The organism is Tardiphaga sp. vice304 (assembly GCF_007018905.1).
In the GTDB taxonomy this organism is placed as follows: Bacteria; Pseudomonadota; Alphaproteobacteria; order Rhizobiales; family Xanthobacteraceae; genus Tardiphaga.
Genome location: NZ_CP041402.1, coordinates 397489 through 510666, shown reverse-complemented (window position 1 = coordinate 510666; position 113178 = coordinate 397489). Strand labels below are relative to the sequence as shown.

Annotated in this window: 107 protein-coding genes and 1 pseudogene (2 of these 108 cut by a window edge); 50 read left to right on the top strand and 58 right to left on the bottom strand. The window is 64.7% G+C overall.

Annotated features, from left to right (window positions below):
• On the top strand, nucleotides 1-837 hold the 3' portion of the coding sequence (locus tag FNL56_RS02335) for a sensor histidine kinase (protein ID WP_143581744.1). It extends 285 nt beyond the left edge of the window; 837 of the gene's 1122 nt are visible here — the last part of the coding sequence; the start codon falls outside the window, past its left edge; it ends in the stop codon at nucleotides 835-837.
• Nucleotides 838-1074: 237 nt separating this feature from the next.
• On the opposite strand, the gene FNL56_RS02330 is transcribed toward FNL56_RS02335, so the two are convergent.
• The 3 genes from FNL56_RS02330 to FNL56_RS02320 all read right to left on the bottom strand — a co-directional run bounded on the left by FNL56_RS02330 (nucleotide 1075) and on the right by FNL56_RS02320 (nucleotide 3787).
• On the bottom strand, nucleotides 1075-1956 hold the full coding sequence (locus FNL56_RS02330) for a sulfurtransferase (protein WP_143571405.1): 882 nt from the start codon (nucleotides 1954-1956) through the stop codon (nucleotides 1075-1077).
• 70 nt (nucleotides 1957-2026) lie between these two features.
• Nucleotides 2027-3148: an acyl-CoA dehydrogenase family protein gene (locus FNL56_RS02325; RefSeq protein WP_441351263.1), complete on the bottom strand. Its 1122-nt coding sequence runs from the start codon at nucleotides 3146-3148 to the stop codon at nucleotides 2027-2029.
• 96 nt (nucleotides 3149-3244) lie between these two features.
• Nucleotides 3245-3787: an OsmC family protein gene (locus tag FNL56_RS02320; RefSeq protein WP_143571403.1), complete on the bottom strand. Its 543-nt coding sequence runs from the start codon at nucleotides 3785-3787 to the stop codon at nucleotides 3245-3247.
• Between the two features lie 231 nt (nucleotides 3788-4018).
• Here FNL56_RS02320 and FNL56_RS02315 point away from each other — a divergent pair, with 231 nt between their 5' ends.
• From FNL56_RS02315 to FNL56_RS02285, 7 genes are all read left to right on the top strand, one after another.
• Nucleotides 4019-4702 carry a TetR/AcrR family transcriptional regulator gene (locus tag FNL56_RS02315; protein WP_143577439.1) on the top strand — a complete coding sequence of 228 codons (684 nt, stop codon included), beginning with the start codon at nucleotides 4019-4021 and terminating at the stop codon, nucleotides 4700-4702.
• Nucleotides 4703-4862: 160 nt separating this feature from the next.
• On the top strand, nucleotides 4863-7832 hold the full coding sequence (locus FNL56_RS02310; RefSeq protein WP_143571401.1) for a 2-oxoglutarate dehydrogenase E1 component: 2970 nt from the start codon (nucleotides 4863-4865) through the stop codon (nucleotides 7830-7832).
• Between the two features lie 116 nt (nucleotides 7833-7948).
• Nucleotides 7949-9199, top strand: a complete 1251-nt coding sequence (gene odhB, locus FNL56_RS02305) for a 2-oxoglutarate dehydrogenase complex dihydrolipoyllysine-residue succinyltransferase (protein ID WP_143571400.1) — start codon at nucleotides 7949-7951, stop codon at nucleotides 9197-9199.
• A 93-nt stretch (nucleotides 9200-9292) separates the two neighbouring features.
• Nucleotides 9293-10039 carry an SDR family oxidoreductase gene (locus tag FNL56_RS02300; RefSeq protein ID WP_143571399.1) on the top strand — a complete coding sequence of 249 codons (747 nt, stop codon included), beginning with the start codon at nucleotides 9293-9295 and terminating at the stop codon, nucleotides 10037-10039.
• A gap of 42 nt (nucleotides 10040-10081) precedes the next feature.
• Entirely contained in the window at nucleotides 10082-11485 is a 1404-nt protein-coding gene (gene lpdA, locus FNL56_RS02295; RefSeq protein WP_143571398.1) for a dihydrolipoyl dehydrogenase, read from the top strand.
• A gap of 34 nt (nucleotides 11486-11519) precedes the next feature.
• Nucleotides 11520-12053 carry a hypothetical protein gene (locus tag FNL56_RS02290; RefSeq protein WP_143571397.1) on the top strand — a complete coding sequence of 178 codons (534 nt, stop codon included), beginning with the start codon at nucleotides 11520-11522 and terminating at the stop codon, nucleotides 12051-12053.
• A gap of 20 nt (nucleotides 12054-12073) precedes the next feature.
• Complete coding sequence (locus FNL56_RS02285; protein ID WP_143575992.1) at nucleotides 12074-12958, top strand: alpha/beta fold hydrolase; 885 nt, start codon at nucleotides 12074-12076, stop codon at nucleotides 12956-12958.
• Between the two features lie 172 nt (nucleotides 12959-13130).
• Here the strand turns inward: FNL56_RS02285 and FNL56_RS02280 are convergent, their stop codons facing one another.
• Both FNL56_RS02280 and FNL56_RS02275 read right to left on the bottom strand, forming a co-directional pair.
• Complete coding sequence (locus FNL56_RS02280; RefSeq protein ID WP_143571396.1) at nucleotides 13131-13721, bottom strand: DUF4337 domain-containing protein; 591 nt, start codon at nucleotides 13719-13721, stop codon at nucleotides 13131-13133.
• 86 nt (nucleotides 13722-13807) lie between these two features.
• Nucleotides 13808-14788: a tyrosine recombinase XerC gene (locus FNL56_RS02275; protein ID WP_143571395.1), complete on the bottom strand. Its 981-nt coding sequence runs from the start codon at nucleotides 14786-14788 to the stop codon at nucleotides 13808-13810.
• A gap of 182 nt (nucleotides 14789-14970) precedes the next feature.
• Between FNL56_RS02275 and FNL56_RS02270 the strand changes: the two genes are divergently transcribed.
• On the top strand, nucleotides 14971-17184 hold the full coding sequence (locus tag FNL56_RS02270; protein WP_143571394.1) for a primosomal protein N': 2214 nt from the start codon (nucleotides 14971-14973) through the stop codon (nucleotides 17182-17184).
• Between the two features lie 265 nt (nucleotides 17185-17449).
• Here the strand turns inward: FNL56_RS02270 and FNL56_RS02265 are convergent, their stop codons facing one another.
• Nucleotides 17450-17989 carry a septal ring lytic transglycosylase RlpA family protein gene (locus FNL56_RS02265; protein WP_143571393.1) on the bottom strand — a complete coding sequence of 180 codons (540 nt, stop codon included), beginning with the start codon at nucleotides 17987-17989 and terminating at the stop codon, nucleotides 17450-17452.
• A gap of 606 nt (nucleotides 17990-18595) precedes the next feature.
• Here FNL56_RS02265 and FNL56_RS02260 point away from each other — a divergent pair.
• The 5 genes from FNL56_RS02260 (at nucleotide 18596) to FNL56_RS02240 (ending at nucleotide 23805) form a co-directional block, all read left to right on the top strand.
• Nucleotides 18596-19156, top strand: a complete 561-nt coding sequence (locus FNL56_RS02260) for a F0F1 ATP synthase subunit delta (protein WP_143581743.1) — start codon at nucleotides 18596-18598, stop codon at nucleotides 19154-19156.
• Nucleotides 19156-20691 (top strand): F0F1 ATP synthase subunit alpha, encoded by a 1536-nt coding sequence (atpA, locus tag FNL56_RS02255; protein ID WP_143571391.1) that lies wholly within the window; start codon nucleotides 19156-19158, stop codon nucleotides 20689-20691. The genes FNL56_RS02260 and atpA overlap by 1 nt, the downstream gene beginning before the upstream one ends.
• A gap of 188 nt (nucleotides 20692-20879) precedes the next feature.
• Nucleotides 20880-21761 (top strand): F0F1 ATP synthase subunit gamma, encoded by an 882-nt coding sequence (locus tag FNL56_RS02250; protein WP_143571390.1) that lies wholly within the window; start codon nucleotides 20880-20882, stop codon nucleotides 21759-21761.
• A 57-nt stretch (nucleotides 21762-21818) separates the two neighbouring features.
• Nucleotides 21819-23258, top strand: a complete 1440-nt coding sequence (gene atpD, locus FNL56_RS02245; RefSeq protein ID WP_143571389.1) for a F0F1 ATP synthase subunit beta — start codon at nucleotides 21819-21821, stop codon at nucleotides 23256-23258.
• Nucleotides 23259-23397: 139 nt separating this feature from the next.
• Nucleotides 23398-23805, top strand: a complete 408-nt coding sequence (locus FNL56_RS02240; protein ID WP_143581742.1) for a F0F1 ATP synthase subunit epsilon — start codon at nucleotides 23398-23400, stop codon at nucleotides 23803-23805.
• A gap of 69 nt (nucleotides 23806-23874) precedes the next feature.
• Here FNL56_RS02240 and FNL56_RS02235 read toward each other — a convergent pair whose 3' ends face one another.
• The 11 genes and pseudogenes from FNL56_RS02235 to FNL56_RS02185 form a co-directional block, all read right to left on the bottom strand.
• Nucleotides 23875-24648 carry a tellurite resistance TerB family protein gene (locus FNL56_RS02235; protein ID WP_143571387.1) on the bottom strand — a complete coding sequence of 258 codons (774 nt, stop codon included), beginning with the start codon at nucleotides 24646-24648 and terminating at the stop codon, nucleotides 23875-23877.
• Nucleotides 24649-24748: 100 nt separating this feature from the next.
• Nucleotides 24749-25269 (bottom strand): annotated as a pseudogene (locus FNL56_RS02230) (RNA pyrophosphohydrolase).
• Nucleotides 25245-25748 (bottom strand): RNA pyrophosphohydrolase, encoded by a 504-nt coding sequence (locus tag FNL56_RS02225; protein ID WP_143571385.1) that lies wholly within the window; start codon nucleotides 25746-25748, stop codon nucleotides 25245-25247. Before FNL56_RS02225 ends, FNL56_RS02230 begins: the two are co-directional and overlap by 25 nt.
• A 78-nt stretch (nucleotides 25749-25826) precedes the next feature.
• On the bottom strand, nucleotides 25827-27026 hold the full coding sequence (locus FNL56_RS02220) for a divergent polysaccharide deacetylase family protein (protein WP_143571384.1): 1200 nt from the start codon (nucleotides 27024-27026) through the stop codon (nucleotides 25827-25829).
• 251 nt (nucleotides 27027-27277) lie between these two features.
• Entirely contained in the window at nucleotides 27278-28663 is a 1386-nt protein-coding gene (locus FNL56_RS02215; RefSeq protein ID WP_143571383.1) for a S41 family peptidase, read from the bottom strand.
• Entirely contained in the window at nucleotides 28660-30039 is a 1380-nt protein-coding gene (locus FNL56_RS02210; RefSeq protein ID WP_143571382.1) for a murein hydrolase activator EnvC family protein, read from the bottom strand. The genes FNL56_RS02215 and FNL56_RS02210 overlap by 4 nt, the downstream gene beginning before the upstream one ends.
• Nucleotides 30040-30069: 30 nt before the next feature.
• Nucleotides 30070-30552, bottom strand: a complete 483-nt coding sequence (gene rlmH / locus FNL56_RS02205) for a 23S rRNA (pseudouridine(1915)-N(3))-methyltransferase RlmH (protein WP_143571381.1) — start codon at nucleotides 30550-30552, stop codon at nucleotides 30070-30072.
• Nucleotides 30553-30781: 229 nt separating this feature from the next.
• Complete coding sequence (gene rsfS, locus FNL56_RS02200) at nucleotides 30782-31150, bottom strand: ribosome silencing factor (protein ID WP_143575991.1); 369 nt, start codon at nucleotides 31148-31150, stop codon at nucleotides 30782-30784.
• 376 nt (nucleotides 31151-31526) lie between these two features.
• Nucleotides 31527-32177 carry a nicotinate-nucleotide adenylyltransferase gene (locus FNL56_RS02195; protein WP_246660834.1) on the bottom strand — a complete coding sequence of 217 codons (651 nt, stop codon included), beginning with the start codon at nucleotides 32175-32177 and terminating at the stop codon, nucleotides 31527-31529.
• Nucleotides 32178-32195: 18 nt separating this feature from the next.
• Nucleotides 32196-33488 carry a glutamate-5-semialdehyde dehydrogenase gene (locus tag FNL56_RS02190; protein WP_143577437.1) on the bottom strand — a complete coding sequence of 431 codons (1293 nt, stop codon included), beginning with the start codon at nucleotides 33486-33488 and terminating at the stop codon, nucleotides 32196-32198.
• A 140-nt stretch (nucleotides 33489-33628) separates the two neighbouring features.
• A complete protein-coding gene (locus FNL56_RS02185; RefSeq protein ID WP_143571379.1) occupies nucleotides 33629-34417 on the bottom strand; it encodes an alpha/beta hydrolase in 789 nt (262 codons plus the stop codon).
• 269 nt (nucleotides 34418-34686) lie between these two features.
• Here FNL56_RS02185 and infC point away from each other — a divergent pair, with 269 nt between their 5' ends.
• Entirely contained in the window at nucleotides 34687-35226 is a 540-nt protein-coding gene (gene infC / locus FNL56_RS02180) for a translation initiation factor IF-3 (protein ID WP_143575989.1), read from the top strand.
• 217 nt (nucleotides 35227-35443) lie between these two features.
• Here infC and FNL56_RS02175 read toward each other — a convergent pair whose 3' ends face one another.
• Complete coding sequence (locus FNL56_RS02175; protein WP_143571378.1) at nucleotides 35444-35875, bottom strand: hypothetical protein; 432 nt, start codon at nucleotides 35873-35875, stop codon at nucleotides 35444-35446.
• A 309-nt stretch (nucleotides 35876-36184) separates the two neighbouring features.
• On the opposite strand from FNL56_RS02175, the gene rpmI reads away from it, so the two are divergent.
• The 6 genes from rpmI (at nucleotide 36185) to FNL56_RS02145 (ending at nucleotide 41776) form a co-directional block, all read left to right on the top strand.
• Nucleotides 36185-36385: a 50S ribosomal protein L35 gene (gene rpmI / locus FNL56_RS02170; RefSeq protein WP_044405954.1), complete on the top strand. Its 201-nt coding sequence runs from the start codon at nucleotides 36185-36187 to the stop codon at nucleotides 36383-36385.
• A gap of 70 nt (nucleotides 36386-36455) precedes the next feature.
• Nucleotides 36456-36815 (top strand): 50S ribosomal protein L20, encoded by a 360-nt coding sequence (gene rplT, locus FNL56_RS02165; protein WP_143571377.1) that lies wholly within the window; start codon nucleotides 36456-36458, stop codon nucleotides 36813-36815.
• Between the two features lie 72 nt (nucleotides 36816-36887).
• Nucleotides 36888-37535, top strand: a complete 648-nt coding sequence (locus FNL56_RS02160; RefSeq protein ID WP_143571376.1) for a hypothetical protein — start codon at nucleotides 36888-36890, stop codon at nucleotides 37533-37535.
• Nucleotides 37528-38610 carry a phenylalanine--tRNA ligase subunit alpha gene (pheS, locus tag FNL56_RS02155; protein WP_143571375.1) on the top strand — a complete coding sequence of 361 codons (1083 nt, stop codon included), beginning with the start codon at nucleotides 37528-37530 and terminating at the stop codon, nucleotides 38608-38610. Before FNL56_RS02160 ends, pheS begins: the two co-directional genes overlap by 8 nt.
• Nucleotides 38607-41012: a phenylalanine--tRNA ligase subunit beta gene (gene pheT, locus FNL56_RS02150; protein WP_143571374.1), complete on the top strand. Its 2406-nt coding sequence runs from the start codon at nucleotides 38607-38609 to the stop codon at nucleotides 41010-41012. Before pheS ends, pheT begins: the two co-directional genes overlap by 4 nt.
• Complete coding sequence (locus FNL56_RS02145) at nucleotides 41009-41776, top strand: sulfite exporter TauE/SafE family protein (RefSeq protein WP_246661499.1); 768 nt, start codon at nucleotides 41009-41011, stop codon at nucleotides 41774-41776. Before pheT ends, FNL56_RS02145 begins: the two co-directional genes overlap by 4 nt.
• A gap of 168 nt (nucleotides 41777-41944) precedes the next feature.
• On the opposite strand, the gene FNL56_RS02140 is transcribed toward FNL56_RS02145, so the two are convergent.
• Nucleotides 41945-43318 carry a flavin monoamine oxidase family protein gene (locus FNL56_RS02140; protein ID WP_143571373.1) on the bottom strand — a complete coding sequence of 458 codons (1374 nt, stop codon included), beginning with the start codon at nucleotides 43316-43318 and terminating at the stop codon, nucleotides 41945-41947.
• 187 nt (nucleotides 43319-43505) lie between these two features.
• On the opposite strand from FNL56_RS02140, the gene FNL56_RS02135 reads away from it, so the two are divergent.
• Complete coding sequence (locus FNL56_RS02135; RefSeq protein WP_143575987.1) at nucleotides 43506-44399, top strand: YiiX/YebB-like N1pC/P60 family cysteine hydrolase; 894 nt, start codon at nucleotides 43506-43508, stop codon at nucleotides 44397-44399.
• A gap of 180 nt (nucleotides 44400-44579) precedes the next feature.
• On the opposite strand, the gene FNL56_RS02130 is transcribed toward FNL56_RS02135, so the two are convergent.
• The 3 genes from FNL56_RS02130 to FNL56_RS02120 all read right to left on the bottom strand — a co-directional run bounded on the left by FNL56_RS02130 (nucleotide 44580) and on the right by FNL56_RS02120 (nucleotide 47877).
• Nucleotides 44580-45431 carry a carbohydrate ABC transporter permease gene (locus tag FNL56_RS02130; protein WP_143575986.1) on the bottom strand — a complete coding sequence of 284 codons (852 nt, stop codon included), beginning with the start codon at nucleotides 45429-45431 and terminating at the stop codon, nucleotides 44580-44582.
• A gap of 16 nt (nucleotides 45432-45447) precedes the next feature.
• A complete protein-coding gene (locus FNL56_RS02125) occupies nucleotides 45448-46323 on the bottom strand; it encodes a carbohydrate ABC transporter permease (RefSeq protein ID WP_143581740.1) in 876 nt (291 codons plus the stop codon).
• Between the two features lie 171 nt (nucleotides 46324-46494).
• A complete protein-coding gene (locus FNL56_RS02120; protein WP_143571371.1) occupies nucleotides 46495-47877 on the bottom strand; it encodes an ABC transporter substrate-binding protein in 1383 nt (460 codons plus the stop codon).
• 152 nt (nucleotides 47878-48029) lie between these two features.
• Here FNL56_RS02120 and FNL56_RS02115 point away from each other — a divergent pair, with 152 nt between their 5' ends.
• Nucleotides 48030-48782, top strand: a complete 753-nt coding sequence (locus FNL56_RS02115) for a sulfate transporter family protein (RefSeq protein WP_143571370.1) — start codon at nucleotides 48030-48032, stop codon at nucleotides 48780-48782.
• 127 nt (nucleotides 48783-48909) lie between these two features.
• Here the strand turns inward: FNL56_RS02115 and nth are convergent, their stop codons facing one another.
• Nucleotides 48910-49641, bottom strand: coding sequence for an endonuclease III (nth, locus tag FNL56_RS02110; RefSeq protein ID WP_143571369.1), 732 nt, complete (start codon nucleotides 49639-49641; stop codon nucleotides 48910-48912).
• Nucleotides 49642-49663: 22 nt separating this feature from the next.
• Between nth and FNL56_RS02105 the strand changes: the two genes are divergently transcribed.
• Together FNL56_RS02105 and FNL56_RS02100 are read left to right on the top strand one after the other, a co-directional pair.
• On the top strand, nucleotides 49664-50182 hold the full coding sequence (locus tag FNL56_RS02105) for a DUF2244 domain-containing protein (protein ID WP_143571368.1): 519 nt from the start codon (nucleotides 49664-49666) through the stop codon (nucleotides 50180-50182).
• Between the two features lie 75 nt (nucleotides 50183-50257).
• Entirely contained in the window at nucleotides 50258-51145 is an 888-nt protein-coding gene (locus tag FNL56_RS02100; protein ID WP_246660832.1) for a methylated-DNA--[protein]-cysteine S-methyltransferase, read from the top strand.
• 161 nt (nucleotides 51146-51306) lie between these two features.
• On the opposite strand, the gene FNL56_RS02095 is transcribed toward FNL56_RS02100, so the two are convergent.
• The 8 genes from FNL56_RS02095 to dnaK form a co-directional block, all read right to left on the bottom strand.
• Entirely contained in the window at nucleotides 51307-51930 is a 624-nt protein-coding gene (locus FNL56_RS02095) for a 2,3-bisphosphoglycerate-dependent phosphoglycerate mutase (protein WP_143577434.1), read from the bottom strand.
• Nucleotides 51931-51997: 67 nt separating this feature from the next.
• Nucleotides 51998-52813 (bottom strand): 4-hydroxy-tetrahydrodipicolinate reductase, encoded by an 816-nt coding sequence (dapB, locus tag FNL56_RS02090; protein ID WP_143577433.1) that lies wholly within the window; start codon nucleotides 52811-52813, stop codon nucleotides 51998-52000.
• Between the two features lie 73 nt (nucleotides 52814-52886).
• Nucleotides 52887-53189: a DUF1330 domain-containing protein gene (locus FNL56_RS02085; RefSeq protein WP_143571365.1), complete on the bottom strand. Its 303-nt coding sequence runs from the start codon at nucleotides 53187-53189 to the stop codon at nucleotides 52887-52889.
• A gap of 18 nt (nucleotides 53190-53207) precedes the next feature.
• Nucleotides 53208-53918, bottom strand: coding sequence for an orotidine-5'-phosphate decarboxylase (gene pyrF / locus FNL56_RS02080; protein WP_143577432.1), 711 nt, complete (start codon nucleotides 53916-53918; stop codon nucleotides 53208-53210).
• Nucleotides 53919-53924: 6 nt separating this feature from the next.
• Nucleotides 53925-54503 (bottom strand): NADPH-dependent FMN reductase, encoded by a 579-nt coding sequence (locus tag FNL56_RS02075; protein WP_143571363.1) that lies wholly within the window; start codon nucleotides 54501-54503, stop codon nucleotides 53925-53927.
• Between the two features lie 220 nt (nucleotides 54504-54723).
• Nucleotides 54724-55326, bottom strand: a complete 603-nt coding sequence (locus FNL56_RS02070) for a class I SAM-dependent methyltransferase (RefSeq protein ID WP_143571362.1) — start codon at nucleotides 55324-55326, stop codon at nucleotides 54724-54726.
• A 92-nt stretch (nucleotides 55327-55418) separates the two neighbouring features.
• A complete protein-coding gene (gene dnaJ, locus FNL56_RS02065) occupies nucleotides 55419-56561 on the bottom strand; it encodes a molecular chaperone DnaJ (RefSeq protein ID WP_143571361.1) in 1143 nt (380 codons plus the stop codon).
• A gap of 150 nt (nucleotides 56562-56711) precedes the next feature.
• Nucleotides 56712-58610 (bottom strand): molecular chaperone DnaK, encoded by a 1899-nt coding sequence (dnaK, locus tag FNL56_RS02060; protein WP_143571360.1) that lies wholly within the window; start codon nucleotides 58608-58610, stop codon nucleotides 56712-56714.
• Nucleotides 58611-58970: 360 nt separating this feature from the next.
• On the opposite strand from dnaK, the gene FNL56_RS02055 reads away from it, so the two are divergent.
• A complete protein-coding gene (locus tag FNL56_RS02055) occupies nucleotides 58971-59921 on the top strand; it encodes a hypothetical protein (RefSeq protein ID WP_143575984.1) in 951 nt (316 codons plus the stop codon).
• A gap of 8 nt (nucleotides 59922-59929) precedes the next feature.
• On the opposite strand, the gene FNL56_RS02050 is transcribed toward FNL56_RS02055, so the two are convergent.
• Complete coding sequence (locus FNL56_RS02050) at nucleotides 59930-61441, bottom strand: hypothetical protein (RefSeq protein ID WP_143571359.1); 1512 nt, start codon at nucleotides 61439-61441, stop codon at nucleotides 59930-59932.
• A 135-nt stretch (nucleotides 61442-61576) separates the two neighbouring features.
• On the opposite strand from FNL56_RS02050, the gene pncA reads away from it, so the two are divergent.
• Nucleotides 61577-62290 carry a bifunctional nicotinamidase/pyrazinamidase gene (gene pncA / locus FNL56_RS02045; protein WP_143571358.1) on the top strand — a complete coding sequence of 238 codons (714 nt, stop codon included), beginning with the start codon at nucleotides 61577-61579 and terminating at the stop codon, nucleotides 62288-62290.
• A gap of 194 nt (nucleotides 62291-62484) precedes the next feature.
• On the opposite strand, the gene grpE is transcribed toward pncA, so the two are convergent.
• Both grpE and hrcA read right to left on the bottom strand, forming a co-directional pair.
• Complete coding sequence (gene grpE, locus FNL56_RS02040; RefSeq protein WP_143571357.1) at nucleotides 62485-63078, bottom strand: nucleotide exchange factor GrpE; 594 nt, start codon at nucleotides 63076-63078, stop codon at nucleotides 62485-62487.
• An 89-nt stretch (nucleotides 63079-63167) separates the two neighbouring features.
• Nucleotides 63168-64256 (bottom strand): heat-inducible transcriptional repressor HrcA, encoded by a 1089-nt coding sequence (hrcA, locus tag FNL56_RS02035; RefSeq protein WP_143571356.1) that lies wholly within the window; start codon nucleotides 64254-64256, stop codon nucleotides 63168-63170.
• A gap of 156 nt (nucleotides 64257-64412) precedes the next feature.
• Here hrcA and rph point away from each other — a divergent pair, with 156 nt between their 5' ends.
• The 3 genes from rph (at nucleotide 64413) to hemW (ending at nucleotide 67039) form a co-directional block, all read left to right on the top strand.
• Complete coding sequence (gene rph, locus FNL56_RS02030) at nucleotides 64413-65138, top strand: ribonuclease PH (RefSeq protein WP_143571355.1); 726 nt, start codon at nucleotides 64413-64415, stop codon at nucleotides 65136-65138.
• A 109-nt stretch (nucleotides 65139-65247) separates the two neighbouring features.
• Entirely contained in the window at nucleotides 65248-65889 is a 642-nt protein-coding gene (gene rdgB / locus FNL56_RS02025) for an RdgB/HAM1 family non-canonical purine NTP pyrophosphatase (RefSeq protein ID WP_143571354.1), read from the top strand.
• The gene (gene hemW, locus FNL56_RS02020; RefSeq protein WP_210245508.1) at nucleotides 65879-67039 is read left to right on the top strand and encodes a radical SAM family heme chaperone HemW; all 1161 of its coding nucleotides are present in this window, start codon (nucleotides 65879-65881) and stop codon (nucleotides 67037-67039) included. Before rdgB ends, hemW begins: the two co-directional genes overlap by 11 nt.
• Before the next feature lie 54 nt (nucleotides 67040-67093).
• Here hemW and FNL56_RS02015 read toward each other — a convergent pair whose 3' ends face one another.
• Entirely contained in the window at nucleotides 67094-68293 is a 1200-nt protein-coding gene (locus FNL56_RS02015) for a penicillin-binding protein activator (RefSeq protein ID WP_143571353.1), read from the bottom strand.
• A 233-nt stretch (nucleotides 68294-68526) separates the two neighbouring features.
• On the opposite strand from FNL56_RS02015, the gene rsmI reads away from it, so the two are divergent.
• From rsmI to gshB, 3 genes are read left to right on the top strand one after another with little or no spacing between them, the layout of a single operon-like run.
• Nucleotides 68527-69474 carry a 16S rRNA (cytidine(1402)-2'-O)-methyltransferase gene (gene rsmI / locus FNL56_RS02010; RefSeq protein ID WP_143571352.1) on the top strand — a complete coding sequence of 316 codons (948 nt, stop codon included), beginning with the start codon at nucleotides 68527-68529 and terminating at the stop codon, nucleotides 69472-69474.
• Nucleotides 69461-69883, top strand: coding sequence for a YraN family protein (locus FNL56_RS02005; protein ID WP_143571351.1), 423 nt, complete (start codon nucleotides 69461-69463; stop codon nucleotides 69881-69883). Before rsmI ends, FNL56_RS02005 begins: the two co-directional genes overlap by 14 nt.
• Nucleotides 69884-69916: 33 nt before the next feature.
• Nucleotides 69917-70858: a glutathione synthase gene (gene gshB / locus FNL56_RS02000; protein ID WP_143571350.1), complete on the top strand. Its 942-nt coding sequence runs from the start codon at nucleotides 69917-69919 to the stop codon at nucleotides 70856-70858.
• Nucleotides 70859-70997: 139 nt separating this feature from the next.
• Here the strand turns inward: gshB and FNL56_RS01995 are convergent, their stop codons facing one another.
• Entirely contained in the window at nucleotides 70998-72032 is a 1035-nt protein-coding gene (locus FNL56_RS01995) for a sensor domain-containing diguanylate cyclase (RefSeq protein WP_143571349.1), read from the bottom strand.
• Between the two features lie 174 nt (nucleotides 72033-72206).
• Here FNL56_RS01995 and FNL56_RS01990 point away from each other — a divergent pair, with 174 nt between their 5' ends.
• The 4 genes from FNL56_RS01990 (at nucleotide 72207) to FNL56_RS01975 (ending at nucleotide 77834) form a co-directional block, all read left to right on the top strand.
• Nucleotides 72207-73745, top strand: coding sequence for a YifB family Mg chelatase-like AAA ATPase (locus FNL56_RS01990; protein ID WP_143571348.1), 1539 nt, complete (start codon nucleotides 72207-72209; stop codon nucleotides 73743-73745).
• 155 nt (nucleotides 73746-73900) lie between these two features.
• The gene (locus FNL56_RS01985; RefSeq protein WP_168202835.1) at nucleotides 73901-74371 is read left to right on the top strand and encodes a hypothetical protein; all 471 of its coding nucleotides are present in this window, start codon (nucleotides 73901-73903) and stop codon (nucleotides 74369-74371) included.
• A 161-nt stretch (nucleotides 74372-74532) separates the two neighbouring features.
• A complete protein-coding gene (locus tag FNL56_RS01980) occupies nucleotides 74533-76770 on the top strand; it encodes an ATP-binding protein (protein WP_246660831.1) in 2238 nt (745 codons plus the stop codon).
• A gap of 119 nt (nucleotides 76771-76889) precedes the next feature.
• Nucleotides 76890-77834, top strand: a complete 945-nt coding sequence (locus FNL56_RS01975) for a GNAT family N-acetyltransferase (RefSeq protein ID WP_143571347.1) — start codon at nucleotides 76890-76892, stop codon at nucleotides 77832-77834.
• Nucleotides 77835-77968: 134 nt separating this feature from the next.
• Here the strand turns inward: FNL56_RS01975 and coaA are convergent, their stop codons facing one another.
• From coaA to hisB, 7 genes are all read right to left on the bottom strand, one after another.
• Nucleotides 77969-78922 (bottom strand): type I pantothenate kinase, encoded by a 954-nt coding sequence (gene coaA, locus FNL56_RS01970; RefSeq protein ID WP_143571346.1) that lies wholly within the window; start codon nucleotides 78920-78922, stop codon nucleotides 77969-77971.
• A gap of 32 nt (nucleotides 78923-78954) precedes the next feature.
• Nucleotides 78955-79278 carry a phosphoribosyl-ATP diphosphatase gene (locus tag FNL56_RS01965; RefSeq protein ID WP_143571345.1) on the bottom strand — a complete coding sequence of 108 codons (324 nt, stop codon included), beginning with the start codon at nucleotides 79276-79278 and terminating at the stop codon, nucleotides 78955-78957.
• Nucleotides 79279-79341: 63 nt separating this feature from the next.
• Nucleotides 79342-80118, bottom strand: a complete 777-nt coding sequence (gene hisF / locus FNL56_RS01960; protein WP_143571344.1) for an imidazole glycerol phosphate synthase subunit HisF — start codon at nucleotides 80116-80118, stop codon at nucleotides 79342-79344.
• 8 nt (nucleotides 80119-80126) lie between these two features.
• Entirely contained in the window at nucleotides 80127-80867 is a 741-nt protein-coding gene (hisA, locus tag FNL56_RS01955; RefSeq protein WP_143571343.1) for a 1-(5-phosphoribosyl)-5-[(5-phosphoribosylamino)methylideneamino]imidazole-4-carboxamide isomerase, read from the bottom strand.
• Between the two features lie 166 nt (nucleotides 80868-81033).
• Nucleotides 81034-81684: an imidazole glycerol phosphate synthase subunit HisH gene (gene hisH, locus FNL56_RS01950; protein WP_143571342.1), complete on the bottom strand. Its 651-nt coding sequence runs from the start codon at nucleotides 81682-81684 to the stop codon at nucleotides 81034-81036.
• Nucleotides 81681-82205, bottom strand: coding sequence for a DUF2628 domain-containing protein (locus FNL56_RS01945; protein WP_143571341.1), 525 nt, complete (start codon nucleotides 82203-82205; stop codon nucleotides 81681-81683). The genes hisH and FNL56_RS01945 overlap by 4 nt, the downstream gene beginning before the upstream one ends.
• Nucleotides 82206-82230: 25 nt before the next feature.
• On the bottom strand, nucleotides 82231-82824 hold the full coding sequence (gene hisB, locus FNL56_RS01940) for an imidazoleglycerol-phosphate dehydratase HisB (protein WP_143571340.1): 594 nt from the start codon (nucleotides 82822-82824) through the stop codon (nucleotides 82231-82233).
• Between the two features lie 207 nt (nucleotides 82825-83031).
• On the opposite strand from hisB, the gene hslV reads away from it, so the two are divergent.
• Together hslV and hslU are read left to right on the top strand one after the other, a co-directional pair.
• Entirely contained in the window at nucleotides 83032-83604 is a 573-nt protein-coding gene (gene hslV / locus FNL56_RS01935) for an ATP-dependent protease subunit HslV (protein ID WP_143571339.1), read from the top strand.
• A gap of 183 nt (nucleotides 83605-83787) precedes the next feature.
• Nucleotides 83788-85092, top strand: coding sequence for an ATP-dependent protease ATPase subunit HslU (gene hslU, locus FNL56_RS01930; RefSeq protein ID WP_143581739.1), 1305 nt, complete (start codon nucleotides 83788-83790; stop codon nucleotides 85090-85092).
• A gap of 156 nt (nucleotides 85093-85248) precedes the next feature.
• Here the strand turns inward: hslU and FNL56_RS01925 are convergent, their stop codons facing one another.
• From FNL56_RS01925 to FNL56_RS01915, 3 genes are read right to left on the bottom strand one after another with little or no spacing between them, the layout of a single operon-like run.
• Entirely contained in the window at nucleotides 85249-85845 is a 597-nt protein-coding gene (locus FNL56_RS01925) for a Smr/MutS family protein (RefSeq protein ID WP_143577428.1), read from the bottom strand.
• A complete protein-coding gene (gene mltA, locus FNL56_RS01920; RefSeq protein ID WP_143571336.1) occupies nucleotides 85842-87536 on the bottom strand; it encodes a murein transglycosylase A in 1695 nt (564 codons plus the stop codon). The genes FNL56_RS01925 and mltA overlap by 4 nt, the downstream gene beginning before the upstream one ends.
• Nucleotides 87460-88155 carry a Tim44/TimA family putative adaptor protein gene (locus FNL56_RS01915; RefSeq protein WP_143571335.1) on the bottom strand — a complete coding sequence of 232 codons (696 nt, stop codon included), beginning with the start codon at nucleotides 88153-88155 and terminating at the stop codon, nucleotides 87460-87462. The genes mltA and FNL56_RS01915 overlap by 77 nt, the downstream gene beginning before the upstream one ends.
• A 397-nt stretch (nucleotides 88156-88552) precedes the next feature.
• Here FNL56_RS01915 and secB point away from each other — a divergent pair, with 397 nt between their 5' ends.
• The gene (gene secB, locus FNL56_RS01910) at nucleotides 88553-89035 is read left to right on the top strand and encodes a protein-export chaperone SecB (RefSeq protein WP_143571334.1); all 483 of its coding nucleotides are present in this window, start codon (nucleotides 88553-88555) and stop codon (nucleotides 89033-89035) included.
• Between the two features lie 153 nt (nucleotides 89036-89188).
• On the opposite strand, the gene dnaQ is transcribed toward secB, so the two are convergent.
• From dnaQ to FNL56_RS01890, 4 genes are read right to left on the bottom strand one after another with little or no spacing between them, the layout of a single operon-like run.
• Nucleotides 89189-89881 carry a DNA polymerase III subunit epsilon gene (gene dnaQ / locus FNL56_RS01905; RefSeq protein WP_143571333.1) on the bottom strand — a complete coding sequence of 231 codons (693 nt, stop codon included), beginning with the start codon at nucleotides 89879-89881 and terminating at the stop codon, nucleotides 89189-89191.
• A 31-nt stretch (nucleotides 89882-89912) separates the two neighbouring features.
• Complete coding sequence (gene coaE / locus FNL56_RS01900) at nucleotides 89913-90512, bottom strand: dephospho-CoA kinase (RefSeq protein WP_143571332.1); 600 nt, start codon at nucleotides 90510-90512, stop codon at nucleotides 89913-89915.
• 15 nt (nucleotides 90513-90527) lie between these two features.
• On the bottom strand, nucleotides 90528-91136 hold the full coding sequence (locus FNL56_RS01895) for a Maf family protein (protein WP_143571331.1): 609 nt from the start codon (nucleotides 91134-91136) through the stop codon (nucleotides 90528-90530).
• Nucleotides 91133-91972 carry a pyruvate, water dikinase regulatory protein gene (locus tag FNL56_RS01890; protein ID WP_143575980.1) on the bottom strand — a complete coding sequence of 280 codons (840 nt, stop codon included), beginning with the start codon at nucleotides 91970-91972 and terminating at the stop codon, nucleotides 91133-91135. Before FNL56_RS01890 ends, FNL56_RS01895 begins: the two co-directional genes overlap by 4 nt.
• A gap of 473 nt (nucleotides 91973-92445) precedes the next feature.
• Here FNL56_RS01890 and hemJ point away from each other — a divergent pair, with 473 nt between their 5' ends.
• From hemJ to FNL56_RS01855, 7 genes are all read left to right on the top strand, one after another.
• Complete coding sequence (hemJ, locus tag FNL56_RS01885) at nucleotides 92446-92868, top strand: protoporphyrinogen oxidase HemJ (RefSeq protein ID WP_143571330.1); 423 nt, start codon at nucleotides 92446-92448, stop codon at nucleotides 92866-92868.
• A gap of 417 nt (nucleotides 92869-93285) precedes the next feature.
• Nucleotides 93286-94551: a transcription termination factor Rho gene (gene rho / locus FNL56_RS01880; RefSeq protein WP_143571329.1), complete on the top strand. Its 1266-nt coding sequence runs from the start codon at nucleotides 93286-93288 to the stop codon at nucleotides 94549-94551.
• A gap of 231 nt (nucleotides 94552-94782) precedes the next feature.
• Nucleotides 94783-96135, top strand: coding sequence for a tRNA uridine-5-carboxymethylaminomethyl(34) synthesis GTPase MnmE (gene mnmE / locus FNL56_RS01875; protein WP_143578753.1), 1353 nt, complete (start codon nucleotides 94783-94785; stop codon nucleotides 96133-96135).
• A 253-nt stretch (nucleotides 96136-96388) separates the two neighbouring features.
• Nucleotides 96389-98263 (top strand): tRNA uridine-5-carboxymethylaminomethyl(34) synthesis enzyme MnmG, encoded by a 1875-nt coding sequence (gene mnmG / locus FNL56_RS01870; RefSeq protein ID WP_143571327.1) that lies wholly within the window; start codon nucleotides 96389-96391, stop codon nucleotides 98261-98263.
• A 239-nt stretch (nucleotides 98264-98502) separates the two neighbouring features.
• A complete protein-coding gene (gene rsmG / locus FNL56_RS01865) occupies nucleotides 98503-99219 on the top strand; it encodes a 16S rRNA (guanine(527)-N(7))-methyltransferase RsmG (protein WP_143571326.1) in 717 nt (238 codons plus the stop codon).
• Nucleotides 99216-100064: a ParA family protein gene (locus FNL56_RS01860; RefSeq protein ID WP_143571325.1), complete on the top strand. Its 849-nt coding sequence runs from the start codon at nucleotides 99216-99218 to the stop codon at nucleotides 100062-100064. Before rsmG ends, FNL56_RS01860 begins: the two co-directional genes overlap by 4 nt.
• A gap of 155 nt (nucleotides 100065-100219) precedes the next feature.
• Complete coding sequence (locus FNL56_RS01855; RefSeq protein WP_168202834.1) at nucleotides 100220-101107, top strand: ParB/RepB/Spo0J family partition protein; 888 nt, start codon at nucleotides 100220-100222, stop codon at nucleotides 101105-101107.
• A 139-nt stretch (nucleotides 101108-101246) separates the two neighbouring features.
• Here FNL56_RS01855 and holA read toward each other — a convergent pair whose 3' ends face one another.
• The 4 genes from holA to FNL56_RS01835 form a co-directional block, all read right to left on the bottom strand.
• Nucleotides 101247-102275, bottom strand: a complete 1029-nt coding sequence (gene holA / locus FNL56_RS01850) for a DNA polymerase III subunit delta (protein ID WP_143575979.1) — start codon at nucleotides 102273-102275, stop codon at nucleotides 101247-101249.
• 133 nt (nucleotides 102276-102408) lie between these two features.
• Complete coding sequence (lptE, locus tag FNL56_RS01845) at nucleotides 102409-102969, bottom strand: LPS assembly lipoprotein LptE (protein WP_143571323.1); 561 nt, start codon at nucleotides 102967-102969, stop codon at nucleotides 102409-102411.
• Nucleotides 102956-105601 carry a leucine--tRNA ligase gene (gene leuS, locus FNL56_RS01840; protein ID WP_143581738.1) on the bottom strand — a complete coding sequence of 882 codons (2646 nt, stop codon included), beginning with the start codon at nucleotides 105599-105601 and terminating at the stop codon, nucleotides 102956-102958. Before leuS ends, lptE begins: the two co-directional genes overlap by 14 nt.
• A 165-nt stretch (nucleotides 105602-105766) precedes the next feature.
• Nucleotides 105767-107467: a sensor domain-containing diguanylate cyclase gene (locus FNL56_RS01835; RefSeq protein ID WP_143571321.1), complete on the bottom strand. Its 1701-nt coding sequence runs from the start codon at nucleotides 107465-107467 to the stop codon at nucleotides 105767-105769.
• A 99-nt stretch (nucleotides 107468-107566) separates the two neighbouring features.
• On the opposite strand from FNL56_RS01835, the gene FNL56_RS01830 reads away from it, so the two are divergent.
• Complete coding sequence (locus FNL56_RS01830; RefSeq protein WP_441351323.1) at nucleotides 107567-108271, top strand: YggS family pyridoxal phosphate-dependent enzyme; 705 nt, start codon at nucleotides 107567-107569, stop codon at nucleotides 108269-108271.
• A gap of 29 nt (nucleotides 108272-108300) precedes the next feature.
• Here the strand turns inward: FNL56_RS01830 and FNL56_RS01825 are convergent, their stop codons facing one another.
• The gene (locus FNL56_RS01825; protein WP_143571319.1) at nucleotides 108301-108870 is read right to left on the bottom strand and encodes a L,D-transpeptidase family protein; all 570 of its coding nucleotides are present in this window, start codon (nucleotides 108868-108870) and stop codon (nucleotides 108301-108303) included.
• A 199-nt stretch (nucleotides 108871-109069) separates the two neighbouring features.
• Here FNL56_RS01825 and FNL56_RS01820 point away from each other — a divergent pair, with 199 nt between their 5' ends.
• Both FNL56_RS01820 and FNL56_RS01815 read left to right on the top strand, forming a co-directional pair.
• On the top strand, nucleotides 109070-109756 hold the full coding sequence (locus FNL56_RS01820) for a response regulator transcription factor (RefSeq protein WP_143571318.1): 687 nt from the start codon (nucleotides 109070-109072) through the stop codon (nucleotides 109754-109756).
• Between the two features lie 68 nt (nucleotides 109757-109824).
• Entirely contained in the window at nucleotides 109825-110274 is a 450-nt protein-coding gene (locus FNL56_RS01815) for a Crp/Fnr family transcriptional regulator (protein WP_143571317.1), read from the top strand.
• Nucleotide 110275: 1 nt separating this feature from the next.
• Here the strand turns inward: FNL56_RS01815 and FNL56_RS01810 are convergent, their stop codons facing one another.
• The 3 genes from FNL56_RS01810 to FNL56_RS01800 all read right to left on the bottom strand — a co-directional run.
• Complete coding sequence (locus tag FNL56_RS01810; RefSeq protein WP_143571316.1) at nucleotides 110276-111202, bottom strand: dihydrodipicolinate synthase family protein; 927 nt, start codon at nucleotides 111200-111202, stop codon at nucleotides 110276-110278.
• A gap of 68 nt (nucleotides 111203-111270) precedes the next feature.
• Nucleotides 111271-112254, bottom strand: a complete 984-nt coding sequence (locus FNL56_RS01805) for a TRAP transporter substrate-binding protein (protein WP_143581737.1) — start codon at nucleotides 112252-112254, stop codon at nucleotides 111271-111273.
• Between the two features lie 19 nt (nucleotides 112255-112273).
• Nucleotides 112274-113178, bottom strand: partial view of a TRAP transporter large permease gene (locus FNL56_RS01800; protein ID WP_143571314.1) — the 3' portion only. Its footprint extends 361 nt past the window's final position; the window shows 905 of its 1266 coding nt (coding positions 362-1266); its start codon lies off the right edge, out of view; its stop codon occupies nucleotides 112274-112276.

Below are 113178 nucleotides of genomic sequence, written 5' to 3'. Positions count from 1 at the left end.
GTCTCCGAGTACCGGGCATTGCGGGCGAGCGTGGTCAAGCTGTGGAGCGCACAGACCACGGAAACGACATTGCAGGATATCCACGACCTCACGCGGTTCAACGAAGCGATCGATCAGGAACTGACCGAGTCGATCAGCTACTATTCCTTGAAGGTCGAGCGCTCCCGCAACCTGTTCCTCGGCATTCTCGGTCATGATCTTCGCAATCCAATCGGTGCCATGACGATGTCGGCTGAACTGATCGGTCGGATCGGGTCGCTCAGCGAGCGCCAGACGATGCTGATCTCACAGATCTCCGTTAGCGCAAGCCGCGTGATGGAAATCCTCGATCAGTTGCTCGACCTCACCCGGGCTCGCCTCGGATCCGGCCTGCAGATCATTCGTGAAACAATGGATATGGCGTTCGTCGCGCGGCAGCTCGTCGATGAAATGCGAACAGCTCATCCTGGGAACAGCTTCACCGTCGAAGTGTCGGGCGACACCGAAGGAGCGTGGGACAGGCCCCGTATTGGTCAGGTGTTTTCAAACCTGCTCGGCAACGCCGTGCAGTACGGGTTCAAGGATCTCCCCATCAATGTATCCATCAGGGGCGAGACGCATGATGTTTCGGTCTCGATTCACAATGATGGTGTTCCGATCCCTCCAAACGCCGTGGCCGGAATTTTCGAAGCGCTGGTTCGCAGCGGCGACGGGGAAGACGTCCATTTGCAGTCGAACAATCTGGGGCTGGGATTGTACATTACCAAAGAGATCGTCGTGGCCCATGGCGGGAGCATAAAGGTTACCTCGTCCGAAAAGACCGGGACGACTTTCACCGCCCGCTTTCCCCGCGCCTAGACCAGGTGACGGAAGGTCTGTTCAGCCAGAAGGGCACGGCAATAGCGGCTCGCTCTAACGAACGGGCCTTTTTGTTCAGCTTGTCCTTCACGGCCGCGCGTATGTCAGCGGAGGTCTAAGCCCGCCCTCCCATTGGAAGGGCGGGAGATCGAGATGTGACGCGATGAACATTTCGAGGTTCCGGGTCTGCGCCATCCGGCGTTGCCGTCTGTCGCATCCCGGAGCGACAGCTGCTCTCTACTCCGCCGCCTGCAACTGCTTGTCGCCGACAACCGGCAGGCCTTCCTCGATCGGGTATTTGCTATCGCGGCTCCATTCGTTCCAGGAGCCGAAATACATCCGCACGTCCATCACGCCGGCGTTCTTCAGCGCCAGGAAGGTGTTCGAGGCACGCGCGCCCTTGAAGCAGTAGAGGTAGACGGTCGTGCTCGGCGTGATGCCGACCGTGGCGCATTCGGCCAGAATCTCGTTCTTCGACTTGAAGCGCGGGCCCTCCGAGGTCGGCTTCATCATGCGGTACCATTCGATCCAGACCGCGCCGGGGATCCGGCCCATCCGCGGGCAGAAATCGCGACCGTAAGGCGATGAGCTCTCGCCGATCCATTCATCGACGTCGCGAACGTCGAGCAACGCGATCGAGGGATTGCCGAGTGCCGCCTGCATGGTCACGGCATCGATCAGGATGGAGCCGGCCTCCGGTCTGACCTTGAACGCGGCGGGCACGGGGGTGGGCATGTCGGTGGTGGTCGGCAGGCCCTTCTGGGTCCAGGCGTCATAGCCGCCGTGCAGCACCTTGATCTTCGGGTAGCCCAAAAATTCCAGCAGGAAGTAGCCGCGGCAGGACTGGCCGAAGCCGGAGTTCATGGACTGCTCGTAGATCACCGCGGTCTCGGCGCCCGACAGGCCGGCGCCGCCGAAGGCGTCGGCGAATTTCTTCTTGAGTTCTTCCATGCCCTCGGGGGTCGAGGTCGCGAGGAAGGTGAAGATCTCGTGCAGATTGACGGCGCAGGGGACGTGGCCGGCGGCGTAGGCGTCAGGATTGCGCGTATCGATGATCACGCAAGGTTCGGACGTCATGAAGGGGACGAGTTCGTCTGCGGAAATCAGGATGTCAGCCATTAGCAAAGCCTCCACTGGGTTGTCGGGGGGTTGTCACGCGTCGTCGCTTTCGAATCACAGTCGCTTGGCCTCAGGTCTCTCCCGGATGTTCGCGCGCATTGTCTGCGAGCATTTTTCTGAGTTGCTTGGTGGCGGGGGTGACGATCGCCACGAAATACGCTTCGCGCAGCCGCCGCTGGGCGGCGTGCGATTTCAGATAGCCGCGCGCGCCACAATGCAGCATCGCGGCATGCGCCGCGGCCACCGCGGCATCGCCGGCACGCAGCCTGAGCTCGACCACCTCGCGCCAGTAGGCGTTGCTGGTATCAAACGGCGTGGCGGCGAGCCGCATCGTCGCGCCTTCGAGTTCGGCCAGCACGGCGGCGAAATCCTCGGGCTGCTGCGGCAGATAGCAGTTGACGTGTGCCAACGCGGGCTTCACGCCCTGCATCAGTTCGATGCAGTCGCGCACCAGCCCCAGCCCCATGCCCATCTGCATCAGGATGAAGCCGGCGCGGATTTTCTTGACGAACGGCATCGCGGAGGCGGCCAGCACCTGATCGTCGGGAATGAAGACGTCGCGGAGCTGCACGCCGTAGGTGCCGGTGCCGTCCATCGCCAGGAACGGCTGGCATGGCGTCAGCGTGACAGCGGGATCGGCACAGTCGACCAGGAACATCACCTTGTCGGAGCCATCCTCGAGTTCGAAGATGGTGCCGAACAGATGGTCGGGGCCGAGATTGGACACCCACGGCAGCGCGCCGCGCACGATGTAGCCGCCGTCCACGCGGCGGCCTTTCAGCTTGAGCTTCTCGATGCCGAAGAAGCTCTTCATCGGATTCGACAGCCCGGTGCCGCCGAGCAGTTGGCCGCTTTCGGCGCGGTCGAGAAATTTCGCCTTCAGCGCGGCATTGTCGGAATTGAGGATGTACCAGACCAACGTGTCCTGGCACCACGCCATGAAGGCGGTGGCGCCGCAGATTTCGGCGATCGCCGAGATGCCGCCGATGGTGTCTCGCAGGTCGGCATGCGCGGACCAGGCGCCGATCTCGCCGAAGCAGCGCATCGCTTTGTCCGGAAAGATTTCGCCGTCGTCGATCTGCTGCAGGATCGGCGTCAGCTCGGACCGTGCCAGCGACGCGACCCCTTCGAAGAACGAAACGGTCTGCTGCTCAACCTTGTCGGCGTTTCGCAGCGCAGCCATCGTGGTCATGATCGTCTCCGTCACGGGGGATAGAGGCGCAACCGCATCGCTGCGGTTGATGGCTTTCTTCCCTCGCCCCGCTCTGGCGGGGAGAGGTGAAGAGCCTTACGCGGAGACCTCGAGATTGACCGGGCGGGTGAAGGTGTTGGCGACCGGGCTCCATTTCTTGACGTGGTCGATCAGCGCGTCGATCTCGGCCTGCGGAACGCCATCGCATTCCATGTCGACCTTGATGCGGACGTCGGTGAAACCGACCGGCTTCTCGCTGACGTCGCCGGTGCCCCACACCGCGGTGATGTTGAGGTCGCCCTCGAGCTGCAATTCGAGCTTGTTGACGATCCAGCCGCGGTGCACGGCATTGGCGTGCAGGCCAACCGCGATGCACGAGCCCAGCGCGGCCAGCGAGGCTTCCGACGGATTCGGCGCGGTGTCGTCGCCGAGCAGCGCCGGCGGCTCATCGACGATATAGGGCGGCAGGTTGCGGATATAATTGGCGTGGCGGAACTTGCCCTCGGCCACCGTCTTGCACTTCAGCGTCTTGATGACGTTGGGATTGGCCTTGCCGTTGGCGATCAACTGTTCGAGCCCGCCTTTGTCGATCGGCGCCAGGCAGCCGGTCAGCACGGTCTTTGCGGCAACAGCGGTCATGGTGTTTCTCCCTGCAGGTCGGATACGGAACGTTCTGTAGCTTTGCAGGATGCGTGCCATCGCGGCTGCCGGAGGAAAGTCGAGCGTTATGAAGCCGTTAACTGCACGGCGCGAAAACAGGCGCCGGAAGATCTGCCGCCAAATGCGCCAAACTTCGGTTTTGCCGCCTGAATGTTCGCCACGAGCCGATGATCGCTTGCACCGGTCGAGCCGCCTGACATATGAAAGGGCATGACCGATGCGATCCCGCATGACGCCGAGATCACCGTCCCGCATGTGTCGCCGCGCGGCCGGCTGATGGATGCGGCGACCCGGCTGTTCTGCAAGAACGGCATCAATGCCACCGGGATCGACGCCATCGTCGCCGAAGCCGGCACCGCCAAGACCACCCTTTACAAGATCTTCAAGTCCAAGAGCGATCTGGTCGAGGCCGTGCTCGAAGCCGAGGGCAAGGTCTGGCGCAACTGGTTCATCGCCAGCATCGAAGCCGCGAAAACACCGCGGGCCAAGCTCGATTCGATCTTCCCGGTGTTGAAGAAGTGGTTCGGCGAACAGGGTTATTACGGCTGCGTCTTCATCAATGCGGTCGGCGAACACCCCAAGGACGAGACCCGGTTGCGCGCCCTCACCATGACCCATAAAGCCTTCGTGCTCGGCCACATCGCCGGCCTGGCCCGCGCCGCCGGCGCCGCGCGACCGGAGGCCCTGGCCCATCAGATCGGCCTGTTGATGGACGGCGCCATCGTGGCCGCCATGGTGACCCGCGACCCCGGCGTGGCGGACGCCGCCGGGATGGCCGCGCAGGCCCTGCTCGATGACGCCTGCGGCCGCGTGTCAGCCAAGCGTTCCCGGCGCAGTGCGCTGCAGGGCGACGCTGCAGCATTGGCCCGCGAAACCCTTAGCCCGGTTGAGTAAACAGCTCCGCACGTATGTTTGACTCGGCATTCAGATCTTCGCATTTTCCGGGCGCAACTTTTGCCTATATAGGGTAGAAGGTCCGCGCTATTCAGGCTGCTCCGACGAACGGATCGGCCCTCGCCCATTATCGCGCGACGCCAAAAATCAGGAAGCAATCATGTCTCGCCAGGACGCGAATGCCGCTTTTGCCCTCTCTTCATTTTTGCAGGGCGCAAATGCCACGTATATCGACGAACTGTATGCCCGTTACGAAAAGGACCCCTCCTCGGTCGATACCGAGTGGCAGGAGTTCTTCAAGAGCCTGAAGGACGCGCCCGCCGACGTCCAGGCGAATGCCGAGGGCCCGTCCTGGGAGAAGGCCAACTGGCCGGTGCTTCCCAATGACGACCTGACCTCCGCGATGGACGGCAACTGGGCGCAGGTCGAGAAGGCCGTCGGCGCCAAGCTGGCCGCCAAGGCGTCGGCGGGTTCCGCCAAGCCCGGCGCGGCAGCCCCGACCGGCGACATCAACCAGGCGACCCGCGATTCGGTGCGCGCCTTGATGCTGATCCGCGCCTTCCGCATGCGCGGCCACTTCCATGCCAATCTCGATCCGCTGGGTATCGAAGGCCAGAAGGACCATGAGGAGCTCGATCCGCGCTCCTACGGCTTCACCGATGCCGACTATGATCGCAAGATCTTCCTCGATCACGTGCTCGGCCTCGAATACGGCACGCTGCGCGAGATCGTCGCGATCTGCCAGCGCACCTACTGCCAGACGCTCGGCGTCGAATTCATGCACATCTCGAACCGGGCGCAGAAGGCCTGGATCCAGGAACGCATCGAAGGCCCGGACAAGGAAATCTCCTTCACCCGCGAAGGTCGCCGCGCCATCCTGCAGAAGCTGGTCGAGGCCGACGGCTTCGAGAAGTTCTGCGACGTCAAGTTCACCGGCACCAAGCGGTTCGGCCTCGACGGCGGGGAATCGCTGATCCCGGCGCTGGAGCAGATCATCAAGCGCGGCGGCAATCTCGGCGTCCGCGACATCGTGGTCGGCATGCCGCATCGCGGCCGCCTCAACGTGCTGACCCAGGTGATGGGCAAGCCGCACCGCGCGCTGTTCCATGAATTCAAGGGCGGCTCTGCCAATCCCGACGAGGTCGAAGGCTCCGGCGACGTCAAGTATCATCTCGGCGCGTCGTCCGACCGCGAGTTCGACCAGAACAAGATCCATCTGTCGCTGACCGCCAACCCGTCGCATCTCGAGATCGTCGATCCGGTCGTGCTCGGCAAGGTCCGCGCCAAGCAGGACCAGAACGGCGATCCGCCGGATGCGCGCATCTCGGTGCTGCCGCTGCTGATGCATGGCGACGCGGCGTTCGCAGGCCAGGGCGTGGTCGCGGAATGTTTCGCATTGTCGGACCTGAAGGGCTACCGCACCGGCGGTTCGATCCACTTCATCGTCAACAACCAGATCGGCTTCACGACCTATCCGCGCTATTCGCGCTCCTCGCCCTACCCGTCGGATGTGGCGAAGATGATCGATGCGCCGATCTTCCACGTCAACGGCGACGATCCGGAAGCCGTGGTGTTCGCCGCCAAGATCGCGATCGAATTCCGGCAGAAATTCCACAAGCCCGTCGTCATCGACATGTTCTGCTACCGCCGCCACGGCCATAACGAAGGCGACGAGCCGGCATTCACCCAGCCGGTGATGTACAAGAACATCGCGACGCATGCCTCGACGCTGGAGCTATATTCCAAGCGGCTCGTCGCCGACGGTGTGATGACGCAGGGCGAGATCGACAAGGCGAAGGCCGACTGGCGCGCCCGTCTCGATGCCGAGCTCGAAGCCGGCGCCGGCTACAAGCCGAACAAGGCCGACTGGCTCGACGGCAAGTGGGCGGGCTTCAAGTCCGCCGACCAGGAAGAAGATCCGCGCCGCGGCATCACCGGCGTCGACGTCGCCAAGCTGCGCGAGATCGGCACCAAGATCACCAAGGTGCCGGACGGTTTCCGCATCCACAAGACGGCGCAGCGCTTCCTCGACACCCGCGCCAAGGCGATCGAGAGCGGCAACAACATCGACTGGGCGACCGGCGAGGCGCTGGCGTTCTGCACCCTGATCGAGGATGGCCATCACGTGCGTCTGTCCGGCCAGGATTCGGAGCGCGGCACCTTCTCGCAGCGCCATTCGGTGCTGTTCGACCAGGAAGACGAGAGCCGCTACACGCCGTTCAACCATCTCGGCCCCGATAAGGGCCATTATGAAGTCATCAACTCGCTATTGTCGGAAGTCGCGGTGCTCGGCTTCGAATATGGCTACTCGCTGGCCGAGCCGAACGCGCTGACAATCTGGGAAGCGCAGTTCGGCGATTTCGCCAACGGCGCGCAGGTGGTGTTCGACCAGTTCATCTCGTCCGGCGAACGCAAGTGGCTGCGCATGTCGGGCCTGGTCTGCATGCTGCCGCACGGCTATGAGGGCCAGGGGCCGGAGCATTCCTCCGCGCGCCTCGAGCGCTTCCTGCAGATGGCGGCGGAAGACAACATGCAGGTGGTCTACGCCACCACGCCGGCGAACTTCTTCCACGTGCTGCGCCGCCAGCTCAAGCGCGAGATCCGCAAGCCGCTGATCCTGATGACGCCGAAGTCGCTGCTGCGCCACAAGCGCGCGGTCTCGAAGCTCGACGAACTCGGCGCCGGCACCACCTTCCACCGCATCCTGTTCGACGATGCGGAGAAGCTGCCGGACGAGAAGATCAAGCTCAAGCCCGACGCCAAGATCCGTCGCGTCGTGCTGTGCTCCGGCAAGGTCTATTACGACCTCTACGAGGAGCGCGAGAAGCGCGGCGCCGACGACATCTATTTGCTGCGCATCGAGCAGCTGTATCCGGTGCCGCTCAAGGCGCTGGTGCAGGAGCTCAGCCGCTTCAAGGGCGCCGAGGTGGTGTGGTGCCAGGAAGAGCCGCGCAACATGGGCGCGTGGCACTTCATCGAACCCTATCTCGAATGGGTGCTGAACCAGATCAATGCCACCCACAAGCGCCCGCGCTATGCCGGACGCGCGGCCTCCGCGGCCACTGCCACCGGCCTGATGTCGAAGCATCTCGCCCAGCTCAAGGCCTTCCTCGACGACGCCCTGAGCTAACACCACCGCACCACCGCCATGCCCCGCTCGCGCGGGGCATTCGCGCACTTGTATCACTCCAGGATTTTGGCGCGGTTGGCTGCATCGGCCGCCCTGCCGCGAGAGGAAAATAGACCATGACTGAAATTCGCGTTCCCACGCTCGGCGAATCCGTGACCGAAGCCACCATCGGGAAATGGTTCAAGAAGGCCGGTGATGCCGTCGCTGTCGACGAGCCCTTGGTCGAACTCGAAACCGACAAGGTGACGATCGAAGTGCCGGCGCCGTCCGCAGGCATTCTCGGCGAGATCATCGCCAAGGACGGCGAGACCGTCGCGGTCGGCGCCCTGCTCGGCCAGATCACCGATGGCGCCGCTGGTGCCAAGCCGGCTGCTGCGCCTGCCGCCGCACCGGCACCCGCCAAGGCCGCTGCTGCAGCGCCTGCGGCTGCTACTCCCGCGCCCTCCCAGAAGAGCCCGCCGGCCGATGCGCCGCTGGCGCCGTCGGTTCGCAAGATTTCCGCCGAGAGCGGCGTCGATGCCGCCGGCGTGGCCGGCTCCGGCAAGGACGGCCGCGTCACCAAGGGCGACATGCTGGCCGCGATCGAGAAGGCCGCGTCGGCGCCGACCCCGGTCAGCCAGCCGGCGGCCGCCGTGCAGGTCCGCGCGCCGTCGCCTGCCGACGACGCCGCCCGCGAAGAGCGCGTCAAGATGACCCGGCTGCGCCTGACCATCGCACGCCGCCTCAAGGAGGTGCAGAACACCGCCGCCATGCTCACGACCTTCAACGAGGTCGACATGAGCCACATCATGGCGATGCGCAGCCAGTACAAGGATGTGTTCGAGAAGAAGCACGGCACCAAGCTCGGCTTCATGGGCTTCTTCACCAAGGCCTGCGTGCAGGCGCTGAAGGACATCCCGTCGGTGAACGCCGAGATCGACGGCACCGACCTGATCTACAAGAACTACTATCACGTCGGCGTCGCGGTCGGCACCGACAAGGGCCTGGTAGTCCCGGTGGTGCGCGATTGCGACGGCAAGTCGATTTCGGATATCGAAAAGACCATCGCCGATTTCGGTCGCCGGGCCCGCGACGGCCAGCTCAAGATTGACGAAATGCAGGGCGGCACCTTCACCATCACCAATGGCGGCATCTACGGCTCCTTGATGTCGACGCCGATCCTGAACGCGCCGCAATCAGCCATCCTCGGCATGCACAAGATCCAGGAGCGCCCGGTGGTGGTCGCCGGCAAGATCGAGATCCGCCCGATGATGTATCTGGCGCTGAGCTACGATCACCGCGTCATCGACGGCAAGGAAGCCGTCACCTTCCTGGTCCGCGTCAAGGAAAGCCTGGAAGATCCGGCCCGTCTGGTGCTGGATCTCTGATCTCTCCGCATTCCCTACCATCAGCCGGCAGCGGTAACGCTGCCGGCTTATGAATACGCAGTCACGGTCAATAACGCCAAGCTGGAGCAGATAATGACCGACATGGTCGTCATCATCACGGGCGGGAGCCGAGGCATCGGCCGCGCCGCTGCGCTGAAAGCCGCCGCTGCCGGCTTCAAAGTGGTCGTCGGCTACGCCAGCAATGAAGCCGCCGCCAACGACGTCGTTGCCGCCATCGAAGCAACCAACGGAAAAGCCATCGCCGTGAAATGCGACGTCGGCGTCGAGGCCGACATCCTCGCGCTGTTCAAGTCGGCCGACGCCTTCGGCCCGCTCGGCGCGCTGGTCAACAATGCCGGCATTGTCGGCCCCTCCATCCGCGTCGAGGACATGACCGCCGAGCGCATCACGCGCATGCTGGCGGTCAACGTCACCGGAAGCTTCCTGTGCGCGCGCGAGGCGGTGAAGCGGATGTCGACGAAACATGGCGGCGCGGGTGGCGTGATCGTCAACCTGTCGTCGGCGGCCGCCAAGCTCGGCTCCGCCAATACCTATGTCGACTATGCCGCCTCCAAGGGCGCTATCGATACGTTCACCGTGGGCCTTGCCCAGGAAGTAGCCGCCGAGGGCATTCGCGTGGTCGGCATCCGGCCCGGCCTGATCGATACCGAGATCCACGCCTCCGGGGGCGACGCCGACCGCGCCCGTCGCCTCGCCCATAACGTGCCGATGCAGCGCGTCGGCACCGCCGACGAAGTCGCCAATGCCATCGTCTGGCTTTTGTCCGACGAGGCGTCCTACGTCACCGCTTCCATTCTCGACGTGTCCGGTGGCCGCTAGGCCATCGACATCCCATATCTACTGAAACTGCAGGAATCTCCCATGGCCACCTATGATCTCGTTATTATCGGCACCGGTCCCGGCGGCTATGTCTGCGCGATCCGCGCAGCACAACTCGGCATGAAGGTCGCGGTCGTCGAAAAGAACGCCACGCTCGGCGGCACCTGCCTGAACATCGGCTGCATGCCGTCGAAGGCGTTGCTGCACGCCTCCGAAATGTTCGAAGAGGCCGGTCACGGCTTCGCCAAGATGGGCATCAAGGTCGCCGCGCCGGAAATCGACCTGCCGCAGATGATGGTCTTCAAGCAGCAGGGCATCGACGGCAACGTCAAGGGCGTCGAGTTCCTGATGAAGAAGAACAAGGTCGACGTGGTGATGGGCCTTGGCCGCGTGCTGGGCACCGGCAAGGTCGAGGTCAAGGCGGCCGACGGCAAGACCCAAGTGCTGGAAACCAAGAACATCGTGATCGCCACCGGCTCCGACGTGACAAGGCTGAAGGGAATCGAGATCGACGAGAAGCGCATCGTGTCGTCGACCGGCGCGCTGTCGCTCGACAAGGTGCCGGAGAAGATGATCGTGGTCGGCGCCGGCGTGATCGGCCTCGAACTCGGCTCGGTGTGGCGCCGGCTCGGCGCCGAAGTGATCGTGGTGGAATTCCTCGACCGCATCCTGCCCGGCATGGACGGCGAGGTAGGCAAGTCGTTCCAGCGCATCCTGGAAAAGCAGGGTTTTGCGTTCAAGCTCGGCGCCAAGGTCACCAGCATCGATTCGTCGGGCCAGCGGCTGAAGGCACAGGTCGAACCGGCTGCCGGCGGCGCCGCTGAAACCATGGAAGCCGACGTCATTCTCGTGGCGGTTGGCCGCATCCCCTACACCGAGGGCCTCGGGCTCAAGGAAGCCGGCGTGGCGCTCGACGAGCGCGGCCGGATCAAGACCGACGCGCATTTCGCCTCCAGCGTGCCCGGCATCTTCGCCATCGGTGACGTCGTGGTCGGCCCGATGCTGGCGCACAAGGCGGAAGACGAAGGCGTCGCTTGCGCCGAGATCCTGGCCGGCCAGGCCGGTCATGTTAATTACGGGGTGATCCCCGGCGTCGTCTACACGACGCCGGAAGTCGCGTCAGTGGGCAAGACCGAGGAGGAGTTGAAGCAGGCCGGCGTCGCCTATACCGTCGGCAAGTTCCCGTTCACCGCCAACGGCCGCGCCAAGGTCAACCAGAGCACCGACGGTTTCGTGAAAATTCTTGCCGATGCCAAGACCGACCGCGTGCTCGGCGTTCACATCATCGGCCTCGAGGCCGGCGAGTTGATCCACGAGGCCTGCGTGCTGATGGAATTCGGCGGTTCCGCCGAGGATCTGGCGCGGACCTGCCATGCTCATCCGACCCGCTCCGAGGCCGTTAAGGAAGCGGCATTTGCAGTGGCCAAGCGCGCTATCCATATGTGAGGCACGCCCGGCGCACCGCCCGGCCGGGAGTTGCGTGATGCGCCGCCTGTTGCAGCCGCTCTGGGTCCTGCTCGCTCTGATCTTCCTGATCGAGGCGTGGCTGTGGGACCATCTCGAACCGGTCGTCGCCCGCCTTGTGGCGATGATCCCGCTGCGCGCGTTCAAGGCCTTTGTGGCCGCGCGCGTGGCGCGGCTGTCGCCGAGGTGGACGCTGCTGGTATTCCTGGCGCCGGTGGTGCTGTTGTTTCCGTTGAAGCTTCTGGAAGTCTGGCTGATCGCGAACCATTCCTGGATCAGCGCCATTGCACTGATCCTGGCCGGTAAGTTCATCGGCGTCGGCATCGTCGCCTTCATCTTCGACGTGACGAAACCGAAGCTGCTGCAGATGCCGTGGTTCGTTCGCGTCTATGAGTGGGTGCTCGACATCCGCCGCCGCGCCGGCGAAATCGTCGCGCCAATGATGCTGCGGATCAAGGCGATGGTCGCGCGAATCCGCAACCGCTCGTCATCGCGCGGGATGCGCCTCGTCCACCGTCTGCGCAGCCGCGCATTTGCCCGCAAGGTTTGACGGAGTCTGCCATGGCCGAACTGTCCCGCGTGAAAACCTCGCTGCTCGATGTCGCTTATGAGCAGTCCGGCCCGGCGAATGGCGTGCCTGCCATCCTGCTGCACGGCTTTCCCTATGACATCCGCGGCTATGACGACGCGGTGGCGCTGCTCAATGCCGCGGGCATCCGGACCATCGTGCCGTATCTCCGCGGCTATGGCCCGACGCGGTTTCTGACCGACGCCACCCTGCGCTCCGGGCAGCAGGCCGCGCTCGGCCAGGACCTGCTGGATCTGATCGACGCGCTACGGATCGAGAAGGCCGTGCTCGCCGGCTACGACTGGGGCGGCCGTGCCGCCTGCGTCGTGTCGGCGCTGTGGCCGGAGCGCGTGCATGGGCTGGTGAGTTGCACCGGCTACAACATCCAGGACATTCCGAACTCGGCCCGCCCGGCCGATCCCGCCCAGGAAGCGCGGATGTGGTACGTCTGGTATTTCCACACCGAACGCGGCCGCAACGGGCTGACGCAGAACCGCGCGGCGCTGGCGAAGCTATTGTGGAAAATGTGGTCGCCGTCGTGGGCGTTCGACGACGCCACGTTCGATCGCTCGGCGGACGCCTTCGACAATGACGAGTTCGTCGATGTGGTGATCCACTCCTACACGCACCGCACCGGCAGCGTCGCCGGCGATGAGCGCTATGCCGCGATCGAGGCGCAACTTGCGGCGCAACCGGCGATCGACGTGCCAACCATCGTGCTGCACGGCGCCGACGACAACGTCACGCCGGTCGGCGGATCGGAGAATCACGGCCGGCATTTCACGGCGGATTATCAGCGCCGCGTGCTGCCCGGCGTCGGTCACAACGCGCCGCAAGAATCGCCGAAGGCGTTTGCGGAGGCGGTGATGGCGTTTTATCGAAAGTGAATCTCTCTCTTCACCTCTCCCCTTTGGGGAGAGGTCGGCGCGTAGCGCCGGGTGAGGGGCCTTGCTCCGGTTGAAAGGTCCCTAACACCTCACCCGCCCGGCTTCGCCGGTCGACCTCTCCCTATGGGAGAGGTGTTGAGCGCCGTCGCGCCTCCCGGGAATGACAGCTACTTCACATCAAATGCACGGCGTGCGGGGCGAACAGGCCGATCAGCGTGAAGCCGATGCCGGCGACGGCCAGCGCGCCTGACACCCAGGCCAGCGCGATCATGCCGGTGATGATGGTCGCCGAGGCCAGCACGATGCCGATCTGGAACGCGGCCGAGGCCACCTCGTAATGGTGATAGCGCGCCATCGCCAGATCGCGGGCGTGCTCGGCCTCCTTGGCGCGGGCGGCGAGCTGTTCGGAGCCTTCGCCGGTCTCCGGCTCGGAGCGGTAGCGGTCGGCGGTCTTCTTCCAGTCCTCGATCTGCTTGGCGAGCGTCGCCTTGGCGGCCTCGTCACCCATCTGGCCGAGGCTGAGACGGGCCTGGTCCGAGGTCGCCTGCACCACGGTACGGCGGATGCTCTTGGCCTGGAAGAACGCCCACAGGTTGGACGCCTCGACGTTCTTGCTGATCGATTCGGTCTGCGCGCCCTTGCCGAAGGTTTCCGACAGCGCCAGGAACAGCGCCAGCACCGCAATCAGCAGCGCGATGTTCTTGTTCGAGCCGGACGCATGCTCGGCATGCTCCGCGTGCTCCATGCTTTCATGCGCGCCCATCGTAACAATCTCCCTGCTGACAATCCGCGAGCTTTGGCCGAACGGATTGTTCCATGCAAGCGCTATGTCATGATGACAGGGGCCGCTCACGCCCGGGGATGCGCGGTCTTGTAGACCTCGAACAATCGCTCGGTGTCGATCCCGGTATAGATCTGCGTCGTCGACAGCGAGGCGTGGCCGAGCAATTCCTGGATCGCGCGGAGGTCGCCGCCGCGGGTCAGGAGATGGGTGGCGAAGGAGTGCCGCAGCGCGTGCGGGGTGGCGCTATCGGGCAGACCGAGCGCGCCACGCAGCCGTTCCATGGTGAGCTGGATGATCCGCGGCGACAGCGGCCCGCCGCGGGCGCCGACGAACATCGGACCCTCCGGCGGCAGCGGATGCGGGCACATTTTGGCGTAGTCGGCGATCAGCGCCAGCACGTTTTGCAGCACCGGCACCATGCGGGTCTTGTTGCCCTTGCCGTTGACGATCAGCACGTCGCCGGCGCCCGGCTGCGGCACCTCGCGGCGCTTCAGGCCGAGCGCCTCGGAAATGCGCAGACCGGAGCCGTACAAGAGCGCCATCACGGCGGCGTCGCGCGCCCAGATCCACGGATCGCGGTTCTCGCCGGCACGCTCGTCGGCGTCGGTGAGGCGTTTGGCGGAGGCCATCTGGATCGGCTTCGGCAGGCTCTTGCCGATTTTCGGCGCGCGGATGCCCGACAGCGCCCCGACATTGCCGAAGCCCTCGCGCTCCAGGAAGCGGCCGAACGAGCGCATCCCGGCCAGCGCCCGCATCAAAGAGCGGCCGCCGATGTCGTCGGCGCGGCGCGACGCCATGAAGGCGCGGACATCGGTTGCCTGCAGCTTGGAAAATTGCGCAAGCGAGACCCGCGCGCCCCAGTGCTCGGCGAGAAACATCAGGAACTGGCGCACGTCGCGCGAATAAGCCTCAGAGGTCTTCGGCGACAGCCGCCGCTCGGCGCGTAGATGCGACAGCCAGCGCGTCATCTGCAGCGAGACGTCCTCGGCCGCGCAGGGCAGATCGATCGGCGCGGCAGCAGGTTTGGCTTGTGTCGGTCTGGCCATCGGATGCCTTCCAGCGCGCAAAGCGCGAACAGGCAGATATTATCACACCCCGGCGTTTCGCATTGGTGAACTCACCCCTCCGCATGTCGTCCCCGCGAACGCGGGGACGACATCGAGTTCGCGGCTTCTCTTTGGCCCTGCCAGTCCCTAGATTAGCCCCACCTCCCGCAGAGCCGATCTTCATGGACCATTCGTCGCGCGCCGATTCGCTGTTCCCACCGACGACCTCGGGCGTGGTCGACGTGCTGGTGCCGGTCGCGCTGAACAACGCCTATTCCTACAAGGTGCCCCGCGGGCTCGACCTGCGACCCGGCGACGTCGTCACCGTGCCGCTCGGCGCCCGCGACGTGATCGGCGTGGTCTGGGCGGACAATCCCAATCCCGCGCCGGGGCTGCACAACCGGCTGAAAGAAGTGGGCTGCAAACTCGACGTCCCGCCGCTGAAGCCGGAATTGCGCACGCTGGTCGACTGGGTCGCCAATTACACGCTGTCGGCCAGGGGCATGGTCATGAAGATGACACTGCGGATGGGCGAGCATCTGGGCCCGGAGCGCATCCGGCTCGGCGTGCGCCTTATCGGCGAGGTGCCCAAGCGGATGACGCCGGCGCGCGGCCGGCTGCTCGAGATCTTGTCCGACCGGCTGCTGCACGGCAAATCCGAGGCCGCCAAGCAAGCCGGCGTCAGCGCCGGCGTGATCGACGGGTTGGTCGATGAAGGCACGTTGGCCGTCGAGCCGATGGCCGCGACGCTGGCGGCCCCTGCGCCCGACCCGACCTTCAGCGAGCCGGATTTTTCTCATGAGCAGCGCACCGCCGCCGACCAGATGCGGACCTTTGCGGCCCGCGGCGACTTCCATGTCGCGCTGATCGACGGCGTCACCGGCTCCGGCAAGACCGAAGTGTATTTCGAGGCGATCGCCGAAACGATTCGGCGCGGCGAGCAGGTGATGATCCTGATGCCGGAGATCGCGCTGACCGGGCAGTTCCTCGACCGCTTCGCGCTGCGCTTCGGCGTGCGCCCGCTGGAATGGCATTCCGAGATGACGCCGCGCAGCCGCGCCCGCAACTGGGCCGCGGTCGCCTCCGGCGAGGCGCATGTCGTGGTTGGCGCGCGCTCGGCGCTGTTTCTGCCTTTCGCCAAGCTCGGGCTCATCATCGTCGATGAAGAACACGACCAGGCCTACAAGCAGGCCGAGGGCGTACATTACCATGCCCGCGACATGGCGGTGGTGCGCGCCTCGATCGAGAAGATCCCGATCGTGCTGGCCTCGGCCACGCCGTCGGTCGAGACCGAGGTCAATGCGCGCCGTGGACGCTACCAGCGCATCGTGCTGCCCGGCCGGTTCGGCGGCCAGCACATGCCGCACATCGAGGCGATCGACCTGCGTACCGAGGGCCCGATGCGCGGCCACTTCATCGCGCCACGCCTTGCCGAAGCCGTGCAGATCGCCATCGACCGCAAGGAACAGGCGCTCTTGTTCCTCAACCGCCGCGGCTATGCGCCGCTGACGCTGTGCCGCGGCTGTGGCCATCGCTTTGCCTGCAACATCTGCGACGCCTGGCTGGTCGATCACCGCTTTCGCGCGCGGCTGGTCTGCCATCATTGCGGCTTCTCGACACCGCGCCCGCATCTCTGCCCGCATTGCGGCGCCGAGGAATCGCTGGCCGCGATCGGCCCCGGCGTCGAGCGCCTGCAGGAGGAAGCGCAAAAGCTGTTTCCCGACGCGCGCACCATGGTGCTATCGAGCGACCTCATCACCTCGATCGACGCGATGCGCGCCGAGCTGACGGAAATTGCCGAAGGCCGCGTCGATATCATCATCGGCACCCAGCTGGTCGCCAAGGGCCACAATTTTCCGCGGCTGAATCTGGTCGGCGTGATCGACGCCGATCTCGGACTCGGCAACGGCGACCCACGTGCCGCTGAGCGCACCTTCCAGCAGCTCAACCAGGTGATCGGCCGCGCCGGCCGCGAACAGGGCCGCGGCATCGGCTATCTGCAGACCCACCAGCCCGAGCATCCGGTGATGAAGGCGCTGATCGCCGCCGACCGCGAGGCGTTTTACGGCGCCGAAATCGACGCCCGCGAGCGCGCCGGCTATCCGCCGTTCGGCCGGCTCGCCAGCCTGATCATATCGGCCGGCGATCGCCCGACCGCCGAAGGGTTTGCGCGCAAGCTGGCCGCCGTGGCGCCACTCGACGAGCGCGTCCAGGTGCTCGGCCCCGCCGAAGCGCCTCTCGCGGTGATCAAGGGCCGCTACCGCTTCCGCATCCTGGTGAAGTCGCCGCGCAACGTCGATCTCTCCTTCTATCTGCGCGACTGGCTGGCGCATGCGCCGAAGACGACCGGCAATCTCAAGCTCCAGGTCGATGTCGACCCGCAGAGTTTTCTTTGAACCAATCTGTCATCCCGGGGCGCGAGCGCGCCAGCGGCGAGCGAACCCGGTATCCCGACATGGGACGATGAACATCTCGGGATTCCCCACCACTCCAATTGGAGTGGCTGAGGTTCTCGCTCAGTCGGCTCCGCCGCCCGCGCGAGCCCCGGAATGACAGTTTTATTTCACCAAAAAAAGCCTGCCGTCATCGCTGACGGCAGGCTTCTTTACTCCACGCTACTCGAACGCAACGCTACTGAACTTCAGTGCGAAGCGCCGATGCTTACATCACCTCGGCGACGACGCGGCCGACACCGCGGCTGGTCAGGCCGATGACGGAGGCCGCGCCCTTCGACAGATCGAGCACGCGACCGCGGATGAACGGGCCGCGGTCATTGATGGTGACGACGACGCTGCGGCCGGCGTGCGTCACGCGCAGCTTGGTGCCGAACGGCAGCGAGCGATGGGCCGCCGTCATGGCGCCCTGGTTGAAACGCTGGCCGGATGCGGTGCGGCTGCCGGATTCGCTGCCGTAGAACGAGGCCATGCCGGCAAAGCTGCGGCCGACGCCGTTGGCGATGGCGCGGACCGGCGCCTGCACGGTGGTCTCGAACAGCGACGGGATCGACGCATTGGCATCGAGCACCGGCGCCTTGATGACGCGCTGGGCGTGGTGATGGCCGTGGTGACGATGATGGTGATGGCGGGATTTGGCCGAAGCCTCTGAAATCGTTCCGCCCAGCATGATGGTTGCGGCGATCAGCGCCAGGGCAGTACGCGGGCGGGCAACGGCGCCCAGCATCGAATTTCTGTTTCGCAGCATATTTGGTAGTCCCTCAGACAGTATTGCCACATATATGACAAGTGGAACCCCCGTCCCATTTTGATGCGGCCACCGTTGAAGGCTTAATAAGGCGTAAAGTGGGCAAGCAGATCGTTCCTGCGTCAATCGAAATATCTTGTGATAGGTACTATTATAGCTGGCGTTGCTAATTAACCAATTTTTAACTAGATATTATACTGTCGAATACGATCTATTACTGAATAGACAAGTGATCGCCGGACATGGCCAGCATTCGGCAAGTAAATCTCAAGCAGAGGATTTTGGGGGAATGCGCCGGGCGGGTCTGCCTTGCGGGCGAGGCGCGGATCACAAACCGGGCCTAGCCGGGAAGCCGCAGCATTCCATGTCGCGATCTATTCCAGCCGCAAGGCTCCGACGGCCTGCGACAAGGCATCGCCAATCGCTTTCATCGCGTTGCACACCTGCGCGGCCTATGTTAGCAAAGCCGCGATTTGAACGGGACACAATGCTGTGTTGTGGCCTGAGAATCGAAGTCCCGCTTGAATTCCAAGGACTTGGATCGCTAGCGCCGAATTCGGGCGATGGTTTTTCCCTTGTGGGTTCGACAGCCTGAAGAGCGTATTCGTGGCAGCAGAAGATCCGTCCGTTTCGGGAATGTCCGGTCGTTACGCAACAGCCCTGTTTGAGCTGGCGCGCGACGAGAAATCCGTCGATGCGGTCAAGGCCGACCTCGACAAGTTCGAAGCCATGCTGAATGGCAGCGCCGACCTGAAGCGGCTGGTGCGCAGCCCGATCTTCGGCGCCGACGTGCAGGGCAAGGCGCTTGCCGCCATCCTGGACGACGCCAAGATCACCGGCATCAGCGCCAAGTTCCTCAAATTGCTCACGGCCAACCGCCGGCTGTTCGCAGTCAGCGACGTGATCCGCGCCTTCCGCGCGCTGGTCGCCCGCTTCAAGGGCGAAGCCACGGCCGACGTCACCGTCACCGAGCCGCTCAGTGACAAGAATCTCGACGCCCTGAAGACCGCGCTGAAATCAGTGACGGGCAAGGATGTCGCGCTCAACGTGAAGATCGATCCGGCCATCATCGGCGGGCTTGTCGTCAAGCTCGGCAGCCGCATGGTGGACAGTTCGCTTCGCACCAAACTCAACTCGATTAAGCACGCGATGAAAGAGGCAGGCTGATGGACATCCGCGCCGCGGAAATTTCCGCGATCCTCAAGGATCAGATCAAGAACTTCGGCCAGGAAGCTGAAGTTTCCGAAGTTGGACAGGTTCTGTCCGTCGGCGACGGCATTGCCCGCGTCTTCGGCCTCGACAACGTCCAGGCCGGTGAAATGGTCGAGTTCGAGAACGGCACGCGCGGCATGGCGCTGAATCTCGAAACCGACAATGTCGGCATCGTGATCTTCGGCGCCGACCGCGAGATCAAGGAAGGCCAGACCGTCAAGCGAACCCGCGCCATCGTGGACGCGCCGGTCGGCAAGGGCCTGCTCGGCCGCGTCGTCGATGCGCTGGGCAACCCGATCGACGGCAAGGGTCCGATCGAATTCACCGAGCGCAAGCGCGTCGACGTCAAGGCGCCGGGCATCATTCCGCGCAAGTCGGTCAACGAGCCGATGGCGACCGGCCTGAAGTCGGTCGACGCCTTGATCCCGGTCGGCCGTGGCCAGCGCGAGCTGATCATCGGTGACCGTCAGACCGGCAAGACCGCGATCGCGCTCGACACCATTCTGAACCAGAAGTCGCTCAACGTCGCCGGCGCGCCGGAAGGCCAGAAGCTGTATTGCGTCTATGTCGCGATCGGCCAGAAGCGCTCCACCGTCGCGCAGTTCGTGAAGGTTCTCGAAGAGCAGGGCGCGCTGGAATATTCCGTCGTCGTCGCCGCCACCGCGTCCGATCCGGCCCCGATGCAGTACATCGCGCCGTTCACCGGCTGCACGATCGGCGAGTACTTCCGCGACAACGGTATGCACGCCGTCATCATCTATGACGATTTGTCGAAGCAGGCCGTCGCCTACCGCCAGATGTCGCTGCTGCTGCGCCGTCCGCCGGGCCGCGAAGCCTATCCCGGCGACGTGTTCTATCTTCACTCCCGCCTGCTCGAGCGCGCCGCGAAGCTCAACGACTCGCAAGGCAACGGTTCGCTGACGGCGCTGCCGATCATCGAAACGCAGGCCAACGACGTGTCGGCCTACATCCCGACCAACGTGATCTCGATCACCGACGGCCAGATCTTCCTCGAAACCGACCTGTTCTTCCAGGGCATCCGCCCGGCGGTGAACGTCGGTCTGTCCGTCTCGCGCGTCGGTTCTGCCGCGCAGACCAAGGCGATGAAGAAGGTCGCCGGCAAGATCAAGGGCGAGCTGGCGCAGTACCGCGAAATGGCGGCGTTCGCGCAGTTCGGCTCCGATCTCGACGCCTCGACCCAGCGCCTGCTGAATCGCGGCGCCCGCCTGACCGAACTCCTGAAGCAGCCGCAGTTCTCGCCGCTGAAGATGGAAGAGCAGGTCTGCGTGATCTGGGCCGGCACCAACGGCTATCTCGACGCGCTGCCGATCAACAAGGTGCGCGGCTTCGAAGACGGTCTGCTCTCGCTGCTGCGCGGCAAGAACATCGACATTCTCGAAGCGATCCGTGACAGCCGCGATCTCAAGGACGACACCGCCGCCAAGCTCAAGGGCGTGGTCGAAGGTTTCGCCAAGAACTACGCTGCTTAAGCTTTTGGCCGGCTGAAAGGCCGGCCGCAAACTCTGTAGTCCCCTCCCCCTTCATGCGAAGCGAAGCTTCGCTAGGGGGAGGGCTAGGGTGGGGGTAGCCGCGAGCGACGTCGCTTGTGTCACCCCCCTCCCCGACCCTCCCCCGCAAGGGGGGAGGGAGCACACCGACGTAGTGGATCAGGGCTGAGATGGCTTCACTTAAAGACATGCGTGTCCGCATCGCCTCGACCAAGGCGACGCAGAAGATCACCAAGGCCATGCAGATGGTCGCGGCGTCCAAGCTGCGCCGCGCGCAGATGGCCGCCGAAGCCGCACGGCCCTATGCCGAGCGGATGGATGCGGTGATCGCCTCGATCGCAGGCGCCGCTGCCGGATCCGGCACCGGCCCGGCACTGCTGGGCGGCACTGGAAAAGATCAGGTTCACCTGCTGCTGGTCTGCACCGGCGAGCGCGGCCTGTCCGGCGCGTTCAACTCCTCGATCGTCCGCCTGGCACGTGAACGCGCGCTGGCGCTGATCGCGCAGGGCAAGGAAGTCAAATTCTTCTGCGTAGGCCGCAAGGGTTACGAACAGCTGCGCCGCACCTTCGACAAGCAGATCGTCGAACACATGGAATTGCGTTCGGTGAAGCAGCTCGGATTCGTCAATGCCGAGGGCATCGCCAAGAAGGTTCTGGCGCGCTTCGACAATGGCGAGTTCGACGTCTGCACGCTGTTCTTCGCGCGCTTCAAGACCGTGATCGCGCAGATCCCGACCGCGCAGCAGATTATCCCGCTGGTGGTGCAGGCCAAGCCGGCCGCCACCGATGCCGCGGCGCCGGTCTATGAATACGAGCCCGGCGAGGACGAGATCCTCACCGGCCTCCTGCCGCGCAATCTCGCGGTGCAGATTTTCCGCGCGCTGCTCGAGAACAACGCTTCGTTCTACGGCGCGCAGATGAGCTCGATGGATAACGCCACGCGCAACGCCGGCGACATGATCCGCAAGCAGACCCTGATCTACAACCGCACCCGCCAGGCGATGATTACCAAGGAGCTGATCGAGATCATCTCCGGCGCCGAGGCGATCTAATCCAGCATTTGGCCCTCTGGGCCGCGTTCAAGTTTCGGACTTCAAGGAGAAGTTTTCATGGCTACCCCCAACCAGACCGGCAAGATCACCCAGGTCATCGGCGCCGTCGTCGACGTGCAGTTCGAAGGCCACCTGCCCGCGATTCTGAGCGCGATCGAAACCATGAACGGTGCCAACCGTCTGGTGCTCGAAGTCGCCCAGCATCTCGGTGAGTCGACCGTCCGCACCATCGCGATGGACACCACCGAAGGTCTGGTCCGCGGCCAGCCGGTCAGCGACACCGGCAACCCGATCATGGTTCCGGTCGGCGTCGGCACCCTCGGCCGCATCATGAACGTGATCGGCGAGCCGATCGACGAAGGCGGTCCGATCGAGTCCGAAGGCCTGCGCGCGATCCATCAGGAAGCGCCGATGTACACCGAGCAGTCCACGGAAGCTGAAATTCTCGTCACCGGCATCAAGGTCGTCGACCTCCTGGCGCCCTACGCCAAGGGCGGCAAGATCGGCCTGTTCGGCGGCGCCGGCGTCGGCAAGACCGTGCTGATCCAGGAACTGATCAACAACGTCGCGAAGGCGCATGGCGGCAACTCGGTGTTCGCCGGCGTCGGCGAGCGTACCCGCGAAGGCAACGATCTCTATCACGAGTTCATCGAGTCCAAGGTCAATGCCGATCCGCACAATCCCGACCCTTCGGTGAAGTCGAAGTGCGCGCTGGTGTTCGGCCAGATGAACGAGCCCCCGGGCGCCCGCATGCGCGTCGCGCTGTCGGGTCTCACCGTCGCCGAACATTTCCGCGACCAGGGCCAGGACGTGCTGTTCTTCATCGACAACATCTTCCGCTTCACCCAGGCGGGTTCGGAAGTGTCGGCGCTGCTCGGCCGCATCCCCTCGGCGGTGGGCTATCAGCCGACGCTGGCGACCGACATGGGCGCGCTGCAGGAACGCATCACCACCACCCACAAGGGTTCGATCACCTCGGTGCAGGCGATCTACGTGCCGGCCGACGATTTGACCGATCCGGCGCCGGCGACCTCGTTCGCGCATCTTGACGCGACGACCGTGCTGAACCGCGCGATCTCGGAAAAGGGCATCTATCCCGCAGTGGATCCGCTGGATTCGACCTCGCGCATGCTCTCCCCGCTGATCGTCGGCCAGGAGCATTACGAGACTGCGCGCATGGTCCAGCAGGTGCTGCAGAAGTACAAGTCGTTGCAGGACATCATCGCCATTCTCGGCATGGATGAGCTGTCGGAAGAGGACAAGCTGGCCGTGGCCCGCGCCCGCAAGATCGAGCGCTTCCTGTCGCAGCCGTTCTTCGTCGCCGAAATCTTCACCGGTTCGCCGGGCAAGTTCGTCGACCTCGCCGACACCATCAAGGGCTTCCGCGCGATTTGCGAAGGCAAGTACGACCACCTTCCGGAGGCCGCCTTCTACATGGTCGGCGCCATCGAAGAGGCCGTCGAAAAGGGCAAGAAGCTGGCTGCCGAAGCCGCTTAACTCTGTAACCCTCCCCCTTGCGGGGAGGGTCGGCGCACTTGCGCCGGGGTGGGGGTGCCACAAGCACCTTCGCCTGTGGTTACCCCCCCACCCCGACCCTCCCCCGCAGGGGGGGAGGGAGCAGTAAGCGGATTGCACCATGGCCACCTTCCAATTCGACCTCGTCTCGCCGCAACAGCTCGCCTTCTCGGGTGCAGTCGATCAGGTTGATGTGCCCGGTCGCGAAGGCGACTTCGGCGTGCTGGCGGGTGCCGCCCCGATGGTGGCAGCACTTCGTCCGGGCATCATGACGATCTACAGCGGCACCACCAGGCACACGATCATCGTGCTCGGCGGCCTCGCCGAGGTGAACGACAAGGGCCTCACCGTGCTGGCCGACGTCGCCACCTCGCTGCAGGATCTCGACCGCACCGCCTTCGCCGCCGATATCGCGGCGATGGAAGAGAAGCTGTCTGAGAAAGAGGGTTCCGTTCTCGACCTCGCGATCGCGCGTCTCGACCACTTCAAGGTCATCCAGCTGCACATCAATTCGACGGCGATGCATTAAGCGCTTCTCGCGCGCCACGAAAAAAGCCCCGGATCGAACCGGGGCTTTTTTGTTGGACGAACGGACAGCTCAGACGGACGGCTGCGCCACCTTCACCGGCTCCGCGGTGAAGCCATCCACGGTCGCATGCAGATGCGCGACGAGTTTCTCATCGAGAGAAAGCCGCGCCGCCAGCAAACCGAGATAGGCCCGCTCCGAAGCGCTGTCGAGGTCGATGGCCAGCAGCGAGACCGTATAGATCTCCGCGGCTTCCTCGGGCGTCCGCACGCCGCTCGCCACGGCATCGACATCGAGCGGCCTGCGCAATTCATCCATCACGAACACCTTGTCCTCGGCAGTGACGTTGAGCCGGTCCATCTGCGCGAAGATGTTGGTCTGCTCAGTGCTGTCGAGATGGCCATCGGCCTTGGCCGCCGCAATCATCGCCCGCAACAGGTTACGGCTGAGTGATTGCTGATCTGCCGGCTGCAACGGATTGAACGGCGTATCACTCGGCGGCGGCAGCAAAGGGGTCTCGACCGCGCCGGCGGGCGAGGCCTGCTTGCCCGCCTGATAATTCTGATAGGCCCGATAGGCGAGCGCACCGGCCACCGCCATGCCGCCATAGGTGAGCGCATTCTTGGCGATCTTGCGCCCGCCCTTCGAGCCGAGCAACATGCCGGCCAGGCCGCCGGTCATCGCGCCGCCGCCAAAGCCGCCAAGAAAGCTGCCGGCCTGCTGCAGCAGATCGCCGCCACCCTTGCCGAGAAGCCCGCCATCCGGCCGGCCGCCCGCCTGCTGATTGGGACCACCCTGATTCAGCCCGCCGATGAACTGGTCGAGCATACTTTTGGGATCGAACATCGCGTCATTCCTCGTTTGATGGAGATCACGAGGTAGGGTCGGAACGCGACGATGTAAGGACACAAAGCTGCGGCGTGATGTCCTGCGACCGGATGGACCTTCAGGCGAAGCGCGCGAATTCGGCGGCCACCGCGCGGTAGACCTCGCGCCGGAATGGCACCACGAGATCCGCCACGCGGTCCAGCCGTTCCCGGCGCCAGGCGTCGAATTCCGCCGGCTGGCCGTTGCGCGGCGTCAGCGGATCGACTTCCTCATCCTTGCCGGTAAAGCGCAGCGCGAACCATTTCTGGCGCTGGCCGCGATACCTTGCGAAGCGATGCGTCGGATCGTCGAAGGCGATGAAATCGTAGGTCATCCAGTCGGTCTCATCGAGATAGTCGGCATGCACCACGCCGGTCTCCTCAAAGAGCTCGCGCATCACCGCGACACGAGAATCCTCATCCGCATCGATGCCGCCCTGCGGCATCTGCCATTCCAGCCCCGGGAGAACGATCTCCGGCCCGTCATCCCTGAAGCGCCGGCCGATCAGGACGCGGCCTTCAGCGTTGAACAGAGCGACGCCGACATTGGGCGATAGGGTTTGTCGGACACGAGCGTTACTCGCCAGACAACCTGGAAAATTCCTTCACCACGCGCTCATAGACCGGGCGCTTGAACGGCACGATCAGGTCCGGCAGGTTCTTCATCGGCTCCCAGCGCCACTTGATGAATTCCGGCTTGTGTCCGCCACCGGGCGCCACCACGTTGATCTCGGTATCGTCGCCGGTGAAGCGCACCGCGAACCATTTCTGGCGCTGGCCTCGGTAACGGCCCTTCCAGGCGCGGCCGGCGACCGTGCGCGGAATGTCGTAGATCAGCCAGTCTGGCACTTCGCCGAGTTTCTCGACGGATTTCACGCTGGTTTCTTCGTAAAGCTCGCGCTTGGCAGCTTCCCAGGCATCTTCGCCGGGATCGACGCCGCCCTGCGGCATTTGCCAGACATGGGTCTCATCGACATGCTCGATGCCGCCGGAGCGGCGACCGATAAAAACCAGGCCTTGCGGATTGATCAGCATCATGCCGACGCAGGTTCGATAGGGCAGATCTTCGTAGCGCGCCATTCCGTCAATGCCTCTCGCGTCTCTTACGCCGTTCACGCAGCGATTCGGCTGTGTCGAACTCACCCTAGACCAAAGACGCTAGCTTGATTTTGATTTCAGCATCGCGGTTGTCAATGGCACCAGCATCACGCCGCGGCTCTCCAGCGTTTTAGCCCAGGCCGCAATGCGTTCGATCGAGATCGGCAGCGCTGACGCGGTGCCGACCGCATAGCCGCGTTCCCTGGCCAGGCTTTCCAGCCTCGCCAGCGCCTTGTCGATGTCGGCCGAGGTGGGCGACGTGTCAATGCCGAGATCCGCCCGCGCGAATGGAACTGCCGTGCCCTCCGCGACGGCCTGCCCGACGCTGCGCGGCGCGGTGCCATCATCGAAATAGGCCAGACCGCGTTTGGCGGCGTCGCGCAGCACCGGCTGCATCGCGGAATCCGCGGCCACGAAACGCGCGCCCATGAAATTGGCCAGGCCGACATAGCCCTGGAACCGGCTCATGTGCCACAGCAGCCGATCGAGGTTCTGTTCAGCCGAGGCCGTCGCCAGCAGCGTCTGCGGGCCGGGGTCGTTGTCAGGATAATCGAACGGCTCCATCGGAACCTGCAAGAGCACTTCGTGGCGCTGCGCGCGGGCCCGCTCGACCAGTTTGCCGGGATCGGAACCGTAGGGCGTGAAGGCCAGCGTCACCGCGGCCGGCAGCTTCATGATCGCTTCGGTCGTCTTGGCGGCACCGACGCCAAGGCCGCCGATCACGATCGCGATGCTCGGGATTTTCATGGCCCGGGCGCGCTCGGCGTCGGAGCCCGCAGCATAGGCCGATACCGGCTTCATGCCGTCGGCAGCGATGGGCACCATGCCGTAGCGGGCTTTTTCCAGCAGCTTGGGATTGCTGCCGGCCATCACCGGCACGGCGGCAGACCCCGCCGGTTCCGACGCGTTTTCCGCCCCGTCGCTGGAGACAACGACATCGCGCCGGGCCCCGGAGGAGCCGTCGATAATGGTGATGGTCTTCTGGCCCCCGACCTCCGGTGCCTTCTCGGCCGCTTTGGCGGGGCCTCGCTTGACCTCGACGGGCGGCTTTTCCTCCGACGGCGCCGGCGGCTTCAGGGCGATGCGCGCGACCGGTTCGCCGCCCATCGGATCGTTGCCGAAGATCGCAAACCCGAGAAAGCCGAGCAGCACCACGCCCAGCACGGCCGCGATCGCCTGCGGCGGCGACACCGGCAACCGGAACCTGCGCTTGCGGGGCTCTGTCTGTCCGAGCGGGGCGCTCAGATCGTCGCTCGACACGATTCATCGACCTCCCGAATCAGTGGCCGAAGATACCACGGCGGGGCAGGGGCAACGGAAGGGATTGGAAGCACACTCGCAGGTAGCGGATCCATCGTCCCATCTCCCCTCCGCGCTGCGCGCGGCCACCCATGGCGAACGAATTGGTTCGCCAGACCCCACGAGGGGGGAGGGGAACCGGTGCGCCTCCGATCGACCAATAAAAAGGGCGACCCGAGGGCCGCCCTTTCGTCATTCCGTGGGTCAAACCGTCAGTTCGACTTGGTCGCGGGCTTCGCGGCATCCGGCTTGGCGGAGGCCTTTTCGTCCGGCTTCGCCGCGGGCTTGTCGTCCGTGGTGTTGGCGGTGACCTTGATGCCGTGCAGCAGGTCGGCGGCGGCCTTGAGGGCCTTGTCGTCCTTGGCATCCGGCGGCACGTAGGACTGCGAACCGGTCTTCTCGTCGCCGTCGTTCTTCAGATGGCCGCGAAGCGAGGCTTCGCCCTTGGTGTCGGTACGCGACTTCAATTCATCCGGCACGTCCTGGACGATCTCGATGTCCGGCACGATGCCCTTGGCCTGGATCGACTTGCCGGACGGCGTGAAGTAGCGCGCCGTGGTCAGCCGCAGCGCGCCGTTGCCGGAGCCGAGCGGGATGATGGTCTGCACCGAACCCTTGCCGAACGAACGGGTGCCGATGGTGGTGGCGCGCTTGTGGTCCTGCAACGCGCCGGCGACGATTTCCGATGCCGAGGCGGAGCCGCCATTGATCAGCACGACCACCGGCTTGCCCTTGGTGAGGTCGCCCTGATGCGCGGTGCGGCGCTGGGTTTCCTCGGCGTTGCGGCCGCGGGTCGAGACGATTTCGCCGCGCTCCAGGAACGCATCCGAAACGGTAACGGCTTCTTCGAGCAGGCCGCCCGGGTTGTTGCGGAGATCGATGATGAAGCCCTTGAGCTTGTCGGCGCCGATCGCGGCGGTCTGGGCGGCGATCTCGCGCTTGAGGCCTTCGGTGGTCTGTTCGTTGAAGGTGGTGATGCGGATATAGGCGATGTCATCGCTCTCCACGCGCGCGCGCACCGAGCGGACGCGGATGTTGTCACGCACCAGGGTCACGTCGAGCGGATCGTCCTTGCCCTTGCGGACGATCTTCAGCTTGATCTTGGTGTTGACCGGGCCGCGCATCTTTTCGACGGCCTGGTTCAAGGTCAGGCCCTGCACCGCCTCGTCGTCGAGGCTGGTGATGACGTCGTTGGCCATGATGCCGGCCTTCGACGCCGGCGTATCGTCGATCGGCGATACCACCTTGATCAGGCCGTCTTCCATGGTGACTTCGATGCCGAGGCCGCCGAACTCGCCGCGGGTCTGCACCTGCATGTCGCGGAAGCTCTTGGCGTCCATGTAGCTGGAGTGCGGATCAAGGCCGGTCAGCATGCCGGAGATCGCGGACTCCACCAGCTTGCTGTCGTCGGGCTTCTCGACATAGTCGGAGCGCACGCGCTCGAACACGTCGCCGAACAGATTGAGCTGGCGATAGGTGTCGGAGGTCGCAGCGCGGGCGCTGGTTCCCATGAACACCGCGCGCGGTTGCGTGACGAAGAGCGTCAGGGCGGCGCCGGTGGCAGCACTGAGCAGGATTATCGAAGTCTTGCGCATCATCCGCGAACCTTTTCGCCTTCGTTTGCGGCCCACCATGGGCCAGAGTCGATGGGAGTGCCATCCTTACGGAACTCGATATAAAGCACGGGCTGGCTGGCATTGGCCGCCAGAACAGACGCTACCCGGGATGTCGATCCCATGACAGCGACCGGTTCACCCGTCAGAACGAACTGGCCGATATTGACGGAGATGCGTTCCATTCCGGCAATCAACACATGATACCCGCCACCGGCGTTTAGGATCAAGAGTTGTCCATAGGAGCGGAACGGCCCGGAATAGACAACCCAGCCATCACACGGGGTTGTGACCTGGGCGCCGGCGCGGGCGGCCAGCGAAATACCTTTTTCGACGCCGCCGACACCATCGGAACCGCCGAAGTCGCGAATCCGGATGCCGTTGACCGGCAGCGCGAACATGCCCTTCGCCGAGGCAAAGGCGATCGCCGGGCTCATCCGCGCGGAATCCTTCAGGGCGCCGAGGTTCGGCTTGCCATTGCCGAGCGCGGCCGGCGCGCCCTGCAGGCTGGCGGTCTGCGCGGCCTTGGCGGCCGCCTTGGAGTCCTGCTCCATCTTGGCGATCAGGCCCTGCAGGCTGTCGACCTGCTTCGACAGCGACAGCGCGCGCGCGGCCTCGGACGCCATGTCCTTTTCGGCCGCCGCCTGCTGCTTCTGCCGTTCCTCGGTGAACGAGGACAGCCGGGTCTGGTCGTCCCTGAGCCTGTCGCGATCGGCGGCCAACTGGTCGCGCTCGCCGGCGATGGTCTTGCGCAAGGCGACCAGTTCGCTGAGGTCGGCGATCAATTTGTCGGCACGGACGCGCATGTCCGGCACCACGGAGCCGAGCATCATCGCGGTGCGCAGCGATTTCAGCGCGTCTTCCGGACGCACGAACAGCGCCGGCGGCGCGCGACGACCGGCGCGCTGTAACGCCGACAGCACTTCGGCGATTTCGGCGCGGCGCGATTGCAGCGAACCGCGGATCTCGCGCTCGCGTGCGTCGAGCGGGCCGAGCCGCGCTTCGGCATCGTCGATGCCCTTCTCGACGCCGCGCACGCGGGCGGCAATGTCGATCAGTTGCTGGTTGAGCTTGCCGCGGTCCTGGCCTAGCGCAGCGATATCGGCCTTGAGCTTGTCCTGCAGTTCGGCCGCCGCCTTCTGCTGCGCACGCGCGGCCTGCAGCTCCTGCTCGCGCTGCCGGATGATATCGGTGGTCGGCGCAATGGCCTGCTGGATCGGTGCGGCGGCGAGCTGCGCGCGCGCCGGCTGCGCGCTCACGCCAGCCAGGCTTGCCAGCACGGCGATGGGCAGTGACGACGCCTGCAGCCAGCCGCGGCGAGCGGTGTGGATTTCACCAGAATTGGGCCGCGGTGCGTGCATCGAGCGGATCGTCGCTTTCGCTGGAAGAACCTAAACGCGGTGATACGGATGTCCGGACAAAATCGTCGCCGCCCGGTAGATCTGTTCGAGAAGCATGACCCGCACCATCTGATGCGGCCAGGTCGCTGCGCCGAACGCAATACTCATCTTGGCTCTGCGCCGCAATTCGGGCGAAAGTCCGTCCGCGCCGCCGATCACGAAAATAGTGTGCCCCACCTGCTCGTCGCGCCAGCGGCCGAGATGGCGGGCAAAGCTCGGGCTGTCGACGCTGGTGCCGCGCTCGTCCAGCGCGACGATCACGGCCTTTTCCGGGATCAACGCCGTGATCGCGGCGGCCTCCTCGGCGATTCGGGTCGCCGCATCGCGGGCGCGGCTTTCCGGAATTTCATGGATCGCGAGGCCGCGAAAACCGAGCTTGCGGCCGATATCGTCGAAGCGATCGCGATAACGCTCCGCCAGCTCGCGTTCCGGACCCTGCTTGAGCCTGCCGATGGAAATGAGAACCAGATGCATAGGGGCTAGGGTCTGACTTGTTCAACTAAAGCGCATCGACGCACTGTCGCTGCGCCCCTTCTCCCCATTGGGGAGAGGGCTGGGGTGAGGGGGCACCGGCCTATCAATGGCACGAAACCCCTCACCCGGATTGCCCAGTCGATGCTACGCATCGCCAGGCAATCCGACCTCTCCCCAAGGGAGAGGTGACAAAACATCATCGGCACGATCCGGTGAAAGAGCCTCGATATCAAACCGCCTTGAGTTCGATCTTGTCGTCGCCGGGGCTCTGCGTCCACAACCGTTCGAGATTGTAGAATTCGCGCACTTCCGGGCGGAAGACGTGAACGATCACCTCGCCGGTATCGATCAGCACCCAGTCACAATTCGGCAGCCCCTCGATGTGGAGCTTCTTGTTGCCGGATTCCTTGAGCCCCTTGGCGACGGTCTCAGCCAATGAGCCGACATGACGGTTCGAGCGACCTGTGGTGATGACCATGTAGTCGGAGAACGCCGACTTGCCGCGCAGGTCGATGGTGACGGTCTCTTCCGCCTTCATGTCGTCGAGCCGCTTGAGAATGAGGTCGAGCACCACATCGGCGCTGTCGCGCGGCTGCAGGCCGGCCAGCGCGGCCTTCTTGGCCTTCGTCACCTTGGGCGTGACAACCTTGGCGACGGAAGCTTTAGCAACCGAAGCCTTCTTCGGCGCTACTGCCTTCTTGGCGACAAGCGCCTTTTTCGGCACGACGGCTTTCTTCGCAGCAGATTTGGGAGCAGCAGCTTTCGCTGGAGGCTTGGAAGCGGCCTTGGAGGCTGCCTTGGCCGGGGCCTTCTTTTTGGCGCCGGTTTTCGTCGATACAGAAGTGGCCAGGGACCATTCCTTTCACGGGTCGGGGCGCCTGATCCGGCGCCCGATGAAGAGACTATGATGAGGGAGTCGTGGGTTCAATATTCCAGGCCGTTCCTATAGCACTTATCGACGCGGTGTTGTGGAATTACGTCTTCCAGCTGCCATCGGCGTTGCGCAGCCGGGTCGAGGACATCGCAAGCTTCAGCCCGGTGAGGAACACCCAGGCCGGCGGGTCGAGGTCGGCCAGCATCCCGGCGTCGCGTTCCGGGATCCGGTCCCGCGACAACGCCTGCGCCGCCGGGGACGCCAGGCCGCGCAGGGTCAGCGGCGGGCGGTCGATCACCGCAAACGGCACCTGCGCGGCGATCTGCTGCCAGTTTTCCCATTTGTGGAACTGGGCGAGATTATCGGCGCCCATGATCCAGACAAAACAGGCGCTGGCGCAACGCCTTCGCAGATAGGTGATGGTATCGACGGTATAGCGGGTGCCGATCGCGGTCTCCAGGCAGGTGACGTCGATGCGCGGATGGTTGGCCATGGCCCGCGCCGCGGCCGCGCGCTCGGCGAGGTCATGCAGATTGCTGCGGTCTTTCAGCGGGTTGCCCGGCGACACCAGCCACCAGACGCGATCCAGTTGCAGCCGCTTCATCGCAAACAGCGAAATCGCCCGGTGCGCGGCATGCGGCGGGTTGAACGAGCCGCCGAGCAGCCCAATCCGCTGGCCTGCGCTGTGAAACGGGATGGCGTGGCCCGCAGAAGCCCGGCCGGGGACTGCAGGCTCCAGTTCAGTCGCCACGCGCGCGCGCCATGTTCATCACGGCCGGGTCTGACCGGTGCCGTGGATGCGGTATTTGAAGCTGGTGAGCTGTTCGGCGCCGACCGGGCCGCGGGCGTGGAATTTGCCGGTGGCGATTCCGATCTCGGCGCCGAAGCCGAACTCGCCGCCATCGGCAAACTGCGTCGAGGCATTATGCAGCACGATGGCGGAATCGACCTCGTTGAGGAAGCGCGTCGCCGCTGCCGCATTTTCGGTCACGATCGCGTCGGTATGGTGCGAGCCGTGATCCCTGATATGCGCCAGCGCCTCGTCGAGGCCATCGACGACCCGCGCCGAGATGATGGCGTCCTCGTATTCGGTATCCCAGTCCGCGTCGGTCGCCGGATTGACACGGCCGTCCACCGCCTGCACGGCGGCATCGCCGCGGACTTCGCAGCCGGCCTCGATCAGCATTTCCACCAGCGGCTTGAGATGCGTGGCCGCCACCGCGCGGTCGACCAGCAGCGTCTCGGTGGCGCCGCAGACGCCGGGCCGGCGCATTTTCGCGTTCAGCACGATCGACTTGGCCATCTCCAGCGAGGCGGCACGATCGACATAGACGTGGTTGACGCCTTCGAGATGCGCGAACACGGGCACCCGGGCCTCGGCCTCGACGCGCGCCACCAGGCTCTTGCCGCCGCGCGGCACGATGACATCGACGCCGCCGTTCAGGCCTGACAGCAGCAGGCCCACCGCGGCGCGGTCGCGGGTCGGCACCAGAGTGATCGCGGCCTCGGGCAATCCGGCCTCGCGCAGGCCCTGCACCAGGCATTCGTGGATCGCGCGGCAGGATCGGAAACTGTCGGAGCCGCCGCGCAGGATCACGGCATTGCCGGACTTCAGGCACAACACGCCAGCGTCCGCTGCGACATTGGGCCGGCTCTCGAAAATCACCGCGACGACGCCGAGCGACACGCGAACCCGCTCGATGGTCATGCCGTTCGGCCGCTGCCAGCTCTCGGTGACGGCGCCCACGGGATCGGCAATGTCATGGATCACGCGAATGCCGTCGGCCATCGCGCTGACGCGGGCCGGTGTCAGAGTCAGCCGGTCGATGAAGGCGGAGGTTGCGCCATTGGCGCGGACCTCGGCGACATCCTCGGCATTGGCGGCCAGGATCGCCGTTTCGCCGGCGCGGACGGCGCGCTCCATCGCCGCCAGCGCGCGGTTTTTCTGTTCCGTCGGCGCTATCGCCAGCGCCCGCGCCGCCGCGCGGGCGGCCAGCGCGAGGTCGTTCATCAGGAACGGCAGATCGGCCGTGCCGTCGATGGCTTTCAGCGAGGCGGTCATGTCAGGCCCGGGCGGTCAGGAGAAACTCGCCATAAAATAGGGACTTCGGCCCGCAAGGTCAAAGGGAGCGGCGCCGCGGCCGGTCGGCGACAAGGCCGCTCAACCGAATTGGTAGTTCGATCGAGGACGGACCCAGCGGCCTACTTCGAGATGTCTTCCACCGCCGCAATGATCCGCGCCAGATCCTGCGGCCGCGACAGCCGATGGTCGCCGTCCGGGATCACCGTCAGCACGACGTCGTCGACTGGCAGTCGCTCGGTGAGGCGAAAGGCGTGCTTCCACGGCACGTCGGGATCGAGCCGACCCTGCAGGATGCGAACCGGGCAGCCGAGCTCGATGCTGCCGCCGAGCAGCAGATGGTCGCGGCCTTCCTCGATCAGTTGCCTAGTGATCGGATAGGGCTCGCCATATTCCGACGGCCGCATCCAGCAGCCGTCGCGCATGATCTGTTCGCGCACTTGCGGCGAGAAGCCGTTCCACATCAGCGCTTCGGTGAAGTCCGGCGCCGGCGCGATCAGCACCAGGCCTTTCAGCGTGGCGCGGCCGATCATGCCGCGGCGGGCCAGTGCGCGCGCCAGCAGCAGCGCCATCCAGCCGCCCATCGACGAGCCGATCACCACCTGCGGGCCCTGGCATGCCGCGTCGAACACCGCGAGACTGTCCTCGAGCCAGCGACCGATGGTGCCATCGACAAAGGCGCCGCCGGATTCACCGTGGCCGGAATAGTCGAAGCGGACGCAGGCGCGCCCCTGCTCCGCCGCAAACGCATCCAGCGCCAACGCCTTGCCGCCCTGCATGTCGGACTTGAAGCCGCTCATCCAGAACAGCCCGGGCGACGTGCCCTCGCGGATCCGCAGCGCGATGCGCCGGGCGGCGGGGCCGCTGCCGACCGTGATGAAAGTGGGGGCTGTTGACGCCGGGCTGCTCATGGATGACCTCGTTTCGAAGCTGTTTGAGCGAGCGGCACAGCCCCGTCAACGCCGATACCGCGTGGCGTTTGCGGCCCGGTGCGGCTTGCGCAACGTCCGCGGGCGCTCTATTTGAGCTTGGTCGGCGCCATTTGCTGCGTTTTGCGCGTTTGCCCGGCCCAAATGCCGCGTATTTCCGCGTTTTGACCTGCATCATTGTGAGTTTGCTTGCTCAAAACGCTCACTTCCTGCAAACTGTCGCCTTCCTTCACAACATTGGAGAGTTACCCATTCGCCGTCCCAACAGAGCCCCGCCCGCCCAGACCAAAGACGGGCCGCGCACCAACGATGAAATCCGCAACGCCCAGGTTCAGCTGATTGATCAGACAGGCCTCAACCACGGCACTGTCGAAACGACGATCGCTGTGAAAATGGCGATGGAAGCCGGCATGGATCTGGTCGAGATTTCGCCCAATACCAGCCCTCCCGTCTGCAAGATCATGGACTACGGGAAGTTCAAATATTCGGCCCAGAAAAAGGCCGCGGAAGCCCGCAAGAAGCAGAAGATCGTCGAGATCAAGGAGATCAAGCTCCGTCCGATGATCGACGACCACGACTACGAAGTGAAAATGCGCGCGATGCAGCGCTTCTTCGAAGAAGGCGACAAGGTCAAGATCACGCTGCGTTACCGCGGCCGTGAAATGGCGCATCAGGAAATCGGCACCAAGCTGCTCGACAAGGTGAAGGCGGACGTCGCCGAATACGCCAAGGTCGAACAGGACGCGCGTTTCGAAGGCCGCCAGGTGGTGATGGTTCTGGCGCCGCGCTGATCGCTATTTGGTTAGATTATAAATGATTTCGGCCCGTCAGGTTTCTGGCGGGCCTTTTTCTTTAGCTACGCCGTCATTCCGGGGCACCAGGGCGAAAGTCCGAGCGAACCCGGAATCCCGAAATGTTCATCGTCCCATGCCGATGTTCTCCGCCACTCCAATTGGAGTGGCGGACGTTCGCTCGCGGCTGACGCCGCTCTCGCCCCGAAATGACAGCCTAGCTCTTGCTGGCTTCCCAGCGGCCGGTGCAGGTCGTGGTCGCGGACTTGCCGCTCCATTGCCCTGTGCCGGCGTTGCCGGAGATCTTGCCAGAGGCATTGGCCTTTTGATCGCCGCGGGCGATCGATACGTTGACGGAGCCCGCGTCGGCGACGTTTCCGGAGATCTCGAAGCTGCCGTCGCCATTGTAGCTGACTTTGCCGCCGACGACCTTGACCGGATAGCTGTAGGCCGGATCGCAATTGCCGGATTCGGTGATGATCGTGACTTTCCAGTTGCCGTCATGGGAGGTTGCGGCATGCGCGGCACCTGCCAGCGCGATGGCGGCGGCGACGCCGGCCGCGGCGAACAGCCACTTCAGCGTTGTGATGCGCTTGGCGTCCTGCTTGATGGCGATTGCCTTGGGTGACTTGCTGGAATTGCTGGCCATGGTGTCGTCCCGATTTCGTTTCGTGCCGTTTGTTGGTCATGCAACAGATAAGGATCATGAAACGTTCCGGCCAGTGCGGCGCAGCCGCGCAGCAAACGACTCTTAAGCAGCGTTAATCGTTGCCAATTCCCCTATCCTCTGCCATAAACCCAACCTTCATCGGCCGGCTCATCAAGGGCTGCCGTGCCGATGTCCGTGCTGACTTCTTCCGTGAGGCAATAAGTCGAGCACTTTCAACGCTCTAGCGAGCATTTTAGCCGGCGCAGCGCCCCTCGGGCGCAACAGGCGTGCGGGCCATAGGAGAGCCAAATGCCCAAGCTGAAGACCAAGTCGGGCGCCAAAAAGCGCTTCAAAGTGACCGGAACAGGCAAAGTGATGTCGGCCCATGCCGGCAAGCGCCACGGAATGATCAAGCGGACGAAGAAGCAGATTCGTCAGCTCCGCGGTACGCGCGTGCTGTTCAAGACCGACGGCGACAACATCAAGAAGTATTTCTTGCCGAACGCCTGACGTTTTCACGTCATCACGGCTGCGTTCGCGCGGCACCCTGTTTTTCATTTTGAATTGAAGGAGACCAGTCATGGCTCGCGTCAAACGCGGTGTGACAGCTCACGCCAAGCACAAGAAAGTCTACAAGGCCGCCAAGGGTTTCCGTGGCCGTCGCAAGAACACGATCCGCACCGCCAAGCAGGCCGTCGAAAAGGCAGGCCAGTACGCCTTCCGCGACCGCAAGCGCAAGAAGCGCACGTTCCGCGCTCTGTGGATCCAGCGCATCAACGCCGCCGTCCGTCCGCTCGGCATGACCTACAGCGTGTTCATCAACGGCCTCGCCAAGTCCGGCGTGCTGGTTGACCGCAAGGTGCTGTCGGATCTCGCGATCCACGAGCCCGCGGTGTTCACCGCGATCGCCGAGAAGGCCAAGGCCGCTCTCGCGGCTTAATGACTTTATGCCGGCAGACCGACTCTGAGCCTGCCGGCATCGCCTGGCAGGCTTTTGGTTGGTGCGGCTGGCATGAACACTGTCATCGATTCAGGCACATGGACCGGGATCTCGACCGATCCTTACGCCGCGCTCGACGCGCAAGAGCGATCCGGCGAACTTCGCTTCGATGAAAGCCGAAAACTCTGGTGGTGGGGCGCCCTTGGCCTCCCATCGCTTGCTGCTTTCGGAGCTTGGCTCATTTACGCCGAATATGCAGGGGACCAGTCGACCGGTCGTTATTCAGCTCTGCTGAACCTGCCCTATTACAAGACGATCATGGGCCTGCTCATGATGGCAGTCGCCATCGGCGCTATTCCCCGCTGGAGACGTCGCTTGGCCGATCGAAGCAAGACAGCGCCGCTCTTCATCAACGATCGCGACCTTCGCTTTGGCATCCCCTCGCAAAGCATCAAGTTGAGTGCGATCAAACAGCTGACGTTCACCGGCGCTTCGGGGACGGTGGATGAACTGGCCGAGAAGCTGAGCCCGTGGGCCGAGCCCGGACATGGCAACAGGGGTGGCTCGATGGCGTTTGCTATCGTAAGTCTCATCATTAATGAACGAACAACCCCCGTCCAACTCGACCTCGCCACGCTGAAAGGCCATCCGCCCCGTATCGGCCTTATCCTCTGCGACCGAATCCAGAAGCAACAAGCCTCCGTTGGTAGCCATGTCTGATCTTCAAACTCTCCAAACCGAAATCCTTGCCGCCATCGCAGGCGCCTCCGACGAGGCCGCCATCGAGGCGGTGCGCGTCGGTGCGCTCGGCAAGAAGGGCTCGATCTCGGCGCTTCTTTCCACGCTCGGCAAGATGACGCCGGAGCAGCGCAAGACCGAGGGTGCCGCGATCAACCTCGCCAAGGATGTGGTGACGCAGGCACTGACCGCGCGGCGCGACATCCTGAAGAACGCCGCCCTCGACGCGCGGCTCGCATCCGAAACCATCGACGTCACGCTGCCGCTGCGCGACGCTCCGGCCGATCTGGGCCGCGTGCATCCGCTCAGCCAGGTGATGGACGAACTCACCACCATTTTCGCCGATATGGGATTTGCCATCGCCGAAGGTCCGGACATCGAGACCGACGACTACAATTTCACGAAGCTGAACTTCCCCGAGGGCCATCCGGCCCGCGAGATGCACGACACGTTCTATTTCAATCCTGATTCGGACGGCGTGCGAAAGCTGCTGCGCACCCACACCTCGCCGGTGCAGGTCCGCACCATGCTCACGCAGGAGCCGCCGATCCGCATCATCTGTCCGGGCCGCACCTATCGCAGCGACTCTGACCAGACGCACACGCCGATGTTCCACCAGGTCGAAGGCCTGGTGATCGACAAGACCGCGCATCTTGGCCACCTCAAATGGATCCTGCACGAATTCTGCAAGGCGTTCTTCGAGGTCGACAATATCAACATGCGGTTCCGGCCGTCGTTCTTCCCGTTCACCGAGCCGTCGCTGGAAGTCGACATCCAGTGCCGCCGCGGCAATGGCGAGATCCGCTTCGGCGAAGGCGAGGACTGGCTGGAGATTCTCGGCTGCGGCATGGTGCATCCCAACGTGCTGCGCGCCTGCAACATCGATCCCGATGTGTACCAGGGCTTCGCCTGGGGCATGGGCATCGACCGCATCGCGATGCTGAAATACGGCATCGGCGATCTCCGTCAATTGTTCGAGGGCGACGTGCGCTTCCTCAATCACTACGGCTTCAAGCCGCTGGAAATGCCGACGCTGGCCGGAGGATTAAGCTCGTGAAATTCTCCCTTTCCTGGCTGAAAGAACATCTCGACACCGACGAGTCGCTCGAGACGCTCGCCGACAAGCTCACCATGATCGGGCTCGAGGTCGAGCACATCGCGGACACTGCGAAGCTGTTGCAGCCGTTCACGATCGCCGAGATCGTCGAGGCCGTGCAGCATCCCAATGCGGACCGGCTGCGCGTCTGCACCGTCAATGTCGGCGAGGCCTCGCCATTGCAGATCGTCTGCGGGGCGCCGAATGCGCGCGCGGGATTGAAGACCGTGCTCGCCCGCCCCGGCACGTTCATTCCGGGCAAGGACTTCACCATCGGCCTCGGCAATATCCGCGGCGTCGAGAGCCAGGGCATGCTGTGCTCGGCCGGCGAGCTCGGACTGCCCGACGCCATCGACGGCATCATCGAGCTGCCGGCTGACGCGCCGGTCGGCAAAGCCTATGCCCACTGGGCGAAGCTCGGCGACCCCGTGATCGAGATCAATCTCACGCCGAACCGGCAGGACTGCACCGGCGTGTTCGGCATCGCGCGCGATCTTGCCGCCGCCGACATGGGCAAGTTCAAGAATCCCGCGATCAACCCGATCAAGGGCGAATTCCCCTGCCCGGTGAAGGTCACCGTCGAAGACGCGACGTTGTGCCCGGGCTTCGCGATGCGCCTCGTGCGCGGCGTCAAGAACGGCCCGTCGCCGGAATGGCTGCAAAAGCGCCTGACCTCGATCGGGCTGCGCCCGATCAACGCGCTGGTCGACATCACCAACTTCCTCACCTTCGATCGCGCCCGTCCGCTGCACGTGTTCGATGCCGCCAAGGTGCATGGCGACATCGTGGTGCGCCGCGCCCGCGACGGCGAGACTTTGCTGGCGCTGGACGGCAAGACCTACAGACTCGACGACAAGGCCTGCGTCATCGCCGACGACAACGGCGTGGAATCGCTGGCCGGCATCATGGGCGGCGAGGCCTCCGGCTGCGACGAAGGCACCACCGACGTGCTGATCGAATCCGCACTGTGGAACGAGATCAACATCGCGCAGACCGGTCGTCGGCTCGGCATCAATTCGGATGCGCGCTATCGCTTCGAGCGCGGCGTCGATCCGGCCTTCATGCTGCCCGGCCTCGAACTGGCGACGAAGCTGGTGATGGAATTGTGCGGCGGCACGCCGTCGGAGAACATCGTCATCGGCAAGGCTTTCGCCGATGACCGCGTGATCGATTTCCCGGTCGCCGAGGTCAAGCGGCTCGCCGCGATCGACGTGCCTCCGGCCGAGATGCGCCGCATCCTCGGCCATCTCGGCTTCATGATGGCCGGCAGCGGCCCCGTCGTGAAAGTGGCGATTCCGCCGTGGCGTTCCGATGTCACGGGGAAGGCCGACATCGTCGAGGAGATCATGCGGGTTCACGGCGTCGACAAGGTGCCGATGACGCCGTTCCCGCGCGGCGACGCGCCGCGCAAACCGATCCTGACCCAGATCCAGCTCCGCACCCGCCGCGCCAAGCGCGCCCTCGCCGCGCGCGGCATGGTCGAGGCTGTGACGTGGTCGTTCATCTCGAAGCCGCACGCCGAATTGTTCGGCGGCGGCGCGCCCGAGCTGGCGCTGGCCAATCCGATTGCGGCTGATCTCTCCGACATGCGGCCGAGCCTGCTGCCGGGTCTCGTGCGCGCCGCGCAGGCCAATGCCGATCGCGGCTTCTCGGATCTCGCGCTGTTCGAAGTCGGCCAGGTGTTCAAGGGCGACCGCCCGCAGGACCAGTTTGTCGCCGCCGCCGGCCTGCGCCATGGCATGGCGTCCTCGAAGGGCATGGGCCGGCACTGGTCCGGCGCCGTCACCGCCGACGCGCTCGACGCCAAGGCCGATGCCTTCGCCGTGCTGGCCGCCGCCGGCGCGCCGATGCAGGCGCTGCAGATCGTCTCCGGCGGGCCGTCGTGGCTGCATCCCGGCCGCTCCGGCACCATTCAGATCGGCCCGCAGAACATTCTCGGATATTTCGGCGAATTGCATCCGCGTGCCGCGGAAGCGCTCGGCGCCGACGGCCCGCTGCTGACCTTCGAAGTGATCCTCGACCGCATCCCCGACGCCAAGCAGAAGGCGACGCGCGCCAAGCCGGTGCTGGAATTGTCCGCGTTCCAGCCGGTGTCGCGCGACTTCGCCTTCATCGTCGATCGCAGCGTGAAGTCGGGCGATCTCGTCCGCGCCGCGCAGAATGTCGACAAGAAGCTGATCTCGGGCGTCACGGTGTTCGACGTCTATGAGGGCAAGGGCATCGACGACGGCAAGAAATCGGTCGCGATCGCGGTCACCATGCAGCCGCGCGAGAAGACGCTGACCGATGTCGAGATCGAGGCGGCGGCGGCGAAGATCGTGGCGGAAGTGACGAAGAAGACGGGTGGAACGTTGCGGGGATGATGGCCACTCTTGGCCTTGCCTCCTATTCCACCGGCTCGCTTCTCCTCGTCGTCATCACCGCCTTTGTCGCGGGGCTTGCCCGCGGCTTCTCCGGCTTCGGCTCGGCGCTGATCTTCATGCCGATTGCCAGCAAAATGATGGGCGCGCAGGTTGCGGCACCCCTGCTGCTGCTGATCGATTTCCTCACTACGCTGACGCTGATCCCGAATGCCTGGCGCCGCGCCGACCGGCACGACGTCGGCATCATCTCGCTCGGCGCGCTGGTCGGCGTGCCGCTCGGCACGATGATGCTGGCGTGGGGCGATCCGCTCACGATCCGCTGGATCATCGTCACGCTGATCGGCCTGATGCTGGCGCTTCTGGCCTGCGGCTGGCGCTTTCCCGGCAAGCCCACGCCGGCAGCGACGATCGGCGTCGGCAGCATCGCCGGCTTCTTCGGCGGACTGGCGCAACTCGGCGGCCCGCCGGTGGTGATGTACTGGCTGCGCGACGCCGCCGTGGCTGCGGTCACCCGCGCCAACATCATCCTGTATTTCTTCATTGCGGACCTGCTGATCATCGTCAGCTATTCGATCGGCGGGCTGTGGACCACGGCGATCCTCGGCCTCGCGGTGATCACCGGACCGGTATTCGCGCTCGGCCTGTGGCTCGGCTCGAAGCTGTTCGGCAAAGCCAGCGACGAAACCTTCCGCCGCATCTGCTATGTGCTGGTCGTGGTATCGGCGCTGATCAGCCTGCCGCTGTTCGATGGGATGTTTCGATAGACTTCGTCTACCGCCATACCTGCGGAATCATCCCCTCACTGTCATTCCGGGGCGCGTGCGGCGGTAGCCGAACGCGAACCCGGAATCCCGAAATGTTCATCGTCCCATGTCGAGGTTCCGGGTTCGCTCGCGCTGGTGCGCTCGCGCCCCGGAATGACAGTGTGGGGCCTAATTCCGCTTCGTCCGCGCCTTCTTCTCCGGTTCGGCCGGCTTCACCGGCGCCAGCTTCGCCAGCGCGGCATCGGCGGCGCGTTCGCCGCTTTCCCAGGCGCCGTCGACAGTGCCCCACAGCGTCTCATGCGTGGCCTCGCCGGCGATGAACAGATTGCCCATCGGCTCGATCAGGACGCGCCGCGACTCCTGACCGCCGGGGACCGCCGCCGACATCGCGCCCTGGATCAGGGGCTGCGCGTTCCAGTTGGTCGCGGTCGACTTCTTCACCGCGTTCTTGATATCACTGCCGAACAGTTTGGTCAGCCACTCCACCGCGAACGCCACCATCGCAGGCTCACCCTGCGCCGCCAGCCCGCGACCGAAGGCGCCCGCGACATCGACCGTGCAGAGCGAGGTGCCGCCGATATTGGCGAACAGCGCAGCGGTGCGGGCGTCGCTGCTTTGCTCGATCATCAGCTCGTCGCGGCCAAGGCCGAGCGGATTGCCGGAAAATTGCAGCGCGATCCGGTCATAGCTGCCGAGACTGAGTTTCGCCGCGGCATCGAGCTGCCGCTTCGGCAGGTCCGGCGTGAATTTGATCGCACCCGACGCCAGCACGTTGGAGGACACCGTGACGATGACGCCGCGCGCGGCGATCCGGCCCATCGGTGTCTCGACGCCGATGTCGCGCCCGCTCCAGATCACCCGCGTCGCCGGCGTCGACAACGCCACCGGGACGCTTTCGCCGAGTTTGAGCATCAAGGCGCCCAGCCCCTGGCGGCTGGCGACATCGATGGCGCGGTCCTGCGCGCGAAACTGGTCGAGCGCGGAGAGGTCTTTCAGATCCTTGCCGGTGGCATAGGCGCCGAGAATGAAATCGATCGTGCCTGACCAGTCGCCGAGATCCTTCGGCAGCACCGCGGCGCAGGACATGTCGCCACGGCGGGCGCCCTCATCGATCGCGCGATTGGCGCGCACCAGGGTTGCCAGCAGGTTCTCTGTCTCGCCGGCGCGCGCATTGCGGCGGCCGATCCGCAGCTTCTGGCTCGGCGGCGCGGGTGCCACATCGATGCCGGCCGGCCGTGCCAGCCGGACCAGCGCATTGCTATCCGGCGTATGCAGCCAGCGCGCGCCGCGATCGAACGGCGCCTCGAAGCTGGAGGCGTCGGTCAGGCAGCGCCCGCCGATCTGGCCGGCGGCTTCCAGCACGATCACACGGCGACCCGCCGCCATCACCCGCCTAGCTGCGGCAATGCCGGCGGCGCCCGCGCCGATCACCACGATATCGGCCTCGCGCGGAAGCGTCGCAGCCCGCGCCCTAGCGCCGAACAACGGCAGCAGCGTCAATGCCGCCGACGCCGACAGCAGATCGCGGCGGGAAATTGTCATGGCATGGTTTCCGAAACTTTGCGGGACGCAAGAACATCTGGCGAACTTGCCGTATCCCGCTAGGGGTGCGCAACTCTCATGGTGAATCAGGTGTAAGCAATGCCACGAAGGCATGAACCAATTTGAAATGGCTGGCGCGCAGGATCATGTCAGAAGCGGTCGGGACGAGCCGCAGGGGGTAAGCATCATGGGCGTCGTGCTCGATACGGTCGGACAATGGATCGCGGCCTATCTGCAAAAGGAAGTGCCGGGCTACGAGCCGTTCACGCCGAGCGATCCGGAGCGGTTGCGCGACGTCATCCTGGAAGGTGACGTGCTGCTGGTGGAGGGCAACAACCGGGTTTCCGGCATCATCAAATATCTCACGCAGTCGACCTGGTCGCATGCCGCGCTCTATGTCGGGCCGATCGACGGCGCCACCGAGCCCGACGGCGAACCGCATGTGCTGATCGAGGCCAATATCGGCGAGGGCGTGACCTCGGCGCCCTTGTCGAAATATTTTCCGTATCACACGCGGCTGTGCCGCCCGGTCGGGCTGTCGTTCGAAGACCGCCACACCGTCTGCCGCTATGCCATCAACCGGATCGGCTTCGGCTACGACACGAAAAATATTGTAGACCTGATGCGCTTCCTGATCCCGCTGCCGGTGCCGCAGCGCTGGCGGCGGCGCATGATCGCGTTCGGCTCCGGCGATCCGACCAAGATCATCTGCTCGGCATTGATCGCGCAAGCATTCGACGCGGTGCGCTATCCGATCCTGCCGAAGATCACGCAGGCCGGCAGCCGGCAGGCACGCCGCGAGATCCTGCATATCCGCGATTCCTCGCTGTATATGCCACGCGATTTCGACATCTCGCCGTATTTCGAGGTGGTCAAGCCGACCATCGCGCTCGGCTTCGACTACACCGCCCTGCACTGGGCCGACAAGCAGAAGCCGCTCCGGGAGGTAGCGGACGCCTTCGGTCCATTTCCCGGCACGGAAACACCATCGCCGCCGCTCGTTCCTGAAGCGACTGACGCGCAAGCGGCGGTTGTTGGCGAAGGGGTGAGTCTGTCGCCGAGGATCAGGCTGGTGGCTTAAACACTGTCGTCCCGGACAAGTGAGCGAAGCGAGCGCAGATCCGGGACCCATACGCTCCGAGTCTGCTGCCGCCCCGGAACGGCGCCCCAGCGATTCATGACGACAGCGTGTATGGATCCCGGCTCGCGCTCGCAAGGGCTCGCTTGACCGGGACGACAGGTGGAGAGGTTGAAACTTTGATTACGACTTCACCGCGCCTGCCGTCAGCCCGCCGACCATGTAGCGACGGAACGCGTAGTACATCGCGGCCGGCGGCAGCGCGTAGATCAGGCCCGTGGTCATCAGCAATTCCCACGGCGAATCATCCGCCGCCAGGAAATTGCCCAGCGCCACCGGCAGCGTGATCTCGGTATCCTTCGACAACAGCAGGAAGGCATAGAGGTACTCGTTCCAGGCCAGCAGCACGGCATAGGTGCCGATTGCCACCAGCGACGGCAGCATCAAGGGCAGGTAGACTAGCCGGAACAATTGCATCGGCGTGGCGCCGTCCATGATCGCGGCCTCGTCGAGTTCGACCGGCAATTTGTCGGACGCCTGCTTGAGCACCCAAATCGCATAGGGCGAGGCGATCGTCACCATCGCGAAAATCAGCGACCAGTGGTTGTTGAGCAGGCCGTAATTGCCCATGGTGCGGTACATCGGCACGGCGAGGAATGCCGCCGGGATGAAATACGTAAACAGCGCGAGGTTCATCACGGTGCGGCCGCCGGGCACGCGCAGCCGCGAGATCGCGAACGCCGCGCAGGTGGCGATGAACAGGGTCAGCGCGCCGACCGCCAGCGCGATCACTGTCGAATTCCAGAACTGCGCCCAGAAATCCCGCAGAAAATAATGCTGCTGGCGAAACACGATGCCGAAATTATGTAGCGTCGGATGGTCCGGCCACAGCTTCCCGGCGAAGGCATCCTGCTTCGGGGAGATCGCGAACAGCACGAGATGATAGATCGGCAGCAGCGTCCAGATCAGCACCGGCAAGCCGATCAGCAGCAGTTTTGCTTCATTGCCGACGTCACGCAGCGAGAAGGACTTCATCATCGCGCAGGTCTTTTCATCGTGAAAGCCGTTTCATCATGAAATACACCAGCGGCAGAACCAGCGGCAGCGCGCAGACAATCGCGGCCATCGACAGATCGAGCTGGTCGAGGCGGAGATAGCGGATGCCCAGCGTCGCCAGCACATGGGTGAGGTCGGCGGGGCCGCCGCCGGTGAGGAGATAGACGCTGTTGAAATCCCCCAGCGTCCAGATCATCGAGAGCAGCGTGCAGGTCATATACAGCGTTCGCATCGCGGGCCAGGTGACGAAGCGGAATTTCTGCCAGCCGGAGGCGCCATCGACCTCGGCGGCCTCGAACTGGTCCTGCGGAATCGCCAGCCGTCCGGTCATCAGGATCAGCGTCCAGAACGGCAGCGACTTCCAGATATGCATGCCGATCGCCATCGTCAGCGCGATCGCGGGATCGTTGAGCCAGTTCGGCCCGTCCTCGCCGGTGAGCTTGAAGATCAGGTGATTGACCACGCCCCATTCCGGATTGAACATGAAGCGCACCGACAGGATGGTGGGGATCGACGGCACCGCCCACGGCAGGATGAACAGCACCGACAGCCAGCGGATCCAGGCGCGCTGCTGGATGAAGAAGCCGGACAGCGCCAGCGCGATCAGCATTTTCAGATTGATGCCGACGATCAGGAAGATCAGCGTGTTGACCGCGGCGCGCGCGAAGATCGGGTCGTTATACAGCGCGACATAGCTCGCCGGATGCCGCGCCAGCCACAGCCCGTAGCTGACGGGATAGACGACGAAGGCCGCGAACACGAGAATATACGGCGCCAGCAGCGCCAACCCCCAGACCTGCGTCGTCGTGAGCCGTGACGTCCACGGCCGTTGCGGGGTGGCTTCGGGAGACGAGAGCGTGATGGCGGTCATGGCTTGCCTATCGTCGTTTCGGCCGACCCCAATCTGTCATTCCGGGGCGCAAGCGCCGCGAGGCGATTGCTAACCCGGAATCCCGAGGTGAGAGGAACAGAGATAGAGCCGTTCAAGGTTCCGGGTTCGCTCGCAGCTCGCGCTGCTCTCGCCCCGGAACGACAGCGACTGCTACCCTGCCACCTGCTTGATCCTGGCGATCAGCTCGTCCACCGCCTTGTCTACCGGCACCTTCTCCGAGACCACGCGGTTCATCGCCTTGGCCCAGACGTTCTCGTTGTTCAGGATCGTGAACTTGTAGTTCTTCACGAAATCGAACGTCGAGGTACCCGCGGTGAACTGGTTGTAGACCGCCTTGCGGTGGCGGTCGGCCTGCCAAAACGGGCTGGCCTGGCCGGCGATCGTCACCGGAAACCAGCGGCCCAGCGCGCCTTCGACATAGGGCTGCAGATTTTCCTCCTGCAGCAGGAATTTGACGAATTCCTTGGCCTGCGGCTTGTTCTTCGAGGCGCTGAAGATCATGCCGGTCTTGACGTCGGAGCGATATTTGATCGGCGTGCCGTCCGGCTTGGCGGGAAACGACGCCGTGATGATGTTCTCCTCATAGGCCTTCTTGCCGGCGGCGCGCTGCTCGGGCGTCAATGCCTGGTTCTGCGAATCCTCGAACCATTTTCCGGCGATCGAGATGGTGAAGTTGTGCGTCATCAGGATCGTCTTGTTGTGGAAGGCGACGTTGTTGTCGGGGTCCTTCCACGTCGTCGAGGACGGCGGCGAGCAGCCCTTGATGTAGGTGTCGGTGTAGTCCTTCAGCGCGCCGATCAGACCTTCGCGGACCTTGGGATCGTCGACCAGGAGCTTGCCGTCATCGTCCACGAGCTTGACGTTGTAGGCGTCCATGAAGGTGTAGAAACTCTGGAAAGAGTCGGTCGACTCCACGCCCATCGGCTGGCCGACGCCATAGGCGCGCGAGCCCGACGCCTTGCGATAGGCCGGCTGCACCTTGTCGCACCAGAACGACCAGTAGCCCTTCCAGTCGGTCGGGATGTCGCTTGGCTTGAAGCCGGCCTGCTCCAAGAGGTCGCCCCAGATCTGCACATGCATCGACTGCTGCTTCAGCGGAAAGCCGTAATAGGCCTTCTTCTTGGTGACGTCGTTGTAGAGCAATGCAGTCTCGACGGTGTTCGGCGCGAAGGCCTGCTTCATCGGCGCGAGAATGTCGGTGAGGTCTTCCAGCTTGCCCTCGAAGGCCCATTTTCCGGACGCCTGCACGTCGTAGGTGTCGGCATAGGCGACATCGGGCGGGGTGCCGGAATCCAGTGCCGCGACCGTCTTCGGGATCATGTCCTGGATGGCGTATTGCGACAGCTCGACCTTGATGCCGGTCTTGGCCTCGAATTTCTTGATCGCCGCAATCAACGAATCGTCTTCGGAACGGTAGAAACCCTTGCTGAACCAGACGGTGATCTTGTCCTCCGCGAAGGCGGGTGCCGCGGCATGCAGCAGGCCGACGGCGGCAACGGCCAATGCTAGCGGACGCGTGAACCTGAGTACCACGATGTTTTCTCCCCTGACGTTTCATTTTTTGTCAGACTACTGCAATCGCGCGCGCCGTCCACATAACTCGTTGCTGCGCTGCGAGCGGCGGCCCTTGCCGAAGCCGCGCGCTATCGCTAGTTCTGCAGAGATATCAACGCCGAGGATACCCCATGCTGACCGCCGCCACCCGCGCGCTTTCACAAATCCTGTCGCCGCCGATGCGCAGCATCCTGTGGAAGTCGATCGGGCTGGCGCTCGTGTTGATCGTCGTGCTGGGCATCGGCCTGCAGCGGGCGCTGAGCTGGCTGGCCACCTCCGGCGAGATCTGGGCCGAGTCGATGCTCGGGCCGGGCTTCCACGCCACGCTCGATGTACTCGCCTGGATGCTGTCGATCGCCGCCGGATTGGGCGTGCTGGCCGGCGCGATCTTCCTGATGCCGGCGATCACCTCGCTGGTCGCCAGCCTGTTCGTCGACGACATCGCCGAGATCGTCGAGCGCGAGCACTATCCGGCGGAGCACCCCGGCGCGGCGCTGCCGTTCGGCATCGCGCTGACCGAAGGCGTCAAGACGGCGCTCCTGACCATCGTGGTCTACCTGGTCGCGCTGCCGTTCGTCTTCCTCGCCGGCGCCGGCTTCGTGGTGTTCTACCTTGCCACCGCCTGGCTGCTCGGCCGCGAATATTTCGAACTCGCCGCGATGCGGTTTCGCACGCCGGCCGAAGCCAAACTGATGCGCCAGGCCAACGGCATGACGGTGTTCATCGGCGGGCTGATCATCGCCGCCTTCGTCTCGATTCCGATCGTCAACCTCGCCACGCCGTTGTTCGGCATGGCCTTCATGGTGCATCTGCACAAGAGACTGAGCGGACCGCGGCCCGAGCTGATCGAGCCGACACGACGCGCGCGGATGCCGGTGAGCTAGGATCGGACCCCACCGCCGTCATTGCGAGGAGCCCTTGCAACGAAGCAATCCAGTTCTTTCGGCGCGTGCGGCCTTCTGGATTGCCGCGTCGCTTCGCTCCTCGCAATGACGTTGATAGGACGGCGCGTCACGCCTGCACCGTCTTCTCCGGCCAGCGGCACAGATCGTTGATCAGGCACAATTCGCAGCGCGGCTTGCGCGCCAGGCAAGTGTAGCGCCCGTGCAGAATCAGCCAATGATGCGCGTGCATCATGAACTCGTCGGGAATCACGCGCATCAGCGCGAGCTCGACGTCCAGCACGTTCTTGCCCGGCGCCAAATTGGTGCGATTGCCGACGCGAAACACATGCGTATCCACCGCCATCGTATGCTCGCCGAACGCCATGTTGAGCACGACGTTGGCGGTCTTCCGCCCGGCGCCCGGCAGAGACTCCAGCTCGGCACGCGTGCGCGGCACCACGCCGCCGAATTCGGCGATCAGCTTTGCCGACAGCGCGATGACGTTCTTTGCCTTAGTGCGGTACAGGCCGATCGTCCTGATGTAGTTGCGGACCTCCTCCTCGCCGAGCTCCAGCATCTTCTGCGGCGTGTCGGCGATGGCGAACAGCGCGCGCGTCGCTCTGTTGACGCCGGCGTCGGTGGCCTGCGCCGACAGCACCACGGCAACCAGCAGCGTGAACGGGTTGACGTGCTCCAGCTCGCCCTTCGGCTCCGGATTGGCCTCCTGGAACCGGGAGAATGCCTCATGTACCTCTGCGGCCGACCAGGGCTTCAGCTTTTTGGGCTTTTTGGCCGGTGCTGGTTTCGGCAGCGATTTGCCGGCAGACTTCGCCGGCAGCTTGCGGATGATTTTTGCCATCAACGGGGTATACTGACAGGCCATGACATCGGGCAACGATTTTGACGCCGAGGCCGAACCGGAATTGTTCTCGGCACTGCTCCGTCCGCACCGCGCATTGAGCCGCACCGGCTTTTTCGTGCTGATGGGCTTCGTCTGCACGGTCTCCTTCGCCGCCGGGCTGACGTTCCTGATGATGGGCGCCTGGCCCGTGCTCGGCTTCTTCGGCCTCGATGCGCTGGCGATCTGGTGGGCGTTCCGCGTCAATTACCGCCGCGGCGACGCCACCGAGGAGATCACCGTCACGCCGTCCGAAATCCGGGTACGGCGGGTCAGCCATCGCGGCCATGTCGTGCAATGGGTGCTCAATCCGCTGTGGGTGCAGCTCGAACAGATCAGCCACCCGGAATTCGGCATCGAGCAACTGTTTCTGGTCTCGAAGGGTCGCCGCATTTCCATTGCGCGGTTTCTCGGCGCCGAGGAAAAGGCGAGCTTCGTCAAAGCTTTGCTCGCGGGGCTACAGGCCGCCAAACGGGGCCCGACGTATAATCCCGTCGCATGAGCGGGAATCGGAAATCGGGTGGTTCACGGGCAACGCCGGGGCTACATCCGACGCATGATGAACCCCGCCAGCACCATGCTCATGACTGAGCCGCAGCCGACCCGGCCGGGCGCGCAGGACGCAGCCCTGCGCGACTACGACAGCGTGCGACGCGCGATCGGGTTCATCTCCGAGCACTGGCGCGCGCAGCCGGCGATCGAATCCGTCGCCGAGGCCGCCTCGGTCACGCCGGACGAGTTGCATCACCTGTTCCGGCGCTGGGCCGGCCTGACGCCAAAGGCCTTCATGCAGGCGCTGACGCTGGATCACGCCAAAAGCCTGCTGCGCAATTCCGCCAGCGTGCTCGATGCCGCGCTGGATTCCGGCCTGTCCGGGCCGGGCCGGCTGCACGATTTGTTCGTGACCCATGAGGCGATGTCGCCCGGCGAATGGAAGACCGGCGGCGCCGGCATGGAGTTGCACTACGGCTTCCACCCCTCGCCGTTCGGCACCGCCATCGTGATCGCCAGCGCGCGCGGCCTGGCTGGCCTCGCTTTCTCCGATCCCGGCGAAGAAAAGCCGGCATTCGAGGACATGGCGCGGCGCTGGCCGCGCGCGACCCTGATCGCCGACCAGTCCGGCACGGCGGCGATGGCACGGCGCATCTTCGACGCCAGACTATGGAAGCCGGAGCAGCCGCTGCGGGTGCTCTTGATCGGTACCGATTTCGAGGTCCGGGTGTGGGAGACGCTCTTGAAGATCCCGATGGGCCGCGCCGTCTGCTATTCGGACATCGCGAGCAAGATCGACAGCCCGAAGGCCTCGCGCGCCGTGGGTGCTGCGGTCGGCAAGAACCCGATTTCCTTCGTGGTGCCGTGCCACCGCGCGCTCGGGAAATCCGGCGCGCTGACCGGGTATCACTGGGGCATCACCCGCAAGCAGGCGATGATCGGCTGGGAGGCGGGGCAGGTGGGGGCGGGATGATGTCGCCACAATCCAACCGCCGTCATCCTGAGGTGCTCGCCGATTTCGGCGAGCCTCGAAGGATGCGGCCACGGGCGACGGCAGTTGCGACCATCCTTCGAGGCCGCCACGTACCGGCTTCGCCGGTTCGTGACGGCACCTCAGGATGACGGCAGAGTTTTTTAGCCCGCCAGATCCAGCTTCGACGCGACCGTCGAATCCGCGTTGAGCCGGTAGATGATCGGCACGCCGGTCGCGAGTTCGCGGGCCAGGATGCCTTCCGGCGACAGCTTCTCCAGCACCATGATCAGCGCGCGCAGCGAATTGCCGTGCGCCGCGACCAAAGTCCGTTCGCCGCGCAGCACGCAGGGCAGGATTTCCTGAACGTAGTACGGCAGCGTGCGGGCCAGGGTGTCCTTCAGGCTTTCGCCGCCGGGCGGCGGCACGTCGTAGGAACGGCGCCAAATGTGCACCTGTTCCTCGCCCCACTTTTCGCGGGCGTCGTCTTTGTTGAGGCCAGAGAGATCGCCGTAGTCGCGCTCGTTGAGCGCGAGATTGCGCGTGATCGACAGGCCGGTCTGGCCCATCTCTTCCAGCGCGAGATCGAGCGTGTGCTGCGCGCGCGACAGCGCCGAGGTGAAAGCGACATCGAACACCAGCCCCTGCGCCTTCAGCTTCTGCCCGGCGGCCTTGGCCTCAGCGATGCCCTTCTCGGTGAGACCGGGGTCCTTCCAGCCGGTGAACAAGTTCTTCAGATTCCATTCGCTCTGGCCGTGACGGACGAGCACGAGAAGACGGTCGTTCATTCCAAATTCCGTTTCTTGTTAGAGGTCGCCAGCCCAAGACATCGCCAAGACATCGCCTAGAGATCACCTAGAGATCGCCGAGTCCGAGCACGTCGGCCATCGAATAGTGACCGGGGTTCTTGCCGTGCGCCCACATCGCGGCCTTGAGCGCGCCGTGCGCGAAGATCATGCGATCCTCGGCCTTGTGCGAGATCTCGAGACGCTCATAGGGGCCAGCGAAGATCACGGTGTGGTCGCCGGTGACGGTGCCGCCGCGCAACGATGCAAAGCCGATATCGCCGGTCTCGCGCGCGCCGGTGATGCCGTCGCGGCCGCGCGCGGAATGTTCGTCGAGCACGATGCCGCGGCCGGCCGCGGCAGCTTCGCCGAGCATGAAGGCGGTGCCCGACGGCGCGTCGATCTTGGCCTTGTGGTGCATTTCGAGGATTTCGATATCGAAGCCGTCGCCGAGCGACTGCGCCATGCGCTTCACCAAAGCGGCCATCAGGTTGACGCCGAGGCTCATATTGCCGGCCTGTACCACGATCGCCTGCTTGGTCACGCTCTTGATCACCGCATCGTCCGACGCCGACAGGCCGGTGGTGCCGATCACATGGACGATGCCGCGCTGGGCGGCGATGGCGACATTGGCGATGGTCGCGGCGGGCACGGTGAAATCGAGGATGCCATCGGCCTCCTTCGACATCGTCCACAGATCGCCCGACAGCTTGACGCCATTGGCCGGCAGGCCGGCCAGCATGCCGCAATCCTGCCCGAGCAGTTCGGACGTCGGCGCTTCCAGCGCGCCCACGACCACCGCGCCGTCGGTTTCGGAAATCGCGCGGATCAGAGCGCGCCCCATCCGCCCGCCGGCGCCTGCCACGATCAATCGCATATCGGTCATGTCATGCCTTTCAAGCTGTAGGGGCGATATAACGTTGCAACGCCCCTGCGGCAACCGCTCGTCGCCGTCGTGGTTACGGCTGTGCGCCGTCATAGCCTTCGATGATCACCATCTCGCCTTCGGAATGCGGGCTGCGCATCGCCACCAGGCGCTGGTATTCCGGGGAATTGTAGCAGGCCAGCGCGGTCGCGTAGTCCTTGAATTCCAGCACCACGTTGCGCGAACGCGACGAACCCTCGCGCGCCTCGTGCTGCCCGCCGCGCACGAGGAATTTGGCGCCGAACTGGTGAAACACCGCGCCGTTCTGCGCGACGTAGTCCTTGTAGCCATCCATGTTGTGCACATCGATGCGCGCGATCCAGTAGCCCTTGGCCATCATTATCCCCCTGTGTTGTTAACCGAGCGCCGCCGTGATCTCCGCCACGATTGCTTCTGCTGCCGCCTTCGGATCGGCCGCGGCCATCACCGGTCGGCCGACGACGAGATAGTCCGAGCCTTCCTGGATCGCGCGGGTCGGTGTCATGATGCGCTTCTGGTCGCCGGTGTCGGAACCCGCCGGCCGGATGCCGGGGGTGACCAGGCACATTTCCGGCGCGATGATCTTGCGCAAATTAGCCGCCTCTTCGGCCGAGCAGACGATGCCGTCAACCCCGAGCGCCTGCGCCTGCTGGGCTCGGACCTCGACCAGATCGCGGACGCCGAGCTGATAGCCGGCCGCCTTGAGGTCGTCATTGTCGTAGGAGGTCAGCACAGTGACCGCGAGGATCTTCATGGCGGTGCCGCGGCTGGCCTCGACCGCCGCCTGCATGGTCTGCGGATAGGCATGCACGGTGAGAAATGTCGCTCCGAGCTTCGCCACGCTTGTGACGCCGCTGCCCACGGTATTGCCGATGTCGTGCAGCTTGAGGTCGGCGAAGACTTTCTTGCCGGCGTCGGCGAGCTTGCGGATCAGCGGAAGGCCGCCGACGTAACCCAGCTGGTAGCCGATCTTGTAAAACGTCACGGCATCGCCGAGCCGGGCAATCATCGCCTCGGCGGCGTCCACATCGGGCAGATCCAGCGCGACGATCAGGCGGTCGCGCGGATCACTGACTTGGATCGTCATCTCGTCTCACTTCATCTGCTGCGCGACATCGACCAGTTGCCGCAGCATCGCTTGCAGCGCGTCGATGTCGCCGGAATGTTTCAGCCGGTCACTGTCGTCATAGGCGTCATCGGCATGCGACAGCGCAAGCTGGTTCGGGATCACCAGCGCGCGACAGGACGACAGCACCAGACGCAGCGCCTGTAGGCAGCGTGTGCCGCCGAGCTTGCCGCTGGACGCCGCGGCGATCGCAAACGGTGTTTCGCGGTAGACCTGCCCGGGGGTTTCGCCGGAATCCTGCACGCGCGACACCCAGTCGATGGCGTTCTTCAACAGCGGCGGCAGCGAGGCGTTGTATTCGGGGGTGACAATCAGCACGCCATGATGCGCCGATATCATGCGCTTCAATTGGACCGCGGGCTTCGGCACGCCGGACGCACTCTCGAGGTCGCCGTCATAGATCGGCAGCGGGAAATCGCCGAGCGAGATTTTCGTGGCGTCGACATCGAGCCGCGCGAGCCCGTCAACGGCCGCCGCCGCCAGCCGTGCATTGAGCGAGCCGGTGCGCAGCGAGCCGGGAATCACGAGTATTTTCAGCGCAGCCATGGGTCCGATCGCATTCGCGGGGCAGGATTGAACTCGTAATCGATTGTTGAAGTCTGGCACCGCCCGTGCGCCCCCTCTCCCCATTGGGAAGAGGGCTGGGGTGAGGGGGCACCAGCCTATCGATAGTCCGCAACCCCTCACCCGGCCGGCTTCGCCGACCGACCTCTCCCTACGGGAGAGGTGACAAAACGTCGGCGCTGATGCCAATCAGCAACCAGAACTAGCCCTTGCGATACACCCAGACGCGGGCCGGCGGAAGGTTCATCCAGATCCGCTCGGACGCTTCTGTGGATACGCCGGGCAGGGTCTTGGGGATCGGCGGGGCCACCGAATAGGTGAACTGCACAAAGGGTGCGCCGGGCGACATCGCCGCAAAGGCATCGCGGATCAGCTTCAACCGCGTCATCATCGGCTTGGTCACCAGCGGCAGGCCGGAGACGACGGCGGCGGCCGGCTCTTTCAGGACCTTCCACAACGTGTCGCGCAGCGCATAGGCGTCGCCCTGCACCACGGTCGCTTCCGGATAACGCTCGCGCAGCAGCGCGCAAAAGGTGGGGTTGAACTCGACCAGAACGAGCCGCTTCTGGTCGATGCCATGGGCCAGCAGCGCGGTGGTGATGGCGCCGGTGCCGGGGCCAAGCTCGATCACCGGCCCCTTGCCATCCCGATCGACATATTGCGCCATGGTACGGGCCAGCACCTTGCCCGATGGCATCACCGCGCCCATGTGCAGCGGTTTTTCGATCCAGGATCTAAGAAACCGAACCTCATCGTCGAGACGGGGGGGTTTCTTCAACGCACGCGCGGACGATCGCTGTGGCATGTCGCTTCCAGGCGGTCCGCGGGACGGCGGATAGTCAGAATTTTGTCATACAGAGGTACAGCCCGCCGCTGACACGGTCAAGCATTGCGATCTCAGGAGCCGGCGCGAGCGCCGAAGAAGTCCTTGACCTTAGTAAAGAAACCAGCGGCTTCTGGTTGCGTTGCACCCGAAGAAAGTTTGTCGAATTCGGCAAGCAGCTCCTGCTGCTTCTTGGTCAGGTTCTGCGGCGTCTCGACCACGACCTGGACATACATGTCGCCCATCTGGCGCGAGCGCAGCACCGGCATGCCCTTCGACGCCACCCGGAAGCGGCGCGCCGACTGGGTGCCGGACGGCACCTTGACCTTGGTGCGGCCGCCTTCGATGGTCGGCACTTCGAATTCGCCACCCAGCGCCGCGGTCACCATCGAGATCGGCACGCGGCAATGCAGGTCGGCGCCGTCGCGCTGGAAGAAGTCGTGCGCGGCCAGTGACAGGAAGATATAGAGGTCGCCCGCGGGCCCGCCACGGGTGCCGGCCTCGCCCTCATTGGACAGGCGGATGCGGGTGCCGTCCTCGACGCCCTGCGGAATATTGACCGACAGCGTGCGCTCGCGCTCGACGCGACCCGCACCTTCACACGCCTTGCAGGCGTCTTCGATGGTCTGGCCGCGACCCTGACAGGTCGGGCAGGTGCGCTCCAGCGTGAAGAAGCCCTGCGCCTGACGGACCCGGCCCTGGCCGCCGCAGGTCGCGCAGGTCTTCGGCTTGGTGCCGGGCTTGGCGCCGGTTCCGGAGCAGACCTCACAGGTCACCGCGACCGGGATCTCGATCTGAGCGGTCTTGCCGGCGTAGGCCTCTTCCAGCGTGATTTCCATATTGTAGCGCAGATCGGCACCGCGCTCGCGGCCGCCGCCACCGCGCCCGCCGCGCTGTCCGGCCATGCCGAACAGGTCCTCGAAGATATCCGAGAACGACGAGGCAAAGCCGGTGCCGAACCCCGCGCCGGCGCCGCCATGTCCCTGCTCGAAGGCGGCGTGACCGTAGCGGTCATAGGCAGCACGCTTGTCGCCATCCTTGAGCACCTCATAGGCCTCGGCGATTTCCTTGAACTTGGCTTCGGCGGAGGAGTCGCCCTGATTCTTGTCGGGGTGCCACTTCATCGCCAGCTTGCGGAATGCGCTCTTCAGCCCCGCATCGTCGGTGGTGCGCTCGACTTCCAGGGATTCGTAATAGCAGCGCTTGATGGTGGACATCGATCAGATCGCCTTATTGGTCCTCATCGCGAGGAGCACGCAAACACTATGCGTCAAGCCAGATTGCATTCTGGGGCTTCACAAAAATGGCCCCCACCCGACGTGACGCATGATGCGAAACGGGGGCGGGAGCCATGATTTGTTCGCCTATCAGGCCGACTTCTTCGGCTTGTCGTCATCGACTTCCGTGAACTCGGCGTCGACCACGTCGTCCTTCGCCGCATCCTTGGCCGCGTCGGCCTCGGCCTGCTGGGTGTACATCGCCTCGCCGAGCTTCATCGACGCCTGCGCCAGCGTGCTGGTCTTGGTCTTGATCGCCTCGGCGTCGTCGCCCTTCAGCGCTTCCTTCAGGTCGGCCATCGCATCCTCGATGGCCTGGCGTTCGGGCGCGGCGACCTTGTCGCCATGCTCGGACAGAGCCTTCTCGGTCGAATGGACCAGCGCATCGCCGTGGTTCTTGGCATCGACCGCTTCACGACGCTTCTTGTCGTCGGCGGCGTTGGCTTCGGCGTCCTTGACCATCTTCTGGATGTCGGCTTCCGAAAGACCACCAGACGCCTGAATGCGGATCTGCTGTTCCTTGTTGGTCGCCTTGTCCTTGGCCGACACGTTGACGATGCCGTTGGCGTCGATGTCGAACGTGACCTCGATCTGCGGCATGCCGCGCGGCGAGGGCGGAATGCCCATCAGGTCGAACTGACCGAGCGCCTTGTTGTCTGCCGCCATTTCGCGCTCGCCCTGGAAGACGCGGATGGTGACGGCGTTCTGGTTGTCCTCGGCGGTCGAGAACACCTGGCTCTTCTTGGTCGGGATCGTGGTGTTGCGCTCGATGATGCGGGTGAACACGCCGCCCAAAGTCTCGATGCCCAGCGACAGCGGGGTAACGTCGAGCAGCAGCACGTCCTTGACGTCGCCCTGCAACACGCCGGCCTGGATGGCGGCGCCGATCGCGACGACCTCATCCGGGTTGACGCCCTTGTGCGGCTCCTTGCCGAACAGCTGCTTGACGACTTCCTGGACCTTCGGCATGCGGCTCATGCCGCCGACCAGCACCACTTCGCCGATCTCGGCGGCGGTCAGGCCGGCATCCTTGAGCGCCTTGCGGCACGGCTCGATGGTCTTCTCGACGAGGTCCTGCACCAGCGCCTCGAACTTGGCGCGGGTCAGCTTCATCGTGAGATGCTTCGGACCCGACGCGTCGGCGGTGATGAAGGGCAGGTTGATTTCGGTCTGGGTGGTCGACGACAGCTCGATCTTGGCCTTTTCAGCGGCTTCCTTCAGGCGCTGCAACGCCAGCTTGTCGGAGCGCAGGTCGATACCCTGCTCCTTCTTGAACTCGTCGGCGAGGTAGCTGACGAGGCGCATGTCGAAATCTTCACCGCCCAAGAACGTGTCGCCGTTGGTGGACTTCACTTCGAACACGCCGTCGCCGATCTCGAGAATCGAGACGTCGAAGGTGCCGCCGCCGAGATCGTACACCGCAATGGTGCCGGCCTTGGTCTTGTCGAGGCCGTAGGCCAGTGCGGCTGCGGTCGGCTCGTTGATGATGCGCAGCACTTCGAGTCCGGCGATCTTGCCGGCGTCCTTGGTGGCCTGACGCTGGGCGTCGTTGAAATAGGCCGGGACCGTGATGACGGCCTGATCGACCTTCGCGCCGAGATGGGCTTCGGCGGTCTCTTTCATCTTCTGCAGGATGAAGGCGGAGACCTGCGAGGGCGAATACGACTTGGCATCGGCCTCGACCCAGGCGTCGCCGTTCGATGCCTTGACGATCTTGTAGGGGACGAGCTTCTTGTCCTTCTCCACGGTCGGATCTTCGTAGCGGCGGCCGATCAGGCGCTTCACGGCGAAGATGGTGCGCTCGGGATTGGTCACCGCCTGGCGCTTGGCCGGCTGGCCGACGAGGCGCTCGCCATCGTCGCTAAAGGCGACGATGGACGGCGTCGTGCGCATGCCCTCGGCGTTCTCAATGACTTTCGGAGACTTGCCATCCATCACAGCCACGCACGAATTCGTGGTGCCGAGATCGATTCCAATGACCTTTCCCATGGTCCTCATACCCTTCTTTTTGCGGCAGGTTGGCTGGGCCCTGACGGCGCACCAATCCAGACCCCCAATAATCAAATGCTCGCGATATTGCGACGGTAGGCCTCATATAGGAGGGGGGGTGGGGGCTGCAAGGCACCCGACAGGCCCAAAGCCCATGAAACCATGACTCAAAGTGGAAATTAATGTGCCTGCCCCGGGCTGATTTACCTTGCCACGCGACCGATCGGCGCGGGCTGCGAACGGGAACGGTTTTGTGGCTTGATCTGTTGCTGGAACGGGGCGACCGTCGGCTGTCGGGTCCCGGCCCTGTGCCGCCATGCGGTTATGTCGATCAGCCTCCATAGAAACCAGCAGATCACCATGAAACATCAAGCGCCCCTGTTTGCCCTCGTCCTGATCGCCAGCGCGATCGGCCAGGTCTTTTCATCCGCGCGGGCCGCCGATCCGGTCTACCCGCGCGGCATCCGCGTCGGCATCACGCCGCTGGTCGGGATGGCCCCGGCCAAGGCCTTCGTCGGCTTCGAGACCTCCGACCAGGGCGTCAAGGTATTGATGACCGAACTGCCGGCCGCGGCCTTCGCCGAAGTCGACAATGCGCTGAAGACCAATCCGGCGGCCATGCCCGTCAAGCCCGAGGGCATCGAGACCGGCGCGGGCCGCGGCTACTACACCGTCGAGAACGCCAAGGATCCGACCGGGAATGTCCGTCGCTATTCGATGATCGTTGCCGGCCCCACCTTCTCCGGCTACGTCGCCGTACAGGTGCCGGAAAACGCGATGCGGATCTACACCGACGAGGCAGTTCGGCAGATGTTTGCCTCCGTCACCGTGCGCAAGGACGTGCCGGTCGACGAGCAAATGGCGCTGTTGCCGTTCAAGGTCACCGAGATAGGCGAATTCAAGAATATACGAACGCTGCCGCCGGGCGGCGCCCTGCTGCTGGCCGATGCTGCGGACGAAACCAAAACCGAGGCTAGCCCCTATATCGTGGTCGGCACCGTCAGCTCCGCGCCGGAAAAGGCCGAAGACCGCGTTCGCTTCGCGCAGCAGGCGGCAGGGATGATCCCCGGCCTGCGCGATGGCCGCATCACGATGTCGGAGCCGATCCGGATCGACGGCGCGCCGGGCTTTGAGACCCGCATCGAGGCCATCAGCGGCAAGGACAATACCCCGGTGACCGTTGTGCAGTGGCTGCGTTTCGGCGGCAGCGGCGGCAATGCGATGCGTATCGTCGCCTCGTCGCCGCGCGACGAATGGCCGAAGGCGTTTCCGCGCTTCCGCGCCGTGCGCGACGGCATCGAGCCGCGCTGAATCTTGCATCAATCGCGTCGGGTGAGAATCGCGACGCGATTGACGGTGTCGGCGAGGCGATAGTCTTTCAGCAACAGCGCGACATCCGGATGCGCGGCAAGCCAGGCGCTGCCGCGGCCGGTGAGGTCATCGACCAGCACCACGGTGGGCTTCATCCGCCTTATATCCTCGACCAGCATCGCGCGTTCGCGCGAGGCATGGGCATCGAGCGCCGCTTCACGATCCGGCGACAAGGGCCCGTTGCGGCGCAGATAGTCGGCATAGGTCGCGACCCACAGGCCCTGCTGCCGCGACACCCACCTGCCGCCGAGCGCCCGGACCAAAGGATGGCCGATGCCCGGTTCGCCGGAGATCGCCAGCACCGCGGGATGCGGCCCGAGCCGCGCCACCGCCGCCTGCAGCGGCCGTGCGTCGAAGGCGACGTCGAACCACAGCATCGACCTGGCAAAGACGGCCGCCAGCAACAGCAGCGCCGCGCCGCGCCAGACGCGACCGAAACGACCATCCGGCACGTAAGCCGCCAGCCCAAAACCCAGGCCGAGCAACGCCAGCGCCAGCATCGGATAGGAATGATACGGCCAGCCCTTGCGCTGCAGCAGATAGACGACGGCAAACCCGGCAGAGCTCGAGAGCAGCACCAGCAGCGCCGCGCCGGACCGGCGGCGGCCAAGCAGTCCGGCCGCCAGGATCGCAATCGCCCACAATGACATCGCCGGCCGGTCGGGCATTTCCGATAGCGACAACCCGACCGGCAAATAGACGTCGCGCAGCAGCGGCAGGATCACCGTGACATATTCCGGATACAGCACGACCGTGCCGGCCAGATACAGCGCCGCAAAAGCCACGGCGAGCAGGTTCTCCGGCGTCGCCACCAGGCGCCAGTTGCGGGCATGAACACATGACGCCGCGACGGCACAGCCCAGTCCGATCCCGAATTGCGGCTTGAACGCCAGCGCCACCGCCGCGCCGAGCCCGCCGACCAGCACCGCCCACCTCCGCGGCGCCTCCTGCTGCATCCGCCGCGCAATCAAAGCCAGCATCGGCAGCAGCACGATGACCGCGATATGTTCGCGCTGCCCGAATGTCTGCGCCGGCAGGATCGCCAGTACCGCAAAACCAAGCCACGCCAGCGGCCAGCGCGGCAGGCCCTGCAAGACCGCAGAGGTTCTCAGGATCTTTGCGACGATGGCCAGGGATCCCAGGATGGCGGCAAACACCAGACCGTCGACGACGATCTCTGCCTGCACGCCGAGCGCCCCAGCCAGCCACACTGCCGGCAGATAGGCCAGCACCGCAATCGGCGGATTGGTCTCGATCACATCGACATAGAGCCGCCCGCCGGACAGCATTTTTCCGGCGGCGGTGAGCAACCAGCTCACATCGGTATTCGCCGCCACCGCATGGCGAAGCCACAGCGCGGCGGCGAACAGCAAGGCCAGCGCCAGCCACGGCAATACCGCGGCAGCGATGGCCGGATCCTTCCGCTTGGTGCGGGTTTCAGCTTCGATCTGGATGGTCATGGCGGCGTCCCGCGGAACTGTGAAAACGCTAGTGACGCGCCGTTAACAAGCTGTTGCGCCGCGCTGCAGGCCCGGCGATCTTTACGGCACCGCGGCGAGGTGATTTGCTGCGCTATCCGACAGGGGAGAGCCAGCATGATCGACAGACGTCAGCTTGTTGCAGGGATGGGCGCGGCCGCAGCATTGGCGATGGCGCCGAAGGCGCTGTGGGCCGCCGGCAAGATCAGCCTCGATCGCACCTCGGTGCTCTTGGTGATCGACGTGCAGAACTGCTTTCTGCCGGGCGGCAGCCTGGCGGTGAAGGACGGCGACAAGGTCGTCCCGGTGATCAACGCGCTGGCGAAGAAATTCCCCGACGTGGTGCTGACGCAGGACTGGCACACGCCGGGCCACGCGTCGTTCGCGTCAACGCACGCCGGCAAGAAGCCGTTCGAGACCATCGACCTGAAATACGGCAAGCAGGTGCTGTGGCCGGACCATTGCGTGCAGGGCACCGACGGCGCCAGCCTGTCGAAAGACCTCGCGATTCCGCAGGCCGGGCTGGTGCTGCGCAAGGGCTACAATAAGGACACTGACAGCTATTCGGCTTTCAACGAGGCCGACGGCCACGCCACCGGCCTCGCCAGCTATCTGAAGGCGCGAAAACTGCAGCGGGTGTTTCTGGCGGGGCTGGCCACCGATTTCTGCGTAGCATGGTCGGCGCTGGATGCCCGCAAGGCCGGCTTCGACGTCTATGTGATCGAAGACGCCTGCCGCGGCATCGACACGCAGGGCTCCTTGGCCAAGGCCTGGGCGGACATGACCAAAGCCGGCGTGAAGCGGATTCAGTCGGCGGATCTGGTGGGATAGAAGCTAAGTATCATCCCGCGCGACGGAGGCAATGCTCCCCTCCCCCTTGCGGGGAGGGGTCGGGGGTGGGGGTGTCGCGGGCGACGGCGCTTGTGGCCCCCCACCCGACCGGCCTTCGGCCGGCCACCCATGGCGGACGAATTCGTCCGCCAGACCGCAAGGGGGAGGGGAAGAAAGCACGCGTTTTGTAGCGATTACTCCGACGCGGCGGTCTTGGCGCCGCCCTTCGACACCGCGACCAGGGCCGGGCGCAGCACGCGCTCGCCGATCGTGTAGCCGGCCTGCACGACCTGCACCACGGTGCCGGCGGGCACCGACGTATCCGGCACTTCGTACATCGCCTGCTGGAAGTTCGGATCGAACTTCTCGCCGGCCGGATCGAATTTCTTGACGCCGTTCTTTTCCAGCGTGTTGTGCAGCGAACGCTCGGTGAGTTCGACGCCTTCGATCAGTGCCTTGATGCCGGACTCGGCCTGGGCCTTGGTCTCGGCGGGCAGCGCATCCAGCGCGCGCTGCAGGCTGTCGGCGATATCCAGCACTTCGCGGGCGAAATTGGTGATCGCATAGGTGCGGCCGTCGGCGATCTCCTTCTGCGTTCGCTTGCGCAGGTTTTCCATCTCCGCCAGCGTGCGCAGCATCTTGTCGCGCGATTCAGCGGCTTCCTTGGTCAAGGCCTCCACCGAGTTCGGCTCCGGATCGTCCGGCATGATGTAGGGCTTGGAGACCACCGGTTCGGCGGGCTGGGCCTGCTTTTCGGGATGCTCGTTGGACCCGTTGGAATCAGTCATCACGCTGCCTTCTCAAAAAACGCTCGAATTGTGGGGTGCTGCGCCGGATATCGTGGTTTGCAGGGCAAAAATCAAGCTTAACCAGCCGGTCAGCCGCCCAGCATGCGGCTGACGATGCGCGCGGCGTAGTCCACCATCGGGATCACGCGGGCATAATTCAGCCGCGTCGGCCCGATCACGCCGAGCACACCGACGATATGGCCGGCGCCGTCGCTGTACGGCGCGATAATGGTCGAGGAGCCCGACAGCGAGAACAGTTTATTTTCCGAGCCGATGAAGATCCGCACGCCCTCGGCGGTCTCGGCGCGGCCCAGAAGGTCGATCACCTCACGCTTGCTCTCCAGATCGTCGAACAGCGACCGGACCCGCTCGAGGTCCTCCAGGGCATGGAGATCCTCCAGCAGATTGGCCTGGCCGCGCACGATCAACTGGCGCTCGTCATTATTGCCACCGGACCAGCTGGCGATACCGGCGGAAATCACCTTCTGGGTCAGTTGATCCAGCTCGGCACGGTTCTGCGCCAGCGAAGTCTCCAGCTCCAGCCGGGCCTCGGCCAAGGTGCGGCCGCGAATCCGCGAATTGAGGAAGTTCGACGCCTCCGTCAGCGCCGAGGACGGCACGCCGGGCGGCAGCACCAGCACGCGGTTCTCGACCTGGCCGTCCTCAGCCACCAGCACCACCAGCGCCTTTTCCGGCTCCAGGCGGACGAATTCGATGTGTTTGAGCCGCGAATTGGACTTGGCGGTGAGCACCACCGCCGCGGCGCGCGTCAGGCCGGACAACCGCGTCAGCGCCTCGCCGAGCGCGGTCTCGACCGATTGCGGACGGTCAGCGGAACTGAGCTGCGCCTGGATTGACTGCCGCTCCGGCTCGGTGAGGTCGCCGACCTGCATCAGCGCATCGACGAAAAAGCGCAGCCCCAGCTCGGTCGGCAGCCGGCCGGCGGAGGTATGCGGCGCATAGATCAGGCCGAGCTGTTCGAGGTCCGACATCACGTTGCGGACCGAGGCCGGCGACAGCGGCACCGTGATCAGCCGCGAAATATTGCGCGAGCCCACGGGCTCGCCGGTAGCCAGGTAGCTTTCGACAATCTGGCGGAAGATCTCGCGCGAGCGCTCGTTGAGCTGGGCGAGGCCGGCATGCGGCGAGATCAGGCCGATCGGATCGTGATGGGCCAAGGGGCAACTCCTGTGATGGACCCTAATTTGTCGCTCCGGAGCCCGACTTACAAGCACCCATTGCAGCAGAAGGTCTGCGGCGCCCTTGCTGCCGCCGCCCCACCCACCTAAAAGCACGCCAATCTACGTTTTTGACGATTTGAGAAGGATTTTCCCATGCGGCCAAGCCGTCGTGCGCCCGATGAACTGCGCGCCGTGTCGCTGGAACGCGGCGTGGTGAAATACGCCGAAGGCTCCTGCATGGTGAAGTTCGGCGACACCCATGTGCTGGTGACGGCGACGCTGGAAGAGCGCTTGCCGCCATGGCTCAAGGGTCAGGGCCGCGGCTGGGTCACCGCCGAATACGGCATGCTGCCGCGCGCCACGCTGGAACGCACCCGGCGCGAGGCCGCCTCCGGCAAGCAGGGCGGCCGCACCGTTGAGATCCAGCGCCTGATCGGCCGCTCGCTGCGCGCCGCGGTCGATCTCGAAGCGCTCGGCGAACGCCAGATCACCATCGATTGCGACGTCATCCAGGCCGACGGCGGCACCCGCACCGCCTCGATCACCGGCGCCTGGGTCGCTCTGGCCGAGTGCATCGGCTGGATGAAGGGCCGCAACATGTTCAAGAACGGCAATGGCGACAAGGTGCTGCGCGACAACATCGCGGCGATTTCCTGCGGCATCTACAACGGCACGCCGGTGCTCGACCTCGACTACGCCGAGGATTCCGAGGCCGACACCGACGCCAATTTCGTCATGACCGGCGACGGCCGCATCATCGAGGTGCAGGGCACCGCCGAGAAGACGCCGTTCTCGCAGGACGAGTTTCTGGCGCTGATGGCGCTGGCGCAAAAGGGCATCGGCCGGCTTGTGGATTTGCAGAAGATGGCAGTCACCTGACTGCTGTAGCCCGGATGGAGCGAAGCGAAATCCGGGATTCCATTCACCCCATGCACGCTGGCCCCGGATTGCGCTTCGCTCCATCCGGGCTACGGACTAAGATTCTCCCATGGCCCAGCATCGCCGAATCACCGGCCGTCTCGTGATCGCCACGCATAATCCCGGCAAGCTGGCCGAGATGCGCGAACTCTTGGCGCCCTATGGCATCGAGGCGGTATCGGCCGGCGAGCTCGGCCTCGCCGAACCCGACGAGACCGGCGACACCTTCCAGGCCAACGCGGCCATCAAGGCGATTGCCGCAGCTAACGTCGCAAACCTTCCCGCCTTTGCCGACGATTCCGGCCTCTGCGTCGATGCGCTGGACGGCGCGCCGGGCATCCTTTCCGCGCGCTGGGCCGGCGAGAGCAAGGATTTCGCGGCCGCGATGGCGCGGATCGAGCGCCTGCTGCAGGAGCGCGGCGCCACCACGCCCGACCGGCGCAAGGCGCATTTCGTCTCCGCTCTGTGCGTCGCCTGGCCGGACGGCCATCTCGAGCAGGTCGAGGCGCATGCCCATGGCACGCTGGTGTGGCCGGTGCGCGGCGACGCCGGCTTCGGCTACGACCCCTCGTTCCAGCCCGACGGCCATACCCGGACCTACGGCGAAATGACCGCCATCGAAAAGCACGGCCTGCCGCCGCAAGGCCAGGGCCTGTCGCATCGCGCAAAAGCCTTCGTCAAACTCGCGGAGATCTGCCTTGATCCAAGCTGAGGGACTGCAGCCCGCCTTCGGCGTCTATGTGCACTGGCCGTTCTGCCTGTCGAAGTGCCCGTATTGCGATTTCAACAGCCATGTGCGGCATCAGCCGATCGACGAGGAGCGTTTTGCCCGCGCGTTCGAACGCGAGATCGCGACCACCGCGGCGCGCACGCCGGGCCGCGAAGTGACCTCGATCTTTCTCGGCGGCGGCACGCCCTCGCTGATGCAGCCGAAGACGGTTGGCGCCATTCTGGAATCGATCGGCCGCCACTGGCGTGTCTCCCCCGACGTTGAAGTATCAATGGAGGCCAATCCGACCTCGGTCGATGCCACGCGGTTTCGCGGCTACCGCGACGCCGGCGTCAACCGCGTCTCGCTCGGCGTCCAGGCGCTCGACGACGCCTCGCTGAAATCGCTCGGCCGGCTGCACAGCGCGCGCGAGGCGCTGGACGCGGTCGCGATCGCGCGCAGCGTGTTCGATCGCTATTCGTTCGACCTGATCTATGCGCGACCCGACCAGACCGCTGCGATGTGGACCAGTGAGCTCAAGCTGGCGATTTCCGAGGCCGCCGAACATCTGTCGCTGTACCAGCTGACGATCGAGGAAGGCACGCCGTTCTTCGGCCTGCACGCCGCCGGCAAGCTGAAGACCCCGAACGAGGACATGTCGCGCATTCTCTACGACGTGACGCAGGATGTCTGTGCACAGATGGGGCTGCCGTCCTACGAGATTTCCAACCACGCGCGCCCCGGCGCGCAGTGCAAGCACAACCTCGTCTACTGGCGCGGTCAGGAATATGCCGGCGTCGGCCCCGGCGCGCACGGCCGGCTTGATATCGACGGCCTGCGCCACGCCATCGCCACCGAGAAGCGCCCGGAGACCTGGCTGATGCGCGTCGAGGCCACCGGCCACGGCGTCATCACCGACGATATCCTCAACAGCGAAGAACGCGCCGACGAATTTTTGCTGATGGGGCTGCGGCTCGGCGAAGGCATCGACCCCGCGCGCTACAAGGCGTTGTCCGGCCGCGCCCTCGATCCCGACCGCATCCGCATCCTGCGCGACGAAGGCGCCATCGTGGTCGATGACAACGGCCGCCTGCGGGTGACGCAGGAGGGCTTTCCGGTGCTCGATGCGGTGGTCGCGGACCTGGCGGCGTAACTCGTTCTGTCAGCGACTCGCGTCCCCTCTCCCGCAAGCGGGAGAGGGAGCAACCTACGCCCCGAAACTCTTCGGCGAACCGGCCACCGATTGCCCACTACCGCTGGCCACGCGCATGACGGCGAGGCCGCGATCGTTGCTGCCGTCGGAGCGGAAGCGGAACAGGCCGTCGATGCCGGCGAAGCCTGAAGGATTGGTCAGCACGTCCGGCGCGAAGCGCGTGCCGCCCTGGGTACGCGCCAACGCGGCGACCAGCGCCACCGCGTCATAGGCCAATGTCGCGGTACGAACCGGCTCGGCGCCGAATTTGGTGCGGTAGCGGCCGGCAAAGGCGCGGAAGCCCGCCGGATCGGGCGCGGCATAGAGACCGCCCTGCAGCGACGCGCTGGCGAAAACCCGCGGATTGTCCCACAGGCCGGTGCCGAGCAACTGGATGTTGCGCAGATTGGCGCCGGCCGCGGTCAGCGCGTCGGCGGTGGCGACCACCGCGTCGCCGTCGTCGGCCAGGAACAGCGCGTCGGCCCCGCCCAGCGCCGCGGCAATGCGGCCCGCGACCGCCGAGCGGTCTGCGCCATATTTCTCGAAGGCGACGATGCGGCCGCCCTTGCGCGCCACGGCCTGCTTGAAGGCGGCTTCCACCACATTGCCATAGGCATTTTCCGGCAGCATCGCGGCGAAGGATTTCTTGCCGGTGCCGGCGGCATAATCGACGATGCGGTTGACGTCGGATTCCGGCAGGAAGCTCAGGAGATAGACGCCGCGCCCGGCGACGCTGGCGTCGGTCGAGAAGGCGATCACCGGCACGTTGCGGGCGCGGGTCAGATTGGCGGTCGCCGGCACCGAAAGCGCGAACAGCGGGCCTAGGATGATCTCGGCGCCTTCATCGAGCGCCTGCTGGGTGCCCTGCCCCGCGCCCTGCGCCGAGCCGGCATCGTCCTTGATCAGAAGCTGGATATTGGGATTCTGGAATTCCGCCAGCGCCATTTCGGCGGCGTTCTTCATCGATTGCGCGGCGACGCCGGCATTCCCCGACGCCGACAGCGGCAGGATCAGCCCGACCTTGACCTGGCCGGTACCGACGGCCAGCGGCTGCTGGGCCGGACCCGCCGGCGTGGCCGGACCGCCGAAACCGCTGGTCAGCGATGACTGCACGCCGGCGCAGGCGCCGAGCAGGGGGGTGCCGAGCAGCAGGCCGAGCGCCGTCCGCCGGGTCGCGCCCATGCGCGGGGTTATGGGAATGAACGGATCGGCCATCGCTACTCTTCTCTTGGCCGACCGCGGTCGGCCATCCCCCGCCGCCATCGGAATGGCGCCGGATTCAGATATATTGTCGGTGATTAGTTAACCAAAACAAAAGCGTATGTTCAGCCCTACCCCGTAACCGTCCGTTTCTGGCATAGCGGAGATGAACGCCGGCATAATGGCCTCTTTCGGGCGGGCCACCGAGAGGGCTGCCTTTACCCGGCATTTCGCTCTACATTGCCGGGATGCATCCCACACCGCTTCCAACCACCCCGCCCGACGACGTCCCGGCCTCCGCCGGCCGGACCTTCGCCATTGCCGGCCATCTGCTGACCGCGCCGAAGGCGGCGCCCGGACTGCATCTGGTCGCCACCCCGATCGGCAATCTCGGCGACATCACGATCCGCGCGCTGGAGACGCTCGCCGGCTGCGACATCATCGCCTGCGAGGACACAAGGATCACGCGCCGGCTGACCGAGCGCTATTCGATCTCGGGCCAGCTCAAGCAATATCACGAGCACAATGCCGAACAGGCGCGGCCGAAAATCCTGGAAAAGCTGGCGCAGGGCGCCTCCATCGCGCTGGTGTCGGACGCGGGCACGCCGCTGATCTCGGACCCCGGCTTCAAGCTGGTGCGCGAGGTCGCCGCCGCCGGCTTCAGCGTGATCGCCCTGCCCGGCCCGTCCTCGGTGCTGGCAGCCTTAGCCGTGGCAGCGCTGCCGACCGACCGGTTTTTCTTCGAAGGCTTCCTGCCGTCGCGGCAGATGGCGCGCCGCGCGCGGCTCACCGAGCTGTCGCGAATCGACGCCACGCTGGTGATGTTCGATTCCGGCAACCGGGTGCAGGACACGCTGGCCGATCTCGCCGGCATCATGGGCACGCGCGACGCCGCGATCTGCCGCGAACTCACCAAGATGCATGAAGAGGTGCGGCGCGCCAAAATCTCAGAACTAGCTGCGGTCGCCGGCGAGCTGGAGACCCGCGGCGAGTTCGTGCTGGTGATCGGCCCGCCGGAGGCCGGCGCGCAGGCGATGACCACCGACGACCTCGACGCCTTGCTGCGCGCCTCGCTGCAGCATGACAGCGTCAAGGATGCCGTGGCCAATGCGGTCGAACTGTCCGGCCGGCCGCGCCGCGAGATCTATGCCCGCGCCCTGGAGATCCAGAAGGAAGGCGGCGATGGCGAAGACTGACGACGCCGCGCCTGCCAAGGCCGCGCCCAAGGTCAAGAAGGCGGCCGCGCCCGAGCGCGTCGCCGCGTTCAACACCGGCCTCTCCGCCGAAAGCCGCGCCGCGGCGATGCTGCTGGCCAAGGGCTATCGCATCCTGGCGCGACGGTTTCGCACCCCCTATGGCGAGATCGACATCGTCGCCCGCAAACGCGACCTGATCGCCTTTGTCGAGGTCAAGGCCCGTGCCACGCTCGATGAAGCCGCCTATGCCGTGACGCCGCGGCAGCAGGCACGGATCAGCGACGCTGCTTCGGCCTGGCTACAGGCCCATCCCGAACATGCCGAATTAGAGCTGCGCTTCGACGTCATGATGATTGCGCCCGGCCACCTGCCACGCCATCTGTTAGCGGCATTCGACGCCAGCTGCTGACCCCCGCCCCGATCACAACCCCGGACTGACCCCATGCCCTTGAACATCGCCGTCCAGATGGACCCCATCGCGCGCATCAACCACAAGGGCGATTCGACCTTCGCGATGCTGCTGGAGGCGCAGAAGCGCGGCCACGCGCTGTCCTATTACACCCCGGACCGACTGTCGCTGCGCGGCAATGATCTGGTGGCGCCGGTGCAGAAGTTGACCGTGCGCGACGCCGAAGGCGACTACTTCACGCTCGGCGAACCCGTCCGCACCGCGATGGAAAGTTTTGACGTGGTGCTGCTGCGGCAGGACCCGCCATTCGACATGGCCTACATCACTTCGACGCATCTCCTGGAGCGGATTCATCCCAAGACGCTGGTGGTCAACAATCCGGCGAGCGTGCGCAACGCGCCGGAAAAGATTTTCGTGATGGGCTTTTCGGATCTGATGCCGCCGACGCTGATCTCGCGCGACATGGAAGAGATCAACGCGTTCCGGAAAGAGCACGGCGCGGTGGTGATGAAGCCGCTGCACGGCCATGGCGGCGCTGCGGTGTTTCGCGTGCTGCCGCAGGACATGAATTTCGGCTCGCTCTACGACATGTTCGCCGTCACCTTCAAGGAGCAGTGGGTGATCCAGCGCTTCCTCCCGGAAGTGAAGCACGGCGACAAGCGCATCATCCTGATCGACGGCGAATTCGCCGGTGCCGTGAACCGCGTGCCGGCCGAAGATGATCTGCGCTCCAACATGGTGCGCGGCGGGGCGGCGAAAGAGACCGAGCTGTCGCCGCGCGAGCGCGAGATCTGCGAGCGCGTGGGACCCGCACTACGCGAGCGCGGTCTGCTGTTCGTCGGCATCGACGTGATCGATGGCCACCTCACCGAGATCAATGTCACGTCACCGACCGGCATCCGCGCCATCGCCAAGCTCGGCGGCCCGAACGTCGCGGCGAAGTTCTGGGACGTCGTGGAAGCGAAGCGTCGCTGAGTAGATCGCCGCCTCCCCCCCCCTTCAAAAGGGGAGGGTGAAGAAGCAGCGTCATCGCAACGCCGATAAACGTGAATATGCGGGTACGCACGGAATCGGGAGCCGGTGGTCGTCCCGTCGCGGCGCACGCCGCGCCGCCTCAGGCGGCGTGAGGCTGGCAGGGTCGGCTGGCGCGCTGGCCGGAGCCGGGCTGGTGGATCCGGAACGTGCCGCGGCCGGCGTTCTTGGCGGCGTAGAGCGCGGCATCGGCCATCGCGAATAGCTGCGTCGGCGTGCAGTCGTCGACCATTGCGACGCCGACCGAGGCGCCGAGCTGCAGCGGGCGACCGCGAAACAGCACCGGGCGTTCCATCTCCGCGACGATCGCCGCGGCGATCTGCGATATATCTGCAAGAGAAAGCTGCGTTCCGAGCATGACGGCGAATTCGTCGCCACCGATCCGCGCCACGAGGTCAGCGCCGGCGCAGATGTCGCCGATGCGCTCAGCCGCCTCGCGCAGGCACTCGTCGCCGGCGGCGTGGCCGCAACTGTCGTTGACCGACTTGAACTCGTCGAGGTCGATCAAGAGCAGCGCACCGAATGGCTTGGTCGCCCGGATGGCGCCCAGTTCGGCCAGTTTCGCCTGAAACCGGCTGCGGTTCGCCAGCCCGGTCATGGCGTCGAACTCGGCGAGGTAGCGGTTGCGGTCCGCCATGATCTTCTCTTCGGTGATGTCCTGCTTCATGCCGAAGATCCGCACCGCGACGCCATCGACGCATTCCACCGTGGCGGTGATCCGGATCCAGCGCCGGTTGCCGCGGGGGGTGACGATCTCGGTCTCCAGGCTGAAGCCAGTGCGGTCCTCGATCGCCTGGTTGCGCGCCTGGCTCAGCGCGCGCAGCGACTCCTCCGGATAGCATTGCAGCGTCACGGCGCGGTCGAGCGGCGTGCCGCGCTCCTGGTCGAAGAGATCGTAGACGACGTCGGTCCAGACCAGCGATTCATCGGCCAGCGTGCATTCCCAGACCCCGATCCGGGCCGCCTTGGAGGAACGATCGAAGATCTTCTGGCTGTGCGCGAGCGAGGCGGCTTGCTCGGCAATCAACGCGTTCTGCGCCGCCAATTGCTCCCGCAGGGAAGCAATCAGCTCGGCGTCACCGGCGGTATCCGAAGGCCTGGGCAATGGATCGGACATTTCAGTAGGGCTTCAGGGAGGTGCTATTGTCCGGCGAGCGTCGCATGGCCGCTTTAACAAAATCTTTACAAAATGATCGCGCGACTCCGCGCCGCACCAATCTCTGAACGTTCACTCAACGTTCTTGCCAACCCGCAACCTTCGGTTACTATTGCCTTGGCTGGGGAGCTTGAGATGGTACAGCGCGTATCTACCGTCGCATTCGAGGGCATCGAGGCCCGCGCCGTCGACGTTCAGGTCCAGGTCGTGCCCGGCCTGCCAAATTTCCTGATCGTCGGGCTGCCGGACAAGGCAGTGTCGGAAGCGCGCGAGCGGGTGCGGGCGGCGCTGGTCGCCTCCGGGCTGGCGCTGCCGGCGCGGCGCATCATCGTCAATCTGGCGCCGGCGGATCTGCCGAAGGAGGGCAGCCATTACGACCTGCCGATCGCGCTCGGGCTGATGGGCGTGATCGGCGCGATTCCGGCCGACGCCCTGGCCGGCTTCACGGTGCTCGGCGAACTCGGCCTCGACGGGTCGATCGCGCCGGTCGCGGGCGTACTGCCGGCGGCGATCGGCGCCAATGCGCGCGACGAGGGCCTGATCTGCCCGGCCGCCTGCGGCGCCGAGGCGGCGTGGGCGAGCCCCGATATCGAGATCATCGCGGCCTCCTCGCTGATCCAGCTCGCCAACCATTTCAAGGGCACCCAGGTGCTGTCACGGCCACAGCCGAAAATGTATGAGCGCGAAACCGCGCTACTCGACCTGCGCGATATCAAGGGCCAGGAGAGCGCCAAGCGCGCGCTGGAAATTGCCGCGGCAGGCGGCCATCATTTGCTGATGGCCGGCTCGCCCGGCGCCGGCAAGTCGATGCTGGCGGCGCGATTGCCGTCGATCCTGCCGCCACTGTCGCCGACCGAATTGCTGGAAGTATCGATGATCGCCTCGGTGGCCGGCGAGATCAAGGACGGCGCGCTGACCGCGCGGCGGCCATTCCGCGCGCCGCACCACTCTGCGAGCATGGCCGCGCTGACCGGCGGCGGCATGCGCGCCCGGCCCGGCGAAATCTCGCTGGCGCATCACGGCGTCCTGTTTCTCGACGAACTGCCGGAATTCGATCCGCGCGTGCTGGATTCGCTGCGCGCGCCGATGGAGAATGGCGAGGTCGCGGTGTCGCGCGCCAACCACCGCGTCACCTATCCCGCGCGCTTCATGCTGGTCGCGGCGATGAATCCGTGCCGCTGCGGCCACGCCTTCGAGCCGGGCTACGCCTGCCACCGCGGCCGCATCGAGCGTTGCACCGGAGACTATCAATCGCGCATTTCCGGGCCCTTGATGGACCGCATCGATCTGCGCATCGAGGTGCCGGCCGTGACCGCCGCCGACCTGATCCTGCCGCCGCCGGCCGAAGGCTCCGCCGAAGTGGCCGCCCGCGTCAAAGCCGCGCGCGATATCCAGGCGGCGCGCTATGCCGCGGCGGGGCTGAGGAACATCCGCACCAATGCGACGGCACCGGCCGCGGTGCTGGAAGCGGTGGCGCAGCCGGATGCGGCGGGGCTGGCGCTGCTGCGCGATGCCGCCGTCACCATGAAACTGTCTGCGCGCGGCTATCATCGCGTGCTGCGCGTCGCCCGCACGCTCGCCGATCTCGACGGCGCCGACATGATCGGCCGGCTGCATCTCGCCGAATCGCTGTCGTACCGCGCGCTCGCCGACGATTCCCGCCGCGCGGCGTAACGCCGGAACACGCGACCTGTGGAATGCACCACCGCTTGCGAGGGCAACCCGATCGAGGTTGAGGCGGAGTTACCGTCAACTCGATGGTAACGAGTTTCCTTTACGCTTCGCTCACCATAGCCCGCATTTCCGGGGCCAAGGGCGAGTGCCGCGTCATGTTGCGTTTGAAGATTCTGGCTTCCACCCTTCCGCTGCTGCTGGCCGCGGTTTTTGCGCGCAGCGATTTCGCGGCCTCGCATCCCTGTATCGCCACCGCCGAAGGCTCGGTGCAGCTGGCGACCGTGCCGTGGCAGGCGGCAAGCTACGTCGCCTTCACCGACGATCCCGGCCAGGCGACCGTGCGGGTGCAGATCGTCGACAGCGCCGACGCCGCAGACTTTGCCATGGTCGATGATATCGACAGCGCGGATGCGGGCGCCTGCGCCGTCACCGCCGCGACGCGCTTCATCGCGATTTCCCCGGCCATCGCCGCAACCGCGACCGCGCCGGTGATCTATCTGTCCGGCGACGGCGACGCCGACTACCGGATCTTCGTGCAGTCCCGCAGCTTCACGCCGCGCGATGCCGCGGCCCTGATCGTCGCCGCCCGTGCCGGCCACGGCCGGATGGCGCAGGCCGCGCTGTAGCCCGTTAGCCAATCGCTAACCACCCTGTCATCGGTTGGTAGCGGCGGCTGCGCTCCGCAAGCACTTGGCAAGGTCATCCGCCCATTGTCCCCAAGTCCGTGCGCCGTGTCCCGCGTGCGCGCGGAGGCCGGCCCATCGATGCCGGCAGGTGGGGTGGATCGGTGACAGGACGGGTTTTTCGGATCAAGGCTCGGTGGCGCCGCTTTGCGCGACGCCATCCCCGGCTGGTGGCCGCGGTCCGCAGCTTCCTGATGTTCTCGGCCGCGTTCGGTGGCGCTTATGGTTTCATTGCCGGCAGCACGGCGGAGAATTCCGGCTACGATCCGCACGCTTTCGCGATCGGCGCGAGCTTCCTGTTCGCGGTCGCCTGCGTGGCGCTGGCGACCTTGAGCATGAAGCTGCGCTTCATGGCGAGGCGGCTGCGCCTGCTCGCGGCACATAATGAATCGCTGGTCGATCGCAATTGGGAACTGCAGGAAGCCGAACAGCACGCGCGCTATCTGTTCGAGGCGCAAGGCGACCTGATCGTAATCCGCGACTCCAACGACCGCATCAGCTTTGCCAACGACGCCTATTGCAAGCTGGCGGCGCGGTCGCGCGACGAACTGCTCGGCAGCGCCTTCACCATGGATGTGCAAGAGCAGGGCGAGCTTGCCACCGAGCCGAACGGCACCCGCATCCACGACCAGAAGATCGCGACTGCGCAGGGGTCGCGCTGGATCGCCTGGCGCGAAGGCCTGGTGCGCGCCGATGCCGGTCAACCCGCCGAGCTGCAATGCGTCGGCCGCGACGTCACCGATCGCACCGAACGCAAACGCGAGATCGCCGAGGCCCGCGATCTCGCCACCGCCGCCAACCATGCCAAATCGCGTTTCCTGGCGATGGCCAGCCACGAAATCCGTACACCGCTGAACGGCATCATCGGCATGAGCGGACTGCTGCTCGACACCTCGCTCACGCCGGAGCAGGCGACCTACGCCCGCGCGGTAAAGACCTCGGGTGATGCGCTGCTGGCACTGATCGAGGAGCTGCTGGACTATTCCAAGATCGAGGCCGGCAAAATAGACCTCGAACATCGCCCGTTCCAGCTCGCCGCGCTGATCGAGGACATCACCGAACTCCTGGCGCCACGCGCCCAGGCCCGCGCGCTGGAGATCGCGGCCTATGTCGACGAGCGGCTGCCGCTGCAGGTGATGGGCGACGCCGCGCGGCTGCGCCAGGTGCTGCTCAACCTCGCCGGCAACGCCATCAAGTTTACCTCGGAGGGCGGCGTCGCGCTGATCGTCGAGCGAGGCGAGCTTCCCGGCGAAATCAGCTTCCTGGTTCGCGATACCGGCATCGGCATCGCGCCGGAGGCGCAGCAGCGCATCTTCCGCGAATTCGAGCAGGCCACCGAAGCCACCGCGCGAAACTATGGCGGCACCGGGCTCGGCCTCAATATCAGCGAGCGTATCGTCAAACGAATGGGCGGCCGCATCACGCTGCAAAGCGAGCCCGGCGTCGGTTCGACCTTTGAAGCGTCGATCCCGCTCGCGGCGGCCACCGAGGGCGACGCCGCCCCGTTCGACGCGCCGGACCTTGCAGGCCAGTCGGTCCTGCTGGTGGCGCCGCAAGGTATCGAGGCCGCGCTGACCGCGCGGCGGCTGCAGCGCTGGGGCGCCCAGACCTGCCTGGTGTCGGATCTCGCGGTGGCGCAGGCATTGCTGCCGGAGCGGCCGTGGCACGCGATGCTGATCGACCGGGCGCTGGGCCCCGCCGAGGTCGAGCGCCTCGCCGCCGCAGCTACCGTCCATGCGGCGCAGCGCATCGTGATGTTCACCCCGGCGATGCGCCACGAATTGCCGCCCGCCGAGGCCACCGCGCTGACCGGCTACCTCGTCAAGCCGCTGCGCGCCGCCTCGCTGGCGGCACGGCTGACGCTGCAGGCCGATCCCGCGCCGCCTTCCCTGATCGACGATCCCGCCCCGGTCACGGCGACCGCAACGCCCACGGCGCCGAGCCTGTCGATCCTGGTCGCCGAAGACAATGAGATCAACGCGCTCTTGATGCGCGCGCTGCTGACGCGGCTCGGGCACCGCGCCCTCATCACCAGCAATGGCGAAGACGCGCTGCAAGGCTGGCTCGCCGCGCAGAGCGACGGCACGCCCTACGACCTCGTGCTGATGGACATCCAGATGCCGCGGCTGGATGGCATCGAGGCGACGAAACGGATCCGCGCTTGCGAGTCCGGCGAAGGCCGGCGGACGCCAATCCTGGCGCTGACCGCCAACACCCAGGCCGAGGACCGCTCGGCCTGTTTCGAGGCCGGCATGGACGGCTTCCTGGTCAAGCCGCTCGACCGCGACAAGCTCGCCCTCGCGCTGGCCGAACTGGCGATAGCGCGGCCCGTGGCGGCGTAGTACCGCGCGCCGTCACATGCCGTTGATGCTGCCGTCATACGGCTGTTCAGCCGGCGTGATGTTGCTGTCCTGAAGGCCGCGCCGACGTGATTCGGCAGTCGCGGCCACGAGGAATGGCCATGCACGGCGACCAGACGACGCCCGCGAAATCCGGCTTCATGCAGATGCTGCGGCCTCACACCATGGGCGCCGCCGCGCATAGCGCGATCACCTGGTTCAAGCCACCGCTTGGTTTTGCATCGCCGATCCGCTTTCCGCACCCGCCGGTGTCGCTCGGCCGGATGGGACCGCTGGAAGTCCGCCTCGCGCAGGACAAGCGCGACGTCAAACGCGCCCAGAAGCTGCGCTACAAGGTGTTCTACAAGGACGGCAGCGCGATCGCCGACGCCGCCGCGATACTGGCGCAGCGTGACAAGGACGCCTTCGACAAGATCTGCGACCATCTGATGGTGATCGATCACGCGGCGAAGCCGACTCTGTCCGGCCGGCAGCCGGTGGTCGGCACCTATCGCCTGCTGCGCCACGAGACCGCGATCAAACATGGCGGCTTCTACACCGACAACGAGTTCGACCTCTCGGGCATGATCGAGCGTCACGCCGGCCTGCGCTTCCTCGAACTCGGCCGCTCTTGCGTGCTGCCGCGCTACCGCAACAAGCGCACCGTCGAGCTGTTGTGGCAGGGCATCTGGAGTTATGTGAAGCAGAACCACTTCGACGTCATGATCGGCTGCGCCAGCTTCGAGGGCACCGACCCGGACCGCCTGGCGCTGCCGCTGTCGTTCCTGCATCACCACGCCCGCGCTCCGGAAGCCTGGCGCGCGCGGGCGCATCCGCAGCGTTACGTCGAGATGAACCGGATGCCGAAAGAGGCGGTGGACGCCAAGGCGGCGATGCGAATGCTGCCGCCGCTGATCAAGGGCTATCTGCGGCTCGGCGCCCATATCGGCGACGGCGCGGTGATAGATCACCAGTTCGGCACCACCGACGTGCTGATCGTGATGCCGGTGGCCGCGATCGGCGCGAAATATATCGAGCATTTTGGCGGCGAGGCGAGGGCGGCTTAAAAACTGTCATTCCGGGGCGAGAGCAGCGTCAGCTGCGAGCGAACCCGGAATCTCCTCGTGGGACGATGAACATGCCGGGATTCCGGGTTCGTGTTCAGCCGGCTTCGCCGTCTGCACACGCCCCGGAATGACAGTCAGAGTCGCCGCAGCGCCACGTTCTCCACGACATGGTCCGCGCCCTTGGTCAGGATCAGCGTCGCCCTTGGCCGTGTCGGCAGGATGTTGTCTTCGAGATTGGCCAGATTGGTGCGTTCCCAGATCGCCAGCGCGGTCGCCGTGGCTTCCTCGTCCGACAGCGGCGCGTAGCGGTGAAAGTAGGAGCGCGGGTCGTGGAAGGCGGTATCGCGCAGCGCCAGGAAGCGCCGCACATACCAGTCGCGCAGCACCGGCTCCTCGGCGTCGATGAACACCGAGAAATCGAAGAAGTCCGAGACCACCGGCACCGCGCGACCGTCGCGTGGCAGGCGGCCGGTCTGCAGCACGTTGACGCCCTCGACGATCAGGATGTCGGGCTGATCGACCTCCTGCCACTTGTTCGGAATCACGTCATAGGTGAGATGCGAATACAGCGGCGCGCGGACCGGCGAGCGGCCGGCCTTGATGTCGCTGAGGAAGGCCAGCAGCGTCGGCAGGTCGTAGCTTTCCGGAAAGCCCTTCTTCTGCATCAGGCCCTGGCGCTCCAGTACCGCATTGGGAAACAGGAAGCCGTCGGTGGTGACGAGGTCGACCTTCGGCTTGGCGCCCCAGCGCGCCAGGAGCGCCTGCAGCACGCGCGCGGTGGTCGACTTGCCGACTGCGACCGAGCCGGCGACGCCGATGATATAGGGCATCTTGCGGTCCTCGATGCCGAGAAACCTGCGCTGCGCGTAATACAGCCGTTGCGTCGCGGTGACGTAGATCGACAACAGCCGCGACAGCGGCAGATAGATCTCCTCGACCTCTTTCAGATCGAGCCGGTCATACATCGAGCGCAATGCGGCGATCTCGCCGGCTTCCAGCGTCATCGGCGTATCGTCGCGCAACGCTGCCCATTGCTCGCGCGAGAAGGTCCGGTACGGATTGTATTGCTGCTCTGCCCGCATATCCATGAAGCAGTTTCCTCGTGTGGTGATCTCTTGGATCAGTCGCTTGGACGCGACGCTTTTTCTTGCAGGCCGGACATCTTGGTGCGCTCGCCGAGCGCCGCCTCGACCTCCGCGAGGGGGATGTCGCGCGACTTCAGCAGCACCAGCAGGTGAAACAATACGTCGGCGCTTTCATTGACGAGATGCGTGCGATCCTCCGCCACCGCGGCGATGACGGTCTCGACCGCTTCCTCGCCGAACTTTTTGGCGCAATGCGCGCTGCCCTTGGCGAGCAGCTTGCTGGTATAGGACGCTTCGCTCGCCGATGCGGCGCGGGCGTCGATGGTGGCGGCGAGATCGTGGATGGTAAAGCGGGCCATTGGCGCTTTCTGTATCAACCGTTGACGTCGCAGGACTGTTGCGACGTCGTGCCGGAGTTTCGGTTACGGGTCGAGCCGCATCGGCAGACCGGCGCGGACCATGTGGTCCTTGGCCTGCCGGATGGTGAATTCGCCGAAATGGAAGATCGACGCCGCCAGCACCGCGGTGGCATGGCCGTCCTTGATACCATCGACGAGGTGGTCGAGATTGCCGACGCCGCCGGAGGCGATCACCGGCACGTTGATGCTGTCGGCCACCGCCTGGGTCAGCGGAATGTCGAAGCCGGAGCGGGTGCCGTCGCGGTCCATCGAGGTCAGCAGGATCTCGCCGGCGCCGAGCGACACCACTTCCTGGGCGAATTCGATGGCTTCGATGCCGGTCGCCTTGCGGCCGCCATGGGTGAAGATCTCCCAGCGTGAGCTGCCGCCGGGGCGCGCGACCTTCTTGGCGTCGATCGCCACCACGATGCACTGGTCGCCGAATTTTTCCGCGGCCTCTTTGACGAATTCGCGGTTGGCGACCGCTGCCGAATTGATCGAGACCTTGTCCGCGCCGGCGCGCAGCAGCGCCTTGATATCATCGATGGTGCGCACGCCGCCGCCGACCGTCAGCGGCATGAAGCAGGCCTCGGCCGTGCGCCGCACCACATCCATCATGGTGCCGCGATTTTCATGCGTCGCGTTGATATCGAGAAAGCATAATTCATCGGCGCCGGCGGCATCATAGGCGATCGCCGCCTCGACCGGATCGCCGGCGTCGCGCAGGTCAACGAAATTGATGCCCTTGACGACGCGGCCGTCCTTGACGTCGAGGCAGGGGATGACACGCATCTTGAACATGGTCGTTCCTATGCCGCCGCGCGGGCGGAGGCGATCAGCGCCAGCGCCGCCGCGGGGTCGAGCCGGCCATCGTACAAAGCGCGGCCGGAGATCGCGCCTTCGAGCTTTTGGGCACGCGGCTTGAGCAGGGCTTTCACGTCCTCGATCGAGGCGAAGCCGCCGGAGGCGATCACGGGAATCGCAATCGCTTCGGCCAATTCGATGGTGGCGTCGAGGTTGAGGCCCTTGAGCAGACCATCGCGCGCGATGTCGGTGAAGATGATCGCGGCGACGCCGGCATCTTCAAAGCGCTGCGCGATTTCCAGCGCGGTGACGGTCGAGGTCTCGGCCCAGCCTTCGACGGCGACGTTACCGTCACGAGCATCGAGGCCGACGGCGACACGGCCGGGAAATTTCTTCGCGGCTTCCTTCACCAAAGCGGGATTGCGCACCGCGGCGGTGCCGATGATGACGCGGGTAATGCCCTTGCTGAGCCAGGCCTCGATGGTCGCAAGATCGCGGATGCCGCCGCCGAGCTGCACCGGCATCTTGATGGTGGCGAGCATCGCTTCCACGGCCTGCGCATTGACCGGCTTGCCGGCGAAGGCGCCGTCGAGATCGACGACGTGGAGATATTCGAAGCCCTGGCTCTCGAAGTCACGCGCCTGCGCGGCGGGATCGAGATTGAAAACCGTGGCGCGCGCCATGTCGCCCTGTTCGAGGCGAACGCACTGGCCGTTTTTGAGATCGATGGCGGGAAAGAGGATCATGATGAAATAGTCCATAAACCAAGAGCGCTGTCGCTCCCTCCCCCCTTGCGGGGGAGGGTCGGGGAGGGGGGTAGCCGCAGGTGCCGTCGCTGGTGGACCCCCACCCCCGACCCCTCCCCGCAAGGGGGAGGGGAGCACTGCGGCCATACCGCTTTGACAGAAGTGCTCACGGCTTCCACTTCAAAAAATTCTGGATCAAAGCCAGGCCGAAGCGCTGGCTCTTTTCGGGGTGAAACTGGGTGCCGATCATGGTGTCGCGGCCGACGATGGCCGTCACCGGTCCACCATATTCGGCACGCGCCAGCACGTCGGCTTCGTGGACCGCGTTGAGCTGATAGGAGTGCACGAAATAAGCGTGCCGGCCTTTTTCGCCGAGCGGCAGGCGCTCCAGCACCGGATGCTCGCGCACCATCTCCAACGTATTCCAGCCCATATGCGGGATCTTGAAATTCTCTTCGCGCGGCGCGATTCTTTCGACGTCGCCTTCGATCCAGTTCAGCCCGTTGGTGGTGACGTGCTCCTTGCCGCGCGTCGCCATCAACTGCATGCCGACGCAGATGCCGAAAAACGGCCTGGCCTTGTCGCGCACGGCTTCGGTCATCGCATCGACCATGCCGTCCAGCGCATCCAGGCCCTTGCGGCAATCGGCGAAGGCGCCAACGCCCGGCAGCACGATGCGGTCGGCACGGAACACCGCTTCGGGATCGCGGGTGACGATGACCTTCTCGGGGGCAGCCATGCTGCGCGCGGCGCGCTCGAAGGCTTTCGCCGCCGAGTGCAGATTGCCGGAGCCGTAATCGATGATAGCAACGCTCAACGTGAAGCTCCCGGTTGCGGAAACAGGCCGATGATTTCCTCGCGCGCGGGCGGACGGGAAAACGACTGGCCGGGAATATTGCGCGTCGGCGGTGGCCCGCCACGCTCGACGCCGTTCGTGTCACCCATGAACTCGCGGCGTGTGGTCCAGCGCTCGAAGAAGCGGCGCTCGGCGGTTTCCTCATCCTCGGCGACGACGAGATCGAGCTGGAGCCATTTGCCGCGCGACAGCGTCCAGCGCCGGATGCTGGACGCCTCGAAGCCCATCAGCAAAGCGAACAGGAACATCACCACCAGCCGGGTGCCGGAACCGGCCCCGAGCATCGCCAGCGCGATGCCGCCCACGACCGACAGCACGATATAGCCGAGTGTTGCCCACCACAGCCGGTGCCAGATCAGCCAGATGAGGCTGGTCGCAAACGCCCAAAAATGAAAGCCATCGCGCACGAACCGGAACCGGTCCGGCGCGACGAGCGGCTCCGAGCCGGCGGCGCGGGGCGCGTGGATCGTATAGACCGGCATGATGGCTCTCCGCCGATGGCTGCAATCAGCCGCCGAGCTGCCCCTTGGTAGATGGCACTTCGCCGGCATTGCGCGGATCGATCGCGACCGCGGTGCGCAGCGCCCGCGCCAGACCCTTGAAGCAGGATTCGGCGATATGATGGCTGTTCTCGCCATATAGGGTCTCGACGTGCAAAGTCACGCCCGCATTGCCGGCAAAGGCGGTGAACCATTCGCGCACCAGCTCGGTGTCGAATTCGCCGATCTTCTGGGTCGGGAACGCCGATTTGAACACCAGGAACGGCCGGCCGGAGATGTCGATCGCGACCCGGGTCAGGGTCTCGTCCATCGGCATGTGAACCCCGGCATAGCGGGTGATGCCGGCCATGTCGCCGAGCGCCTGCTTGACCGCCTGGCCGAGCGCGATGCCGACATCCTCGGTGGTGTGGTGGAAATCGACGTGCAGGTCGCCGACCGCCTTGACGGTGATGTCGATGCGGGAATGCCGGGCGAGGAGGTCGAGCATGTGGTCGAAGAACCCGATTCCGGTGTGCGAATCGGACAGGCCGGTGCCGTCGAGGTTCACGGAGACCTCGATGGCGGTCTCCTTGGTCGTGCGCTTGATCGTCGCCTGACGCATGACGCCCTCTCCACCCAGTGAAAACGCGCCCTTTTAACAGGGTGATGACGGAGGCGCCACCACGGGCGGCCGGTTTCGGAACCTATGGTGAGCGAAAAGAGCATCCCCGCACGCCGTCGCTTCCTCCACCGCAAGCCGGAGAGGGAAAAAGTGCCGCATTTGCAACGCCGGCAGGCAGTGCCTAGATGAGGCGCTCACGAGGTACCCATGAACGCATCCTATTCGGCTTCCCATGACGGATCGTCCCCGGTCTGGCACGGCACCACCATCCTGACCGTCCGCAAGGGCGGCCGCGTCGTGATCGGCGGCGACGGCCAGGTCTCGATCGGCCAGACCGTCATCAAGTCCAACGCCCGGAAGGTGCGAAAGCTCGGCCGCGGCGACGTGATCGGCGGCTTCGCCGGCGCGACCGCCGACGCTTTCACGCTGTTCGAGCGGCTGGAGGCCAAGCTGGAGCAATATCCCGGCCAGTTGACCCGCGCCGCCGTCGAGCTCGCCAAGGACTGGCGCACCGACCGCTATTTGCGCCGGCTGGAAGCCATGATGATCGTCGCCGACAAGGACGTCTCCCTGGTGCTGACCGGCACCGGCGACGTGCTGGAGCCGGAAGCCGGCGTGATGGCGATCGGCTCCGGCGGCAATTATGCGCTGGCCGCGGCGCGCGCGCTGGTCGACACCGACAAGGACGCCGAGGCGATCGTGCGCAAGTCGCTGGATATTGCTGCGGATATTTGCGTCTACACGAACAGAAACGTGACGATCGAAGCGCTGGAAAGCTGAGACTCTACTTCCCCTCTCCCCCGCGCGAAGCGAAGCTTCGCTAGGTGGGAGAGGGTGGACGCGCGACAGCGCGGCCGGGTGAGGGGTGCCACCAACTCCGAGCCCAGTGACCCCTCATCCGTCACGGCCTTCGGCCGTGCCACCTTCTCCCACAAGGGGAGAAGGAAGAAAAAGCGAAGCCCTATGACCGACTTTTCTCCCCGTGAAATCGTCAGCGAACTCGACCGCTATATCGTCGGCCAGCACGACGCCAAGCGCGCCGTCTCGATCGCGTTACGCAACCGCTGGCGGCGGCTGCAGCTCACAGGCCAGTTGCGCGAGGAAGTGCTGCCGAAGAACATCCTGATGATCGGCCCGACCGGCGTCGGCAAGACCGAGATCGCCAGGCGTCTGGCCAAGCTCGCCGGCGCGCCGTTCATCAAGGTCGAGGCCACCAAATTTACCGAGGTCGGCTATGTCGGCCGCGATGTCGAGCAGATCATCCGCGACCTCGTCGAGGTCGGCATCGCGCAAACCCGCGAGCGCAAGCGCAAGGACGTGCAGGCCCGCGCGCAGCAGGCCGCCGAGGAGCGCGTGCTCGATGCGCTGGTCGGGCCGGGCTCGGGCCCCTCGACCCGTGAATCGTTTCGCAAGAAATTGCGGGCCGGCGAGATGAACGACAAGGAAATCGAGATCGAGACCACCGCCTCCGGCGGCGGCCCGTCGATGTTCGAGATTCCCGGCATGCCCGGCGCGCAGATGGGCGCAATCAATATCGGCGACATCTTCGGCAAGATGGGCAATCGCACCAAGACGCGACGCCTGACGGTGGAAGCGTCCCACGAGCTGCTGGTCAATGAGGAATCCGACAAGCTGCTCGACAGCGATCAGCTGACGCAGGAAGCGATCAGCGTCGTGGAGAATTCGGGCATCGTGTTTCTCGACGAGATCGACAAGATTTGCGTACGCGATGGCCGCAGCGGCGGCGAAGTCTCGCGCGAGGGCGTGCAGCGCGACCTGCTGCCGCTGATCGAGGGCACCACCGTCTCCACCAAGCACGGCGCGGTGAAGACCGACCACATTCTGTTCATCGCGTCGGGCGCGTTTCACATCGCCAAACCCTCCGACCTGCTGCCCGAATTGCAGGGCCGCCTGCCGATCCGCGTCGAGCTGAATGCGCTGTCGCGCGACGACATGCGGCGTATTCTGACCGAGCCGGAAGCCTCGCTGATCAAGCAATATGTCGCGCTGCTGGCGACCGAAGGCGTGACGCTGGAATTCGGCGATGATGCGATCGACGCGCTGGCCGACGTCGCGGTGGCGGTGAACTCCAGTGTCGAGAACATCGGCGCACGGCGATTGCAGACGGTGATGGAGCGCGTGCTCGACGAGATCTCGTTCGTAGCACCCGACCGGCATGGCGAGACGATCCGCGTTGACGCGGCGTATGTGCAGAAGCACGTCGGCGATCTCGCGAAAAACACGGATCTCAGCCGGTTTATTTTATAGCAACCAAGTTGTCATTCCGGGGCGCGAGCGCATCAGCGCGAGCGAACCCGGAATCCCGATATGTTTAGCGCGCAAAACATGCTGAGGTTCCGGGTCTCCATCAGCCGGCTCCGCCGTCTGCTGCATCCCGGAACGACAGTGTGGGGCGGCCTTGCATTACCTCGCCCGCCTGATCCGCACATAGATCGCGCCTTCGCCGCCGTGTCCGATGCTGGCCTGCTCGTAGCCGACCACGAAGCCGCGAAACTCCGGCAGGCTTAGCCACAACGGCACCTGGCGACGCAGGATGCCGCGTTCGGATTCCGGGCCGACGGTGCGGCCCTTGCCGGTGATCACCAGCACAAAGGTGCAGCCGTCATGATGGCAGCGGTGCAGGAAGGCCTGCAGCGCAGAATGCGCGCGGGTCTGCGTCATGCCGTGCAGATCGAGCCGGGCGTCGATCTCCTTCTTGCCGCGCGACAGTTGCGAACGCTCGCGGCGACCGAGCGAGGCCAGCGGGGCAGGCGCGGGCAGCGCGGACTTAATCGGCGCCGCCATGGTGGAAAGCCGGCGCGGCTTTGCGGTCACCGGCTTTTCCACCATGGCCGGCGCTTCGACGACCGGCAGCGCAGCCTTCACGACGCGCTTCCTGCGCAGCGGTCTGGTCTGTTTCGCGACGCTGTTCCATAGCTCGCGCTCTTCCTCGCTCAGCGCGCGCTTGCGGCGCGACACGACGGGACCCGGCAATTGCGGTGGACGGCGCGCGCCTTTCATTGCCAGAAGAAACGATGGCGATGCGGACGCGCGCGACGGCGTTCGCGGCGCGGCGGCTTGGCCTCGGTCTTGAGCTCGGCCTTGATCTCGGGACGCGGCTCCGGCAGCGGCACGGCCTTGGTGGCAACGAGGGCCGCAACGGTGGCGGGCGCCACGATGGCAGCAGGGGCGGGCGGCCCGATGAAAGTTGCAGCCTTGTCCGGCTCTTTGGCAGGCGTCGTTTCTTTGCCGGTCGGCGGCGTGGCGGCGGCAGACGGGGCAGGGGCAGGCGCAACGGCAGGCGCCGGGGTCGTCGTGGCCACGGCAGGACCGGCCAGCTTTGCGGTGTCCGGCGCCGGCTCGCCTTGCGGATACAATTTGGCGATCAGCTCCGACGGCCGCGCCATCGGCAACGGCAGGCTGCGGCCGGCCTCCACCGGATCGAGCGCCTTCGGCACCAGCATTACGAAGCGCGCGGCCTGCTTGATCCGCCCGGAGACTTGCCCCGCCCAGGCGCCGGCGCCGAAATAGATGTCGGCGCGGGCCGGGCCGACGATCGCGGATCCGGTATCCTGCGCCACCATCAGCCGGCGGAACGGCGTCTTCGAGATTTCGGTCTCGATCGGCAATTCGCCCTCGATGAAGAACGGCGTGCCATAGACATGCAGCGCCTTGTCGACGGCGATCGAGCGGCCGGCCGTCAAGGAGACGCCCTGCGCGCCGACCGCTTCGGCCTCCGGCGGCAACTGCACTTCTCGGAAGAACACATAGGAACGGTTGGTGCGGCGCAGCTCGTTGGCGCCGTCCGGGTTCTCTTCCATCCACTGCCGGATGCGCTGCATCGACATCTGCTCGCGCGGGATGATGCCGCGGTCGATCAGTGCGCGGCCGACCGGCGTGTAGCCGAAGCCATTATGCGAATCATAGTTGATCCGCACCGAGCCGCCGTCCTCGAAATGAATTCGCGCCGAGCCCTGAATCTGGGTGAACAGCAGATCAGTCTGGTTCTTCAGCCAGGCGATCTCCAGCCCGCGGCCGGCGATGGCGCCGTCCTCGATCTGGCCGCGGTCGTAATAGGGCACCAGCTTGCGGCGGCCGATCTTGCGAAACACCTCGCCGCCATTGGGCATGCCCAGGCTCGCCTGCGATCTGCCGCGCACGAACAGGTTCGACGGCCGGCGATACACCGGCACGGGGTAGGCGTCGGATCGGGTCCGCGAGCCCTCGAGCACCGGTTCGAAATAGCCGGTCACAAAACCCTGCTCGTCGCCGAGCTTCGAGACCCGCAGCGGCAGGAAATGCTTTTCGAAAAAATGGCGTGCTTTCGCCGGATCGGAAATCGCCGCATCCCGGGCCGCCAGGCAGGGCTCGCGCAGCGAGCCGCCGAGCGCTTTGGAATCGGGCGGCGGGTTGCGCGGGCCGGCGATAGGACCGCAGCTCACCCGAAACGTCTTCAGCGCCTGGAGGTGATCGTCGTCGTGCCAGCCGGCGATTTCCGCAAAATCGACCGGCGCATATTGCGCGCCGGCGAGTTCGAACGGCCAGTTACGGCCGGAATGGTCCGTCCGCGCAGCGGCGGACGCGGGCCACGCCGCAGCTGCGCCGAACACGCAGAGCGCCGCCCATCGGGTGGCGTTACTGGCCGGCGTCGGTGCCAACAAGCTTCCAGTTCGGATCGCGCGAGGTGATGTCGCGGGCGAATGTCCAGACATCGGTGACATCCGTAACCTTCTCAGCGTTGCCATCGACGATGGCGCCGGTCTTGTCGCGGGTCACCGTGATCATCTGGGAGACGAAGCGCGCCGTGATCAGCGCCGAGCGGTCGCGGACCTCGGCGGCGGCCAATTCGGCCTTGTCGATCGCGACGAAGCGGGTCTCGGTCTTCCACTCGTTGGTCTCGCGATCCTTGATCACGCCGTCGAAGCTCTCGAACACTTCCGGCGAAACGAGGTCCTTGAGCGAACGGCGGTCGCCATTGGCGAAAGCCAGCACGATCATCTCATAGGCGCCCTTGGCGCCGGTGATGAAATGGCGGGGGTCGAAGGAGGGGTCCTGGGCGACGATGGCATCGAAGCCCATCGCCAGCGGAGTGCCGGGTTCGGCCACGCCCTTCCAGCGTTCGGCGGGCGACACGTCGGCTGTCGGCGCCGGGGCGCCGTGGTCGATGACGCTGCCCGGCATCGGCACGACATTGTTGTCGGCGCCGGCGGCATCGCGTGCCACGCGCTCGAAGGGCGGCCGTTCCTCGCCGGTGCGTTGACCGAGCACATTGCGCAGGCGGATGAAAATGAAGACCGCCAGCGCCAGGAAGATGATGGTATAAATATCCACGTCGCATCGCTTTCTGATCGGCGCCGGCATTGAGCCGGCGGAATGTCCCGCCCGCGGGCGGTCGTGAGGGAACGTCCAAAACGGCGACAGTTCCCGAAGAGGGCCTGCTTCATCTAGGCACGAAACCATGCCCAGCCAATGGCGCGTTCCGGCTCCACCCTGCGGCAAAGCGGCCGTTTTTCAGCGCCCGCCCGCCCGAAACGGCGTGTCACCGGTTTAACGCGTTTGCAGGCGATTGCGAATGGCTTTTTGCGGATGTGGCCGCCAGGGCTGCCGGTCGTCCTTGTCGAGTACCGCAGGCCTATGATAGCCACTCCGCCCGACAGGGCATTTACCGTTCGGAAGGCATTGCCCGGCCGGAACCCACCTCGCCCGACAGCGCTTCAGGAGATTTTCGATGACCAACGGCAATGGCACCCCTCCCGAGGCAGCCCAGGCTCCCCAGCTCAACGTGCTGGCGCAGTACACCAAGGACCTGTCGTTCGAGAACCCGAACGCGCCGGCCTCGCTGGCGCCGCAGGACAAGCAGCCCAACATCAACATCCAGATCAACGTCGCCGCCAACAACATCTCCGAGACCGAGTATGAAGTGGTGCTGTCGGTCGAGGGCAAGGCCGACAGTGCCGGCTCGGTGATGTTCTCGTTCGAGCTGGCCTATGCCGGCGTGTTCCGGATCGTCAACGTGCCGCCGGAAAACCTGCACCCGCTGATCATGATCGAATGCCCGCGGCTGTTGTTCCCGTTCGCCCGCGAGATCATCGCGACCTCGGTCCGCGACGGCGGCTTCCCGCCCTTGATGCTGGACCCCGTGGATTTCGTCGGCCTGTACCGGTCGAACATGGAGCGCCAGGCACAGGCCGAGGCCGGCCCGGCGAACTAACTTTACACTGTCGTTCCGGGGCGCGAACGGCGTCAGCCGAGCGCGAACCCGGAACCTCGGCATGTTCATCGTCCCATCTCGGGATTCCCCGCCACTCCAATTGGAGTGGCTGAGGTTCGCTCGAGCTTCGCTCTCGCGCCCCGGAATGACAGCCTAGGCCAAAAACTCACTCCATATCGGCTTCTCGCCGAGCGTCGCGATGAACGCGCGGTGATCGGCACGGTCGGTTTCCGTCACGCGCGGCAATAGCGGCGTCGGGCGCTGGCGGCGCGGAGCGTCGTTGATGCCGCCGGTCTGCTGCGCAGGAACGTCATCCGCCAGGATCAGTTGCGACTGCCGGGCGCCGATCAGGTCGATATAGACCTCCGCCAGCAATTCCGAATCGAGCAGCGCGCCGTGCTTGGTGCGGCGTGAATTGTCGATCGCGTAGCGCGAGCAGAGATCGTCGAGCCGGTTCGACACGCCGGGATGTTTCCGGCGCGCCAGCATCAACGTATCGACCAGCCGCTCGCGCGGGATCGGCGGCCGCTTGATACGGTCGAGCTCGGCATTGATGAAACCGATGTCGAACGAGGCGTTGTGGATCACCAGCGGGGCATCCCCGATGAATTCCAGAAAGTCGTCGACCACCTCGTGGAACAGCGGCTTGGTCGACAGGAACTCCGCCGACAGGCCATGCACGTTGAAGGCTTCCAGCGGCATGTCGCGCTGCGGATTGATGTGGCAGTGATAGGTCTGCCCGGTCGGCATCCGGTTGAGGATCTCGACGCAGCCTATCTCGACCAGCCGATCGCCGCGCAAGGGATCGAGGCCGGTGGTTTCGGTATCGAGAACGATTTCGCGCATGTTCAGCCAGTCCAACGAATCACGGCTGCCATCAGGGGCGCCGTCGCGGCATCCTAACAGCCTGGCTGAGAATTTCACGGATGCTGATCCGCACGGGCTCCAGTCCGTGCGATGTATCCACCACGAAATCCGCCCGCTTGCGTTTTTCGGCGTCGGGCAACTGCCGCGCCAGAATGGCGTCGAGCTTTTCCGGCGTCATGGTGCCGCGCGCCAGAATACGCTGACGCTGTTGTTCGGCATCGGTGGTGACGACGACGACGGCATCGACGCGCTGGTCGCCGCCCGTCTCGAACAGCAGCGGCACATCGACCACCGCGACCGCGGCGCCGGAGCGCTCGGCATCGTCGAGGAATTTCCGGTGATAGGCCGACAATAGCGGATGCACGATCTGCTCGAGCCTTTTCATCGCGGCGTCGTTGCCGACCACCTGCTCGGAGAGTTTCGCGCGATCGACCTTGCCGTCGGCCGTGGTGCCGGGAAACGCCGCCTCGATCAGCGGCGCGGCCTCGCCCTCATAGACGTGATGCACGGTAGCGTCGGCGTCATAGACCGGAACGCCGGCTTCCGCGAACAGTTTGGCGGTGGTCGATTTGCCCATGCCGATCGAGCCGGTCAGTCCCAGGACACGCATTGAAACTCCGATGCCTCAGATCGCGATCATGTCGTCGCTGCGCAGAAATTTCAGCAGCGGCAGCAGCGGCAGGCCGAGAATGGTGAAATGATCGCCTTCGATCAATTCGAACAGATGCACGCCGAGCCCTTCGAGCTGGTAGGCACCGACGCTTGACGTCACGACGTCACCCGCCGCATCGAGATAGGTCTCGATCGCGGAATCGTTCAGCGCGCGCATCGTCATGTGCGCGACCGAGACATCGCTGAACAGCGTGGCGCCGTCGCAAACCACGGCGATCGCCGAATGCAGCTCATGGGTCTGGCCAGCCAGCGCACGCAATTGCTGCGCCGCCTCGATGCGACCGGCGGGCTTGCTGAACAAGTGGGACCCCCGCGCGAGCGTCTGGTCGGCGCCGATCACGTAGCGGCCGGGGTGGCGCAGCGAGACGAAGGCGGCCTTGCGTTCGGCCAGCAAGGACGCGACCTCGCCGGGCGAAGTCAGGCCAGATGCTTTCTGGATCTCGCGCTCGTCGATATCCGCCGGCAGCGCCTCGAACGAAATCCCGGCATTGTACAGCAGGGTTTTGCGCGCCGCGCTTTGCGACGCCAGGATCAGCGGCTGTTGACCGCGCCAGATGGTCATTCGGCAAGCCTCTGGCGCTGACGGTCGGCGAGCAATTTCATGATCGCCGCCGCGGTTTCCTCGATCGAGCGGCGCGTCACTTCGAGCAACGCCCAACCATATTTGGCGCTGAGTTTTCGCGCATAGGTGACTTCCTCGGTGACCGACTGCCGATCGATATAGTCCTCATTGCCGGTATCCGCCCCCAGGCTGAGCAGCCGATTCTGACGGATCTGGATCAGCCGCTCCGGTGTCGCGTGTAGTGAAACGACCAGCGGCTTGACCAGTTTTTCGAGCTGCGGCGGAATCGGAATGCCCGGCACCAGCGGCACGTTGGCGGTACGTACGCCGCGATTGGCGAGATAGATCGAGGTCGGCGTCTTCGACGTGCGTGACACGCCGACCAGCACCACGTCGGCATCCTCGAGACCGTCGACGTGCTGGCCGTCATCATGCATCATCGAATAGTTCAGCGCATCGATGCGCTTGAAATATTCCGCGTTCAGCGTGTGCTGCGCGCCGACGCGGCCGGTGGTGGACGCGCCGAGATAGGCCTGGAACAATTGCATTACCGGGCCGATGATCGACAGGCTCGGCGAATTGATCTCCTGGCACTTGGCCTCTAACCGCCCGACCAGATCTTTCTCCAACAGGGTAAACAGCACGATGCCCGGCGCTTCCTCGATCTCGGTAAGTACGCGGTCGAGCTGCTTCTGGCTTCGGACAAGCGGATAGACATGCTCGACGGCGGTGACGTTGGCATATTGGGCGGCGACCGCGCGCGCCACGGTGATCAGCGTCTCGCCGGTCGAATCGGAAACCAGATGCAAATGAAAATAGCTGCCGGTGGTGGGCACCATGGCCATGTATGTCCTGTGGATCGCTGTGGATGAATGCCGGGTTTCCCGGACCGGCCAGAGCGGCTCCGGGATAACTCGGTTTTTTCTGCACAGGCCTCATGAAGGGGAAACGTTTCGGCGGTTGCCGGGATGATAATGGGGTTATGGGGATTTGTCGCTCGCTAAACCGTCCGCAAGGCGACCGAATCGGCTGCGGCGATTGAGGCTGCGATAATCAAGAGAGAGACGCGAAAATCGCGCCGCGATGTGCATAAGCCCGGGATAAAACGGGACAGCGTTGCGTGGGCCTAATCCACTGCTACTTAGACTCAAACCTAAGAATCTATAAGTATTGATTAAGGAAAGGGACGCTTGCGGATATCGCGTCGATCGGGTCTTTATCCGTCATCGCTGCAACGCGGATATCTCTCCGAATGTTCCAGCGACGACCATGCACCCGTAGCCGTTACCAATTGATTAAAAGTTGAAACATGTACGAATGGGCCAAGGCGCTGCACGTGATCGCCGTCATCGCCTGGATGGCCGGAATGCTGTATCTGCCGCGGCTGTTCGTCTACCACGTCGATGCGCCCCCGGGATCGCAGCAATCCGAAACGTTCAAGATCATGGAACGCCGGCTGCTGAAAGCAATCATCAATCCGGCGATGGTCGTGACCTGGATCGTCGGGCTATATCTGGCCTGGGCCGGGCAGTGGTTCTCGGCACCCTGGTTTCACGGCAAGTTGGCCATGGTGCTGGCGATGAGTGCCGTGCACGGCATTCTGACCGCGCGGGTGCGCGAATTCGCCGAGGACCGGAATACGCGCTCAACGAAATACTACCGCATTATCAATGAGGTACCAACGGTCCTGATGATTGGCATCGTGATTCTCGTGATCGTCAAACCGTTCTGAGCACAGGCCTCTCCACGTCGTCCCTGCGAACGCAGGGACCCATATCCACCGTCCTTTCGGTTGAGACGCAGGAGGCCATGGTGTTTCTACTTGGCGGCGGAGGTTATGGGTCCCTGCGTTCGCAGGGACGACCCGGAGTTAGACGCGCGGTCTCACGGCATCCGAAGCCCCTGCTTGCGACGCTTGCGTGAACCTCGCGAATTTTATATGTTGATGTTTCCCACCCCACGCAGGCGATGTGGTTTCGTCCCGGTTGTGTAACCTGACCGGCCGCCACATCAGGCTTGAAGCTTCTTCGGCACCTTCCTTGCTCAAGGCTTCTTCCTGAAGACCTGCGGACTTTCCTGATTTCGGCGTCCGCACTCTTCCGGCCACCTCGCACCCCACTCCTCCCCGACTTCCACAGGACCTCTCCCAATGCGGGAAATGAAACTCCAGGACCTCAAGGCCAAGACGCCAGCCGAGCTCGTCTCGTTTGCGGAAGAGCTTGGGGTCGAGAACGCCAGCACCATGCGCAAGCAGGAGCTGATGTTCGCCAGTCTCAAGCAGCTGGCGATCAAGGAAACCGACATCATCGGCGAGGGCGTCGTCGAAGTGCTGTCCGACGGCTTCGGCTTCCTGCGTTCGCCGGATGCCAACTATCTGCCGGGCCCGGATGATATCTACGTCTCGCCGTCGCAGATCCGCCGCTTCGGCCTGCGCACCGGCGATACCATCGAAGGCCATATCCGCAGCCCGAAAGAGGGCGAACGCTATTTCGCTCTGCTCAAGGTCAACACCCTCAATTTCGAGGATCCGGAAAAGTCCAAGCACAAGGTCAATTTTGACAATCTGACCCCGCTGTTTCCGGACCAGCGCTTCCGCCTCGAGCTGGAAGATTCCACCCGCCGCGACCTGTCGGCCCGCGTCATCGACATCGTGGCGCCGATCGGCAAGGGCCAGCGCGCGCTGATCGTGGCGCCGCCGCGCACCGGTAAGACCGTGTTGATGCAGAACATCGCGCACTCGATCACCGCCAATCATCCGGAATGCTATCTCATCGTGCTCTTGATCGACGAGCGGCCGGAAGAAGTCACCGACATGCAGCGTTCGGTGAAGGGCGAGGTCGTATCCTCGACCTTCGACGAACCTGCCGTTCGTCACGTCCAGGTCGCCGAGATGGTGATCGAAAAAGCCAAGCGTCTCGTCGAGCATGGCCGCGACGTCGTGATCCTGCTGGATTCCATCACCCGTCTGGGCCGCGCCTACAACACCGTGGTGCCGTCGTCCGGCAAGGTGCTGACTGGCGGCGTCGACGCCAATGCGCTGCAGCGCCCGAAGCGTTTCTTCGGTGCCGCGCGTAACATCGAGGAGGGCGGTTCGCTGACCATCATCGCCACCGCGCTGGTCGATACCGGCTCGCGCATGGACGAAGTGATCTTCGAAGAGTTCAAGGGCACCGGCAATTCCGAGTTGATCCTCGACCGCAAGGTGTCCGACAAGCGCACCTTCCCGGCGATCGACATCTCGCGCTCCGGCACCCGCAAGGAAGAGCTCATCACCGATCCACAGCTTCTCAAGAAGATGTATGTGCTGCGCCGCATCCTCAACCCGATGGGCACGATGGACGCGATCGACTTCCTCTTGGACAAGCTGCGCAACACCAAGAACAACTCGGAATTCTTCGAGTCGATGAATACCTGATCCGGCCAGGCGGATTGGTTGAAGGGCGTCCTGCGAAAGCAGGGCGCCTTTTTCTTTCAGCCAACACTGTCGTTCCGGGGCGCGGACGCCGCCAGGCGGATGCGAACCCGGAACCCCGGCATGGTTGGTACGCGGAACATTACGGGATTCCGGGTTCGCTCGGGCTGCGCCCTCGCGCCCCGGAATGACAGTTTGCGGTTGCGCTCTCGCTGCCAGGACGACAAATAAGCCATGCATCCCCGCGACCAGACCATTTTCGCCCTGTCCTCCGGTCGGCCCCCGACCGCCATCGCCATCGTCCGAGTATCCGGAGCCGAAACCGGCCGTGTGCTGGCCGGGCTTTCGAGGAAAATCGCCGTACCGCGCCTGGCGACACGCACTTTGCTCACCGACCCCTCCGGCGGCGAACCCATTGATGACGCCGTTGTTTTATGGTTTCCCGGGCCCGCCAGCGCAACCGGCGAGGACGTCGCTGAATTCCACATCCACGGCGGCCGGGCGGTATTGGCGGCGCTGTTCGCAGCGCTTTCCAGATTCGATCATGTCCGCCCGGCCGAGCCCGGCGAATTCACCCGTCGCGCGTTCGAAAACGGCAAGCTCGACCTCACCGAAGCCGAGGGCCTCGACGACCTCATCCATGCCGACACCGACCGGCAGCGGCGGCAGGCGCTGCGCCAGCTCAAGGGCCTGCTCGGTGATCGCGCCCGCGACTGGCGCCGCGAGATCATCGAGGCGTCGGCGCTGATCGAGGCCGGGATCGATTTTTCCGACGAAGGCGACGTGCCGACCGAGCTGATCGAGCCGGCGCTTGCGCGCATCCGTGTGCTGTTGCTGGACATCGAGAATGCTCTCGCCGTCGCAGGCCGCAGCGAGCGGCTGCGCGACGGGCTCGTCGTCGCCATCACCGGCCCGCCGAACGTCGGCAAATCCACGTTGCTCAACCAGCTTGCCCGCCGCGAGGTGGCGATCGTCTCGCCGCATGCCGGCACCACGCGCGATGTGCTCGAAGTACATCTCGACCTCGACGGCTACCCGGTGACGGTGATCGACACCGCCGGACTGCGCGAGGCCGTCGATCCCGTCGAGCAGGAGGGTGTTCGCCGTGCCCGCGCCCGCGCCGCCGAAGCCGATCTGCGGCTGTGGCTGGTCGATGCCCAGGCTGGACCGGCCGGCGAGGACGACCTGAAGCAATGGATGTCCGAAGGGCAGGCCGGTTTCTGGGTCATCCGGAACAAGGTCGATGATGTCGTGGATACAAGCGCTGTGCGATCGGAGACCGGCTGGCCGTGCCATTCGATCTCTGCGGCCAACGGTCGGGGCATTCCCGAGCTGATTACGGCCCTGGCGCAGTTCGCCGCGGCCCATTTTGCCGACGAATCCTCGCTGATCAGCCGCGCCCGGCACCGCGAATTGTTGCGCGAGACCGCCGATGCGCTCGTACGAGCGGTCGATCTGCCGGAGCAATCCGAGCTGATAGCGGAAGATTTGCGTGTTGCAGCACACCGGCTCGGGCAGCTTTTAGGGCGCGTCGATGTCGAGGACGTTCTTGACGTAATCTTTAGAGATTTCTGTATTGGGAAGTAGGGCGGAACACTGACGTTTCACGTGAAACAATAGCCTCGCAGCCGTCATTGCGAGGAGCGAAGCGACGCGGCAATCCAGAGGGCCGCAAGCTCTGCAAGAATTGGATTGCTTCGTCGCAAGGGCTCGCAACGACGGCGTACCGGCCGATGTTTCACGTGAAACACTAAGTAGTATCGCGGGCGACGTGTTTCACGTGAAACACCTCTAAACTTCCCGCTTCCCGGCCTTCCGATCCCGCGCTAGAAGTCCCGCCATGCAAAACGCTTGGGATGTCATTGTCATCGGAGGAGGCCACGCCGGCTGCGAAGCCGCTTCTGCCTCCGCACGTTTCGGTGCTAAAACCGCGCTGGTGACGCATCGCTTTGCCACCATCGGCGCGATGTCCTGCAATCCTGCGATCGGCGGTCTGGGCAAGGGTCACCTCGTCCGCGAGATCGATGCCCTCGACGGGTTGATGGGGCAGGTGGCGGACGCATCCGGCATCCAGTTCCGGATGCTAAACCGCAAGAAGGGTCCGGCCGTACGCGGCCCGCGGACCCAGGCCGACCGCAAGCTCTACGCCGCTGCGATGCAGGTCGCGATCCTCGCCACGCCCAATTTGACGGTGATTGAGGGCGAGGCCGACGATCTGCTCACTTCGAATGGCCGAGTGACCGGTATCCGTCTGGCCGATGGCCGCGAATTCTCGCCCGGCGCGGTGGTCATCACCACCGGCACCTTTCTCTGCGGGCTGATTCACCTTGGCGAGAAGAGCTGGCCGGCCGGAAGGGTCGATGAAGCGCCGGCGCTCGGCCTGTCCAAGGCTTTCGAGCGTATCGGCTTCACCCTAGGTCGCCTGAAGACCGGCACCCCGCCGCGGCTCGACGGCACCACGATCGACTGGGGCGCCGTCGAGATGCAGCCCGGCGATAACCCGCCGGAGCCGTTCTCGGTGATGACCGATCGCATCACCGTGCGGCAGATCGAATGCGGCATTACCCGCACGATGCCGGCGACGCACGACGTGATCCGCGCCAACGTGCACCGCTCCCCGATGTATTCCGGCCAGATCAAGAGCTCCGGCCCGCGCTATTGCCCCTCGATCGAGGACAAGATCGTCCGCTTCGGCGACCGCGACGGCCACCAGATCTTCCTTGAGCCGGAAGGCCTGGACGACTCGACGGTCTATCCCAATGGGATTTCGACCTCGCTGCCGGAAGAGGTGCAGCTCGCCATCCTCGCCACCATCCCCGGGCTGGAGCGAACCCGGATGGTTCGGCCGGGCTATGCGATCGAATATGATCACGTCGACCCCCGAGAACTCGATCCGACCCTACAGGCCAAGCGGATACCGGGCCTGTTCCTGGCCGGCCAGATCAACGGCACGACCGGCTATGAAGAGGCCGCCGCGCAGGGCCTCGTCGCAGGCCTTAACGCGGCGCGGGTCGCCAGCGGCGCGGAACCCGTCGTGTTCGACCGCGCCGACGGCTATCTCGGTGTGATGATCGACGATCTCGTGACGCGGGGGATCACCGAGCCGTACCGGATGTTCACCTCGCGCGCCGAGTATAGGTTGACGCTCCGTGCCGACAATGCCGACCAGCGCCTGACCGACATGGGCATCGCGCTCGGCTGTGTCGGCTCGGCCCGCATGACCCGCCACATCGTCAAAATGGCGGCGCTGGCGTCCGGCAAGGCTATGGCGCAAGGCTTGACGATCACGCCGAACGAGGCCGGCAAGCATGGTTTGGCGCTGAACCATGATGGCCAGCGCCGCACGGCGTTCGAGCTGCTGTCCTATCCGGATATTGACTGGAGCAGGATCCGCGCGATCTGGCCGGAGCTATCGGCGATCGATCCCGCGATCGCGGTGCATCTGGAAATCGATGCCAAATACGATGTCTATCTCAAGCGCCAGACCGCCGACGTCGAATCCTTCCGCCGCGACGAGGGGCTGCTGCTGACCGATATCGACTATGCGCTCGTGCCCGGCCTGTCCAATGAAGCCCGCGCCAGGCTTGAGAAGGCGCGCCCGCGCACGGTGGGGCAGGCGGGTCGGCTCGACGGCATGACTCCGGCCGCGCTGGCGATTTTGGCGGCTTATTTGCGCCGCGAACAACGCAAGCGGCCTTTGGCTTTGGGCGTCTGACAAGCGGACGTTTTGTGTAAAACATCCGGCCTCTCCTCGTCTTTGCGAGGAGACCTTGCGACGAAGCAATCCAGCTCTTTGGTGGATGAAGCCTCTGGATTGCCGCGTCGCGTCGCTCCTCGCAATGACGGCGGTAAAGACAGAGCGTCGCACGCTCAGTTGCGTCAGAAAGTGCGCAAAGTCGTGGATAGATTCTCTGCGTAAGCGTAAGACTGCGCTTCCCTCATCAGCAGACTCACATGGCCCAACGCTCGCAAAAACCCGCTCCGGCGCCCCGGCTCGATGCCGACAAGGCTGCTGCGCTGAAACTCACGCCTGTTTCACGTGAAACAGAGGCCCGGCTGGATCGCTATGTCGATTTGTTCGTGCAGTGGCAGTCCAAGACCAATCTGATCTCGCCCTCCACCTTGCCCAACCTCTGGACGCGGCATATCTCTGATTCGCTGCAACTGTTGAGCCTCGCGCCATCCGCGAAGATCTGGCTCGATTTTGGCAGTGGCGGCGGGTTTCCCGGAGTGGTTTTGGCTTGCGCGATGGGCGATGTCGAAGGCGGGCATGTTCACCTCGTCGAGCGCAACGCCAAAAAGGCGGCGTTCCTGCGCGAAGCGCTACGGGTGACGCAAGCCCCCGGCACCATTCATTTAGCCGACATTGGGGATAACGTGGACAGTTTTCCGCAAGGCGTCGATTGCATCACTGCCCGCGCGGTCGCTCCGCTACACCAACTCATCGGTTATGCGGAACCCTTGATGAACAAGGGCACCAAGGCCCTGTTCCTCAAGGGTCAAGATGTAGATGCCGAATTGACCGAAGCTACTAGATATTGGAATATTATGCCGCGCCTTCATGCCAGCCTTACCGGCGGACAAGGCTGGATTGTCGAACTCGACTCCGTCGAACGGAAGCACCCGTCCGCTCCAGCATCCGCTGGTTCAACCCATGGCACCGCCCAATGACCGTTATTGATGAACATTATCAAGAAATTAACGCATCAGCCGGGCATCCGCGCATTCTCGCGCTGGCGAACCAGAAGGGCGGTGTCGGCAAGACAACGACGGCGATCAATCTCGGCACGGCGCTGGCCGCGATCGGCGAACGTGTCCTGATCGTCGATCTCGATCCGCAGGGCAACGCCTCGACCGGGCTCGGTATCGATCGCCGCGACCGCAGTTGCTCGACCTATGACGTGCTGATCGGCGAAGTCGCGTTGCGCGAGGCGGTGGTCCCGACGGCGGTGCCGCGGCTGCATATCGCGCCCTCGACAATGGATCTGTCCGGCCTCGAACTCGAACTGGGCTCGACCCGCGATCGCGCCTACCGGCTGCGCGATGCGATCGCCGCACTCAACCGCGATGCGGCGGCCGGAGAGGACTACACCTATGTTCTGATCGACTGCCCGCCGTCGCTCAACCTGCTGACCGTCAATGCGATGGCTGCGTCGCATGCGATCCTGGTGCCGCTGCAATGCGAGTTCTTCGCGCTCGAAGGCCTGTCGCAATTGCTGCAGACGGTGGAGCAGGTGCGCTCGGCGCTGAACCCGACCCTGACCATCCACGGCATCGTGCTGACGATGTTCGACTCGCGCAACAATTTGTCGAACCAGGTAGTCGCGGATGTCCGCCAGTTCATGGGCAAGAAGGTCTACGATACCATGATCCCGCGCAACGTGCGGATCTCGGAAGCGCCAAGCCACGGCAAGCCGGTGCTGGTCTACGATCTGAAGTGTCTGGGCAGTGAAGCCTATCTCAAGCTCGCGACCGAAGTGATCCAGCGCGAGCGCGAGCTGCGCACCGCGATTTGAGCGCGGAGTAGGGTGGCCAAAGCGAAGTGTGCCCACCGCTCTCACGCACCACACGAATTGGTGGACACGGCGCAAGTGCGCCTTTGCCCACCCTACGAGTAACCGAGTTCACGTATCCAACGCGGAGTATCGCAGTGAGTCCAAGGGAGCTGGCCATGGCCGATGAAGCACGTTCGCGTTTGGGCCGGGGGCTCGCCAGCCTGATCGGCGATGTCGGCGGCGAAGCCTCGCATGTCGATCGGCCGCGCGCGCAGCGCAAGGTGCCGATCGAATTCCTGAAAGCCAATCCGCACAATCCGCGGCGCAGCTTTTCCGATGCCGAGCTCGGCGAGCTCGCCGCCTCGATCAAGCAGCACGGCGTGATCCAGCCGATCGTGGTGCGCGCCGTGAAAGGCGTGCAGGACCGTTTCGAGATCATCGCCGGCGAGCGCCGCTGGCGGGCCTCGCAGATCGCCGGCCTGCATGAAGTGCCGATCGTGCCGATCGAGGTCTCGGATTCCGACGCGATGGAAATCGCGATCATCGAGAACGTGCAGCGCGAGGACCTCAACGCGATCGAGGAGGCGCAGGGCTATCACGCGCTCGCCACCGCTTTTAAACGCAGCCAGGAAGAGATCGCCAAAACCGTCGGCAAGAGCCGCAGCCACGTCGCCAACATGATGCGGCTGACCAAGCTGCCGGAAGACGTGCAGACCCTGATCTCGTCCGGCCAATTGTCGAACGGCCATGCCCGCGCGCTGATCAGCCTGCCGGATCCCTCCGCCGCGGCGAAGCGCATCATCGCGGAAGGCCTCAATGTTCGCCAGACCGAAGCGCTGGCGCATGAAGAGGGCGTGCCGGAACGCGCACCGCAGAAGCCGCGCACGACGCCGGGCAAGGCGGCCAAGGATGCCGATACGGTTGCGCTGGAGAAGCGCGTCAGCGACGCGCTCGGCCTGAAGGTGTCGGTCGAGCACCGCGATCCCGGCGGCGTGGTGCAGATCAAGTACCGCGACCTCGACCAGTTAGATGAGATCATCAAGAAACTGGAGCTGGATTTGTAGTTCGTTACACAACTAGCGCGCAGCCCGGATGAGCTGACGCCGTCGTTCGCAGCGATGGCGGCGGCGACATCCGGGGATGGCGTTTCAGTTAACTCGGCCGGTCCCGGATATCGCTTCGCTCATCCGGGCTACGGACCAATCATGCCCGCCGTCGCGCATTCACCGCGATCGCCATCAGCGCGCGTTGCGCGATGACCGCGCCGAGCACGTTCTGCTTGCGCACGTCGAGGGAGGCAACGGCGAGCTGCTCGATCACCGCCAAGAGCCGTGCCTGCGAGAAATTGCGCAGCGCCGCTTCGACGGTGTTCTTCCTGGAAAAATGCAGCCGCGGAAATCCGCTCTCCACCGCCGCCGAGGCTGAGGCGCCTTGCTCCATCGACAGGCTGGCCTTGTGCAGCAGCGCGGCCTGGCGCTGTGCGGCCATCAGGATCACGCCCGGATAGGTCCCGGCGATCATCGCCTTGTTGAACTCGACTTCGACCGCGGCCGGATTGCCGGCGAAGGCGCCGTCGACGATCGGATCGATCTTCAGTTCGGAGGCATCCGCGACCACGGCCATCACGTCGTCGAGCGTCACCTCGACGGTGCCGTGGGCGTACAGTGTCAGCTTGCGCAGCTCGTTGCGCGAGGCCTGGCGGTCGCCGCCGAGCAGCGCCATCAATGAGGCGCGGGCGTCCTGCGCGATGCGCAGGTTCGAGGCGCGCAATTCGTCGTCGATCAGCTTGGCCAGATCGCGTTCGGTGTCGGGATAGCAGGCGATCGCCACCGCGGTCCTCGCCTTCTCGCAGGCTTTTCGCAGCGGCGATTCCGGGCGCAATTCGCCGGCCTCGATGATGATGCGGCAATCCTTCAGCGGGGAGTCGGCGAGCACATCGACGGCGCTGGCAAAACTCTTCGATCCCGCGCGGACGCGGATCGCGCGACGGCCGCCGAACAGCGGCACCGTCATTGCCTCCTCCACCAGTCGTGAGGGTTCGGCGGCGAGCTCGTCGCCGTCCATCCGTACCATCGAGAACGGATCGTTGGGATCATCGACGGCGGATTTCACCAGCGCATCGGCGCGCTCGCGCACCAGGCCTGCATCGGCGCCGTACAAAAGGATGATCGGCCGCGCCGGATCGGGCCGGGCGAGAAAGGAATCGATCTCTTTACCGCGCAGCGCGACCATCAGCAGGATCCGTGGGACTTGTAGGGTGGGCAAAGCCACGATCGCGCGAAGCGCGACGGGGCGTGTCCACCACCACGCAACGAGGGTGGGCACGGCGCAACTGCGCCCTTGCCCACCCTACGACTTGGGGCGATCACGTCCCGGCGAAGAAGAACGACGCCAGCCGGGTATTGATGTTGTCGGCGATTTCCACCGCGGCGCGGTCCTCGGCGTCGCGGAAGGCGCGAGCCCGGGCGAAACGCTGGTAGCCGGGAATGTCGTAGGTCACGCGGGCAAAGGTATTGCCGGTCAGGACCTGCTTGCCGGTCGCAATCTCGATCAGGGCGTAATTGGCGTCGATGCCGTAATTCTCGGAGGTTGGCAGCTGGGTGGTCGGATCGACGATCAGCGAGGTCTTGCTCGGGTTGAAGCGCAGCACCAGCCGGTACAGCGGAGGCACGCCGGTGGCCGAACCATACAGCTTGAACTGCAGCGCGTTGCGGATCGCGACGCCGGCGCGGGCCTGCGGCGAATTATTGGGATAGGTCAGCGGCGGGACTTCCACGGTGGCCAGCTTGTCGCGCAACGCCGGCGCGCCATCGCTGCGTTCGGCGTACATCGGCTGGAAGCAGCCGGCCGTCAGCGCCGCCAGGGTGGCTGCGATGGCGAACCGGGCGACGATGCGGGATCGGATCCCAAAGCTAGCCGACGACATTCACGATCCTTTGCGGCACGATAATCAGCTTGCGGACGGGCTTGCCGTCCAAAGCCTGTTTTACTGTATCGAGGGCCAAAACGGCAGCCTCAATTTCGGAATTCGACGCATCGCGGGCCACCACGACTTCGCCACGCTTTTTGCCATTGACCTGAACCGGCAGGGTCACGGTGTCTTCAACCAGCAAATCGGGCTCGATTTGTGGCCAGCGCGCTTCCGAAACCATGCCGGGCTGCGCCAGCACGGCCCAGCATTCCTCGGCCAGATGCGGCATCATCGGGGAAAACAGTTGAACAAGGATGACCGCCGCCTCGTGCAGCGCCCAGCAGGTGTCGGGGGCAGGCGTGCCCAGGCGGGCCAAAGCCTCGCCCAGCGCATTGGAGAATTCGCGGATATGGGCCAGGCAGACATTGAAATGCAGCTTCTCGATCTCGGTCGTGACCTTGTCGAGCGCGCCGTGCGCCGCCTTGCGGATCGCCAGCGCGTCCGCGCCGAATTCGGCCGGGCGGGCGGCGGGCGCGGATTTGCCGTGCTCGGCTGATTCGTTCACCTGACGCCACAGCCGCTGTACGAATCGCGAGGCTCCCTGAACGCGCTCCTCGCTCCAGATCACGTCGCGGTCCGGCGGCGAATCCGACAGCATGAACCAGCGCGCGGTATCGGCGCCGTAGGTGGCGATGATGTCGTCGGGATCGACGGTGTTGCGCTTCGACTTCGACATTTTCTCGATAGGGCCGATGACAATGTTTTCACCGGTCGCAATCAGCGTGGCGCGTTGGCCATTGCCGCCGATCTCAATATTGATCTCGGCCGGCGAGGCGAAGGTGCCGTCCTGCTTCTTGTAGGTCTCGTGCACCACCATGCCCTGGGTGAACATGCCGGCGAACGGTTCGTCGAAGCCGACGTGGCCGGTGGCCTTCATCGCGCGCGTGAAGAAGCGGCTGTACAAGAGATGCAGGATCGCGTGTTCGACGCCGCCGATATACTGATCGACCGGCATCATGCGGTTGACCACGTCGGGCGTGGTCGGCGCCTCGGTATTCCACGGATCGGTGAAGCGCGAGAAGTACCACGACGAATCCACGAAGGTGTCCATGGTGTCGGTCTCGCGCCGCCCGGCGCCTCCGCATTGCGGGCAGGGGACGTGCTTCCAGGTCGGGTGGCGGTCGAGCGGATTGCCGGGCCGATCGAACTCGATGTCCTCGGGCAGTTCGACCGGTAGTTTCTTGATCGGCACCGGCACGACGCCGCAGACTTCGCAATGGATGATCGGGATTGGGCAGCCCCAGTAACGTTGCCGCGAGATGCCCCAGTCGCGCAGGCGGAAATTTACTTTGCGCTCACCGACTGGAGCGTCGCCAAATACAGCTGCCTCTAACCGCGTCGATACCTCTTCCTTAGCCTCGGCAATCGTCATGCCATCAAGGAAGCGCGAATTGATCATGCGACCGTCACCGTCATACGCCACGTCGGTGACAACGAAAGTTTCCGGATCTAGGCCTTCGGGGCAAACCACTGGCGTATTGCCGAGGCCGTATTTGTTAACGAAGTCCAAATCTCGTTGGTCATGAGCCGGGCATCCAAAGATGGCGCCGGTGCCGTATTCCATCAGTACGAAATTTGCGACGTAGACGGGTAACTGCCACGATGGATCGAACGGGTGCAGCGCTTTTATGCCAGTGTCAAATCCCTGCTTCTCGGCGGTATCGATGGCAGCCTGCGCAGTTCCGGTGTGGGGGCAATCTTCAATGAAATCTTTCAGTGCCGGATTGATCTTTGCTGCCGCTTCCGCAAGCGGATGATCCGGCGACAGCGCTAAGAATTTGGCGCCGAACAGAGTGTCAGGTCGCGTAGTAAAGATATCGACGCTAACGGTCTCGTTCGCTGAAATAAGTCCGAGAAGCTGATCTTTCCCCTCGCTCAGAGCGAAGCGTACTCGCAGCCCTTCCGACTTGCCGATCCAGTTGCGCTGCATGGTGCGGACCTTGTCGGGCCAGCGGTCCAGCCCATCCAGCGCGCTCAACAACTCGTCGGAATATTTGCTGATCTTGAAGAACCACTGCGTCAGCTCGCGCTGTTCGACCTCGGCGCCGGAGCGCCAACCGCGGCCGTCGATCACCTGCTCATTGGCCAACACGGTCATATCGACCGGGTCCCAGTTCACCTTGGACTGCTTGCGCTCGACCAGGCCTGCACCGAGAAAGTCGATGAACATGCGCTGCTGATGCTTGTAGTAGCCGGGGTCGCAGGTCGCGAATTCACGCGCCCAGTCGAGCGACAGGCCCATCGACTTGAGCTGCTTCTTCATCGAAGCAATGTTCTCGTAGGTCCACGCCTTGGGATGCACCTTGTTGGCCATCGCGGCGTTTTCCGCCGGCATGCCGAACGCGTCCCAGCCCATCGGGTGCAGTACGTTGAAGCCCTTGGCGCGCATCGTCCGCGCCACCACGTCGCCCATCGTGTAGTTGCGGACGTGGCCCATATGGATGCGGCCCGACGGATACGGGAACATCTCGAGCACGTAGTATTTCTGCCGGGGATCGTCGTTCTTGGTGGCGAAGATCGCCTTCTCGTCCCACAGGCGTTGCCAGCGCGGCTCGGTTTCGCGGGCGTTGTAACGTTCGTTGATCATGCGATTTGGCAGTCTGTTCCGGGGCTTAAGGCCGGGGACTAGGCCATAGAAGACCGTGCGGGGTCAATGCTTTGGGGCTACGGTAGCCCGGATGCCAATCCGGGGCCGGCCCATCCCGGCGCGCCGTTCCCGGATTTCGCTGCGCTTCATCCGGGCTACAGATCGTCACACCGCCAGCGACACCGTCGATGTGTCGATTGCGCGGACGAAGCCATGCTGGACTACCGTATTGCGGCCACGGCGCTTGGCGGCGTAGAGCGCGGCATCGGCGGCCTCGATCAGGTCCACCGGACTATCGCACTCGGTCGGGGTCGCCGACGCCACGCCGATGCTGACGGTGACCTGCTGAAACGCGCTGGTGACATGCGGGACCGAGAGGTTCCAGATCGCGGTACGAACCATTTCGCCGACCTGGATGGCGCGGCCCATATCGCCGTCGGGCAGTAGCAGGCAGAACTCCTCGCCCCCATAGCGGCCGGCGAAGCCCGTCACCTCGCTCGCCAGCGCGGCCAGCGCCTCGCCGAGCTGCGTCAGGCAGGCGTCGCCTTCGGGATGGCCATAGGTGTCGTTGAACAGTTTGAAGTGATCGACGTCGATCATCAGGAGGGCCAGGCCGTGGCCCGACTGCTGACCTTTGAGCCATTCCAGGTCCAGCCGGTCCTGGAAACCGCGGCGGTTGGCGAGGCCGGACAGCATGTCGATCGAGGCCAGCACGGTCAGCTGTTCGTTGCTGGCGCGCAGCTCGCGCTCGCGGCCGCGCAATTTGGCCGCCATGCCATACAAAGCGCGCGCCAGCGGCGCGAACTCCGCGGGCAGCTGATCGCGCGGTACCCGCGACGACCAGTCGCCGCGGCCGAAACACTGCGCCGTCACTTCCAGCATCTCGATCGGTTTCATGATCAGCCGCTCGGCCACCACGAGCGCGCCGAGCAGCACGAACAGGCACACCAGTCCGAGCTGCAGATAGGCGGTGCGGATTTCATGGTCGGCCGTTGCCGAGATTTGCGCTTCGTCGATGCTGACGATCAGTTGCGCGCCAGTACCGGCGAGGGCCGCAAAGGACACCGAGCGCGGCGTTCCGTCGTCGGCCGTAAACGACAGCGAGCCGGATTTTTGAGGCGAATTCGCCATCTGCGCGGCAATCCGCGGCAGCAGCGACGGGTCCGCCATCGGCTTGCCGATCCGGCTGGCCTGAGCGGCCGGCGCGGCCAGCACCATGCCGGTCCGGTCCACCAGCACCGCGGTGATGCCGGGCCGGCCCCCGAGGTTGTCGATGATCTTCGACATCCAGTCGAGATTGACCGCCGCCAAAATCACGGCGTCATCATCGCTGGTGATGCCCGGCGCCAGATAGGCGGCCATCACAGTCGGCTGATGGGTCATGCGGCTGAAAAGGTAATCGCTGACCACGAATTCGCCGGTGGCGAGCGCTTCCTGGAAATAGGAGCGGTCGCTGAAGTTCAGGCCTTGCTCGACCGCTTCGGACCAGGTCGAGCACCGAGCCGTGCCGTCCTTGCCTGCCACTGTCAGGCTGCGAATCCAGGGCATGTCGCCGCGCAGGCTGGCGCGCATGATGGCGCAGCTACGATTGACCTGGGCTGCCGACGTATAGATGTAGGCGGATGACTTCAGCACCGCCTCGACGGAGGCAACCACCTCGCTCTGCGCATTGGCGCTATGCCGGGCGATGCTCGAAAATTCCTTTTCGGCAGCAGAAATCTGCCGGGACCTCGTCTCGTCCAGAGACCGGATCCGCTCCACCATCAGCGGACCCACGACGATCAACGCCAGCAGCACGAGCCGCGCGCGAATCCCGAAGAGTTCCCTGATTTTCGCTTTGTTGCGGTTGAACCCGATGCGTGACATCTTCGACCCCTAGCCCCGACGGTAAAACTAGCTCCAATGGGTCAAAAAGCCTTTCCCGGATTAGCTAAAATTCGACCGATCTCACCGAAAGTTCTCGCCTTGGTTGAAAATAATGCAGTGCAAAACGCGGGTGACTTAACGCGTTCTTTACCAACCGACGGACTCTCCGCCGTGGAGTACGACGTATTCCGCGCCTGCAATGAAGCACGCCGGGACAGGTCTTCCGTGACACTTATCGCGGTTTCCAAGACCTTCGAGGCCGATGCCATCCGTCCGGTGATCGAAGCGGGACAGCGCGTGTTCGGCGAAAATCGCGTCCAGGAGGCTAAGTCCAAGTGGCCGGCGCTGCAGGCGGCTCAACCCGGAATTGCGCTGCATCTGATCGGGCCCTTGCAGTCCAACAAGGCGAAGGAAGCCGTCGCTCTGTTCGATGCGATCCACTCGGTGGACCGGGCGAGCCTGTGCGAGGCGCTGGCGAAGGAGATCGCGGCGCAGCAGCGGACGCCGGAACTGTTCGTGCAATTGAACACCGGCGAGGAGCCGCAGAAGGCCGGCATCGCCCCCAGCGACGCGGACGCGTTTCTGGCCCGCTGCCGCGACGGTTATGGCCTGACCATTGCCGGCCTGATGTGTATTCCGCCGGTCGATGACGCTCCGGCGCCGCACTTCGCGCTGACCGCCAGGATTGCCGCCCGCAACGGCCTCAAAGGGCTGTCGATGGGCATGAGCGCCGATTTCGCGATCGCAATCCAGTTCGGCGCGACGCATGTGCGGGTGGGGTCGGCGATTTTCGGGAAACGGTAAGGCAGTCAAACCTTACCTGCAATCTCAAGTCACCCTATTAAGATTCTAGTCCGCGGCCCGATCCGTGCCAATAGTTGCAATATGGCCGACCGCTTCATGGAGATACAACCGGCCGTCGGGCCGTATCCTGGTCGCGCCAGGTGCAGGAACACGGCGCTGCCACGCCCGGCGATGCGCGGTCGGGTGTTCTGGTCGATTTCGATGATGAAATCATAAAGATGGTCGTCGCGGCGTAGCCGGTCGGCGGCGGAATGATCCGCCAGCCGGACCGGGCGGTTATAATGCCGGTCGGCGGGGTCTTCGCACCAGCCGTCCGCCGGCGTGATGGCGCGGACCTTCAGGCGCGTTCGCGGCCGGCTGTGCCGGTCGGCGCGCCACCACAGCCGCAGCGGATGAAATATGCCGCGCGGGGTGGCACCGTCGCCCTCGCGTTTGTTCGCCTTGATTCCGCCGCGCCCTAACGCCACCGGTATCACCAGATGTTCCGCGATCAGCCAGCCGCGGCGCGGATTACCGGCAGCCGCGCGAATGCGGATCGCCGAAACCGGCCGGTCACGTAAGGTTGTTCGATAAGTGTCTGAAATGAAAAGGCTTCCCATCCGAATCGCCGAGTCCGTATTGCTCTATTCACCGCAAATGTTCTATCTGCGCCGGCGCGGCGCGTTCCCTGACATTGCTTCGGGAATGCAGCCGGTTATGCGCTAGGATATCCGGCGATTTCAAACTTCGTCATGATTTCTGACTGACGGTCAGCTTGTCGGACGCTTCCACCGCTCAGCCGCCCAAAGGATTGTCGCAATGCCCAATGCCCGCAAGATCTTGATCGTGGATGACGATACTGATTTGCGCGAGGCGCTGGTCGAGCAATTGTCGCTGCATGAAGAGTTCGAGGCCTCCGCCGTCGATACCGGCGCCAAGGGCGCTTCGGCCGCCAAGGCCAATTCGCCGGACCTGGTGTTGATGGATGTCGGCCTGCCCGATACCGATGGCCGCGAAGTGGTGCGCAGCTTGCGCAAGGCCGGCTTCAAGGCGCCGATCATCATGCTGACCGGGCACGACACCGATTCCGACACCATTTTAGGTCTCGAATCCGGCGCCAATGACTATATCGCCAAGCCGTTCCGCTTTGCGGTGTTGCTGGCGAGGATCCGCGCCCAGTTGCGCCAGCACGAGGCCAGCGAGGACGCGGTGTTCACCGTCGGCCCCTACAGCTTCCGCCCCGGCTCCAAGATGCTGACCGGTGCCAACGCCAAGAAGGTGCGGCTGACCGAGAAGGAGACCGCGATCCTGCGCTTCCTGTACCGCGCCGGGCAATTGCCGGTCTCGCGCGAGACGCTGCTGCAGGAGGTCTGGGGATACAATTCCGGCGTCACCACCCATACGCTGGAGACGCATATCTACCGGTTGCGCCAGAAGATCGAGAACGATGCCGCCAACCCGGAAATCCTGGTTACGGAAGCCGGTGGCTACAAGCTGGTGCCGTGATACGATTCCAGAAGCCGATTCGTCGCTGTGGTTGGCTTTGTTGATGCGTCCCGCTCTCACGGTCCTGCATGTCGATCGATGATGACCTTGCTCTGCTCGAGAGCGTCCCGACAATGCGCCTGTTGGGCGACACGGCGTTGCGCGTGCTCGCGATCGGCTCCGAGCAACTCGAATTCGCCCGCGGAGCGGTCCTGTTCCGCGCCGGGGACGATTCCGATTGCGGCTATATCGTCAAGCGCGGCTCGTTTCGCGTCACCCTCGATGACGGCACCAATTATGAGACGATCGCGGGCCCGGGCACGCTGATCGGCGAACTGGCTCTGCTGGTCGCCATGCCGCGGCCATCGAGCGCGGTGGCGCTGGAATTTTCCAGCGTCATCCGCGTTACCCGCGGCGTGTTCCAGCGCGTGCTCGAAAGCGACCCCGCCGCCGCGCGCCGCCTGCGCGACGACATGGCCGCCCGCGTCAGCCAGCTCGCGAGCGATGTGATGCTGGTGGGCTCGAAACTGAGTTTGTAACTCACGCCGCCTTCAGCCCGACATCCGGCAGCACCGGGCGGTTGTCCAGCGCCTTGGCCATCATCGCCTCGACCTCGGCCTTCTCGTGCGGCAATAGCGCCAGGCGGGGCGGGCGGGTCAGCGCGGTGCCGCGGCCGATGACCTGCTCGCACAGCTTGATGCACTGGACGAGATCCGGCCGCGCGTCGAGATGCAGCAGCGGCATGAACCATTCGTACAGCGGCATCAGCTCCTTGAAGCGGCCGGCGCGCGCCAAGCGAAACAGCGTCTCGCCCTCGCGCGGAAACGCATTCGACATGCCGGACACCCAGCCCACCGCGCCCATCGCCACCGACTCGACGATGACGTCGTCGAGGCCGGCGAACAGGACGAAGCGATCGCCGACCATGTTGCGGGTGTCGATGAAGCGCCGGGTATCGCCGGACGAATCCTTGAAGCACACCACGGTGTCGACATCGGCCAGTGTGGCGAGGATGTCGGGCGTGACGTCGTTCTTGTAGATCGGCGGATTGTTGTAGAGCATCACCGGCAGGTCGGTGGCGCTCGCCACCGCGCGAAAATGCGCGGCGGTCTCGAACGGCTTCGACGAATACACCAGCGCCGGCATCACCATGATGCCGTCGATGCCCACTTTGGCGGCTTCCTTCGCGGTCTCGACGGCGAAGGCGGTGGTGAACTCCGCGATGCCCGACAAGACCGGCACGCGGCCGCGCGAAACCGCTTTCGCCGTCTCCATGATGGCGATCTTCTCCTTACGCTCCAGCGAAGTGTTTTCACCGACCGAGCCGCAGATGATCAGGCCGGAGACGCCGTCGCGGATCAGGCCCTCCATCACCTTGGCGGTGGAGTCGAGATCAAGCGACAGGTCGTCGTGGAATTGCGTGGTGACGGCGGGGAAGACGCCTTCCCAGGAAATGCGCGGGCTCATTGAGGACTCCAAAGAAAATCGCGGGCGGAGCCTGCGCTCCGCCGGGTGAGACGGGACAGGCGGTGATATCAGAGCGTGGCGCCGACCTTGCGCAGCTCGGCGAGCACCGGCGCTTTCGGCAGCCAGATCTTGTCGAACTCGGCAATGACGGCTTCGGTATCGGCGGTGGCGACCTGGCGGATCGGGATCGGCGCGTTCTTGAAGTTCTCGATCAGCTTCGGCTCGTTGCCGGCCAGCTCGTCGATCTGCGCATCGAGATTCTGCTTCACGAGCTTGGTGATCAGCTCTTTGTCGGCGGCGGGCAGCGCCTGCCATACGCGGCCCGAAACCACCGCGGCCATCGGCATGAAGACGGCGTTCATCTGCAGGATCACTTTCGATACCTTGTCGAAGCGCTGGTTCCAGGAGAACTCCAGATCGGCCTCGAGCCCGTCGACCTGGCCGTTGGCCATTGCGTCGAATACGACGGGCGTCGGGATCGGCGTCGGCGCAGCACCCAGAGACGAATAGAAGTCGCGATACACCGGCGTGGGGTTGATGCGCAGCTTCATACCCTTGATGTCGGCGAGGCTGTTGAGATCCTTCGACGAGAAGATCGCGCGCATGCCGGTGATGCCCCAGCCGAGCCCGATCGTGCCGGTCTCCTGCGGCAGCACGTCGAACAGTTTGATCGCCGCGGGATGGCGTACGAATTTGGCGACGGCCGGCGTCGAGCGCACAATATAGGGCGCGTTGATCGCCGCGATATGCGGCACGCGCGAGCCGAGTTCGGCGGCCTGGATGAATCCCATGTCGAGCGCGCCGGTCTGGAGCTGCTGCATCATCGCGGATTCATTGCCGAGCTGGCCGGAGTGAAACACCGTCATGGTGAGCCGGCCGTTGCTGGCGGCCTTGAGGTCCTCGCCGAGCTTCATGGCCGCCTTGTTCCAGGAATGGCCGTTCGGCGTGATCAGGCCGAGACGAAACTCCTTGGCCTGTGCAAGCACCAGCGATGGCGCGAACAGCGGCACGGCGGCGGATGCAGCGAGGAAGTGGCGACGGGACATACGCATGGCAGGGCTCCGTGTTGGATCAGTTGATGAGGACGAGCGACAGGATCGGGTACAGCGACAGCAGCACGAGCAGGATGCAGGAGATGAAGAAGAACGGCAGCGTGACGATGAACATCTTGCCGGGCTTGGCGCCGGTGACGGCGGCGGCGACGAAGAAGCACAGCCCGACGGGCGGCGACAGCAGGCCGAGCACGAGATTGATCACCACCACGACGCCGAAGTGGCGGGGATCGATGTGATAGATCTCGGTCGCGACCGGCAACAGGATCGGCACGGTCATGATCAGGCCGGGAATGCCGTCGATCACGGTGCCGATGATTAGCAGGATGACGTTGCAGATCAGCATAAAGCTGATGGGATCGTGCGCGACGGTCTGGATCCAGGCCGCGGTCTCCTGCGGCACCTTGCCGAAGATCAGCACCCAGGAGAACACGGCGGCCGCCGCGACCAGAAACAGCACGATCGCCGAATAGATGCCGGACCGCAGCATCATCTGCGGCAGATGCGACCACTGGAACTCTTTCGTCCAGTACCGGCCGATTAACGCCGCTGCGACAGCGCCGACCGCGGCGGACTCGGTGGCATTGGCGAGGCCGCCGAGGATCGAGCCGACGATGACGATCGGGATCAGCAGCGTCGGACAGGTGACCAGAATGGTTCGGATACGCTGCCGCGGCGTCTGATAGTCGGCGCGCGGATAGTTGTAGACATAGCCCATCAGCGCGATGACGACGCAGAACATCACGGTGAGGATGACGCCCGGCACGATGCCGGCGATCAGCATGTCGCTGACCGAAACCTGCGCCAGCACGCTGTAGACCACGAACATCACCGAAGGCGGGATGATCGGGCCGAGCATACCGCCATAGGCGGTGAGGCCGGCGGCGAAGGTCTTGTCGTAGCCCTTCTTCTCCATCTCCGGGA

Excerpts from the sequence above, each read along its gene's own strand:
- FNL56_RS02330 (WP_143571405.1), bottom strand. The coding sequence starts at position 1,956 with ATGGCTGACATCCTGATTTCCGCAGACGAACTCGTCCCCTTCATGACG.
- FNL56_RS02325 (WP_441351263.1), bottom strand. The coding sequence starts at position 3,148 with ATGACCACGATGGCTGCGCTGCGAAACGCCGACAAGGTTGAGCAGCAG.
- FNL56_RS02320 (WP_143571403.1), bottom strand. The coding sequence starts at position 3,787 with ATGACCGCTGTTGCCGCAAAGACCGTGCTGACCGGCTGCCTGGCGCCG.
- FNL56_RS02315 (WP_143577439.1), top strand. The coding sequence starts at position 4,019 with ATGACCGATGCGATCCCGCATGACGCCGAGATCACCGTCCCGCATGTG.
- FNL56_RS02310 (WP_143571401.1), top strand. The coding sequence starts at position 4,863 with ATGTCTCGCCAGGACGCGAATGCCGCTTTTGCCCTCTCTTCATTTTTG.
- odhB (WP_143571400.1), top strand. The coding sequence starts at position 7,949 with ATGACTGAAATTCGCGTTCCCACGCTCGGCGAATCCGTGACCGAAGCC.
- FNL56_RS02300 (WP_143571399.1), top strand. The coding sequence starts at position 9,293 with ATGACCGACATGGTCGTCATCATCACGGGCGGGAGCCGAGGCATCGGC.
- lpdA (WP_143571398.1), top strand. The coding sequence starts at position 10,082 with ATGGCCACCTATGATCTCGTTATTATCGGCACCGGTCCCGGCGGCTAT.
- FNL56_RS02280 (WP_143571396.1), bottom strand. The coding sequence starts at position 13,721 with ATGGGCGCGCATGAAAGCATGGAGCACGCGGAGCATGCCGAGCATGCG.
- FNL56_RS02275 (WP_143571395.1), bottom strand. The coding sequence starts at position 14,788 with ATGGCCAGACCGACACAAGCCAAACCTGCTGCCGCGCCGATCGATCTG.
- FNL56_RS02270 (WP_143571394.1), top strand. The coding sequence starts at position 14,971 with ATGGACCATTCGTCGCGCGCCGATTCGCTGTTCCCACCGACGACCTCG.
- FNL56_RS02265 (WP_143571393.1), bottom strand. The coding sequence starts at position 17,989 with ATGCTGCGAAACAGAAATTCGATGCTGGGCGCCGTTGCCCGCCCGCGT.
- atpA (WP_143571391.1), top strand. The coding sequence starts at position 19,156 with ATGGACATCCGCGCCGCGGAAATTTCCGCGATCCTCAAGGATCAGATC.
- FNL56_RS02250 (WP_143571390.1), top strand. The coding sequence starts at position 20,880 with ATGGCTTCACTTAAAGACATGCGTGTCCGCATCGCCTCGACCAAGGCG.
- atpD (WP_143571389.1), top strand. The coding sequence starts at position 21,819 with ATGGCTACCCCCAACCAGACCGGCAAGATCACCCAGGTCATCGGCGCC.
- FNL56_RS02240 (WP_143581742.1), top strand. The coding sequence starts at position 23,398 with ATGGCCACCTTCCAATTCGACCTCGTCTCGCCGCAACAGCTCGCCTTC.
- FNL56_RS02235 (WP_143571387.1), bottom strand. The coding sequence starts at position 24,648 with ATGTTCGATCCCAAAAGTATGCTCGACCAGTTCATCGGCGGGCTGAAT.
- FNL56_RS02225 (WP_143571385.1), bottom strand. The coding sequence starts at position 25,748 with ATGGCGCGCTACGAAGATCTGCCCTATCGAACCTGCGTCGGCATGATG.
- FNL56_RS02215 (WP_143571383.1), bottom strand. The coding sequence starts at position 28,663 with ATGATGCGCAAGACTTCGATAATCCTGCTCAGTGCTGCCACCGGCGCC.
- FNL56_RS02210 (WP_143571382.1), bottom strand. The coding sequence starts at position 30,039 with ATGCACGCACCGCGGCCCAATTCTGGTGAAATCCACACCGCTCGCCGC.
- rlmH (WP_143571381.1), bottom strand. The coding sequence starts at position 30,552 with ATGCATCTGGTTCTCATTTCCATCGGCAGGCTCAAGCAGGGTCCGGAA.
- FNL56_RS02190 (WP_143577437.1), bottom strand. The coding sequence starts at position 33,488 with ATGACCGCCTCGCTGAAAGCCATCGACGGCACGGCCGATCTGCCGTTC.
- FNL56_RS02185 (WP_143571379.1), bottom strand. The coding sequence starts at position 34,417 with ATGAGCAGCCCGGCGTCAACAGCCCCCACTTTCATCACGGTCGGCAGC.
- FNL56_RS02175 (WP_143571378.1), bottom strand. The coding sequence starts at position 35,875 with ATGGCCAGCAATTCCAGCAAGTCACCCAAGGCAATCGCCATCAAGCAG.
- rpmI (WP_044405954.1), top strand. The coding sequence starts at position 36,185 with ATGCCCAAGCTGAAGACCAAGTCGGGCGCCAAAAAGCGCTTCAAAGTG.
- rplT (WP_143571377.1), top strand. The coding sequence starts at position 36,456 with ATGGCTCGCGTCAAACGCGGTGTGACAGCTCACGCCAAGCACAAGAAA.
- FNL56_RS02160 (WP_143571376.1), top strand. The coding sequence starts at position 36,888 with ATGAACACTGTCATCGATTCAGGCACATGGACCGGGATCTCGACCGAT.
- pheS (WP_143571375.1), top strand. The coding sequence starts at position 37,528 with ATGTCTGATCTTCAAACTCTCCAAACCGAAATCCTTGCCGCCATCGCA.
- FNL56_RS02145 (WP_246661499.1), top strand. The coding sequence starts at position 41,009 with ATGATGGCCACTCTTGGCCTTGCCTCCTATTCCACCGGCTCGCTTCTC.
- FNL56_RS02140 (WP_143571373.1), bottom strand. The coding sequence starts at position 43,318 with ATGACAATTTCCCGCCGCGATCTGCTGTCGGCGTCGGCGGCATTGACG.
- FNL56_RS02135 (WP_143575987.1), top strand. The coding sequence starts at position 43,506 with ATGGGCGTCGTGCTCGATACGGTCGGACAATGGATCGCGGCCTATCTG.
- FNL56_RS02130 (WP_143575986.1), bottom strand. The coding sequence starts at position 45,431 with ATGAAGTCCTTCTCGCTGCGTGACGTCGGCAATGAAGCAAAACTGCTG.
- FNL56_RS02125 (WP_143581740.1), bottom strand. The coding sequence starts at position 46,323 with ATGACCGCCATCACGCTCTCGTCTCCCGAAGCCACCCCGCAACGGCCG.
- FNL56_RS02115 (WP_143571370.1), top strand. The coding sequence starts at position 48,030 with ATGCTGACCGCCGCCACCCGCGCGCTTTCACAAATCCTGTCGCCGCCG.
- nth (WP_143571369.1), bottom strand. The coding sequence starts at position 49,641 with ATGGCAAAAATCATCCGCAAGCTGCCGGCGAAGTCTGCCGGCAAATCG.
- FNL56_RS02105 (WP_143571368.1), top strand. The coding sequence starts at position 49,664 with ATGACATCGGGCAACGATTTTGACGCCGAGGCCGAACCGGAATTGTTC.
- FNL56_RS02100 (WP_246660832.1), top strand. The coding sequence starts at position 50,258 with ATGCTCATGACTGAGCCGCAGCCGACCCGGCCGGGCGCGCAGGACGCA.
- FNL56_RS02095 (WP_143577434.1), bottom strand. The coding sequence starts at position 51,930 with ATGAACGACCGTCTTCTCGTGCTCGTCCGTCACGGCCAGAGCGAATGG.
- dapB (WP_143577433.1), bottom strand. The coding sequence starts at position 52,813 with ATGACCGATATGCGATTGATCGTGGCAGGCGCCGGCGGGCGGATGGGG.
- FNL56_RS02085 (WP_143571365.1), bottom strand. The coding sequence starts at position 53,189 with ATGGCCAAGGGCTACTGGATCGCGCGCATCGATGTGCACAACATGGAT.
- pyrF (WP_143577432.1), bottom strand. The coding sequence starts at position 53,918 with ATGACGATCCAAGTCAGTGATCCGCGCGACCGCCTGATCGTCGCGCTG.
- FNL56_RS02075 (WP_143571363.1), bottom strand. The coding sequence starts at position 54,503 with ATGGCTGCGCTGAAAATACTCGTGATTCCCGGCTCGCTGCGCACCGGC.
- FNL56_RS02070 (WP_143571362.1), bottom strand. The coding sequence starts at position 55,326 with ATGCCACAGCGATCGTCCGCGCGTGCGTTGAAGAAACCCCCCCGTCTC.
- dnaJ (WP_143571361.1), bottom strand. The coding sequence starts at position 56,561 with ATGTCCACCATCAAGCGCTGCTATTACGAATCCCTGGAAGTCGAGCGC.
- dnaK (WP_143571360.1), bottom strand. The coding sequence starts at position 58,610 with ATGGGAAAGGTCATTGGAATCGATCTCGGCACCACGAATTCGTGCGTG.
- FNL56_RS02055 (WP_143575984.1), top strand. The coding sequence starts at position 58,971 with ATGAAACATCAAGCGCCCCTGTTTGCCCTCGTCCTGATCGCCAGCGCG.
- FNL56_RS02050 (WP_143571359.1), bottom strand. The coding sequence starts at position 61,441 with ATGACCATCCAGATCGAAGCTGAAACCCGCACCAAGCGGAAGGATCCG.
- pncA (WP_143571358.1), top strand. The coding sequence starts at position 61,577 with ATGATCGACAGACGTCAGCTTGTTGCAGGGATGGGCGCGGCCGCAGCA.
- grpE (WP_143571357.1), bottom strand. The coding sequence starts at position 63,078 with ATGACTGATTCCAACGGGTCCAACGAGCATCCCGAAAAGCAGGCCCAG.
- rph (WP_143571355.1), top strand. The coding sequence starts at position 64,413 with ATGCGGCCAAGCCGTCGTGCGCCCGATGAACTGCGCGCCGTGTCGCTG.
- rdgB (WP_143571354.1), top strand. The coding sequence starts at position 65,248 with ATGGCCCAGCATCGCCGAATCACCGGCCGTCTCGTGATCGCCACGCAT.
- FNL56_RS02015 (WP_143571353.1), bottom strand. The coding sequence starts at position 68,293 with ATGGCCGATCCGTTCATTCCCATAACCCCGCGCATGGGCGCGACCCGG.
- rsmI (WP_143571352.1), top strand. The coding sequence starts at position 68,527 with ATGCATCCCACACCGCTTCCAACCACCCCGCCCGACGACGTCCCGGCC.
- FNL56_RS02005 (WP_143571351.1), top strand. The coding sequence starts at position 69,461 with ATGGCGAAGACTGACGACGCCGCGCCTGCCAAGGCCGCGCCCAAGGTC.
- gshB (WP_143571350.1), top strand. The coding sequence starts at position 69,917 with ATGCCCTTGAACATCGCCGTCCAGATGGACCCCATCGCGCGCATCAAC.
- FNL56_RS01995 (WP_143571349.1), bottom strand. The coding sequence starts at position 72,032 with ATGTCCGATCCATTGCCCAGGCCTTCGGATACCGCCGGTGACGCCGAG.
- FNL56_RS01990 (WP_143571348.1), top strand. The coding sequence starts at position 72,207 with ATGGTACAGCGCGTATCTACCGTCGCATTCGAGGGCATCGAGGCCCGC.
- FNL56_RS01985 (WP_168202835.1), top strand. The coding sequence starts at position 73,901 with ATGTTGCGTTTGAAGATTCTGGCTTCCACCCTTCCGCTGCTGCTGGCC.
- FNL56_RS01975 (WP_143571347.1), top strand. The coding sequence starts at position 76,890 with ATGCACGGCGACCAGACGACGCCCGCGAAATCCGGCTTCATGCAGATG.
- coaA (WP_143571346.1), bottom strand. The coding sequence starts at position 78,922 with ATGGATATGCGGGCAGAGCAGCAATACAATCCGTACCGGACCTTCTCG.
- FNL56_RS01965 (WP_143571345.1), bottom strand. The coding sequence starts at position 79,278 with ATGGCCCGCTTTACCATCCACGATCTCGCCGCCACCATCGACGCCCGC.
- hisF (WP_143571344.1), bottom strand. The coding sequence starts at position 80,118 with ATGTTCAAGATGCGTGTCATCCCCTGCCTCGACGTCAAGGACGGCCGC.
- hisA (WP_143571343.1), bottom strand. The coding sequence starts at position 80,867 with ATGATCCTCTTTCCCGCCATCGATCTCAAAAACGGCCAGTGCGTTCGC.
- FNL56_RS01945 (WP_143571341.1), bottom strand. The coding sequence starts at position 82,205 with ATGCCGGTCTATACGATCCACGCGCCCCGCGCCGCCGGCTCGGAGCCG.
- hisB (WP_143571340.1), bottom strand. The coding sequence starts at position 82,824 with ATGCGTCAGGCGACGATCAAGCGCACGACCAAGGAGACCGCCATCGAG.
- hslV (WP_143571339.1), top strand. The coding sequence starts at position 83,032 with ATGAACGCATCCTATTCGGCTTCCCATGACGGATCGTCCCCGGTCTGG.
- hslU (WP_143581739.1), top strand. The coding sequence starts at position 83,788 with ATGACCGACTTTTCTCCCCGTGAAATCGTCAGCGAACTCGACCGCTAT.
- FNL56_RS01925 (WP_143577428.1), bottom strand. The coding sequence starts at position 85,845 with ATGAAAGGCGCGCGCCGTCCACCGCAATTGCCGGGTCCCGTCGTGTCG.
- mltA (WP_143571336.1), bottom strand. The coding sequence starts at position 87,536 with ATGTCTGGACATTCGCCCGCGACATCACCTCGCGCGATCCGAACTGGA.
- secB (WP_143571334.1), top strand. The coding sequence starts at position 88,553 with ATGACCAACGGCAATGGCACCCCTCCCGAGGCAGCCCAGGCTCCCCAG.
- dnaQ (WP_143571333.1), bottom strand. The coding sequence starts at position 89,881 with ATGCGCGAAATCGTTCTCGATACCGAAACCACCGGCCTCGATCCCTTG.
- coaE (WP_143571332.1), bottom strand. The coding sequence starts at position 90,512 with ATGCGTGTCCTGGGACTGACCGGCTCGATCGGCATGGGCAAATCGACC.
- FNL56_RS01895 (WP_143571331.1), bottom strand. The coding sequence starts at position 91,136 with ATGACCATCTGGCGCGGTCAACAGCCGCTGATCCTGGCGTCGCAAAGC.
- hemJ (WP_143571330.1), top strand. The coding sequence starts at position 92,446 with ATGTACGAATGGGCCAAGGCGCTGCACGTGATCGCCGTCATCGCCTGG.
- rho (WP_143571329.1), top strand. The coding sequence starts at position 93,286 with ATGCGGGAAATGAAACTCCAGGACCTCAAGGCCAAGACGCCAGCCGAG.
- mnmE (WP_143578753.1), top strand. The coding sequence starts at position 94,783 with ATGCATCCCCGCGACCAGACCATTTTCGCCCTGTCCTCCGGTCGGCCC.
- mnmG (WP_143571327.1), top strand. The coding sequence starts at position 96,389 with ATGCAAAACGCTTGGGATGTCATTGTCATCGGAGGAGGCCACGCCGGC.
- rsmG (WP_143571326.1), top strand. The coding sequence starts at position 98,503 with ATGGCCCAACGCTCGCAAAAACCCGCTCCGGCGCCCCGGCTCGATGCC.
- FNL56_RS01860 (WP_143571325.1), top strand. The coding sequence starts at position 99,216 with ATGACCGTTATTGATGAACATTATCAAGAAATTAACGCATCAGCCGGG.
- FNL56_RS01855 (WP_168202834.1), top strand. The coding sequence starts at position 100,220 with ATGGCCGATGAAGCACGTTCGCGTTTGGGCCGGGGGCTCGCCAGCCTG.
- holA (WP_143575979.1), bottom strand. The coding sequence starts at position 102,275 with ATGGTCGCGCTGCGCGGTAAAGAGATCGATTCCTTTCTCGCCCGGCCC.
- lptE (WP_143571323.1), bottom strand. The coding sequence starts at position 102,969 with ATGTCGTCGGCTAGCTTTGGGATCCGATCCCGCATCGTCGCCCGGTTC.
- leuS (WP_143581738.1), bottom strand. The coding sequence starts at position 105,601 with ATGATCAACGAACGTTACAACGCCCGCGAAACCGAGCCGCGCTGGCAA.
- FNL56_RS01835 (WP_143571321.1), bottom strand. The coding sequence starts at position 107,467 with ATGTCACGCATCGGGTTCAACCGCAACAAAGCGAAAATCAGGGAACTC.
- FNL56_RS01825 (WP_143571319.1), bottom strand. The coding sequence starts at position 108,870 with ATGGGAAGCCTTTTCATTTCAGACACTTATCGAACAACCTTACGTGAC.
- FNL56_RS01820 (WP_143571318.1), top strand. The coding sequence starts at position 109,070 with ATGCCCAATGCCCGCAAGATCTTGATCGTGGATGACGATACTGATTTG.
- FNL56_RS01815 (WP_143571317.1), top strand. The coding sequence starts at position 109,825 with ATGTCGATCGATGATGACCTTGCTCTGCTCGAGAGCGTCCCGACAATG.
- FNL56_RS01810 (WP_143571316.1), bottom strand. The coding sequence starts at position 111,202 with ATGAGCCCGCGCATTTCCTGGGAAGGCGTCTTCCCCGCCGTCACCACG.
- FNL56_RS01805 (WP_143581737.1), bottom strand. The coding sequence starts at position 112,254 with ATGCGTATGTCCCGTCGCCACTTCCTCGCTGCATCCGCCGCCGTGCCG.